Annotated in this window: 107 protein-coding genes and 1 tRNA gene (1 of these 108 running past the window's edge); 78 read left to right on the forward strand and 30 right to left on the reverse strand. The window is 40.3% G+C overall.

What is annotated here, in order from left to right; all coding sequences use genetic code 11:
* Nucleotides 1–2 precede the first annotated feature (2 nt).
* The 8 genes from K7X70_RS01575 to K7X70_RS01610 all read left to right on the forward strand — a co-directional run bounded on the left by K7X70_RS01575 (nucleotide 3) and on the right by K7X70_RS01610 (nucleotide 5,485).
* Nucleotides 3–76 (forward strand) — tRNA-Asp (locus K7X70_RS01575).
* Nucleotides 77–382: 306 nt separating this feature from the next.
* Nucleotides 383–1,603: a site-specific integrase gene (locus tag K7X70_RS01580; RefSeq protein ID WP_222535414.1), complete on the forward strand. Its 1,221-nt coding sequence runs from the start codon at nucleotides 383–385 to the stop codon at nucleotides 1,601–1,603.
* Nucleotides 1,604–1,657: 54 nt separating this feature from the next.
* On the forward strand, nucleotides 1,658–2,173 hold the full coding sequence (locus K7X70_RS01585) for a DUF6922 domain-containing protein (protein ID WP_222535415.1): 516 nt from the start codon (nucleotides 1,658–1,660) through the stop codon (nucleotides 2,171–2,173).
* Entirely contained in the window at nucleotides 2,131–2,835 is a 705-nt protein-coding gene (locus tag K7X70_RS01590) for a nucleotidyl transferase AbiEii/AbiGii toxin family protein (RefSeq protein ID WP_222535416.1), read from the forward strand. The genes K7X70_RS01585 and K7X70_RS01590 overlap by 43 nt, the downstream gene beginning before the upstream one ends.
* A 358-nt stretch (nucleotides 2,836–3,193) precedes the next feature.
* A complete protein-coding gene (locus K7X70_RS01595; RefSeq protein WP_368388031.1) occupies nucleotides 3,194–3,466 on the forward strand; it encodes a helix-turn-helix domain-containing protein in 273 nt (90 codons plus the stop codon).
* Nucleotides 3,467–3,551: 85 nt separating this feature from the next.
* Nucleotides 3,552–3,761 (forward strand): hypothetical protein, encoded by a 210-nt coding sequence (locus tag K7X70_RS01600; RefSeq protein ID WP_255606860.1) that lies wholly within the window; start codon nucleotides 3,552–3,554, stop codon nucleotides 3,759–3,761.
* 224 nt (nucleotides 3,762–3,985) lie between these two features.
* Nucleotides 3,986–4,537, forward strand: coding sequence for a BfmA/BtgA family mobilization protein (locus K7X70_RS01605; protein WP_222535419.1), 552 nt, complete (start codon nucleotides 3,986–3,988; stop codon nucleotides 4,535–4,537).
* Between the two features lie 6 nt (nucleotides 4,538–4,543).
* The gene (locus K7X70_RS01610) at nucleotides 4,544–5,485 is read left to right on the forward strand and encodes a DUF5712 family protein (RefSeq protein WP_222535420.1); all 942 of its coding nucleotides are present in this window, start codon (nucleotides 4,544–4,546) and stop codon (nucleotides 5,483–5,485) included.
* On the opposite strand, the gene K7X70_RS01615 is transcribed toward K7X70_RS01610, so the two are convergent.
* The 4 genes from K7X70_RS01615 to K7X70_RS01630 all read right to left on the reverse strand — a co-directional run bounded on the left by K7X70_RS01615 (nucleotide 5,486) and on the right by K7X70_RS01630 (nucleotide 7,877).
* Nucleotides 5,486–5,983 (reverse strand): hypothetical protein, encoded by a 498-nt coding sequence (locus tag K7X70_RS01615; protein ID WP_222535421.1) that lies wholly within the window; start codon nucleotides 5,981–5,983, stop codon nucleotides 5,486–5,488.
* Complete coding sequence (locus K7X70_RS01620; RefSeq protein WP_222535422.1) at nucleotides 5,980–6,357, reverse strand: hypothetical protein; 378 nt, start codon at nucleotides 6,355–6,357, stop codon at nucleotides 5,980–5,982. Before K7X70_RS01620 ends, K7X70_RS01615 begins: the two co-directional genes overlap by 4 nt.
* Before the next feature lie 140 nt (nucleotides 6,358–6,497).
* A complete protein-coding gene (locus tag K7X70_RS01625) occupies nucleotides 6,498–7,187 on the reverse strand; it encodes a hypothetical protein (RefSeq protein WP_222535423.1) in 690 nt (229 codons plus the stop codon).
* 105 nt (nucleotides 7,188–7,292) lie between these two features.
* A complete protein-coding gene (locus K7X70_RS01630; protein WP_222535424.1) occupies nucleotides 7,293–7,877 on the reverse strand; it encodes a hypothetical protein in 585 nt (194 codons plus the stop codon).
* A 116-nt stretch (nucleotides 7,878–7,993) separates the two neighbouring features.
* Between K7X70_RS01630 and K7X70_RS01635 the strand changes: the two genes are divergently transcribed.
* The 22 genes from K7X70_RS01635 to K7X70_RS01740 all read left to right on the forward strand — a co-directional run bounded on the left by K7X70_RS01635 (nucleotide 7,994) and on the right by K7X70_RS01740 (nucleotide 45,000).
* Nucleotides 7,994–9,271 (forward strand): hypothetical protein, encoded by a 1,278-nt coding sequence (locus K7X70_RS01635; protein ID WP_222535425.1) that lies wholly within the window; start codon nucleotides 7,994–7,996, stop codon nucleotides 9,269–9,271.
* A gap of 49 nt (nucleotides 9,272–9,320) precedes the next feature.
* Nucleotides 9,321–9,980: a DUF3885 domain-containing protein gene (locus K7X70_RS01640; RefSeq protein WP_222535426.1), complete on the forward strand. Its 660-nt coding sequence runs from the start codon at nucleotides 9,321–9,323 to the stop codon at nucleotides 9,978–9,980.
* 11 nt (nucleotides 9,981–9,991) lie between these two features.
* On the forward strand, nucleotides 9,992–10,522 hold the full coding sequence (locus tag K7X70_RS01645; protein WP_222535427.1) for a hypothetical protein: 531 nt from the start codon (nucleotides 9,992–9,994) through the stop codon (nucleotides 10,520–10,522).
* A gap of 476 nt (nucleotides 10,523–10,998) precedes the next feature.
* Nucleotides 10,999–11,544 carry an ORF6N domain-containing protein gene (locus K7X70_RS01650; protein ID WP_222535428.1) on the forward strand — a complete coding sequence of 182 codons (546 nt, stop codon included), beginning with the start codon at nucleotides 10,999–11,001 and terminating at the stop codon, nucleotides 11,542–11,544.
* 298 nt (nucleotides 11,545–11,842) lie between these two features.
* On the forward strand, nucleotides 11,843–14,917 hold the full coding sequence (locus K7X70_RS01655) for a DEAD/DEAH box helicase (RefSeq protein WP_222535429.1): 3,075 nt from the start codon (nucleotides 11,843–11,845) through the stop codon (nucleotides 14,915–14,917).
* 195 nt (nucleotides 14,918–15,112) lie between these two features.
* Nucleotides 15,113–15,523: an HYC_CC_PP family protein gene (locus K7X70_RS01660; protein ID WP_222535430.1), complete on the forward strand. Its 411-nt coding sequence runs from the start codon at nucleotides 15,113–15,115 to the stop codon at nucleotides 15,521–15,523.
* Nucleotides 15,524–15,602: 79 nt separating this feature from the next.
* Nucleotides 15,603–17,054: a TolC family protein gene (locus K7X70_RS01665; RefSeq protein WP_222535431.1), complete on the forward strand. Its 1,452-nt coding sequence runs from the start codon at nucleotides 15,603–15,605 to the stop codon at nucleotides 17,052–17,054.
* Between the two features lie 12 nt (nucleotides 17,055–17,066).
* Nucleotides 17,067–20,216 carry an efflux RND transporter permease subunit gene (locus K7X70_RS01670; protein WP_222535432.1) on the forward strand — a complete coding sequence of 1,050 codons (3,150 nt, stop codon included), beginning with the start codon at nucleotides 17,067–17,069 and terminating at the stop codon, nucleotides 20,214–20,216.
* Between the two features lie 6 nt (nucleotides 20,217–20,222).
* Nucleotides 20,223–21,314: an efflux RND transporter periplasmic adaptor subunit gene (locus K7X70_RS01675; RefSeq protein WP_222535433.1), complete on the forward strand. Its 1,092-nt coding sequence runs from the start codon at nucleotides 20,223–20,225 to the stop codon at nucleotides 21,312–21,314.
* A 1,190-nt stretch (nucleotides 21,315–22,504) separates the two neighbouring features.
* A complete protein-coding gene (locus K7X70_RS01680) occupies nucleotides 22,505–25,498 on the forward strand; it encodes a SusC/RagA family TonB-linked outer membrane protein (protein ID WP_222535434.1) in 2,994 nt (997 codons plus the stop codon).
* Nucleotides 25,499–25,518: 20 nt separating this feature from the next.
* Nucleotides 25,519–27,084 carry a RagB/SusD family nutrient uptake outer membrane protein gene (locus tag K7X70_RS01685; protein ID WP_222535435.1) on the forward strand — a complete coding sequence of 522 codons (1,566 nt, stop codon included), beginning with the start codon at nucleotides 25,519–25,521 and terminating at the stop codon, nucleotides 27,082–27,084.
* 34 nt (nucleotides 27,085–27,118) lie between these two features.
* The gene (locus tag K7X70_RS01690) at nucleotides 27,119–27,799 is read left to right on the forward strand and encodes a hypothetical protein (protein ID WP_222535436.1); all 681 of its coding nucleotides are present in this window, start codon (nucleotides 27,119–27,121) and stop codon (nucleotides 27,797–27,799) included.
* Between the two features lie 12 nt (nucleotides 27,800–27,811).
* Nucleotides 27,812–28,840 carry a DUF5007 domain-containing protein gene (locus K7X70_RS01695; protein WP_222535437.1) on the forward strand — a complete coding sequence of 343 codons (1,029 nt, stop codon included), beginning with the start codon at nucleotides 27,812–27,814 and terminating at the stop codon, nucleotides 28,838–28,840.
* Nucleotides 28,841–28,871: 31 nt separating this feature from the next.
* A complete protein-coding gene (locus K7X70_RS01700; RefSeq protein ID WP_222535438.1) occupies nucleotides 28,872–32,018 on the forward strand; it encodes a SusC/RagA family TonB-linked outer membrane protein in 3,147 nt (1,048 codons plus the stop codon).
* Nucleotides 32,019–32,036: 18 nt separating this feature from the next.
* Nucleotides 32,037–33,542 carry a RagB/SusD family nutrient uptake outer membrane protein gene (locus K7X70_RS01705; protein ID WP_222535439.1) on the forward strand — a complete coding sequence of 502 codons (1,506 nt, stop codon included), beginning with the start codon at nucleotides 32,037–32,039 and terminating at the stop codon, nucleotides 33,540–33,542.
* Nucleotides 33,543–33,578: 36 nt separating this feature from the next.
* A complete protein-coding gene (locus K7X70_RS01710) occupies nucleotides 33,579–34,367 on the forward strand; it encodes a hypothetical protein (protein WP_222535440.1) in 789 nt (262 codons plus the stop codon).
* Nucleotides 34,368–34,459: 92 nt separating this feature from the next.
* Nucleotides 34,460–36,013 (forward strand): DUF5008 domain-containing protein, encoded by a 1,554-nt coding sequence (locus tag K7X70_RS01715; protein ID WP_222535441.1) that lies wholly within the window; start codon nucleotides 34,460–34,462, stop codon nucleotides 36,011–36,013.
* Nucleotides 36,014–36,041: 28 nt separating this feature from the next.
* A complete protein-coding gene (locus tag K7X70_RS01720) occupies nucleotides 36,042–37,817 on the forward strand; it encodes a LamG-like jellyroll fold domain-containing protein (RefSeq protein WP_222535442.1) in 1,776 nt (591 codons plus the stop codon).
* Nucleotides 37,818–37,852: 35 nt separating this feature from the next.
* Complete coding sequence (locus tag K7X70_RS01725) at nucleotides 37,853–39,757, forward strand: M60 family metallopeptidase (protein WP_222535443.1); 1,905 nt, start codon at nucleotides 37,853–37,855, stop codon at nucleotides 39,755–39,757.
* 23 nt (nucleotides 39,758–39,780) lie between these two features.
* Nucleotides 39,781–41,484, forward strand: coding sequence for a DUF4983 domain-containing protein (locus K7X70_RS01730; protein WP_222535444.1), 1,704 nt, complete (start codon nucleotides 39,781–39,783; stop codon nucleotides 41,482–41,484).
* 31 nt (nucleotides 41,485–41,515) lie between these two features.
* Entirely contained in the window at nucleotides 41,516–42,385 is an 870-nt protein-coding gene (locus K7X70_RS01735; RefSeq protein WP_222535445.1) for a discoidin domain-containing protein, read from the forward strand.
* Nucleotides 42,386–42,480: 95 nt separating this feature from the next.
* Nucleotides 42,481–45,000: a beta-N-acetylglucosaminidase domain-containing protein gene (locus K7X70_RS01740; RefSeq protein ID WP_222535446.1), complete on the forward strand. Its 2,520-nt coding sequence runs from the start codon at nucleotides 42,481–42,483 to the stop codon at nucleotides 44,998–45,000.
* 176 nt (nucleotides 45,001–45,176) lie between these two features.
* Here the strand turns inward: K7X70_RS01740 and K7X70_RS01745 are convergent, their stop codons facing one another.
* Entirely contained in the window at nucleotides 45,177–45,545 is a 369-nt protein-coding gene (locus K7X70_RS01745; RefSeq protein ID WP_255606861.1) for a hypothetical protein, read from the reverse strand.
* An 86-nt stretch (nucleotides 45,546–45,631) separates the two neighbouring features.
* Here K7X70_RS01745 and K7X70_RS01750 point away from each other — a divergent pair, with 86 nt between their 5' ends.
* Nucleotides 45,632–46,165, forward strand: coding sequence for an ExbD/TolR family protein (locus tag K7X70_RS01750; protein ID WP_222535447.1), 534 nt, complete (start codon nucleotides 45,632–45,634; stop codon nucleotides 46,163–46,165).
* 63 nt (nucleotides 46,166–46,228) lie between these two features.
* Here the strand turns inward: K7X70_RS01750 and metK are convergent, their stop codons facing one another.
* On the reverse strand, nucleotides 46,229–47,479 hold the full coding sequence (gene metK, locus K7X70_RS01755; RefSeq protein ID WP_222535448.1) for a methionine adenosyltransferase: 1,251 nt from the start codon (nucleotides 47,477–47,479) through the stop codon (nucleotides 46,229–46,231).
* A gap of 231 nt (nucleotides 47,480–47,710) precedes the next feature.
* On the opposite strand from metK, the gene K7X70_RS01760 reads away from it, so the two are divergent.
* The 30 genes from K7X70_RS01760 (at nucleotide 47,711) to K7X70_RS01905 (ending at nucleotide 74,455) form a co-directional block, all read left to right on the forward strand.
* Nucleotides 47,711–48,619, forward strand: a complete 909-nt coding sequence (locus K7X70_RS01760; RefSeq protein WP_222535449.1) for a diacylglycerol/lipid kinase family protein — start codon at nucleotides 47,711–47,713, stop codon at nucleotides 48,617–48,619.
* Nucleotides 48,620–48,630: 11 nt separating this feature from the next.
* A complete protein-coding gene (locus K7X70_RS01765) occupies nucleotides 48,631–48,984 on the forward strand; it encodes a translation initiation factor (RefSeq protein ID WP_222535450.1) in 354 nt (117 codons plus the stop codon).
* Between the two features lie 144 nt (nucleotides 48,985–49,128).
* Nucleotides 49,129–50,733 (forward strand): phosphoenolpyruvate carboxykinase (ATP), encoded by a 1,605-nt coding sequence (gene pckA / locus K7X70_RS01770; RefSeq protein ID WP_222535451.1) that lies wholly within the window; start codon nucleotides 49,129–49,131, stop codon nucleotides 50,731–50,733.
* Nucleotides 50,734–51,016: 283 nt separating this feature from the next.
* The gene (locus K7X70_RS01775; protein WP_222535452.1) at nucleotides 51,017–51,859 is read left to right on the forward strand and encodes a MotA/TolQ/ExbB proton channel family protein; all 843 of its coding nucleotides are present in this window, start codon (nucleotides 51,017–51,019) and stop codon (nucleotides 51,857–51,859) included.
* A gap of 86 nt (nucleotides 51,860–51,945) precedes the next feature.
* Entirely contained in the window at nucleotides 51,946–52,560 is a 615-nt protein-coding gene (locus tag K7X70_RS01780) for a biopolymer transporter ExbD (RefSeq protein ID WP_222535453.1), read from the forward strand.
* A gap of 9 nt (nucleotides 52,561–52,569) precedes the next feature.
* The gene (locus K7X70_RS01785) at nucleotides 52,570–53,106 is read left to right on the forward strand and encodes an ExbD/TolR family protein (RefSeq protein WP_222535454.1); all 537 of its coding nucleotides are present in this window, start codon (nucleotides 52,570–52,572) and stop codon (nucleotides 53,104–53,106) included.
* 33 nt (nucleotides 53,107–53,139) lie between these two features.
* Entirely contained in the window at nucleotides 53,140–53,961 is an 822-nt protein-coding gene (locus tag K7X70_RS01790; RefSeq protein WP_222535455.1) for an energy transducer TonB, read from the forward strand.
* A gap of 9 nt (nucleotides 53,962–53,970) precedes the next feature.
* Nucleotides 53,971–54,195, forward strand: coding sequence for a hypothetical protein (locus tag K7X70_RS01795; RefSeq protein ID WP_222535456.1), 225 nt, complete (start codon nucleotides 53,971–53,973; stop codon nucleotides 54,193–54,195).
* Nucleotides 54,196–54,267: 72 nt separating this feature from the next.
* Entirely contained in the window at nucleotides 54,268–55,176 is a 909-nt protein-coding gene (locus tag K7X70_RS01800) for a substrate-binding domain-containing protein (RefSeq protein ID WP_222535457.1), read from the forward strand.
* A gap of 63 nt (nucleotides 55,177–55,239) precedes the next feature.
* The gene (locus tag K7X70_RS01805; RefSeq protein WP_222535458.1) at nucleotides 55,240–56,955 is read left to right on the forward strand and encodes a tetratricopeptide repeat protein; all 1,716 of its coding nucleotides are present in this window, start codon (nucleotides 55,240–55,242) and stop codon (nucleotides 56,953–56,955) included.
* 74 nt (nucleotides 56,956–57,029) lie between these two features.
* A complete protein-coding gene (locus K7X70_RS01810; protein ID WP_062546542.1) occupies nucleotides 57,030–57,401 on the forward strand; it encodes an NADH-quinone oxidoreductase subunit A in 372 nt (123 codons plus the stop codon).
* A gap of 108 nt (nucleotides 57,402–57,509) precedes the next feature.
* Nucleotides 57,510–58,052: an NADH-quinone oxidoreductase subunit B gene (locus tag K7X70_RS01815; RefSeq protein WP_062546543.1), complete on the forward strand. Its 543-nt coding sequence runs from the start codon at nucleotides 57,510–57,512 to the stop codon at nucleotides 58,050–58,052.
* Nucleotides 58,052–58,552 (forward strand): NADH-quinone oxidoreductase subunit C, encoded by a 501-nt coding sequence (locus K7X70_RS01820; RefSeq protein WP_222535459.1) that lies wholly within the window; start codon nucleotides 58,052–58,054, stop codon nucleotides 58,550–58,552. Before K7X70_RS01815 ends, K7X70_RS01820 begins: the two co-directional genes overlap by 1 nt.
* A gap of 4 nt (nucleotides 58,553–58,556) precedes the next feature.
* The gene (locus tag K7X70_RS01825) at nucleotides 58,557–59,771 is read left to right on the forward strand and encodes an NADH-quinone oxidoreductase subunit D (protein WP_222535460.1); all 1,215 of its coding nucleotides are present in this window, start codon (nucleotides 58,557–58,559) and stop codon (nucleotides 59,769–59,771) included.
* Nucleotides 59,764–60,276: an NADH-quinone oxidoreductase subunit NuoE family protein gene (locus tag K7X70_RS01830; protein ID WP_187666293.1), complete on the forward strand. Its 513-nt coding sequence runs from the start codon at nucleotides 59,764–59,766 to the stop codon at nucleotides 60,274–60,276. The genes K7X70_RS01825 and K7X70_RS01830 overlap by 8 nt, the downstream gene beginning before the upstream one ends.
* Entirely contained in the window at nucleotides 60,276–61,640 is a 1,365-nt protein-coding gene (nuoF, locus tag K7X70_RS01835; protein WP_222535461.1) for an NADH-quinone oxidoreductase subunit NuoF, read from the forward strand. The genes K7X70_RS01830 and nuoF overlap by 1 nt, the downstream gene beginning before the upstream one ends.
* A 69-nt stretch (nucleotides 61,641–61,709) precedes the next feature.
* Nucleotides 61,710–62,714 (forward strand): NADH-quinone oxidoreductase subunit G, encoded by a 1,005-nt coding sequence (locus K7X70_RS01840; protein WP_222535462.1) that lies wholly within the window; start codon nucleotides 61,710–61,712, stop codon nucleotides 62,712–62,714.
* A complete protein-coding gene (nuoH, locus tag K7X70_RS01845) occupies nucleotides 62,714–63,751 on the forward strand; it encodes an NADH-quinone oxidoreductase subunit NuoH (protein ID WP_187666290.1) in 1,038 nt (345 codons plus the stop codon). The genes K7X70_RS01840 and nuoH overlap by 1 nt, the downstream gene beginning before the upstream one ends.
* A 33-nt stretch (nucleotides 63,752–63,784) precedes the next feature.
* Nucleotides 63,785–64,285, forward strand: a complete 501-nt coding sequence (locus K7X70_RS01850) for a NuoI/complex I 23 kDa subunit family protein (protein WP_062546550.1) — start codon at nucleotides 63,785–63,787, stop codon at nucleotides 64,283–64,285.
* Nucleotides 64,286–64,339: 54 nt separating this feature from the next.
* Nucleotides 64,340–64,837: an NADH-quinone oxidoreductase subunit J family protein gene (locus tag K7X70_RS01855; protein ID WP_187666288.1), complete on the forward strand. Its 498-nt coding sequence runs from the start codon at nucleotides 64,340–64,342 to the stop codon at nucleotides 64,835–64,837.
* Nucleotides 64,838–64,893: 56 nt separating this feature from the next.
* Nucleotides 64,894–65,223: an NADH-quinone oxidoreductase subunit NuoK gene (gene nuoK / locus K7X70_RS01860; protein WP_062546552.1), complete on the forward strand. Its 330-nt coding sequence runs from the start codon at nucleotides 64,894–64,896 to the stop codon at nucleotides 65,221–65,223.
* Between the two features lie 22 nt (nucleotides 65,224–65,245).
* Nucleotides 65,246–67,138, forward strand: a complete 1,893-nt coding sequence (nuoL, locus tag K7X70_RS01865) for an NADH-quinone oxidoreductase subunit L (RefSeq protein ID WP_222535463.1) — start codon at nucleotides 65,246–65,248, stop codon at nucleotides 67,136–67,138.
* Between the two features lie 21 nt (nucleotides 67,139–67,159).
* The gene (locus tag K7X70_RS01870; RefSeq protein ID WP_222535464.1) at nucleotides 67,160–68,626 is read left to right on the forward strand and encodes a complex I subunit 4 family protein; all 1,467 of its coding nucleotides are present in this window, start codon (nucleotides 67,160–67,162) and stop codon (nucleotides 68,624–68,626) included.
* Between the two features lie 4 nt (nucleotides 68,627–68,630).
* The gene (locus K7X70_RS01875) at nucleotides 68,631–70,004 is read left to right on the forward strand and encodes an NADH-quinone oxidoreductase subunit N (RefSeq protein ID WP_222535465.1); all 1,374 of its coding nucleotides are present in this window, start codon (nucleotides 68,631–68,633) and stop codon (nucleotides 70,002–70,004) included.
* Between the two features lie 45 nt (nucleotides 70,005–70,049).
* Nucleotides 70,050–70,712 (forward strand): DedA family protein, encoded by a 663-nt coding sequence (locus K7X70_RS01880; protein WP_222535466.1) that lies wholly within the window; start codon nucleotides 70,050–70,052, stop codon nucleotides 70,710–70,712.
* A 2-nt stretch (nucleotides 70,713–70,714) separates the two neighbouring features.
* Nucleotides 70,715–71,269: an inorganic diphosphatase gene (locus K7X70_RS01885; RefSeq protein ID WP_062546557.1), complete on the forward strand. Its 555-nt coding sequence runs from the start codon at nucleotides 70,715–70,717 to the stop codon at nucleotides 71,267–71,269.
* Entirely contained in the window at nucleotides 71,269–72,585 is a 1,317-nt protein-coding gene (locus tag K7X70_RS01890; protein WP_222535467.1) for a hemolysin family protein, read from the forward strand. Before K7X70_RS01885 ends, K7X70_RS01890 begins: the two co-directional genes overlap by 1 nt.
* Before the next feature lie 12 nt (nucleotides 72,586–72,597).
* Nucleotides 72,598–73,302: a 16S rRNA (uracil(1498)-N(3))-methyltransferase gene (locus tag K7X70_RS01895; RefSeq protein WP_222535468.1), complete on the forward strand. Its 705-nt coding sequence runs from the start codon at nucleotides 72,598–72,600 to the stop codon at nucleotides 73,300–73,302.
* Nucleotides 73,299–73,955 carry a DUF4159 domain-containing protein gene (locus K7X70_RS01900; protein ID WP_222535469.1) on the forward strand — a complete coding sequence of 219 codons (657 nt, stop codon included), beginning with the start codon at nucleotides 73,299–73,301 and terminating at the stop codon, nucleotides 73,953–73,955. The genes K7X70_RS01895 and K7X70_RS01900 overlap by 4 nt, the downstream gene beginning before the upstream one ends.
* Before the next feature lie 2 nt (nucleotides 73,956–73,957).
* Nucleotides 73,958–74,455 carry an acyl-CoA carboxylase biotin carboxyl carrier protein subunit gene (locus K7X70_RS01905; RefSeq protein WP_222535470.1) on the forward strand — a complete coding sequence of 166 codons (498 nt, stop codon included), beginning with the start codon at nucleotides 73,958–73,960 and terminating at the stop codon, nucleotides 74,453–74,455.
* 88 nt (nucleotides 74,456–74,543) lie between these two features.
* Here the strand turns inward: K7X70_RS01905 and K7X70_RS01910 are convergent, their stop codons facing one another.
* Nucleotides 74,544–76,142 carry an SUMF1/EgtB/PvdO family nonheme iron enzyme gene (locus K7X70_RS01910; RefSeq protein ID WP_222535471.1) on the reverse strand — a complete coding sequence of 533 codons (1,599 nt, stop codon included), beginning with the start codon at nucleotides 76,140–76,142 and terminating at the stop codon, nucleotides 74,544–74,546.
* Between the two features lie 373 nt (nucleotides 76,143–76,515).
* Here K7X70_RS01910 and ispF point away from each other — a divergent pair, with 373 nt between their 5' ends.
* Nucleotides 76,516–76,995, forward strand: a complete 480-nt coding sequence (gene ispF, locus K7X70_RS01915) for a 2-C-methyl-D-erythritol 2,4-cyclodiphosphate synthase (protein ID WP_222535472.1) — start codon at nucleotides 76,516–76,518, stop codon at nucleotides 76,993–76,995.
* Nucleotides 76,996–77,041: 46 nt separating this feature from the next.
* Here ispF and K7X70_RS01920 read toward each other — a convergent pair whose 3' ends face one another.
* The 9 genes from K7X70_RS01920 to K7X70_RS01960 form a co-directional block, all read right to left on the reverse strand.
* Nucleotides 77,042–77,806, reverse strand: a complete 765-nt coding sequence (locus K7X70_RS01920) for a pirin family protein (protein WP_255606862.1) — start codon at nucleotides 77,804–77,806, stop codon at nucleotides 77,042–77,044.
* Nucleotides 77,807–77,956: 150 nt separating this feature from the next.
* Nucleotides 77,957–78,487: a YceI family protein gene (locus K7X70_RS01925; protein WP_222535474.1), complete on the reverse strand. Its 531-nt coding sequence runs from the start codon at nucleotides 78,485–78,487 to the stop codon at nucleotides 77,957–77,959.
* 87 nt (nucleotides 78,488–78,574) lie between these two features.
* The gene (locus K7X70_RS01930) at nucleotides 78,575–79,162 is read right to left on the reverse strand and encodes a Crp/Fnr family transcriptional regulator (protein WP_222535475.1); all 588 of its coding nucleotides are present in this window, start codon (nucleotides 79,160–79,162) and stop codon (nucleotides 78,575–78,577) included.
* Between the two features lie 18 nt (nucleotides 79,163–79,180).
* On the reverse strand, nucleotides 79,181–79,366 hold the full coding sequence (locus tag K7X70_RS01935; protein ID WP_368388055.1) for a FeoB-associated Cys-rich membrane protein: 186 nt from the start codon (nucleotides 79,364–79,366) through the stop codon (nucleotides 79,181–79,183).
* A 24-nt stretch (nucleotides 79,367–79,390) separates the two neighbouring features.
* Nucleotides 79,391–80,578 (reverse strand): hypothetical protein, encoded by a 1,188-nt coding sequence (locus K7X70_RS01940; protein WP_222535476.1) that lies wholly within the window; start codon nucleotides 80,576–80,578, stop codon nucleotides 79,391–79,393.
* A gap of 47 nt (nucleotides 80,579–80,625) precedes the next feature.
* Nucleotides 80,626–81,459 (reverse strand): type 1 glutamine amidotransferase, encoded by an 834-nt coding sequence (locus K7X70_RS01945; RefSeq protein ID WP_222535477.1) that lies wholly within the window; start codon nucleotides 81,457–81,459, stop codon nucleotides 80,626–80,628.
* 2 nt (nucleotides 81,460–81,461) lie between these two features.
* On the reverse strand, nucleotides 81,462–82,562 hold the full coding sequence (locus K7X70_RS01950) for a carboxylate-amine ligase (RefSeq protein ID WP_222535478.1): 1,101 nt from the start codon (nucleotides 82,560–82,562) through the stop codon (nucleotides 81,462–81,464).
* A 203-nt stretch (nucleotides 82,563–82,765) separates the two neighbouring features.
* A complete protein-coding gene (locus tag K7X70_RS01955; protein WP_222535479.1) occupies nucleotides 82,766–83,737 on the reverse strand; it encodes an ATP-grasp domain-containing protein in 972 nt (323 codons plus the stop codon).
* A 213-nt stretch (nucleotides 83,738–83,950) separates the two neighbouring features.
* A complete protein-coding gene (locus tag K7X70_RS01960) occupies nucleotides 83,951–84,655 on the reverse strand; it encodes an esterase family protein (protein ID WP_255606863.1) in 705 nt (234 codons plus the stop codon).
* Nucleotides 84,656–84,811: 156 nt separating this feature from the next.
* Between K7X70_RS01960 and K7X70_RS01965 the strand changes: the two genes are divergently transcribed.
* A complete protein-coding gene (locus K7X70_RS01965; protein WP_222535480.1) occupies nucleotides 84,812–85,711 on the forward strand; it encodes an alpha/beta hydrolase in 900 nt (299 codons plus the stop codon).
* On the opposite strand, the gene K7X70_RS01970 is transcribed toward K7X70_RS01965, so the two are convergent.
* Nucleotides 85,656–86,363 (reverse strand): oxidoreductase, encoded by a 708-nt coding sequence (locus tag K7X70_RS01970; RefSeq protein WP_222535481.1) that lies wholly within the window; start codon nucleotides 86,361–86,363, stop codon nucleotides 85,656–85,658. The two genes, K7X70_RS01965 and K7X70_RS01970, sit on opposite strands and share 56 nt — an antisense overlap.
* A gap of 244 nt (nucleotides 86,364–86,607) precedes the next feature.
* Here K7X70_RS01970 and typA point away from each other — a divergent pair, with 244 nt between their 5' ends.
* Nucleotides 86,608–88,404: a translational GTPase TypA gene (typA, locus tag K7X70_RS01975; protein WP_062546576.1), complete on the forward strand. Its 1,797-nt coding sequence runs from the start codon at nucleotides 86,608–86,610 to the stop codon at nucleotides 88,402–88,404.
* Between the two features lie 153 nt (nucleotides 88,405–88,557).
* Nucleotides 88,558–89,274, forward strand: a complete 717-nt coding sequence (locus K7X70_RS01980; RefSeq protein WP_222535482.1) for a 3-ketoacyl-ACP reductase — start codon at nucleotides 88,558–88,560, stop codon at nucleotides 89,272–89,274.
* A 141-nt stretch (nucleotides 89,275–89,415) separates the two neighbouring features.
* Here the strand turns inward: K7X70_RS01980 and K7X70_RS01985 are convergent, their stop codons facing one another.
* Both K7X70_RS01985 and K7X70_RS01990 read right to left on the reverse strand, forming a co-directional pair.
* Nucleotides 89,416–90,165, reverse strand: a complete 750-nt coding sequence (locus tag K7X70_RS01985; protein WP_222535483.1) for a glycosyltransferase family 2 protein — start codon at nucleotides 90,163–90,165, stop codon at nucleotides 89,416–89,418.
* Nucleotides 90,166–90,179: 14 nt separating this feature from the next.
* Nucleotides 90,180–91,451, reverse strand: coding sequence for a glycosyltransferase (locus K7X70_RS01990; protein WP_222535484.1), 1,272 nt, complete (start codon nucleotides 91,449–91,451; stop codon nucleotides 90,180–90,182).
* A gap of 222 nt (nucleotides 91,452–91,673) precedes the next feature.
* On the opposite strand from K7X70_RS01990, the gene K7X70_RS01995 reads away from it, so the two are divergent.
* Nucleotides 91,674–92,423, forward strand: coding sequence for a class I SAM-dependent methyltransferase (locus tag K7X70_RS01995; protein ID WP_222535485.1), 750 nt, complete (start codon nucleotides 91,674–91,676; stop codon nucleotides 92,421–92,423).
* A 7-nt stretch (nucleotides 92,424–92,430) separates the two neighbouring features.
* Nucleotides 92,431–93,969, forward strand: a complete 1,539-nt coding sequence (locus K7X70_RS02000) for a rhomboid family intramembrane serine protease (protein WP_222535486.1) — start codon at nucleotides 92,431–92,433, stop codon at nucleotides 93,967–93,969.
* A 69-nt stretch (nucleotides 93,970–94,038) separates the two neighbouring features.
* Here K7X70_RS02000 and K7X70_RS02005 read toward each other — a convergent pair whose 3' ends face one another.
* From K7X70_RS02005 to K7X70_RS02055, 11 genes are all read right to left on the reverse strand, one after another.
* Complete coding sequence (locus tag K7X70_RS02005; protein ID WP_222535487.1) at nucleotides 94,039–94,938, reverse strand: glycosyltransferase family protein; 900 nt, start codon at nucleotides 94,936–94,938, stop codon at nucleotides 94,039–94,041.
* A 1-nt stretch (nucleotide 94,939) separates the two neighbouring features.
* A complete protein-coding gene (locus K7X70_RS02010; RefSeq protein WP_255606864.1) occupies nucleotides 94,940–95,707 on the reverse strand; it encodes a class I SAM-dependent methyltransferase in 768 nt (255 codons plus the stop codon).
* Nucleotides 95,708–95,711: 4 nt separating this feature from the next.
* Nucleotides 95,712–96,275: a class I SAM-dependent methyltransferase gene (locus K7X70_RS02015; RefSeq protein ID WP_255606865.1), complete on the reverse strand. Its 564-nt coding sequence runs from the start codon at nucleotides 96,273–96,275 to the stop codon at nucleotides 95,712–95,714.
* A gap of 251 nt (nucleotides 96,276–96,526) precedes the next feature.
* Entirely contained in the window at nucleotides 96,527–97,870 is a 1,344-nt protein-coding gene (locus K7X70_RS02020; protein ID WP_222535489.1) for a flippase, read from the reverse strand.
* Between the two features lie 21 nt (nucleotides 97,871–97,891).
* Nucleotides 97,892–98,290: a hypothetical protein gene (locus K7X70_RS02025; protein WP_222535490.1), complete on the reverse strand. Its 399-nt coding sequence runs from the start codon at nucleotides 98,288–98,290 to the stop codon at nucleotides 97,892–97,894.
* Nucleotides 98,291–98,355: 65 nt separating this feature from the next.
* Nucleotides 98,356–98,874, reverse strand: a complete 519-nt coding sequence (locus K7X70_RS02030) for a DinB family protein (RefSeq protein WP_222535491.1) — start codon at nucleotides 98,872–98,874, stop codon at nucleotides 98,356–98,358.
* 5 nt (nucleotides 98,875–98,879) lie between these two features.
* Complete coding sequence (locus K7X70_RS02035; RefSeq protein WP_222535492.1) at nucleotides 98,880–99,575, reverse strand: proline and serine-rich protein 1 family protein; 696 nt, start codon at nucleotides 99,573–99,575, stop codon at nucleotides 98,880–98,882.
* Between the two features lie 48 nt (nucleotides 99,576–99,623).
* On the reverse strand, nucleotides 99,624–100,313 hold the full coding sequence (locus K7X70_RS02040) for a YjjG family noncanonical pyrimidine nucleotidase (RefSeq protein WP_222535493.1): 690 nt from the start codon (nucleotides 100,311–100,313) through the stop codon (nucleotides 99,624–99,626).
* A gap of 24 nt (nucleotides 100,314–100,337) precedes the next feature.
* Nucleotides 100,338–100,736 (reverse strand): DUF1648 domain-containing protein, encoded by a 399-nt coding sequence (locus tag K7X70_RS02045; RefSeq protein ID WP_222535494.1) that lies wholly within the window; start codon nucleotides 100,734–100,736, stop codon nucleotides 100,338–100,340.
* 20 nt (nucleotides 100,737–100,756) lie between these two features.
* A complete protein-coding gene (gene upp, locus K7X70_RS02050) occupies nucleotides 100,757–101,401 on the reverse strand; it encodes a uracil phosphoribosyltransferase (RefSeq protein WP_222535495.1) in 645 nt (214 codons plus the stop codon).
* Between the two features lie 154 nt (nucleotides 101,402–101,555).
* Nucleotides 101,556–102,599 carry a DUF7033 domain-containing protein gene (locus K7X70_RS02055; RefSeq protein ID WP_222535496.1) on the reverse strand — a complete coding sequence of 348 codons (1,044 nt, stop codon included), beginning with the start codon at nucleotides 102,597–102,599 and terminating at the stop codon, nucleotides 101,556–101,558.
* 304 nt (nucleotides 102,600–102,903) lie between these two features.
* Between K7X70_RS02055 and uvrB the strand changes: the two genes are divergently transcribed.
* The 11 genes from uvrB to K7X70_RS02110 form a co-directional block, all read left to right on the forward strand.
* Nucleotides 102,904–104,964 (forward strand): excinuclease ABC subunit UvrB, encoded by a 2,061-nt coding sequence (gene uvrB / locus K7X70_RS02060; RefSeq protein WP_281029475.1) that lies wholly within the window; start codon nucleotides 102,904–102,906, stop codon nucleotides 104,962–104,964.
* Between the two features lie 2 nt (nucleotides 104,965–104,966).
* Nucleotides 104,967–105,164 carry a YwbE family protein gene (locus K7X70_RS02065; RefSeq protein WP_222535497.1) on the forward strand — a complete coding sequence of 66 codons (198 nt, stop codon included), beginning with the start codon at nucleotides 104,967–104,969 and terminating at the stop codon, nucleotides 105,162–105,164.
* 92 nt (nucleotides 105,165–105,256) lie between these two features.
* Nucleotides 105,257–105,526: a DUF4834 family protein gene (locus tag K7X70_RS02070; RefSeq protein ID WP_062546594.1), complete on the forward strand. Its 270-nt coding sequence runs from the start codon at nucleotides 105,257–105,259 to the stop codon at nucleotides 105,524–105,526.
* 86 nt (nucleotides 105,527–105,612) lie between these two features.
* On the forward strand, nucleotides 105,613–108,093 hold the full coding sequence (locus K7X70_RS02075; RefSeq protein WP_222535498.1) for a hypothetical protein: 2,481 nt from the start codon (nucleotides 105,613–105,615) through the stop codon (nucleotides 108,091–108,093).
* Between the two features lie 307 nt (nucleotides 108,094–108,400).
* Nucleotides 108,401–109,252: a UDP-2,3-diacylglucosamine diphosphatase gene (locus tag K7X70_RS02080; protein ID WP_222535845.1), complete on the forward strand. Its 852-nt coding sequence runs from the start codon at nucleotides 108,401–108,403 to the stop codon at nucleotides 109,250–109,252.
* A 29-nt stretch (nucleotides 109,253–109,281) separates the two neighbouring features.
* Entirely contained in the window at nucleotides 109,282–110,268 is a 987-nt protein-coding gene (locus K7X70_RS02085; RefSeq protein WP_222535499.1) for a glycosyltransferase family protein, read from the forward strand.
* 29 nt (nucleotides 110,269–110,297) lie between these two features.
* Complete coding sequence (locus K7X70_RS02090; RefSeq protein WP_222535500.1) at nucleotides 110,298–111,278, forward strand: DUF6427 family protein; 981 nt, start codon at nucleotides 110,298–110,300, stop codon at nucleotides 111,276–111,278.
* 68 nt (nucleotides 111,279–111,346) lie between these two features.
* Nucleotides 111,347–112,102, forward strand: coding sequence for a type III pantothenate kinase (locus K7X70_RS02095; RefSeq protein ID WP_222535501.1), 756 nt, complete (start codon nucleotides 111,347–111,349; stop codon nucleotides 112,100–112,102).
* Complete coding sequence (bamG, locus tag K7X70_RS02100) at nucleotides 112,065–113,375, forward strand: BamG family beta-barrel-assembly machinery protein (RefSeq protein ID WP_255606866.1); 1,311 nt, start codon at nucleotides 112,065–112,067, stop codon at nucleotides 113,373–113,375. Before K7X70_RS02095 ends, bamG begins: the two co-directional genes overlap by 38 nt.
* 7 nt (nucleotides 113,376–113,382) lie before the next feature.
* Nucleotides 113,383–113,955: an LPS export ABC transporter periplasmic protein LptC gene (gene lptC / locus K7X70_RS02105; RefSeq protein ID WP_255606867.1), complete on the forward strand. Its 573-nt coding sequence runs from the start codon at nucleotides 113,383–113,385 to the stop codon at nucleotides 113,953–113,955.
* Nucleotides 113,956–114,083: 128 nt separating this feature from the next.
* On the forward strand, nucleotides 114,084–115,343 hold the 5' portion of the coding sequence (locus K7X70_RS02110) for a peptidylprolyl isomerase (protein ID WP_222535502.1). The gene runs 837 nt beyond the window's last position; the window shows 1,260 of its 2,097 coding nt (coding positions 1–1,260); its start codon is at nucleotides 114,084–114,086; its stop codon lies beyond the right edge, outside the window.

The raw sequence follows: 115,343 nt of genomic DNA on the forward strand, positions 1-115,343 counted from the left end.
ACGGACCGGTAGTTCAGCTGGTTAGAATGCCGCCCTGTCACGGCGGAGGTCGCGGGTTCGAGTCCCGTCCGGTCCGCAAGACAAGACGTCAAATACACTAAAAAGCCTGCAAATCATATGATTGCAGGCTTTTTTCATTTAAGGCTCACTCGCAAATATTCAGATTTTACCATATAATTCGTGAGTAATTCAAGGAGTGACGGCCAATGGTCATATAGCTCAGGATAAAAGGAATTAAACGATAATTCGTGAGTCAGAGGTTGGATGATAATACTCACGAAAAACCTTGTAATATTCTGATTTTCAACCTGTTTTGAAATCGAACATCTTGATTACTACTCACAGCAACGCTAATTTTGTTCAACTTTTAATCTGTAAAATGATGAAAAACAATTTTAGTTTGCGCTTCTATTTGAAGAAGCCAAAGAATTATGTGTCTGGCAGCATGCCTATTTACATGAGAATCACTGTTAGCGGCATGCCGAAAGAGCTTGCGTCGGGGAAACAATGTGATCCTGCAAAATGGAATACCAAAGTTGGTAGGGTCAATGGAGCAAAACAGGAGGATAGATCAATTAATACTTATCTTAATACTTTGGAGAGGCGAGTGGGTGAAGCGCACACAGACTTGGTAAACGCAGATAAGAAAATCACTGCTGAAAGCATTAAAAATAAATATCTTGGTATTGAGGAACAGGAGAGGCAGCTCATAGATGTCTTTAAAACGCATAATGAGCGAATTGAAGCGCTTTTAGGTAAAGGGTTTGAGAAAGGAACGCTGACTAAGTATAACTCGACCTTAAAGCATCTTAAATCCTTTCTGCAGTCTAAATACAATACCATTGATATTCCAGTTTCTAAAATTGACCACTATTTCATTTCTGAATTTGACTTCCATGTCAGGACTATAGGGAAATGTGCGAATAATGCAACAGTCAAACACCTTAAAAATCTTGGAAAAGTGATGCGAATCTGTTTGGCTAATCGTTGGATTACTCAGAATCCATTTCTAAACCATAAGAATGCTATCGAAAAGGTAACTCGGGTAATTCTTACACCGGAAGAAATTCAGGATTTATATAAAAAGAAATTTGCGATTGATCGGTTAGCTTTTGTCAGGGATATCTTTCTGTTTGGCTGTTACACAGGATTATGCTTTATAGACTTGCAAAAGTTGAATAAGTCAGAAATCAGAACGGGGATTGATGGTTTACTCTGGATTTTCAGAAATAGGGTAAAGACTAACATTGCTACGAATATACCGCTACTCCCTATAGCGCAGGAAATAATGGAACGTTATGCCGATCATCCAAAGTGTGGGGACACAGGGAATGTCTTTCCAATCTTTAGTAATCAGAAGATGAATGCCTATTTAAAGGAGGTGGCAGATCTTTGCGGAATTTCAAAACATCTGACTTTTCATATTGCCAGGCATACTTTTGCAACAACGGTGACTTTAAGCAATGGTGTGCCAATAGAAAGTGTCAGCAAAATGTTGGGGCATACCGATATCAGAACAACCCAGGTTTATGCAAAGATATTGGATGTCAAGGTAAGCAAGGATATGCTTTCTCTTAAACAGAAATACAGAATAAATAATTAATTATAAACCTTCGGTTGACCAATATTTGTAAATATTTGGCATTTTATAAGAATTATGGTAGATTTGAGTATGATATCTGAATTGAATAAAAGGGTAGTTGTGGTACAATGGAAACGTTTTGCTGGAATAGATATTGACATCTTTTCGAGCCTTAAAGGTTTTTGCGAGAGCTATCCCGACTATAATTATCATACCCTTAATAACTACCTGTCAAAAAAGAAAATCCCGTTTGAGAACGATGAAATCAAAATAGAACGGCAGCCTTTACTTAATAATGTAAAAAGGCCAAACCTGCCAACGGTGCTATTTTGGGACTTGGATTTTGATAAAATTGACTGGAAGCGATCTTACAAAATGGTTATAGAGCGAGTGCTGGATAAAGGAAATGCTGAGGAATGGGAGGAAATGATTAGGTTTTATGGGAAGACTAATGTAATCTTAGCTCTGAAAAATGATATAACCTATCTTTCTGACATGACTGCTGATGCCGTTTGCACGTATTTTCAACTGAGTAAACAAGAACTCAAATGTTATTTAAAGAAACAGTTAAACAAGGGACACTGGATTTAATTTCCCGACTGATGCAGGACCAGCTCCTGCATAGTTTTTATCTTGTTGGTGGCACAGCTTTGTCCTTAAAGATCGGACATAGGGAATCTATTGATATCGACTTGTTCAATTCCGGGGATTTTGACGGCGATCATCTTGCCGGGCATATGAAGGAAAGCTATGGAGCGGACGTAAGGCGACATAAAAGTAATTACGTCAGCGGGAGCATTGATAACGTGGACTTTGATTTCATCTCCCATAAATATCCATCCATTAGACCCCTGGAAACTATTGAAGGAATCAGAATGATGTCACTTCAGGATATCGCGGCGATGAAAGTTAATGCTATTGTAAACAGTGGAGAACGGGTGAAGGATTTTATTGATATTCATTATCTGCTTAAAGGGATGGAAATTAGTGATATACTGGATCATTATTGTTGCAAGTATCCGAACGTAGATATGAATACGGCTATATCTTCTTTGAGTTATCATCAGGATGTGGATTTGAATGTGCCTGTTGTGTTGAAAGACAAGAAACTGAAATGGCAAGATGTATCCAGAAGTATAAATCATGCTGTGAGTAAATACCATGAGCAGCAGAAGAATATGAAAAGCTATCTGAAAATTAATAAGAGAAGCAAAGATCTTGACCATGATCTTGATCAAGGATTAGGTTTATAGCAACCATATTTTATTTAGAGCGTATATCCATTAGGGTATACGCTTTTTTTATTAGAGAAATTCTCATTTCCATCTACAAGTTTTCCCATATGGGATGTAGTACAAACGTGTATCGGTTACTTTGATAAAAAGTACTGGTGTATTCCTTATTGACTCATTCGAAAAAAAGCTAGTTATCAATTAGGGGAATCCCACTAAAACTCCTGTAAGCTTATGAACCAGTGACAGTAAATTTAAAAAATTAGCATGGTGGCAGTATGGTGTGAAAAATATATTGATCACTACTAGAGATTTCATTAAACAAAAAATAAGGTATTTGACAGATAGAACAGAAACATAAATTATAAAGCCTATGACAATGTTGGATTTAATCACTAAAGAGGATCTGGAAAGTTTTAAAAAAGAACTCTTTGAAGAACTAAGTAAGCTTAAAATTGCCAGTGCGGATAAAGCCCAAAAGAAATGGCTTAAAAGTGCGGATGTAAGAAAAATACTTGGCATTTCTCCTGGGACGCTGCAAGCCTTGCGCATCAATGGTACACTTCGTTTTACCAGGTTAGGAAACATTCTTTATTACAAAAATGAAGATCTCACAGAAATTCTGGAAGAGAACCTAACTGAAACGTATTAATATGAAATTATCATTCCCTATTGAGAGCTTTCTGGAACTAGCGGCTGGTGACAGTCGTCTGTTGCCCTCGCACATTAGTCTTTTTATGGCTATATTTTACTATAGTTCTGCTGACCCGAAAGCGGCGTTTCGGGTGTGCCGGCGAAAGCTGATGCAATTCTCCAGAATCAGGTCTTTGTCAACCTACCACAAATGTATGGCAGAGTTGGTGATCTATGGTTATATTAATTATCAGCCGTCCTACGATCCGATTCGTGCCAGCACGGTTTCCTTAATTCATATAGACAAAGGATAAGGGGCAGTTTGCTCCCTCTTTGTTGCTCAGGTTTATGGATGATGTGATAGTCCTTTTTCTCCTTTAGGAAAAGGAGCAAGCGGAAGTTGGGCAGAGCCCTACTTTTCTCGCGTTTAGCTATCGCCAAGCTAGGTTGAAGTATACTCCGGGTATACTTCAGTGAATTTTTTAACACGATGCTGTACAAAACAGTATACCGTAGGGTATACCTCAAACGATTGCCTATGACTATTTTAAAAAATAAGACGATTCGATTTACAGCCGATGTGGATCAGAAACTGGAGAAACTAAGCCGGAAGCTTGGCAGAAACAAGCTTATGGCGTTTGGTCAGATGGTTGAATATTTCTATCGAACGGGGAAAGATCCACTGGACATCAATGATGAATTATTGAGAAAGGCGATCGCCAAAAACCATGATGCATATATCAGTTTTACAAGGGTACAGGAAAAAGATCTGCTGATTCCAATGAAAAAGGGTATGGATTCGGTTTTGGACGGGCAGCAAAATATTGTGAAATTTTTAAGGGAAACACAAGTGCCGGAAATTCAGCAACTGAAACAATTACAGTTAAGCCAGTCGGGCAAGTTTTCAGAGACAGATAAGTTGATGCATAATATCTACCAACTGCTCGACGATAAGTATAAATTGAAAAACAAGTTCTCTTTGATTCTGGAAAATTATATAAAAGGGCGGGAAGAAATTTCCGGGGCTTTTAAAAGCAAGAGTAAAGTGGAACTGGCTGAACGGTGTAGGCAAATGGTAAAAGAACTGTAGTTTCTTATGTATATTAACATTACAGATAGCGAGAAAGGGAATAATAAGGGGAGCAGTGGGCAACTGGTCCATTATTTGGATAAAGAAAACCGATTGTTTGAGGAACTACCGGAACAGCGTTGGTTCAATGGTGAGCAAAACGGTATTCCTTCTTACGAAGTAAGGAGTAGTTTGGACCAAAATGTTGCCAAGCTATGCCGGGATGATGCGAAGTTCTTCCTAATCAATATTAGCCCAAGTCAAAAGGAAATAGAATTTCTAAAGGATGAGTTTAGTCTTGATGCGGAAAAGAGGCTTAAGGATTATGCCGTAAAGGTGATGGATGCTTATGCGAAAAACTTTAACAGACCAGGGATTAATAACCACAAAGATCTATTATGGTTTGCTAAACTAGAACGCCACCGACATTATAGTTTTCGGGATAAAGAGGTGAAAAGCGGACAGGCAAAAGCTGGAACCGTAAAACCTGGCGAACAGATGCATGTACAGATTATTGTAAGCAGGAAAGATATCGGCAATAAGATCAAGTTAAGCCCAATGAATAAATCAAGAGGTAGGAATGTCGTTCATTCCAAGAAGCTAGGTCAGTTTGACCGGACCGCTTTCAAGCAATCCGGTGAAGATATATTTGACAAGTTTTTCGGGTTTGATCGTAAGATAGAGGAAACTTTTAGATATGTGAATGTGCAAAAGAAGGGGACACTAGAACAGCGCATGAACATAAAAGTAGAGCTAACCAAAGAATTACAAGACAAGAAGGCTAGGGTTCACAAAAAATCAAAGTCCATTGAGCTCAACGAGTCTAAAACTTATCTGGAAAAACCCTTTATTAGTGATTTTCTAAGTATTGCCCTTAAATCTCAGGAACAGAATTATGCTGTGCCCTTTCAGAAAAGGAAAAAGAAAAAGCGGAAAGGTCAACAGGAGGAGCTGGGTTTGTCCCTTTAATTACAATTTATTTTCATAGTGTTTAGCGAATTCAATGAAGTGTTCGATGATTTTTGAGTCAATATTACTTCTGTCGATGCCATCGATGTACCACTGATTTTCCGAATCGAGGAGGTCGTATTTGGCATAATAAAGTAAGTAAAACTGTTGAAGAGATTTTTCATGATCTAATTCGAGGTAAATGTCTCGTATTAACCTTAGGGCATAAAGAGGTTCTATTTGGTTATTTAAGGCCTCTTTGGATAAATAATTGATGTAATCTTTAATGATTTGATCACGATCTGAGTAATCAAGTTGAAGTTCTTCAAGTGCTTTATCTGCTATTTTCTGTAGCTCAAATTGTTCATAGGGAGGGCTGATGCCTGATAATATAACAAGGTGTTCTGTGTCAAATCCCTCCATTAACATATCAACAGCCCAATCTATACAGGTTTTATCAATGTCTCTATTGAGTGATTTGTATGCTAATATCGCAGCGGTGTATTTTATCGGCTTCATTTTTTAATGATGGTAATTTTAATAAAGCTAAATGTTATAATGATGCCTATGACTGATAATAATATATAAAGATTGGTAGTATCTAGCCAAATGTTTAGTGTGAGCAAAATTATCGGGCTTAAGCAGGTTACCCATGCCGAAATTGATTTAAATTGGAATCTGACAATCTGAATAAGGATCAGTGCCACTAAAATAATAGGAATTATTGGGATGATATAAAGGCCATACATTAAACCAGCATTAGCATCTCCGTTTTCTTTTATATTGCCAAAAATTAATAAGCCCAGAATAAAAAGAGGAGTCAAAATCAAACAGTCAATAACAATACTGTTCATGATCTTGTCCAATGTTGGATTGATGGGAGTTTTATTCATGTTGATGGATTGTTAATGATAGTTATAATAAGTAAATTCTTAAAGAGCTGCATCAAGAATTAAAATGAGTAGAACGAACTTGCTGTAATGACCCACGCTCATTTGCGGCCTGCGAAAACCAGAGGTTTTCGCTTGGGGTTTTACGGAGTTAATGCTCCAATTTTTTTAGTCCACAGATATTTACTAGCATACTTCTGATTATCCTTCACTGTTTTGTACTTAATGTTTTCTCTGTTATCGACAAGATAATATTGTATTAAATCTTGATACTGCTCGTTGGAATAAAAAACGAGTGTATTGTTTTTATCCCAAGTCCCATACAAGATGTAGTCAGACGTATTGTCAGCTATGAAATAATTTCCATATTTCGGGATTTTCCCTCCTTTAGGAATTACAGAAATATGGATGAAATTTAAATTATGGTCATCCTTTAAATACCTGTATGCAACTAATTCATGTTTTCCATCGGGAGATGTCTCTCGATGCTCAATTTGTAAATGATAATCGGGTTCAATATAATCTAAAGGGGAAACCTTGACAGATACTTGATTTATTTTTGTGTCTGTAATTTTTATTCTCTCCCCCGCCTGTATGGAAGGGATTATATCCACTTTTGCAGATATAGTTTTGTTGTCGACCCATTTTGTATGAATAAGAGTATTCGGAAGAGAGAATTGCCTTAAATCTTTGGTTGTATCTGCTGTTTTTAGTGCCGCAGTGCCAGCCTGACCATATCCGAAAGCACCTAAGTCAATGCTGTAGTTAATCATAATCATTGAACTGTCCGGGGAAAGTTCTCTGTAATTTTCGACAAAATCCTGATCAACCATAAATACACTTTCTTTTCTGTCATACAGAGAGCAGGAAGATAAAGATATTAGTATTAGGAATATAGTTTTCAAGTTTGGGAATAAACATCTTCGATTATGGTTCATTTATAATAGGTTAGATGTTTTGGAATTTCTGCCTATTGTTTTATGCCTCCAAATCGCAATGACATTACAATCTGCATGGTATTCGTTTGGATTATTTTCCAGCAATCTCTTTTTAATTGCATAAGCTTTTTCGAATTCTGATATTAAACCAACGTCATTGATATCAGAAGGTAAAAAGGTCTCGTCAAAGCCTCCACAGTTCGTTAAGGCACTGGTATCATAGGATTGATCTAATAAATCATACCCCATGAATTCAAAATCTTCAATAGTTATTGAGTTACACTTTTTTGTTGGCTCTTGTGTTACGGTTAAAAGATTGAATATTGGCGTTTTCTGCATCCTCTTTATCACATAATCTAAATCGGTAAAACATCCTGTTTCATAAAGATGGCTAGTAACAATATGATCCCAATCTTTGGCATTGTCGCGATCGGGCTCCACTAAAAGTTCGTTCAGCATCATGTCTAGAGATACGACTTCTTTAAGATTTGATAGCTTACTCCATTCAATATACTTTTTCCATGACATACCATCTTGGTCATAGTACTTATCATAAGTTCCCCGAGCGGTGTACCAGAATTTCATTTTTGAGAGTTTATCATATGTTGCAAGTTAAATATTTTTCCATGTATATTTATATTCGTGATTGATGCTTGACAGACACGTATATGATGGATTAGTTGATTCTGACAATGGGACAAATGAATAATAATACGATTCTTAAAAAAAACTTTAGAAATTCCATTAGGCGGGGTACCGGAGAGGCTTATTTAATAATGCTGACTAATCCCAATCTTGATTTTTCAAATGATATTATTAAAGGATGTCTTACAAATTTTGCTTATGATGGTCAATGTGAAAATAGTCGTGGAGTTTATCTATCTGAACTTATTTCACTTACCAGAAATCGGGATAAGATTCGTAATGCTATTTTGATAAGGCTCGCAAATGAACAGAGCGATACTTGGACATTAACTCAATTGTTTGATCTTGCAAGCATCTTTGCACAGAATGGCGATGTTGATGCGAGAAAAGCAATTTATGAGAGGTTTTTTAGTTCTCCTATTGAGGGTTCTGACTGGGTTGGCTATTCCGAAATTCTTGAGCTTGATGGAATGGAAGGAATGAAATTCATAGCTGAAAAAATGGGCAGAGGATTAGAAATCAACCCTGAAGACTGGCAAGATGATTCCATAATTAGACATTTTCAGGATGATAATCCCAGCATAAACGTTTTAAAAGAACTAGAGAAGCTGGCTGTAGAGAATCGTTTTATCCAGATATATTTGAAAAATGTTAAAAAGACCAATGTAGAAGCAAAGAGTTATAAGCGGGTAATTTCTAAGTATAAAGACATCATCGATGAGGTCTTGGCCAGCAAACCATATATTCGTCTTTTTAACAGGCAATTGACCGATGAAGAATTAAATTCGGTAGCGAAGAGACTTCTTGTTGAAGAAAATATAGCCTTTCAGGAGAAATTATTATATGTATTCACAGAGTTTAAATTTCCACTTGAAAGTGGATTTATTCTGAGCTTAGCAAAGCAAAAGCTTTCTTCAGAAAATAGAATAGCTGAATTTGCGATTGATGCTTTGAAATTACTTAAAAGTGATGCTATTCGTCAGTTTGCAATTGAACGCATCAAAACAGCTAGGATACCGCAAATGTTTACCAACATTTTTATTTCCAACTATGAAGTAGGCGATGGTATTTTTCTTAAGGAATTGGCAATGAAATTTAACAACGAGCATGTAATAGAAAATTTAGCTGTTAGCTATATTGAAATTTATAGAGCAAATAAAACAAAGGAATGTAAAGAGCCACTTGAAATTTTGTATGGTAAAATGAATTGTGGCATTCATAGAAAGGATATTATTGAGTTGCTTATTAAAAATGGAGTATTAAGTGAAAGGCTGAAAGAAGAGATTAAATATGATAGTTATCTTGATTCAAGAGAATTGCTTGAAAACGCGTAGATTTTATTAATCTCAAGAGCTTAGATTACATTTTAAAGGATGGAAATCAATGAAAATAGGAAAAAACTATAAACAATTCCTTACTGATAATTTTAAGGGGCTTAGAATTCGAGCTTCTTTATTCTTTAATTGGGATAAGGGGCTGCGTTTTGATTTGCAGGAGGGGGAAGTTGACACGGATGAGTATTTTGAAGAAGTGCTTAAACGTTCGACGACTTTATTTCAAGAAGCGTTCGATCCTAATGATAATGTTTTCCTTGTTGTAATGGATTTTAAATATAAACGAACTAAACTAAGGTCTGGGAATTTCTGCTTTAGGCAAATTCGAGATTTAAGTGGCCGTGAAATCGCCTATCTAAAAGTGCATAGACTTTATGACCCAAATGATAGCTTAGATGTTAGAAATGTTGCAATTATCAAATCTGAGATCGAAAGAATAGATTATAAAAATATCCTAAATGCAATAGGAAATACTGATTTTCCGCAAAGACAGCCGAGGCTCGATAAAAATGGAGTTTTTACTTCTAAGGAGATATTCTTCTTAAATATCGATAGGAAACTAATCTTTCATATGTATGATGATCGTGGCTTAGATATAATCGCCAATGATGTTGAGCAATTGCGACCTATTTATAATAAATACAATAGCTGGTTACTTGATAGTAATAGGGAGAAAATGGATAGTTTGTTTAATAAGGCTAACGTATAATATAGTAGCGAATGGGATTCGGTTTTAATTTATTTTTTATCTTCATATTGATTCCATTAACAATTATTCTTTTAATTGCTTGGTTGGCGACAAAGAAAAATATTTATGGAAAAGCTGTCGGATTTATCTGGATGGGGGTGGTAGGCCTTGTAATGATTTCTTTAATGATTCATGCCACTATGGCTAAGAAGATACTGAAAAAAGAAGATTTTTATGGCCAATATATTGTCGATAGAAGCTATTTCAGAGGTAAACAAACTGATTGGCAATATGACAACTTTCGTTTTGAGATAAAGGAAAATGATTCCATTTATCTGTATGTCACAAATAAGGATAAAATTGTGAAAACGTTTATAGGAACAGTCACAACCCTAAAGCCATATGGTTCCGAGCGGCTAGTAGTAAATATGCAACAGTCAAGGCATCATATATTTGAAAGTAATCCAACAATTTACAGAAGTACCTGGATTTTTTATCTGGTATTTAATTCACCTAGATTCGGTAATATGTTTTTTAAAAAGGGACAATGGAGCCACAGGTGATATTTGCATTTTGAATTGGAACAAGTAATTCCTATTTTAGCAGTATAGCGATTGCTATTATATGGTAATTTGAAATCGTGAGTAATTCAGGGAGTTTTCACTGAAGAACTTGTAATATATTGATTTAAAGGTTGTTTTGGGCTCGGGTTCGAGTCCCGTCCGGTCCGCAAAAAGCCACTCCAACGAGTGGCTTTTTTGATTTTCAGGAATTTGACCATCAGGTCAGTTTTGGTGTCGATCCCCTTAAACATAAATCAACAAATTCCTTTTGATCTTTAGAGTGCAACGAGTTCTTGTATAAGCCTCTAGGGCTATGCATACTTTTGCTACTTCTGTAATTCTGTTGGTTCATAAGTATGAGCCATTAAAATTGATTGTATTTTTTCTTATAAAAACAATAAGTTCACTGTTGTTTAAATTTTAGCTGTAGTTTAGTCCGAGGTCTAATTATCCTTGGATGAATAATATATAATAATATGAGCGAAGAAATCAATGCACTGATTGTACAAGACGAAATTATAATGAACCAGATTTATTATATACGTGGTCACAAGGTAATGTTAGATACAGATCTAGCCATACTTTATGAAGTAGAAACAAAGCAATTTAAAAGACAGGTTAAACGTAATATAGACCGATTCCCAGAGGATTTTATGTTTGAACTTGGGATGGAAGAGCAAAAAATCTTAAGGTGCCAATTTGGCACCTTAAAACATGGGCAACATTCAAAATATAATATGATGGTCTTTACAGAGCAAGGTGTGTCCATGCTGTCCAGTGTATTAAGTAGTAAAAGGGCAATTCAAGTGAACATTCAAATTATACGGATATTTACACGTATACGCCAAATTTTAGCAGACAATACAGATATCAGGTTGGAAATTGAGAAAATAAAGCACAAGTTAGACCATCAGGATAAAAATATGGAAATCGTATTTCGTTGCCTGGATGAGTTGCTAGAAAAGAAAGAGCAGCCCAATCCTTCAAGAACAAGAATTGGTTTTAAACCAGATAGCCTCTGAGGATTTATCCTATTTATAGATTTATCCTATTTATAGTCTTATTGATTGTAGGTATTGATTTAAATAAAGCGGAAATGACAACAGATCGTTTACGCTTTGTTCGTTTAAAGACATTACAAAATTTGAAGGAAACAGGAGTAAAACAGTACCGTAAATTCACAAATTGTTTATATTTTATTCAATATTAAAGACTCAATTCCTAAATATTATATCATCCCCTTTCTCTAAAAGCATAAAATATAACTTTTGTTTTCATATATTGCTTATTATCATTGTTATACGGATCAAAACTACATCCATGTCTGCAGACCAAAAAGCAATACTCAATTTCTGGAGAGCCATTGAAATTTTCAATCTTCCAGACTTGCCAACAGAAGCGAATCTTTTTCAGGAGGGAGCATCATTACCATGGGAGCTACCACATGAAAATCAAAAAGACCTCAAATGGCACCATATCGTTTTCCTTGGTAGAATTCCAAAGAAAATAATCACTGAAAAAATTGAAGAAGCCACAGATTATGTGCCTTCTGAAGTAGAAATATGGGAGGAAAGGATTACTGGAAATACCTGTCTGGCTGCTTTGATCGTAGATGAAGATGGACGCTGCGGATTTGACAACGGCTATATCCAGCCTTCCTATATTCATGGATTAATATGTCTTCAAAATCAGAAACCCTTATCCATTATAGAAGAAGAACTGGAAAAGACACAGGAAGCTTTTAGAGATCGGTTTGGTGTAGCTCCAGAGGCAGCGTCGCTAAACGAGCTGCAGACCTCAGTTATCGGATGGAGTCATCTGAATAGAGAGCTAGAGGTATTACAGGCCGAAGATTTAAAAGGCCTGGATTGGGAACCACTGGTATTTATTAAATCCTTCCGACTGTCTAAACACGCTAAACCGGATACCGCTTTTCTGAATAGCTTTTATTTAAAAGACCTCAATGCGCTGATTGATAGTCGTAAAAAGCAGGGAAAGGGGCTTCAGCAACTGCTGGATACAGATGTTTCCGGCCTGAAAAGAATAGACATGCTAAAAGAAGTCAATGCTTTTTGGTGGAAACTGGATCCTAAAGAAATGCCTGCAGGGCGATGGCCTTCCAATCCAAACTATGGATTGTACAGCGCACAGTTTGGCGCGGTAAGCACTTGTCTTTCAACACTGAAAAATAGCAATGGATTATTGGGCGTAAACGGCCCTCCAGGAACGGGAAAAACTACGCTGTTGTCGGATATTGTTGCAGAGGTGATTGTGATGCGCGCGCAGAAATTGTTAAAGAAGGGGGCTGGTAAGCTTTTTGGAACTGGTCATAAAATTGAAAGGCCGGATTTTACCTTTCATCATTTTGAACCCAATGCGGATATTTTTTCTGATGGCGGAATTGTGGTGGCGAGCAGTAACAATGCTGCGGTAGAAAATATCTCCAAAGAACTGCCCTCGAAAAGTAAAATTGATTTCGACCATTTTCCAAATGCCGATTATTTTGCGGAGCAGGCTACAAATCTGATTGAAGGGGAAAGCTGGGGGATATTGGCAGCGGCTCTGGGTAATTCAGAGAATAAGCAGGCCTTTAAAAAGAACTTCTGGTATCCTGGAGAAGAAAGAATAGGCTTCATGAAATTCCTCGCCCTTCAATATAACAAGGAGGACGATCGGACTGCTGAAAACAGCGAACTGTTCGATCGTACGGCAGCAGAATTGACAAAATTGCTGGCGGATTTTAAGCGGTTTCAAAAAGAAGCATCAGGTTTCCATGCCCTGCTGGCAGATTACCTCGAAGACCGCAGGTTGCTGGTTTCAGAAACCGAAGCACTGGAGCGATTTAAAAATAACCTTGCTGAACTTGAGGCATTAGAACAGAACTGGGAAAAAGAACTTCAGGGCATCAGCGATCGCATTACTTTGCTGCAGCAAAGCCTGATACTGCATCAAAAGGCTATGCCGGGCTGGTTTTTTGTTCAAAAGCTTTTTAAAACAGCAGCATATAAACGATGGAAGGAAACGGAGGAATTGTATCTATCCGGCATGGCTAAAAACACCAAAGAAATACTTCAGATACAAGAAGAGCGGGAAAGCCTTTCAAAAAAATTAAAATCTGCGGCTAAGCAAGTTAGAGACAAGAAAAAACTGGTAGAAGTTATCGAAATCAGGCTCATCGAATACCAAAGCTTAAAGGAGCAACTGCATCAGGAGTACGAAATCCCTTTAGAGAATATCCCTGATGAAAATCTGGTCGACTATTATTATGATGACCAGGAGGCCTTCCATAAAGCAAGTCCATGGTCTTCGGTAAAGATCAATACCTTGCGGTCCAACATATTTCTTCATAGCCTTAAACTACACGAATATGCGATATTGAGCCATGCAAAACCTTTCTGGAACAACTTAAACTTGTTTATGGAGTACCTGGACGGTAAGGTGAATGTTCGTGCAGATGTGGTAGAAAGTTTATGGAAGACTTTCTTTTTCTGCGTTCCCGTAGTTTCTACTTCCTTGGCTTCGGTTTCCAGACTATTTCAATCCATGGGTGCAGAGAGTATTGGCTGGCTCCTGATAGATGAAGCCGGACAAGCCACGCCACAATCCGCTGCAGGAATCATCAGCCGCTGCAAAAAGAACATTATTATCGGGGATCCACTGCAGATTGAACCAGTGGTCAGCATCAATGCAAAATTAGCGAAAATGCTGAGCGATACCTACCGCACAGATCCGCTCTGGTCTCCGCTCCAAAATTCCATACAGACCTTGGCAGACCGTGTTTCTACATTTGGTGCCTGGCTCGGGGAAGAAGAAGACATGGCCACCTGGACAGGCTTTCCTTTACGTGCCCACCGCAGGTGCAACAATCCTATGTTTGACATTGCGAACAAGATCGCTTACGACGGACAGATGGTAAAAGTGATGGAGGATGTTTCTTTTGAATGCGAGTTAGGTGATTCCAGATGGTTTGATGTAAGCGGGACAACTGTAGAACACAAGCATGTCATTCTTGAAGAAATAGCAGTTTTACAGGGAAAGATTGCCTTGTTGAAAAATACTACATCAGAAATTTTCGTAATCTCTCCTTTCAAATCGGTTGCAGATAAGTGTTCCGCGGTTTTCAGAAAGAACAATCTGGTGAAATGTGGCACCATCCATACCTTTCAGGGTAAGGAGTCTGATATTGTCTTCCTTGTTTTGGGGAGCGATCCAGCACAGCCGGGGGCGAGAACCTGGGCTTCAAAAAAGCCAAACATGCTCAATGTCGCTTTGACAAGAGCCAAAAAACGGATTTATGTCATTGGCAATTTAGCAGTATGGAAAGGCTGCAATCATTTTAGTGTGCTGGCTAAAGAATTAAATGTTGCTCAGGAGGTTCTCCGGGAAAGCACTTAAAACGGATTTGAAATCCTGTGGGGTTCTATTCTGAAATCGCAGGAATCGTCTTGAAATGGGAGATAAATTCCTAGTATTGCAGCAGCAGTAATGAAACTGGCAAATGGAAATCCCGCCAAACTCAGAATTATGTAAAAGATTCGCATAATCCTGTAATGCTTATCTTAAATAGCAGAGCCATCTTTGTGACTCCTTATGAAAAGACTGCTCAGCTTCTTTCTTTGTCTTTTGTTCCTGATCGTATCCACCGGATTTACGACCAGTGCTCATATTTGTAAAGGTGTAAAGCAGGAAATGCGTTTATTTTCTAAAGAACATCAGGATCAGGTATGTCCGGTTTGTGCTTTAAAAAACAAGCAGAAAACTAAGAAAGACAACTGCTGCAAGCATGAAAAGGAGCAGGTAAAGCTGGCGGATAAAGTACAAAAGATTGCCCAGCAGGAAAACCTTTTAAAATTCACAGGAGAAGCGGTTTTATACCTGCATCCAGCAAATACCACCATTTGGGATCATAAAATAGAAACCCTTAAAACGGATAATTTCTATTTTTCTACCCCATTAAAACAACCCCCATTCTACATTTTACATTGCGTATATCTGATATAGGCCGTATTCATTTTGAATTCCGGAGCATGGAAACATCCTCCTTCATTATGATGGTTTAAATTCTAAAAGATATAAAACAATGAATATTAGATTCATTGCGTTAGCGGCATTTTGCGGCTTATCGACGGTGTCGTATGCTCAAACTTTGCAGCTGCCAGACGCATTAAAGCGTTCTATCCAGAACTACGAAAAAATCAAAGCAAAAGAGGCCTTAGTACAAGCTTCACAAGAAAACACCAATTATCAAAAAAGCCAGTATTTACCAGATTTTACGTTACTGGCGCAGCAAAGCTATGGTACGATCAACGCGCAGAATGGCCCGATGTATGGCTATGGCGGATTGGGCTCCGCAGCTACCTCGATGCCCTTAGCAGATCAGAACTGGAATGCGGCTTTTGGCTCGCTATACCTAGCCAACATCAACTGGAACCTGTTTACATTTGGCAGAATTAAAAGCCAGGTGCAGCTGGCCAGAGTCGAAGAAAGACAGTCGGTAACCGACCTGGAGCAGGAAAAGTTCCAGCATCAGGTGAAAGTAGGGGCCGCCTACTTCAATCTATTCGCCAGTCAGCGGATAAAATATGTGCAGGAGAAAAACCTGGAGCGTGCTCAGGTATTCATGAGCACTACGCTGAGCCGTGCGGCCAGCGGATTGATTCCGGGCGTGGATGCTTCCTTAGCGAAAGCGGAGGTCTCTAACGCACAGTCTGCGCGGATTAAAGCCTATGATATGGAGCTCGAGTACTCCAAAACGCTGGCAGTATTACTCGGAGAGGAATATCAGCGCTTTACACTGGACTCTGTTTTTACCAGTAAAACCCCGGTATTGACCCAAAATGAGGTGACAGGGCAGAATACTTCTCAAGGAAAAGCATCAGGAACTCCATCTTCTGATCCGATTGCGGTACCTCTGAACTTAATCAATCATCCATTATTACAATGGCAAAAGAGCAAAATTGCGGGAAGTACGCAATCGGAAAAAATCCAGCGTTCACAAAAACTACCTTCCTTATCTGCTTTTGGACTGGTACAAGGGCGTGGTTCCGGTTTTGAATCCAATTACGTACAGGATAATAGCGCTTTTTCAAAATCTTATCATAAAGGCATAGGTATACAAAGGGGAAATTACCTGGCAGGATTAACCCTGAGCTGGAACCTGACCAACCTTTACAGTTTTGGTGCTAAAGTAAAACAGCAAAAACACCAGACACAGGCGCTTCAAAACGAGTATCACCTGATGCATGAGGAATTGTCTGCACAGGCACAGCTCGCCAATGCGAAACTAAAAAACGCGGCAGAGAATTTTGAGGAGACAAAAATCCAGGTCAAAGCGGCTGCGGATGCTTATCGTCAGAACACCACTTTATACCGCAGCGGTTTAACCACGATTGTGGATTTAACCCAATCGCTGTACGCCTTAAACCGCGCGGAAATCGATTTTGAGATTGCCAGAAACAACATCTGGCAGGCCTTATTGTTAAAATCTGCTGCTGCGGGACAACTGTCTGTTTTACTAAATGCCATTCCATAATCCCGAAAATCCATGAATTTATTACGTATAGCATTGCGCAAGCCCATCTCCATTATGGTGATGGTGCTCGGGCTTTTGTTCTTCGGGATCAAAGCCTCCAAGGATATCAAGATTGATATTCTTCCGGAAATGAACCTTCCTGTAGTGTATATCGCCCATTCTTTTAATGGCTATACTCCACAGCAAATGGAAGGATATTTTACCAAAATGTATGTGAATATGATGCTGTTTACCAGTGGCATTAAAAGCATAGAGACTAAAAATACACAGGGATTAACCCTGATGAAACTCAATTTTTATGAGGGGATTGATATGGGACAAGCCATTGCAGAGATCTCTGCCTTGTCTAACCGGTCGCAGGTATTCTTACCTCCAGGTGCACCACCACCCTTTATTATCCGTTTTGATGCGTCTTCACAGCCAGTTGGCCAGCTGGTGTTCAGGAGTGAAACGAAAACAAACAACCAGCTGCAGGACATTGCCAACTTTACGGCGCGGCCCTTCCTGATTGCCATCCCCGGATTAACTACAGCGCCACCTTTTGGCGGTAGTCCGAGAACGGTAGAGATCAATATCGATCCGAATAAACTGCGCAGTCACCAGTTATCTCCGGATCAGATTGTGGAAGCGATCGGCCGGAACAACATCACGGCACCTTCAGGAAATGTCTATATCAACGACATCAATTACCTGACGCCAACAAATAACACGATTAAAGCGGTAGAAGACTTCGGCAACATTCCTATTTTCAAAGGAAAAGCCGACAACCTGTATATCCGTGATATTGCTACGGTAAAAGACGGTGCCGACATTACCACCGGTTTCGCCTTGATCAATGGCAAGCGTTCCGTATACATCAATATTGCTAAATCAGGCAATGCTTCTACCTGGGATGTGGTGAGCAAGCTGAAAAAAGCCATTCCAAACATCCAGAACAACCTTCCCGACGACATCAAAATTTCTTACGAGTTTGACCAGTCGGTGTATGTAATTAATGCAGTGAAAAGTTTAATGGTAGAAGGCGCCTTGGGTGCCTTACTTACCGGACTAATGGTATTGCTGTTTTTAGGAGACAAGCGCAGCGCGATTATTGTGATCCTGACGATTCCAATTTCTATCATTTCGGGTGTACTGTTCCTGAAGCTTTTCGGGCAATCGATCAACATTATGTCCTTATCCGGGCTTGCATTGGCGATTGGGATTTTGGTGGATGAGAGTACCGTAACCATTGAGAATATCCACCAGCATCTAGCTATGGGCAAACAAAAATCCCAGGCAATCTGGGATGCCTGTAAAGAAATTGCATTTCCAAAACTGCTGATTCTGTTGTGTATTCTGGCTGTTTTCGCCGCAGCCTTTATGATGACTGGCATCCCGGGTGCTTTATTTATGCCTTTAGCCCTGGCCATCGGTTTCTCTATGATCGTTTCGTTTTTATTGTCGCAAACCTTCGTACCCATCCTGTGTAACTGGATGATGAAACCACATTCGGCAGCAGAGTTGGCTAAAGAAAGCCGGTTTGACCATTTCCGAAGCCGCTTTATCGGCTTTCTGGAAAGTTTGCTGCCCAAAAAGAAACCAGTGGTTATTTTGACTTTCCTGGCTATTGGTACTTTGATTTACTTGATGTTCAGCATCACGGGAACAGATGTCCTCCCTGCGGTAAACTCCAGTCAGTTTCAATTGAGAATTAAAGCACCGGAAGGCACCAGAATTGAAAAGACGGAGCAAAAAATCAAGCAGGTGCTGCGGGAATTGGAAACAGTGATTGGCAAAGACCATATCGCGATTTCTTCCGTGTTTATTGGACAGCACCCTTCTTCTTTTGCGGTAAGTCCGATTTACCTGTACAATGCGGGGCCGCATGAAGCTTTGATGCAAGTGGCTTTAAAAGATTATTCCGGAAACACCAGCCTGTTAAAAGATGAAATCCGTGCGCACCTGAAACAGAAAATGCCGGAACTCCAGCTTTCTTTTGAGCCGATCGAGCTGACAGAAAAAATCCTGAGCCAGGGGACAAACACGCCTATAGAAGTTCGCTTCTCAGGTATGATGAAAAAAAGAAACGTCATGTATGCGAATAAGCTGCTGGCAAAATTAAAGGAGATCGACTATTTAAGAGATCAGCAAATCCCTCAATCTTTAAACTATCCCGCATTGGCGATCAATATCGACCGTGTCAGGGCAGCGCAATTGGGAATTGATGCTCAGGATATTGCTAAATCATTGATTGCCTCCACGGCTTCTTCCCGTTATACCAGCAAAAACATGTGGGTAGAGGGAATGATGGGTATCGCTTATGATGTGCAGGTACAGACACCTCAAAATATCCTGAACAGCAAAGATGAGCTGGCAAATATTCCGCTGTCTAAAAATTCTGCCCGTCCGGTATTGGGTGATGTGGCTACGATTATGCCCAGCACTACCTTGGGAGAAAGTTATAATTTAGGGACGATGGCCTATACCACAGTGACCGCCAATCTGCACCAGATGGATTTAGGGAGGGCACAAAAAGATGTCAATGCAGCAATTGCTTCCCTGGGAGAGATTCCTAAAGGGCTGAACATTTCTGTCGCAGGGATGGCGCCGGTGCTGGACGAAACGATGGATAGCCTGGTAAATGGATTATTAGTGGCCGTATTGGTGATTTTTTTAATGCTGACCGCCAATTTCCAATCTTTCAAGGTGTCATTTGTGGTATTGACCACTGTGCCTTTTGTGGTACTAGGATCATTACTGCTGCTTAAAATCACTGGATCAACGCTAAATCTGCAATCCTATATGGGCATGATCATGTCTGTGGGAGTATCTATTGCGAATGCGGTATTATTGATTAGTAATGCGGAAACGTTGAGGCTGCAAAACGGAGATGCTTATGCTTCGGCCATGAAGGCTGCTGCTTTAAGGATGCGTCCAATCATCATGACTTCTATGGCGATGATTGCCGGTATGCTACCAATGGCCATTGGTCATGGGGAAGGTGGAGATCAGGTATCCCCATTGGGCCGTGCGGTGATCGGCGGATTATTTGCTTCTACCTTCTCGGTACTGATTTTATTGCCATTAGTATTTGCCTGGGTACAGGGAAAAACCGGTACAACTTCGCCATCCTTAGATCCGGAAGATGAAAACAGTTTACATTTTGTTAAACCAAATGCTTAAAAGAAAATGAAAAGATTCACTTATATCCTTGCGGGATTGACGCTTACTTTCGCCGCCTGCAACAATGAAAAAAAAGTAACAGAGAAAGCGGCAGCTATGCCGATGATGATGCAAAGTTTTGAGGCAATTTCCATTCATAAAACAAACCCGAAAGTTTCTTTGAAACTGGCAGGGGAGTTATTGGCAGATCAGGAAACGGCATTGTATGCCAAAGTAAATAGTTACGTGCAGCAGATCAAGGTTGATATTGGCTCAAAAGTGACTGCTGGCCAAGTGCTGGTGGTTTTAGATGCACCAGAGATCCAGGCCCAGCTAGCCACGGCAAAATCAAAGCTGCAAGCACAGGAAGCGATCTATATCGCGACCAAATCAAATTACGACCGGATGTTTGATGCCGATAAAACCGAAGGCGCCATTGCCAAGGATGCCTTAGACCAGATTACGGCCAAAAAACTAGTAGATGAGGCGCAGGTAAATGCGGCGAGATCTATCTACAATGAGCTCAAAGCCATGAACAATTACCTGGTGATCCGGGCACCATTCAGCGGAACGGTAACCGATAGAAATGTAGATTTAGGTGCCTATGTAGGGCCAATGGGTAAAGCGGCAGATTTGCCTTTGCTGATTGTACAGCGCAATCAGCAGCTGCGGTTATCATTATCGGTGCCGGAAGCGAATACACCTTATCTGAATATTGGGGATACGATCCGGTTTAAAGTAAAGTCTATCCCTCAAAAGATGTATATGGCCAGGATCTCCAGAAAATCGGGTGCCCTGGATGAGAAATTGCGTTCTGAAAAAATAGAGGCAGACCTGCTCAACGTAAACCATGAGCTGAAACCAATGATGGTGGCGGAAACGAACATCCCTCTCCAGGCGGGGGAAGCCAGTTTCTTCATTCCAAAAACAGCTTTGGTGGATGCCAATCTTGGCGTATATGTGATTCGGATTGAAAATGGAAAAACCAAAAACATTCCAGTTGCTAAAGGCCGAATGATGCCGGATCAGGTAGAAATTTTTGGGGAACTGAAAGAAGGGGATCAAATCCTGTTAAAAGCAACTGAAGAAATCGAAGAAGGAACAAGTGTCAAAAAATAATTGCCTTTAACAAATAGGAATAGATTCAGAAAGCCAGCCCATGGTTGGCTTTCTGCTAAAAAACGAGTTTTGGAACCCACCAAATTCAGAAGAAACCCACAGAAACAATAGAAACATTTTTTTTAAACACCCGAATAATTCGGTTATTAGCGATAAAACCAAAACAGCTATTTTTTGAAAATTAAGCCCAAAAAACTCCTTTTTTGGGCTTCTTTATTTTTAATAATTCTGGATATATGCCAAGGAAAGTGTAAAAAGGCGATTTTTTACAAATTATCTTGAAGCGCAAACGTTTGTGTGGAGTAGAATTTACAATATTTTTAACCGTAAAAAGCTGTAAATCTCTTTTTTAAGCCTTAAGAAAGTAGTCATTCTAGTCTGTTTTAAGAAAAGTGTCATCTTAATAAATAATGGTAATATCCTTGTTTTTAGGTGGTTAGAAAAGAAAAAACACGATTGTTATTTCAATTTGGAGTTCATTTTTTCAAAATACCTCAACAATGTAATGGTTTAATCAAAATAATTAGGTAGTTAATACTATTTTATCACTTCCTTCTTAAAACAGAATCTGCGCCTTCATTTTAAGCATTCTTAAATTAGACATATTATACGGAAAAATTATTGCTCTTTATTTGTTAATATTGACATATTATGCGATAATAGTACGTTAATCAAACGTTTGCGCTGTCATTTGCGGAAAAGTGGAGATATAAATATCCTAAATTGCTTTCATTAAGTATTACATAATCCTAGGTCGTTGATCAACCACCAGAATAACTTATTCTGCAACACTAGGATGGCCATACGAATGCCATTGAAAAAGACATTTAAGCAATATATGTTATAACTAACCAAAACAGCAACCTAAACCAAACAAACTATGATTACAACCTTTACTCTTTCTCAGCAATTGCATCTAAATTGTTTGATCCAGATTTAAACCCCATTCGATTAAATAGAACAATCAGGTTATTCCATTATTAAATCAGATCATCAGCTCTTTTCTATAACACGTTTTCCAGGGCTTTATTATCTACCAGATATTTTTTAATGATTAACCCATTCCACATCATTTTGTGGTCAGTGGATTTTTATGGCCTGTTTTTTAAATCACCAGCGCTTTCGTGATTTATCCGACAACAGGAAATTAACTAAGCTAACAATCTAATAATTAATTAATACGAATGAAAATGGTCCGAATTATTGCGAGTGCGTTCTTTGCGGTCCTGGTTTCTGCCCTTTGTTTTGTAAAGGCAGAGGCAAAGCCCCTTTATACCGCTCCACTGAATTACCACAGTATTCTCCTCAGACAGGATACGGTGCCCGAAGACTCTGCTGAGTTAAAAAGGATAGACAAAGCAATATCCAAGAAAATCAGTAACTCTGCTATACTTAAAGGCACCAAAGACTCTGTCAATATCAGAGTTGCCGCCTTAAGTCCAAATGTTTCATTACAGCAAATGCTGAAAGGAAATGTAGCCGGAGTTTACGTTCAGGAAACCACCGGAGAGCCCGGTGCTGAACAAAGTATGTTGATCAGAGGGCTTTCTGCTCCGATCTTCAGCAGAAAAGATGTATATGCAGTACAACCTGCAGTCTATTTAAATGGTATTCCTTTAGCTCAGGACAATCCTTTTGCTTTTGAAATCCAAAAATACGACTTCAATCGTATTGGCCCTGCCACCAACCTTTTATCCTTTATAGACATCAACGATGTCAACTCTATAGAGGTGATCAAAGACCCGGTAGCTTTGGCTAAATTAGGACCTAATGCAGCCAACGGCGCAATTTGGGTGACTACTAAAAATGCAAAATCCGGTGCCAGACAAATCAGTCTGAACAGTTATTTCGGAATGGTGCAGTCCAGTAAGGTAAATACGGTAAATGGGGCGTATGAAAATGCCTTCCGCCAGCCATTCTACCAGAAATATGCCACTGCAGATGACCGTGCTAATTATGTAGGTTATTTAAGAGATTCTACCAGTACCGACTATTATGGCCCTTCCAACTGGAACGACCTGTATTTCAAAACCGCTCCTGTTTACTCACTTGACCTAAGCTTAACCGGTGGATCTGAACGTGCAAACTTCAGATTTTTTGGCGGTAATACCCGTAGTGCTGGAAATGCCGATGAAACTGCTTTAAACAGATATACTGCAGGATTTCAAATCAATATGGCGCCATTCGAATGGTTAACATTGTCTACGAAGATCAATGCGACCAGATTAGATAGAAACAGAAATAGAAGTGTAAGAGATCGTTTTGGTGAAACGACTTACCTAACGGATTTTACGACTCCACTATCTCCAAATAAAGCGCTTTACCAAAACTTCTTAGATGAGTATAAAAAGGTAATTGACGACAATACCAATACACTTTTACAAGGAGCAGTCGCACTGACATTGAAACTGGATAAAATCAGCTTCACCACCAGTGTGCTTTTTGATTATATGGAAGGCACCAGAGATGCTTTCTTCCCTTCTACCTTAATGGAAGACAATAACTTTGTTTCCAATTATTTTGGATTTAACCAGCGTGTGATCCTGAATAACGCATTCAGTTATAAATATGATTTAAATAAAGACCACAAGTTCGAATTCGAATTGGGCCAGTCTTTACAGGATGATACCTATAAATACAACTACGCTAAAGCTTATAACGGACCTAATGATTTTATCAAAATCAACAAGGTTGATGGTAATAGAGACCACGACGATTATTTAGAATCTCCTTATGGCGGATTTTATGTATCCCGTTTCAACGACCGTGAAAAGAGTAAGCTGCTTTCATTTTATGGTGCTGCAAAATACCAATACAAAGACCTGCTGACTTTAAGAGCTAGCTTAAGAAATGATGGTTCTTCAAATGGACAGCCAGATAGCCGATGGATGATAACACCAGCATTTGGTGCAGAATGGAGCCTTAAGAACCAATTCTTAACCGCAAATAATTTATTCGAAGATTTAAGAGTAACTGCTTCCTGGTCTAGAATCATGAAGCCATTTAATGACGATCGTTTCGCCGGTGGCCCTCAATATAGAGTAAACATGGGATGGAATGAAGAGCCAACTTTACCTACCTATGGTGGTGGTGGTGGGATCATGAGACCTTATACTTCTGGATGGGTTGGTTATGGTATCGGACTTCCTTTTGTAGATCAGTTTAACCTTGGTTTAGACGGTAGCTTCTTAGGGGGCCGCTTAAACGGAGGAATTACCTTCTACCAAAAAGACGATAAGAGAATGGTATTGAACTTACCACTAGTGAAGGAAAGTGGTTACGCAAGTATCAATGCAACCGGAATGGATGTAAGAAATACCGGAGTAGACCTGACTTTGAATGCGCAGATTCTGAAAAGAGAAAGCGGTTTAAACTGGACTACAGGTTTCAACATGAACTTCAATAAAAACAAACTGACTGCCTTACCAAACGGATTGAAAGAGCTGATCATCGGCGATCGCCTCCTGAAAGTAGGAGAGTCTATTGGTGCTTTCTGGTTGTATGAAAACAAAGGAATCTATAACAACAGTGCTGAAATTCCAGTAAACCCAGCAAATGGCAGAGCATTAACATTTGATGGAAATACTTTAAAAGCTGGTGATCCGATCTGGAAAGATCAAAATGGAGATTTTGTAGTGAATGATGCCGATAAGGTATTGAAAGGCAGTCGCCTTCCTAAATTTACCGCAGGATGGACCAACCAGTTCAGCTATGCAGGTGTAGACCTGACCCTACAGTTTTTTGCAGCCATCGGACAAAAAGCATTGAATCAATATGATGCCAGCCGTTACGATTTTATCAACAGAGAAAACTCCAATAACATTGGTTCCATCAGAGAAGTAAACTCCTGGCAGATCAGCAATAACGCAAAAAGTTATACGATTTACAACCCATGGAGTGATGTCATCCCTTACCGTATTGATCAGGACCTATTCTTAGAAAATGCTTCCTATGTAAAATTAAGAACAGTTTCATTAGGATATGACCTGACGAAAACGAAAGCGATCAGAAACATGAAAGCAGACATCAAGAGAATCTATGTATATGTGACTGCCAACAACCTGCTTACCATGTCTCCATTTACAGGTGGTGATCCGGAACTAATTGATTATACCGGCATGTACAATGGTTACGGAATGGCTATTCCAAGAACCTACACGCTTGGGGTAAAGTTTGATTTATAGTTTTAAATAGAATAGAGAAGATGATAAATTTTATAAACAGGAACACAACTTTTAATAAAGCCCTAACCGCTTTGTTATTGCTGGCAGTTTTGTCGGCTAACTTCTCCTGTAAAAAAGCATTGGACGTGCAATCAACAAGGTTATCTACTGAAGAAACACAGTGGACCACATTGGAAGATGGCTTATCTGGCGTATTGGGGATGTATGCTTTAATGCGTACCGCAATGGCAAGTAACAATACCCACTGGTTAATGGGAGAATTGCGACAAGGAGATTTTCAAGCCACCAATAGGTCTGATTTAAAAGCCATCATTCGTGGAGATTTGAAAGCTTCTTATCCCATCATGAATGAGATCAGCAACTGGCGCAGATTTTACTCTGTGATTAATGCCACCAGCTTGTTTATTGAAAGATCAGGAGAAATCCTGGCAAAGGATAAACGCTATACCAAAGTAAACAATGATGTGGATATTGCGCAGGCAAGAGCCCTGAGAGCATTCGCATATTTCTATATGGTGCGTATCTGGGGTGATGTTCCTTTGTTGACCTCTTCGCATGACGGACAATTTGAAGAACGTGAAAGAACTGACCAGAAAAAAGTATTGGCATTTGCTGAATCTGAATTGTTAGCTGCGGCAAAAACTTTACCGATCTATTATGGATGGGCAGATCCTCAGCTTCCAGGTGATTATTATGGTAAAAACCGTGATTACTGGAATGGGGTATTGTTCACCAAGATTTCTGCTTATGCAATTTTATCGCACATCACTGCATGGCAGGGAAAATATCTGGAAACGGAGATCTACACCAAATTTATCATGGACAATTACCAGAAAGATGGTTCACAATCTTCTCCAAGGTACATCTCTATGAACGATTTGACTGAAAATGGTTTCTACAGTCCTTTTGCCTTTAAAAGGGGAGTACAGATTGTTGGTTTCGCCTTCGAATATGGAAATGGTGAAGCGACTGCAAATGGTCACATTGAGCAGTTGACTTTAGCCGCACCAATTACCCGTAAGCCAGTACCAGACATGTACGTGCCAAAAGATACGATTCTAGCTGCTTTTAAAGACAGAAAAGATTTGCGCTTTGGACTAGATACCATCACCAAATTATTCCGTACCAATTACTTCGTGAACTTCAATACGGAGAAACCAATTTTCAAAAAGATTGCGGTGGTTCAAAACGGAGATATAGGTAATGATGGAACATATGCGGTATTCAGTTCTGCGGTGTTGTTTACCCGTTTGGAAGAACTAACACTGCTTAGAGCAGAAGCGTTGGCTGCACTAGGTTTTAGAAATGAAGCGATTGATGCCTTAAATACAGCTTCGGCAAAACGCGGAGCTACGGCCTTTTCAAACACTTCCTCTGATGATGTGGTCGATGCCATTTTTGCAGAACGCAGAAGAGAATTGATGGGCGAGGGATGGCGCTGGTATGATCTGGTAAGGTACAATAGGCTTAAACGTAATAACCCTGGTTTTAATAAACTGCTGGATGAAAACGGAATCTATTGGCCAATCTCAAGAGATGTATTGAATGCCAATAAAAAGATCGTTCAAAATAGTTTCTGGAATTAAGCTCCTTTCAGTTCATCACCTTAAATAAATTGTAATGAAAAATACTATAAAAAATCTCTTTTTTCTCCCGGTTATGGCTGCGCTATGTCTGTTCATGATCCTGCCAGGATGTAAAAAAACAGATGAAACTTATTACGCCTACGAAAATAAGATTCAGGAATTTGATGGGACTGCTTTGGGCTACCTAAAAGCACAAACAGGACAGTATGACTCCCTTTTATTGGTCCTTAAGCGCCTGCCTGCTTTGCAGGATTCTCTGGAAAATAAAAACCTTACCGTTTTTGCGGTGCCGAATAAAAGTTTTGAATCGGCCATTAAGAACCTGAATGTGACGAGAAAGATGGAGCTGAAAGCACCAATCTATCTGGCAACGGCAGACCTGTCAGAACTGGAAATTATGGTATGTAAATACCTGATCTCAGGTAAAACAAAGTCGGATGATTATATGAGCTACTCTGATGGTCTTCATGTAAAGACCCTGCTTCATAACTATCCAATGCACATCCTATACTCCAAAGCAAGTGCTTCAGGATTGATCAATGGTGGTCCTCAGATTTTAACCTATAGTGACCCAAGAGGTTCCATTTTCGTAAAATTCTGGCAGCGGAGCCCAACCAATGCGGTGAACATTGTAACCCATAATGCAATTGTCAACATTCTGGCGCCTAGCCACGAATTTGGCTTTAATGAATTCACACAAAGGATTAATAAATAAGGCAAATAAGACATGAACAATAAATACTCATTCACATCATTCTATATGCTTTTCATAGGGATTGCAGTAATGATGACTGTATCCTGCAAAAAGGATCTTCCTGATGACCGTTTGGCATTGGGGACAGATGCTATTTTTACGGCAAGCGTCTATAGCCCTGTATTGGGACGTAATACCCTTTTTGCCGATAATTTTAATTCCGGTACAGGTTCAGGCCTGCCACTAGATTTTAAGATCATCAATATGCGCAGAAGAGATGGTTCTCCGGCACCTGAGCTGACAGAGAACTTTCCTGTTACCGTATGGAAGAAAGCATATACCGGTAAGGAGACCTCACTGGAAGAAATTGAATCCAAACGTGCAGTAGAAAATCACCCGCTTTTTGAAATTCGTCAGCATTCTGGTCAATTTCTAATGTGGTCAAATTCAAATTCTTCCTTCGTTAAAGCGCGTCCTGATTCAGGATATGTGTTTGACGTGGAAGTTTCCAACTCTGGTGGTAGAAGGTATTTCAGAGATTTTAAGCTGATGCCATACAGAGAGCGGGCTTTTGAACCTTCTAACCTTGATCCGATTACAGGTCAGGCACAATCACTGGGGGTAATGATTTCTGAAATGTCCAATCTGAGAGGCGAGCGGAGTTTTATCAGCCCTTATGATATAGAAGCTGTTTTTAATAAAAAAAATAGCACCGGAAATTCACTGACCTTCAAATTTAAAGATTCCCTGAATAACGCGATCGATCCGGCATTGTTTAACACCACCAAATGGAAAGAGCTGGTGCATGGATTTAATATGAAAATGACCAAGGAGGCGGTAACCTACGATGTATCTTATCCCATTCCATCGGTGGAATTCCCTACCATTTACACCAACCCTAGTGGAACCAGATCAAGAGCCGTATTCCGTTATGAAAGACTGGGCTACGGAAACAGTTTGATCCAGGCATATATGGCTATGGACTTCAGTATCTATGAACGTGGAGATTGGGAAATCATCTTCAAGTTTAAAGGAGAGAGTCCCAAATTCACCAATGACTAACCAAGGTTATAATTTTTAATATAAATCAGATATGAAGTATCTAATTATAGTGTTTTCTTTACTCCTGCTCTGCGGCTTTAATAAAGAGGTATTTGCGCAGCAGAAGCAAGTGATCATACAGGGAACTGTTTTTGATAAGGCCGAAAAAATCGGAATGCCCGGCGTTAACATTCAGTCCGGAAGCCCATTGAAAAGTGTGGGGGTGACGAATGAAAAGGGACAGTTTTCTGTGAGTGTTCCAGAGAATGCAGAATTGTTTTTTAAATATATTGGCTATACCACCGTTAGAAGAAAATCGGATAGCAAATCAAAAATGAGTATCTATTTAGCGGAAGAGCAAAGTGCGCTAAAAGAAACGGTAATTATTGGTTATCAGACCAAAACCAAGGAAACGAGTACAGGATCAAGTGTGGTAATCACCGCCAAGATGATCCAGGATGTACCGGTTGCCAACTTAATGGAATTGATCCAGGGTAAAGTTCCAGGTTTGAACGTGCAGAACAATAATGGTTCTCCAGGTATGCGTGGATCCATTAACTTACGTGGTTTATCCAGCATCAATGTTCAGGAATCTGGTGGTTCTGCCTTTTTAACACCAACATCTCCATTATTTGTAATTGATGGGGTACCGATTGAGGATACAGAGACTTTTGACTATGGCTTCCAGCAGTCTGGGCCAGGTATTAGTCCGCTATCCCTGATTCCTGCGGAAGACGTGGAAAGAATTGAGATTCTTAAGGATGCGCAGGCGACCGCATTATACGGTTCCCGTGGTGCTTATGGAGTGATCCTGATTACTACCAAACGTGGAAATTCAAAAGTGCCGATCATCAAATATGTATCCAATTATTTCATGAATACTATTCCTAAATTAAGGGATGTGATCGGTGGTAGAGGAGAACGTGAAATGCGCGTCAATCAGATTTTAATGAATGACAGCAGTTATTACCATGCGATGCAAATGATCAATGGCAGTCCTTTTCTGGCAGATAGTTTGAACTCTTTTTACAACAATTCTACAGATTGGCAGGGATATTTCTTCCGCAGAACTTATAACCAGTCGCACAACGTAGACATCTCCGGTGGTGACAACACGTTCAACTATAAAGTGAACACCGGTTATTACGATGAAAAGGGTATTGTAGAAAACACAGGGTTGAGCCGTGTGAGTTTAAATATGAACATGCAATATCAGCCAAGTCAGAAGTTCAGGATGTTTGCCAGTATTAGTAATGCCCTGGCTAAAAACAGCAAAGGAAGTGGAAACGGCCTACTGCAAAAAAAGGCAGCTGATGGAGGCTCGCAGTCTTCTTTACTGCCAGCGCCAAGTCAATATACTTCGGTAAATTCTGTACTGGCGAGTAAGCAGACCCAGAATGAGAATAAAACCATTAATATGGTGGCCAATATGGACTTACGTTACGAGTTCTTGAAAAATCTAGCGGCTTCTACTAGTTTTAGTTATACCTATGCTTCAGGAACAGAGGACAACTTTGTGCCTGCTGCAATCAATAACAATGCCGGAGAGTTGTACTTATACAACGATAAAAAAGTAGCCCTATATAATAGAAATACGCTGGCCTACAACCTTTCAATTAATGAAAAACACAACATCAATGCGACAGTATTTAATGAGTTAACCTCTACCAAGTTTTCTGCGGATGCAATGATCAACAGAAATACTGTGAATGATTTTATTCATGGTCCTACTATGGGTTACAGTTATCCCTTCTCTCCGGGTGGTACACTCGATAATTTCTTTGACCGTCGTTCTGTTGCTTTTGCAGGATCGTTCTCTTATAACTATATGCAGAAATATGTATTGGACTTAAGTTACCGTCTGGATGGAACTTCTACCAACGGACCTGAGTCTGGTTATGCTAAAAATCCTTCTATAGGAGCAAGGTGGAACTTTAGTAAGGAAGATTGGTTATCTAAAATAAGCTGGTTGGATTATGCCTCGCTAAGGGCAAGTTACGGTAGTAACATTGTGCCTACGGGAACTATCTACGATGTGTATGGCCGTTATGTTTCGTCCGGAAATTACAATAATAACCCTACGGTTAGTCTGGATCTGAAAACGGTACCAAACGTTACATTAAAGCCAAAATCTACCACCACTTATAATCTTGGTTTCGACGCGGGGGTCTTTAACAATAGAGTAAATGTTGTTTTTGATACGTATTGGAAATATGTTGACAATGAGCTGAGAGGAAAAGAATTGGCAACAATGAACTCTTTTGAGAAGATTTCTACTAACGAGATGAGCTTTATGGTTCGCGGTTATGAGCTTGCCATTAACTTTAAACCACTGTCAAACAACAGTAAGTTGAACTGGACGATCGGTATTAACGGGGATTACCGTAAAGAAATCTTAACAGGTTTGCCAGATGGCGTTAGACAATTCATGATAAAAGATGCAAATACGGGTCAGAACATTTTATACCGTTTAGGTAGAAACACACTTTCTAACGTATTGCTGAATACAAATGGGGTGTATTCGAATACCGCTGATGTGCCTGTAGATCCAATTACCGGATTAAGATACCGTACCGGAACTGGTGGTAATGTAAAATACTTCCAGGGTGGTGATCCAAGATGGACCGATTTAAATGGGGATTATATATTGGATGATCGTGACCTGGTTTCTGTAGGTACTGCACAGCCTTCCATGGTTGGCGGGATCAACTCTAGTATGATTTACAAACAGTTTAGTTTGAATATCAACCTTTCCTATACTTACTTAAGAGACATTTTGAACAATGCTGCAGCACAGCGTTTCCAGAACTTTGGTTTGCCAACTTCACTGAAATCATTGACGCCTTTGGTAGAATACAACTTCTGGATTAATCCAGGTGATGTAGCCACTTATCCTAATCCTTTTGACTTTACCCGTCAGGCGGTGATTAAGCCTTTCCGTTACGACCAGACCCTGTTCCAGGAAGATGGTTCTTATCTGAAAATTAATGACGTGACCTTCGGTTATACCTTCAAAAAAGAATTGACAAAACGTTTCGGAATTACCGGATTACGCTTGTATCTGACTGGAAGAAACCTATATACATTTACCAACTATTCAGGTCCGAATCCAGAGAGTGTAGATGCCTTGGGTAGAGATGATTCAGGAGGATATCCAAATAGCCGTTCTTATACCTTCGGTTTAAATGTTCAGTTCTAATCTCAATCCTATTTAAAGATGAAAAATTTCAAATATATAATAATCGGGCTTTGCTGCAGTGTAACACTGTTTTCAGGCTGTAAGAAATTTCTTAATGTAGTACCAATCGATAACCTTACCGGAAACAACTACTGGCAAAATAAAAAAGATGTAGAAGCATATACTTCAGGATTATACCAGCAATTCCGTGCTAAGGTAGCAGGGGAGAATGCAAAGTCTTTCTATTTAACATTCGATGTTAGAAATGCTCCAATTGTTGCAGCTGCTTCGCACCTGAACCTTCTGGCTGGAGGTAATATCAGGGCCTTACAGGGCAATTCGGAATGGGGTAAAGATGCTGCTTATGGCTATTACAGAATGACCGACTGGAAGGCCTTTTATGACATCATCCAGGCCGCGAACATTCTGATCGTACAGGTGGATAAAATTCCTACGGCTACTTTCTCTGAGAATGATAGAAAACGCTACCGTGCAGAAGCTGTTTTCATGAGAAACTTAAGTTACTTATTTCTGGTGAGGCTGTATGGTGATGTACCTTATTATACTGAAGCTTACCATACTACTCCTTTACCTAGAATGCCGATGGTAGAGGTATTGGAGAAATGTATTGCAGACATGGATGCGGTAAAGGAAGATTTACCATGGACTTATGGTGATCAGTCTATTGTAGCCATCAGAGCTACCCGTGGCAGTGCATTGGCACTGATGATGCACCTGAACATGTGGGCTGCAGCTTTTGATCCAGGTAAGGCTGATACGCATTACAGGAGTACAAAAGCATTAGGCGATGAGCTGTTGGCTAATCCTGGTGTACATGAATTATTGCCAATGGAAAGGACTAAAGAAATCTTTAAAGGGCGTACCAAAGAAGGGCTTTTTGAAGTGCTTCAGAATTCTAACTATGGGGAATTCTTTAATATAAGATCCAACCTGGCCAATATCATGACGTATTATCCATACCGTGGAACGGTGACCAAAACTACCAATGATGGTTATTATACCACCAAATACATGGAAAGTATTTACCCAAGCAGTGCAGGACCAGACAAGCGTTTGACTACCTGGTTTGATCAGCCTTTCAGCGGGAATAACAAATTTCAATTTTTAAAATTCATCAATGTGTACGGTGGAGAGGGAGTTTCTGTGAGAAATGACGATAACATCATTGTGTTCCGTTATTCAGATGCCATTCTTCTTGCCGCCGAAGCTGCAGCTGAATTGGAAGACGTAGGGGAAGGACAACGCCTGGTGAACCTGGTTAGAGTAAGGGCTGGCGCATCACTAATCACCACTACCGGAAGCGACCTGAAAGATGATATTTATATGGAACGCTGTCGCGAGCTAATGGGAGAAGGACATTATTACAATGACCTGGTACGTACCAAGCGCATCATGAATATTAAATTCAATTTGTCTAGAGTAATGTCGGTGAGCGATTTTATCCAGGGCGGATGGACATGGCCAATTTATGAGGATGCCTTAAAGAATAATCCATATATGAAGTTGAATGAGTTTTGGAAATAATGATCAGCGGATTTTGCGCTATTAATAAAGAAAAACATGTATAAATTAATAAAAAGCCCCCTGTTAAGTCTACTGCTTGTTTTGTTGGTGCTTACAGCTTGCAATAAAGACAAATATTTTTTAGATACTGGTGTACATAAAGCAGAATATGATGGCAGTATCTTGAGTTATCTAAAATCAAAACCGGTGTACTTTGACTCTCTGGTAAGGGTGATCAACCTGGCAGGCATGAACGAGATTTATGAAAAAGAGAACCTGACCTTTTTTGCGCCGCCAAGTGCCTTGATCCATAAATCAGTGATGCGTTTAAATGAGTATCTAAAATTCAATGGGCGTGATACGGTATCTCAACTGGAACAGATTAAACCCACAGTATGGCGTCAGATGCTGGCACTTTATACTTTCAAAGGCACAAATCGCCTGAAAGATTATCAGCAGATCGATACCACTTCCATTCTGGCTTTTCCAGGACAAGGGTACAAAGGCTACGGAAATCTGGATGAAAAGCTAAACAGAACCATGAACATTGGCGTGGTGTTTAATGATGCGGCGGGAGTTAAATATGCAGGGTACAGACAAGTGGTCTTGTCTTACATCACTGATTTATCTCAGCCCACCCGCTTTTTGAATTACGCGCAGGTGGCCAGTTCTGACATTGCACCAAACAATGGAATTATTCATGCTTTAAGTATTATGGGGGTAGGCTCACTGAAGCTGACCGTTGGTGGTGACATGATTTACTATAAGTATCCCCTGTATTTCGGTTTTGATGCGGATGAGTTTGTCTTGCTGGCCGTTGCAAATGGAATCTCTCCAAAAAAATAAACAGGATTATTTAGAAAGGACTATTAATAGAAATAAAGATGATATCAATTAATACAAAAAGGTTCGTGGTTCCGCTTTACAGCCTCTTGATAATGAGCGCTTTAACGATGTCTTCCTGCAAGAAAGAATCGGTAATCGCAGATCCTTACGAGGGAGGTAAACAACCACTAGGTATAAAATTCGCAAATGAACTGGCCATTCCGGAAACCGGAATCCAGGGAGAGGAAGCGACATTTAAGGTAAGGGGACTTAAGCCATTTGAAGGGAAATTTCAAATCCTTTTGAATGAGACGGAAGCAGAGGTCTTAAAATTAACAGATAGTACCGTTACTGTTAAAGTTCCCCTTACGGCAAGTACGGGAGGGATTACTGTGGTGGCTGATGGACAAACTTTTTTTGGTCCTTCTTTTCCAATAGAAGGCAGATTGAGTATCGATCCTTCTTTTAAAGTGATCAGCGGAGCTAACGGCCCGATATTCGGGATGATCCCTGCAGACAACAACTACCTGATGGTGGGCGCATTTTCTGATTTTGATGGAAAAGCAGCGTTAAAGCCAGTGAATGGTATTTCTATGATGAACGGACAGGGTGATTTTCAACCTCTGATGTCTGCTCGTGGTGTCGAAAATGGGGCCTTATTCTCTGTCAACCGACTAGATGGAGGAAAATTGATCGTTGCAGGAATCATGAACAGTTATAATCGCAGAAAAGGAATCAATGGCATTACCCGCCTGAATAGTGATGGTTCTTTAGATTCCTCAAAAGTGGCTGTGATTAATTTAACACCGGATAAACCATTAAATGGATTTGATACGGTAGCGACCTTTAATGGAGGTGTGAGTGGAATCATCAGGAAATCGTTTGTTAGAAATAACAAGATTATAATATTAGGGAGTTTTGAGTATTACCTGCGTTACTTCTATGATAGATCTACAAGGGATGAGAAAAGAGTAGATGCGACCAAGATGAAACATATGGCCAGACTGAAAGAAGATGGCACTATGGATTCTACCTTTAATTTTAATCCGGTCACCAGACAAGGTAATGAGAGCTTTAATGCTTCAATATCAGATGCTTTTATGCAGGATGATGGTAAAATTGTAGCGATTGGAGAGTTTACCACTTTCAATGGTGCAGCTGCAAATCGCATCGCCAGAATTAATGAAGATGGAAGCCAGGATAAGACTTTTAATGTGGGCACCGGAGCAGATGATGTGATTACTTCCATTACCTACAACCGTGTGAAAAGAAAAATTCTAATCACGGGATTGTTTAGAAACTTCAATGGAAAGCCCAGCAATGGAGCGGTCATGTTAAATGAAGACGGCAGTGTGGATCCATTGTTCAATTTAGGTCCAGTTACCGGTGGCATTGTCACTTTCGCACATCAGCTAAACAGTGGTAAGATCATTGTTTCGGGGGGCTTTAAATCCTATGCCGGTGTAGTGAGACAAGGCTTTATGATCTTAAATCAGAATGGCACACTTGCTCCAGGATACAACAATACAGGTACTTTTCAAGGGTTGATCTCTACGGTAATTGAAACGACTTCTGCCTTGGGCAACCCGGCAGTCATTCTTTCTGGGTTTATCAGCAAGTTTGATAATAAACGGGTTGGTAGTGTAGTGCGTGTCGAAATTAAGTAATAGTTGCACCTTATAAATGATAATTGATATGATCGGAATAGAAAAAAATACGGCAACGAAATGGAGGAGAGGATGCCTTTCTTTTGTGGCATTAATTGGCGTGTTCATCGCAGGTTCTTCCTGCAATAAGGATTTTCCAAATACTTTACAGAAAGATTTTAAAAATGATACCGCAGGTATTACCCCTAAAAAAGCGAAGGTGCTATACCTGATTTTAGATGGGGTTCGCGGGAAAGCACTAAAGGCGTCACAAGCGCCTAATATGACCCAGATTTATAAGCGGTCAATCTACGCATTTGATGCGCTCGCAGATTACGACGGAACGGGTACCACCAATGCCGGAACCTGGGCAAATATGCTCACCGGGGTGACCCGTTCTAAACATAATGTAACGAGCGAAGACTTTTCAGGCAATAAACTGGCACAATATCCAAGCGTCTTCTCTAGCATTAAACAGAGCAGCGGTGGTAAAACCAGAACTGCTGCCTACAGTTCAACTCCTGCTTTTGCCAATAATTTAACCATCGATGCTACGGAAAATAAAATCCTTGCCGGTGATGATTTAGGCGTGAAAGCGGCTTTGATCAAAGAGTTGGAAAACCCAGATGCAACTTTAGTATTGGGTGAATTTGGTGCTGCAGAAACTGCGGGAAAACTTAGTGGCTATACGGATTCGAATCCTGCATATGTGAACTCCATCTTGAAGTTGGATACCTATGTAGGTGAAATTATGGCTGCTTTAGCTAAGAGAAAGACCTTCGAAGATGAGAACTGGCTGGTAGTCATCGCTTCCAATAAAGGAGGGGTATTGCCTCCGGATCCAAGCGTGACTGATAAAACGGTATATGCAGATGATGCCCGCAATAGTTTTATCGTTTTCTATAACCCTAGATTTGCAACCAGCTTTCTCCCTAAACCGGATTCAGATAAAATCCCTTTTTCAGGTGTAGGACCGCGTCTTGCTGGAAATGCGGACACCAAAGGACAAGCTGTTTTGGCTAATGATGGCGGTTTGTACAATTTTGGTGCAACAGGCGAATATACCGTTGACATCAGGGTTAAAATAAACAGTACAGCCAGTAATTATCCAACCATTCTAGGGAAACGTGAGAGCTTTACCATTGGTAAACCTGGCTGGGTATTCTTCCTGGAAGGTGACGTTTGGCAGTTGAACGTTGGGCGCGTAGGCGCATCAAATGTTCAGGCAAACGGCGGAAAGATCCGCGATGGGTATTGGCATACCTTAACAGCTAAGTTTTATAAAGATGGTTCTGCGCGTAAAGCAAAAGTATTTACGGATGGGGTATTAAAAGCAACCATCGACATTACTGCATGGGGAAATCTGGATTCTCCAGCACCATTAATTCTAGGTTATATAAATGATGGTGGTGGGCAAATTGATGTCTCTTACAGCAATTTACAAATCTTTAATGTGCCGGTTGCTGATGCTGTCATCACGGCAAATTCACGTCGCACAGTTTTAAATCCAAGTCACCCTAATATCAATAACCTGATCGGTTACTGGCCATTAGATGAAGGGTTAGGAACAGTGATGTTCAATAAGGCGACTCTGGGTGCGGGTAAGAATTTCAATATGGTAGGTAATGCCGTATGGTCTTCTTTTAGTGATTATAGTCCTAATCTGGACGCCATTATTTCTGATGCATTTTTTAAGATCGTTCCAAATAACGTAGACATTCCTTTCCACATTTATAAATGGTTAGGTGTCCCTGCACCATCAGGCATTTCTTTGGAAGGAAAGCTATGGAAAACAACTTTTACTGACCTTAAGCTGCCTTATTAAGGGCTGCTATTGTTTACAATATTTAAATTTTCAATATGAAAAGCTTTAATTTTTTATTCAAAATCAGCTGTTTTATTTTAATAATGGGCTTGGCCTCTTGTAAAAAATATGGTTACAGTTTTGAGGATGGAACGGATAAACCAAATGATAATCCGCTAACAAATATACAGGTCGATACGGCCATGTCCAGGGTAGATCGAAGTCTGTATCCGAGAGCCCGTGTTTTTCCTGGTCTAATGGAGCCTCAGGAAATTCGTTTAAAAAACCAGAAGTTGGTGATGAACTTCAATTATACGGATGTGCAGGCCAGGGTGCTGAGAATGAACATCACTCCAGAACCACAATTCAGCACGGGCTTTTGGGCTCCTGCGGGCGAGCTGATTCAGATCGTATTGCCTGCTGGTATCGAAGGACTGAGTGTTCAGGTAGGTGTGCATACGGATAACTTATCCGCGATATCACCCTTGCGAAGAGATCCTTTAATTACCACCAGAAAGCAGTTGTTTCCTGGAGTAAATTATATTCGTAACCTTTATGGCGGAACAGTTTATATCAATGCTTCTGTTGCCATTACTGCTCCGGTAGAAGTAACCTTTACAGGGGTCGTAAAAGCACCTGATTTCGTATTGGGGGAAACTAATGATGCCGATTTCGCGAAAGCCGTAGTAGATTCTTCTGTACCATGGTTAGAGCTAAGGAGTAAAAATGTGATCTTCAGCTTACGAAGAGATTTGTTTCTCCGTTATCCTTTATTAAACCCAACTGCCTTAATGAGGGAATGGGATGTGATTATCGACAAAGATTACTATGAGTGGATGGGTTTATCTGCAACTACTGCTGATATGACACAAAGAAGTCCTGATTTGCCATGGCGCGTGATTTTAGATATACAGCCATCAGTAGGTTATGCACACTCCAATTATCCTGTAGTGGCACAGCTGGACGACAACTGGTTTACTGAATTTACCACCTTGGCGGAGTTAAAAAATGGCGGCAACTGGGGTTTCTTCCATGAGATCGGACACAATTGTCAGCAGCCAGGAATGTGGAGCTGGGGAGCTTTAGGGGAAACCAGTAATAACCTTTTCGTATTCAAAGGCGCAAATAGAAATGGTACCATAGCCAGACACCCTGCATTACTGGAGCAGTTCCCTAAATCGTTGGCTTGGGCTGCAGTAAGTTCTACCCCAAATTTGGCGAAAAACTTCAATGACAATTCAGATGCTTTCTTTAAGATTCTTCCCTTTGTACAGATTTTTGAGAAACTAGGCTATAATGCAATGACTTATTTATACAAGGCTGCAAGATCTGCAGATCGTCTTTCTATGAATGATCAGGATCGCCAGGATTTTGTGTACGAAAAGTTCTCAGAGTATGCCAAATTAGATTTGCAGACTTTCTTTGATTCGTACAACATCAGGCTGAGCTCATTGTCAAGAAAAAAGATCTCTAGTCTTTATCCTGCTTTAACTACACAGATCTGGACTTATAATCCGATTACCAAAACTGGTGGTACTGCTGCGATTGTGCCTACGTATACCGCTAGTTCTTCACAAAGTAATGAAGGTTCTGTAGCCGCTATGTTTGATGGGAATACAGCTACGTATTGGCATTCTCAATATAGCCCTACACCTGATGCAAGCACTAAAAAACCATTTACCATTAACATGGACATGAAAAAACTGGTTTCGGCAAAAGGGATGTCTTTCACACCAAGAATAAACTCGTCGTCCCAAAGGCCAAAAACAACAGAGGTTTATACGAGTCCGGACAATGTGAACTTTACTTTAGTGGGTACAGTGGTGATTGCAGATGCGGCTACGCCTACCACGATGAATTTCACGGATCCTCAGAAGGCAAGGTTCTATCGCGTGGTGATCAAAGATATGTGGTCTACAGGTGATTATGCCTCCCTTTCGGAAATCGCGTTTATTAATTAAGTTTTTTGTTAGCAAATAAGACAATGAGGAAATATACAAATACAAACAAGGTTTTTGCCTTTTTCGGAATGGCATTACTGCTGGCCAGTACTTTTACTGCCTGCAAGAAATATCCAAATCCTGCACCTTATTTTGAAGAGTATGGAGAGTTAGAGGTGAAATCCTCGAGAAGAATCCTGCTCATCAGTATTGATGGAACAGATGGTGGGGAATTACAAAAAATAGCGCCAACCAACATCATGAGCCTGATTAAAACAGGAAAGTATAGTTTTAACAGAGGACCGGAATTGGTTTCTACACAAGCCTCCACCTGGGCCAGTATGCTGACTGGTGCTTCAAGTACTAAGCATGGCATCTCAGATAACAGCTACAGACCAGTATCTGAGCCAGGTAAAGAGCATACCGCACCAGCATATTTTCCAAATATGGTGGCGAGAATCCTGGATATTAAACCAGAATTGAAAACAGCAGCCATTACTTCTGACGCCGCATTAAACAAATACCTGATCGAAGCTGATCACCGTGTTTTAGCATCGAATGATGCGATGATTAAAGATTCTACAGTGGCCATATTGACGAATGAAAATCCAAACCTGGTGATTACTAGCTTTAAGGATGTAGAAATAGCAGGTGCAGCGGGAGGATATTCTGCAAGTGTACCTGCTTATAAAACGGCAATCGAGAAGACAGATACTTATATCGGTGAAATGGTGGCTGCGATAAAAAAGAGGAAGAACTACAGTACTGAAGATTGGCTGATTATTGTGACGACCAATAAAGCAGGGACTGAGGCGAATCCAAAAGCAGGATTTATCATTACTTCAAACCCGGCTTTGAAAGAGGGAATGTTAACGAAAGTAGGTTTCAATGGGATGAGATTTGGTAAAGTAGGTTTAGTTGGAACGATAAAAGATGACAACGGACTATATGATGCCGGGCAGAATAAAGACTTTACGGTACAGGTACAAATGAAGTTTAATGTGATTACCATCTATCCAAGATTTCTTTCAAAAGGGACAGCGTTGGTAAGTGACGCAATAACTGGCTGGACGATGTTACAGAATGATGGCAGCACCTGGGCGGTAATTTTTGGCGGGAAAGCTTTTGGTGGAAATGGGAAAAGACAAGTAGTAGGTACTTCTGTAGCAGGGGGCGGCTGGCATACTTTAACTTTTACTGTGAAAACTGTAGGTGCTACCAGAATTGCTTCTGTATTTACAGATGGTATCCCAGGCCAAACACTGGATATTACCAATACGGTTAACTTAAGCAGTCCTACAACGCCATTGAGTATAGGCGGAGTAGAAGGCTCAACCAGCAACTCTGATTTTTATGCTGCGGATCTGCAGTATTTTAATGTGGCTTTGGATCCTGCTGTCATTAAAGCAAATGTTGCGCTGAAAGACATCACCAAACACCCTAACTACAATAACCTGGTTGGATACTGGCCATTTGATGATGGTGGTGGTGCAGTGGTTGCGAATAAAGCACCTATCGGTTTTAATCTGAATCTTGCAGGACCTAGTAGCTGGGCTGCTTTAGCAAATGACATTCCTGTGAGCAGAACCCCGCAAGTAATTAGCGGTGTATCTATTGTGCCAACCAGTCCGGATGTAGCCTCTCTTTGCCTTTACTGGTTGAAGATTCCGATCAAAGACGAATGGAAGATGGACGGAAATCCATGGATTTCAAACTATGAGATTGAATTCCTAAAAAAAATTAATTAACAGCTGAATAGTTAAAAATAACTTGAATACGATGAAAGGAAAGAGCCTTTATTTATTTGCGATATGTTCTGTTATGACGATTGCGTCATGTAAAAAGAGTAGTGTGGCTCCAATTGTGCCGGTAGAGCCACCAGTAGTCGAAGTAGTGGAAGATCCAAATTATGAGACAGTGGCTAATACTGTTACGGTGTCCGCAGTATTGAACGGCGCAAAATTTAACTGGGTAAATGAGGCTAAGAAACCAGTATATCTTAAATTCAAATATGTGCAGGATGCTTTGCCTAAAGAGGTGGTTGTAGCCACAAGTTCGGATGCAGCAGGTACATTATCCATTCCAATAGCGGCTTTAACGACTTTCAATGTGTCTGTAACTAATGTTGGCGGGCAAGCGGTAAGCACCAGAACCATGGCTATTCTTCCTTTGTTAAACCCTGAAACGAAATTGGCCAAAACGGGCTGGCATGCAAATGCTTCCAGTGAAATCAATGACGAGGACAATGAGTTTAATGGTGCAGAAAATATTGTGGATGATGTGACGGTAATCAGTAAATCTTCTTCCAGTCCATCTTTCTGGCAAACAGATTATAATGCAGATCCGATGCTGATTTATCCGCATTGGCTGGTTGTTGATATGAAAACTGCACAGAAAATTACTAAGATAGGTTTGAATGCACATACCGATAAGAACCAGGGCTTCAATACTTTTAGAATTGAAGGTAGTGTGGATGGCGTTGATTTCGACGATATAGGTGGTTCACTAAAGAACTTTGCACCAGCAGTGACTTCAGAACAATTGTTCTCCGTAGTCACACCAGTGCCGATCCGATATGTAAAAATCACTTTAATTAGTGGTTCTAATTATCCTTGTCTGGCCAACTTTGAAGCCTACGTAAGGAAATAGTTTTTTATTAACCTTATTATTGCGGGTCCCTGGATATGTCCAGGGACCCATTTTAATATAAATTCCTATTGTTAAAAAAGAAAGAAAAGAAGAAGATGCTAAATTTTAAAAGACGACTGATCCCTATTTTTTTATGTGTACTCACTAAAGTGTCGCTGGCCCAGGAAGTGCCTCAGATAACGGTGTATCCAAAACCTCATGAGTTGGTGATAGAACCTGGGTCATTTCCATTGGCACACGGACTGTATGTGAAACCAGGAACTTTAAATCCAGAATTGCAAAGCCTTTTAAACAGTATGCTTAAGGTGGACGGCGGAAAAAAAGCATTGCCATTAACGGTTTTGAAAAGTAAATCTCCTGCTCAGCGTTCCGGTGCTTATCAATTGACCATCAATAAAGGCGGTGTTAAGATCATTGCTGCGGATGATCGGGGCGCATTTTATGCAGTACAGACTTTAATCCAAATGACCAAGGGTAAAACTTCAGTTCCTTATGTAAAAGTGACTGATTATCCGGATGTTCCTTTTCGTGGCACGGTAGAAGGCTTTTATGGAGAGCCCTGGACACAGCAGGATCGGATTGCGCAACTGCGTTTTTACGGTCAGCTAAAGCTGAACACTTATATCTATGGTCCGAAAGATGATCCTTACCATTCTTCGCCAAACTGGAGGTTACACTATCCGGAAAAGGAAGAAGCTGAAATCAAGCAGCTGGTACAGGAGGCAAAAAAGAATTATGTAGATTTTGTATGGGCCATTCATCCTGGAAAAGATATCAGATGGAACCTGGAAGACAGTACTGCGGTACTTAAAAAGTTTGAAATGATGTATGGATTGGGAGTACGCTCTTTTGCCGTATTCTTTGATGATATCTCTGGTGTGGGGACTGATGCCACTAAGCAAGCAGGTTTATTGAACTATATTCAGTATCAGTTTGTGAACAGAAAAAAGGATGTGACACCATTGATCATGTGTCCTACCGAATATAATAAAAGCTGGTCTGACCCGAAACCGGGTACTTACCTGGATATTTTGGGTGAAAAGCTGGATCCGGCCATCCACATCATGTGGACTGGAAATACCGTGGTTGCCGATATTACTAAGGAGGGTTTGGAATGGGTAAACAAACGCATTCGCAGGCCTGCATTCGTATGGTGGAATTTCCCGGTTAGTGATTATGTACGTGACCATTTATTAATGGGACCATCTTATGGAATTGATACGGATGCCCAGCAGGAGATGTCAGGTTTCGTCTCTAATCCGATGGATAAAGCAGAACCTTCCAAGACGGCAATATTTGGCGTAGCAGGTTATACCTGGAACATGAAGCATTATGATCCGGAACAGGCATGGCTGGCTTCTCACCGTTATATTATGCCGGAAGCGGCGGAAGCTTTCCAATTGTTTAATGCCCACAATAGTGATCCCGGAGCCAATGGCCATCGTTATAGAAGGACGGAATCCGTAGAAATGAAACCTTATACGGTTGCTTTTCTAAAGTCGCTGAGCGAAGGAGGGTATTCGATCGCTGATGCGCAGCGCCTTAAAAAGGAATTTGAGGGAATGATCGCTGCGGCAAAAGATATTCCCTTAAAGAGCCAGAATAAAAGGTTGGTGGAGCAAATTAGCCCATGGCTTCAGCAATTTGATTTGCTGGGAAAAGCAGGACTTGCGGTAATGGGTTTAGCGGCAGATTGGAACAATAAATCTTTTAGTTCGGCTTGGGGTCAATACCTGCAGACCGAGCGGTATCTGGATGAAATGAATGATTTGGACAAGAAGATGAACCTGAATCCATATCAGCCAGGTGTTAAAACGGGCTCTCTGGTGATGACTCCTTTTGTAAAGTCGGTGTTGCTAATGATCGGTCAGCAGATGGCTCAGGAAAATAAATTTGCTGCTGCGGGAATAGCAGTTAGTGATCAGGACCAGACTACACTGCTCAGCAATACGGCCAAATTGAAAAGTCAGCCTTTGCAGATTGGTAATCAAAGTGTGGCCATTGCGCCGGTTTTGGAAACCATTACCTTGAAGCCTGGGGAGTATTTCGGCTTACGCTTGCATCCGAATCTAGCCTCTTTGGCTTTACAGTTTAACCTGGAGGCGACTGCACTTGGTAATTGGGGTGTTTTTGAAAGCACTGCTGATGGCAGCAACTGGAAAGCATTCCCTGTGACAGAGAAAAAAGGGAATGGAAAGGCGAGTCAGTTCGATCCTGCCGGAGCACAGTATATCCGCTTTAGAAATCAGTCTGATCAGGCACAGAATTTTTTCCTCAAATTGTTTAAATTGGACGTGAAGACGAAGAATGAAGCAGACAATGGAGTGTATGTATTAGATGGAAATCTAGCAACTTATAGTACTTTTTCTAAGAATGAACCGGGAATGCTGCATTTGCCAAAGGATCTTCAGCAAGCTGATCTAAGGTTGTTACTGCGTCTGAACGGGCAAGTGATAACGGTCTTTTCAAAAGACAAGAAAGGTAAGGAGATTGTTTTATATCAGGGAAGTTCAGATTACATTAAAATCGACAAGTCTGCGTTGAAGAATACAGGTACTTTACATTTTAAAACGGATTCGGCCCAGCCTCTGCGTATTTACGAAGCCACTAAATAATAGCTGGATTTTATTACATTTTAAAACAATAAACAGATGCAAATATATGAATGGGCAATTTTGGTTTTAGCGATTCTTGATGGGATCATCGTATTGTGGATCAGTGTAATGGATAAAAAAGTATAAATAAATAAGGCCCATCTTCAGGATGGGCCTTTTACTTTGTAATAGTTTTTCTATTTTAAAAGTTCCTGAAGATCGCGGTCTGCGGTAGGGATTTTCTTTAAAAAGTCGTCAAATCCTGCGCCTTCCTGAGAACTGTACATGCCATAAGCATCCAAAATATAGCCAATCTGACCATCTTTATCTTCTAAGATGTAAAGCACTGAATTATCTGCAGGGTCAGAGTCACCTTCAAAACGATAAGTTTTAATAATGGTTAAATCTTCCGGGTTATATATCTTGTTCAGGCCTACACCCTGCATTTTTCCATGATCGGTCATCTTTACTTCATTGTCCAGTCCTTTAAGTCTTAATTTATCCAGGATCTGGCTAAGGGTATTCATTTCTACTGGCTGTTCCATATTGATTGCTGTTTGTTTCATTAATTAACATTTGTTAAAGGAAATGGTTTTTTGTTTATGTAATCGGGAGTTTTTTTACATCCTCAATTAAACTAAACTCAATTGATATGGCAACTTTAAACCTCTCCCAAAATGGCTCTGCCATAAAGGGAAATGCGAGAACCCGCAAACCTGTCCCTGTTGTAGACCTGACTGCAATGGTAGACCTGGCCTTTCTTTTAATTACTTTTTTTATGCTGACCACCTCTTTGTCAAAATACCAGGCAATGGATATGGTGAAACCGGTGATTGATATTCCTGATCAGCCTTATCCAGCTTCAAGAACGGTCACCTTAATTTTGGGAAAGGAAAATCAGATCGTATGGTATCGGGGAGAGGCGGGAAAATCAGCAGGTGTAAAAAGCAATTTCCAGCAAATCAATCAAGTCCTGACTGAAAATAAAAAAGCCATTGCCAATCTTCATGGCCATGATCCGGATAAGTTTATGGTGGTGATCATTAAACCAACGGAGGCTTCCAATTATAAGAATTTTGTGGATGTATTGGATGAAATGAAGATTGCCGACATCAAATCTTATCTGGTTGATGACGATCGTTTACTGGATCCTGAGCTGGCTGCACTAAAACTGTTAAAGTTATAGCTTTAAAAAAAAAGGCGCTATCCGATCGGATAGCGCCTTTTCTAAATTTATGCTTTTTTAGTTCTACAAAGAGAAAGCAGCTTTCACCTGATCTACGAAATCGAGTTTTTCCCAGGTAAACAACTCCACAGTTACTGTTTTTTCTTCTCCATAAGGAGTTTTGAAAGTTTTAGTAACGGTTTCGTTTTTACGACCCATGTGGCCATAAGCAGCAGTTTCGCTGTAAATAGGGTTTCTTAATTTCAAACGCTGTTCGATGAAGTAAGGACGCATGTCGAATAAGCCTTCTACGATGCTCGCAATTTCGCCATCAGTTTTGTTCACTTTGCTAGTTCCATAAGTGTTGATGTAAATTCCCATCGGCTTTGCTACACCAATGGCATAACTCACCTGTACCAGGATTTCTTCTGCAACACCTGCAGCTACCAGGTTTTTAGCGATGTGACGTGTCGCATAAGCTGCACTTCTATCTACTTTACTTGGGTCTTTTCCAGAGAACGCTCCACCACCGTGAGCACCTTTACCACCGTAAGTGTCTACAATGATTTTACGGCCTGTTAAACCAGTATCACCATGTGGACCACCGATGACGAATTTACCGGTTGGGTTGATGTGGTATTCAATTTTATCATTAAATAAATGTGCGTACTGAGGGTATTTAGCTATAATTCTTGGAATTAAGATTGTTACCAGGTCAGACTTGATTTTCGCCAGCATGGTCGCTTCTTCGTCGAAGTCGTCATGTTGAGTTGAAATTACGATGGCATCAATACGAACTGGTTTATTGTTGTTATCATATTCAAGTGTTACCTGAGATTTTGCATCTGGGCGTAAATAAGTGATGTCCTTATTTTCTCGTCTCAATTCTGCAAGTTCCTGTAATAGTTTATGGGAAAGATCCAAAGCTAAAGGCATGTAATCTTCTGTTTCGTTGGTTGCATAACCGAACATCATTCCTTGATCACCTGCACCTTGTTCTTCTTTGCTGCTTCTATCTACACCTTGGTTGATGTCTTGTGATTGTTCATGAATTGCAGAAAGGATTCCGCAGGAGTTGGCCTCAAACATGTACTCACTTTTGGTATAACCAATTTTTTTGATGACGTCACGTGCAATCTGCTGAACATCAAGATAAGTTTTAGATTTAACCTCACCAGCAAGTATCACCTGCCCGGTTGTAACAAGAGTTTCACATGCAACCTTTGAATCTGCATCAAAAGCCAGGAAATTATCAATTAGTGCGTCGGAGATTTGATCTGCGATTTTATCAGGATGACCTTCGGAAACAGATTCTGATGTAAATAAATATGACATCTTAAATAATTAATTTTATAATAAACAATTATATAAAATGGCCTCTGATCCTGCAACGCAGGCAGTAAATCGAAGTGTATGATAGGTTAGCACTTTTTTTTACGTGGTTGCAATCCCGCTATTTTTGATGATAGCATCGCAAATCAGTCCACTTTAATGATGCAAAATTACTATATATATTCAAATAGTCAAAAAATATCAATTATTTTGTACCGTATTTAAACCAGTGTTTTGTCAAAATCGAATATATTATTTATTATCAACCCGATTTCGGGTGGAAAGGACAAGCTGAAAATTCCAGCATTGATCGATGCGCATTTGGATCGATCTAAATTTAATGCGAATTACAGTTTTACGGAATATGTTGGTCATGCCTCTGAAATTGCGGAAGAAGCGGCCAGCAAGAATTTCGATGTCATAGTTGCCGTGGGGGGAGATGGAACGATCAATGAGATTGGGACCAAGGTGATGCAGCAGAATAAGATCCTGGGGATTCTTCCCTTTGGATCGGGAAATGGCTTGTCGAGATTTTTAAAAATCCCGATGAACACGGTTCAGGCAATCAAGGTGATCAATGATTTCAAGGTGAGGGTGATCGATACAGCAAGATTTAACGACAAATGTTTTTTTAATATGGCGGGTATGGGCTTTGATGCACACATCAGCTCCGTATTTGCCGGAAATAAATCCAGGGGCTTATCAGGTTATCTGAAACTTGGCTTTCGGGAAATGAGGAATTACAAACCGCAGACTTACCATATATATATAGATGGTCAGGAATATGTCCGCACTGCATTTGTGGTGAGCGTAGCAAATTCCTCTCAATATGGCAATAATGCACATATCTCTCCTCATGCATCGATTACAGATGGATTGTTAGATGTGTGTATTATTAAACAGTTTCCACTTTTCAAGATTCCGGTATTGGCCTATCACATGTTGCATGGTTCTACTGATCAATCAAAAATGGTCGAAATCATTCAGGGAAGAGACATCAAAATTGTGCGGACTGCCGATGATGCCATCCACATTGACGGAGAACCTTATTTTATGGGTAAGGAGCTGGACATCTCTATAGTACCCCTTTCTTTAAATATCATTGCACCAGATGATGAAGCGGCAGCGCTTCCTGGTGCTTAAATTAAACAGCAATGAAAGCGAAAAAGAAAATATTAAATGATTTTGGCGGGATTATGTTTTCTACGGATCCTTCTTTTGTTTATGAATCCGATCAGGAAGTAGATCAGACTCCTTTGGCGGCGAATCAGCAGGACCTTAGGGTGACTTTGGACCGCAAAAACCGTGGTGGTAAAGGCGTCACTCTGGTGACTGGTTTTATCGGAAGTACGGAAGAACTGGAGGCATTGGGTAAAATGCTGAAATCAAAATGCGGGGTTGGCGGCGCGGCTAAAGATGGGGAAATCTTGATCCAGGGTGATTTCAGGGATAAAGTTTTGCTGCTATTGCAGAAAGAAGGTTATAAAGTTAAAAAATCTGGAGGCTAAGAAAAGCCCTTGTTAATTTATAATTAGCTGATATTTAGGTGTTTTATTGATAGTGTATCAACAACAATAAGTAAATTTTTTCACGCAAAAGCGCTGATAATACCTTTTTATCTGTATAACTTTGCCTCACTAACTTATTTATTTATGAGCAAAGCACTTACGCTTAAGCCGGATTTGGGGTATTTGAATTTAAATTCAGATCAGGCCCTATATCAGCTTAATGTATCACAATTGGTTGAAGAGGCCTTAAAAAATGGAGAAGGAACACTTGCCGATACCGGAGCATTGGCAATAGACACGGGTAAATTTACCGGTCGTTCTCCAAAAGACAGATTTATTGTTTGCGATGAGTTGACGGAAGAATCGGTGTGGTGGGGAGACATTAACATTAAATTTAGCCCTGAACACTTTGATTCGCTTCTAAAAAAGGTTATTGATCACCTGAATCAAAACAAATTCTATGTAAGGGATGCCTATGCCTGCGCGGATGAGAGTTATCAAACGACGATCCGGGTGGTGACAGAAAGTGCTTACCAGAACTTGTTTGCGCATAACATGTTTTTAAGGTTTGACAAAGAAGACCTGCCTGAAAGTCCGGAATGGACCATAATTGCAGCACCTAGCTTTTTAGCGGATCCAGCTGTAGATGGCACCCGTCAGGGAAACTTCTCTTTATTGAACTTTACTAAAAAAATGATCCTTATTGGTGGTTCCGGATATACCGGTGAAATCAAGAAAGGGATTTTTTCTGTATTGAACTTCATTTTACCACAGCAAAGAAATACGCTTTCGATGCATTGTTCCGCTAATGTGGGCAAGGATGGCGATACGGCAATTTTCTTCGGCCTGTCTGGAACAGGCAAAACGACGCTTTCTGCGGATCCTGAGCGGGGGTTGATCGGTGATGATGAACATGGCTGGGGTGAAGACACCATCTTTAATTTTGAAGGTGGCTGTTATGCAAAATGTGTGGACTTGACGGAAGAAAAGGAGCCTCAGATTTTTAAAGCCATCAAGTTTGGTTCTCTTTTGGAAAATATCAATTATTTCCCGGGCAGCCGTGAGGTGGACTTCAGTAATGTTGAGAAAACAGAAAATACCAGGGTAGCTTATCCAATTCATTATATAGACAACGCGATCCTGCCTTCGATCGCGGGAGTACCTAAAAATATATTTTTCCTGACTGCAGATGCTTTTGGTGTATTGCCGCCAATTTCTAAATTAACACCTGGCCAGGCAATGTTCCATTTTATTTCGGGATATACGGCAAAAGTGGCGGGAACAGAAGCTGGAGTGACCGAGCCTCAGGTTACGTTTTCGGCTTGTTTTGGAAAGGCTTTCTTACCCTTGCACCCTACTAAATACGCGGAATTGCTGGGTGAGAAGATGCGGGAGCATAATGTAAATGTCTGGTTAGTCAATACCGGATGGAGTGGAGGAGCTTATGGTGTCGGGAAACGAATGAAATTATCGTATACCCGTGCTATGATTTCTGCGGCTTTGAAAGGCGAACTGGAAAATGCGTGTTACAACGCAGATCCTGTGTTTGGTTTGCAGATCCCAGAGGCTTGCCCAGGCGTCCCATCAGAAATATTACAACCGAAAAATACCTGGGCAGATCAGAAGAAATATGACCAAAAAGCGAATGAGCTTTCACAGGAGTTTATTACCAACTTTAAGCAGTTTGAAGCTTTCGCGAGTGCTGAAATCCTTGCATCCTTCCCTAAAGTTGTGGAAAACGCCTCTTAAAGCTTTTTTTTTGCTCAAAAATTTGCATATCAATTTTTTTTTAGTTTTAATTGTGAAAGATTGTCTCCGCATGGGGACAATCTTTTTTTAATATACGCCGATGCGGACAGGGGGGAGACCTAGCTCAAGGGAAGAAACTAACGATTATTTAATTTGGAATTAAAATCAAAGTTATAAATTTGTTCTTGCAACAATTGTTTGTAATGATCGTTGTGTGTATTACAGAATAATAATCTAAATTTAAAAAAAACACGAGTACTAAAAACTAAAAAACTAAAAAACAATGGCAAACGCACCAAAACCAACAACAGTTCAAAAAGAGAGCTCTTCATCTGCTTCAAATTTATTTGCAACATTAGTAATTCCTATCTGTATCATTATCGGTATTTGTATTTTCAAGTTTGTCTTGGGTAGTAGAGATAACTTTATTGACGGCGCAGATCCAGATTTGCATGAGACTATGCCAAAAGTAGGTAACTACATGGGTATGGCTTACAAAGGTGGTTTCATCGTACCAGTATTAATGGGTATGTTCTTAATGGTTATCGTTTTCTCTATTGAGCGTATGATCGTAATTGGTAAAGCAACTGGTAAAGGTAGCTTAGACGCTTTCGTTAAAAAAGTGCAGTCACTTTTAAACTCAAATAACATCGAAGGTGCTATGGCTGAGTGTGATAGACAACAAGGTTCGGTAGCGAACGTAATCAAATCTGGTTTGAAAAAATACAGAGAGATGGAAGTTGAGCCAAACATGGATACAGATCAAAAATGTTTAGCGATCCAAAAAGATATCGAAGAAGCAACTACATTAGAGATGCCAATGTTAGAGCAAAACTTAACAGTAATTGCAACATTAGTATCAGTAGGTACATTAACAGGTCTATTAGGAACAGTAACAGGTATGATCAAGGCCTTCGGTGGTTTAGCTAACTCTGGTGCTCCGGATCAGGCTGCATTAGCAACTGGTATTTCTGAGGCTTTGATTAACACAGCTACAGGTATTGGTACTTCTACTTTCGCGATTATCATGTACAACATCTTAACTTCGAAAATCGATAAATTGACTTACGCTATTGATGAAGCAGGTTTCAGCATCATCCAGACTTACGCTTCTACGCATAAATAAAAAATAATGTATTTTTTTTTACCGGCTTTATGGAAAACCGGAAGAATAAACATCATTAGTTAAATACATAAGTAATTTTTAAAATTATGCCAAGAGCAAAGGTTCAAAGAAAGAGTACTTCGATAGATATGACCGCCATGTGCGACGTATCTTTCCTATTGCTTACTTTCTTTATTTTAACAGCAACAGCACGTCAGCCTGATCCTTTGGATGTAACTATCCCTTCATCGACTTATAAACTTAAGGTTCCAGATTTGGACATGGGTATATTGTCGATTGGAAAAGGCAAAGTGTTTTATGAAATCGTAGGGAATGACATTAAAATGGCGACCCTTGATAAAATGGGAGAGAAGTACGGAATTAAATTCACTCCTGAAGAAAGAAAACGTTTTGGTGTAGTTGGTGCTTTCGGTGTGCCAATTCAAAGTTTAAAGCAGTTCATTAACATGAACGGTGATGAGCGTACCAAATCGGGCATCGACACAGGTATTCCAACTGATTCAACAAACAATCAATTGGCGGAATGGGTGATGCAATCACGTACTGCCGTAGCCGAATTACACGCAGCGCCAATGCGTATCAGTATCAAAGGAGACGCTAAGGAAGAATACCCTGCGGTGAAGAAAGTGATCGATATTTTGCAGAAGCAAAAAATTAACAAGTTTAGTTTAATCACATCTGCCGAAGGCGATGCTCAATAGATAAATATTATGGCTGAATTAGATACCTCCGGCGGGGGGAAAAAAGGCAAAAAAGTAAGGAGTAAGAAAGCGAATACCAAAGTCGATTTGACGGCGATGGTAGATTTAGCCTTCTTGCTGATCACCTTCTTTATGTTGACCACTTCCCTGTCGAAACCAATTGCAATGGATATTGCAAAGCCTGATAAAGACGACAAATCGACTGAAAAGAATGAGTTGCGTGCTTCTGAGACTATGACTATATTATTGGGTAAAGACAATAAAGTTGCCTGGTACATGGGAGAAGCTGGTAAATCAAAGCCTAATGTTGAGAGTTTTGCTGATATCAGAAAATCAATATTAGATAATAAAAAGAAAGTAGCTGAAACTACTGGTGGCAGACAGATCATCATGGTGATCAAGCCTACATCAGGAGCGAATTACAAGAACTTCGTTGATATTATGGATGAGTTAGCGATCACTAAGATCACGACAGCTCCTGCCATCGATGATGAGAACATTACTGATGCTGAAAAAGATTTCATGAGAAGTGCTGGAATTTTATAATAAAAGAATTAATAAAATATTAAATAGTAAGCTATGTTAGGTTCTAAAATAGATTTATTGAAACGGGAATGGCTTGACGTCGTCTTCGCGGGTAAAAACAAGAGCTACGGAGCATACCAGCTTCGCAGTACGAGTTCCGCAAATACAACAAAAGCGTTATTGATTGCTTCTACTATTTTCGTAGTTGCATTTATAACCCCAAAAGTTTTGAACATGATCAAAGGTAGTCTGCCTGAAGACGAGATCGTGAAGCAAGTAGAGGTTACAGTTGTACCACCTCCACCGGTGAATCCGGATACCCCTCCACCTCCACCGGTAGAGCCACCGCCACCGAAACAGGATCAGATTAAATTCCCTCCTCCGATTGTAAAACCGGATAATGAGGTGATTGACAAGGAGCCGGTTCAGATCGAAGATTTGAAGAAAGCGGATCCAGGTCAGAAAACCATTGAAGGTGATCCTACTGCTGATATTGTAATTGCCGGTCCTGTTGGAGATGGCCCTAAACAAGCAGCTGTAGTAGAAGATACAAAGGTTTATGACTTCGTGAGTATTGAAACACAGCCAGGTTTCCCTGGAGGTATGGAGAAATTCTACGCTTACTTGAAGAAAGCGGTAAGATATCCAGCAATGGCTCAGGAAAATAACATTCAAGGTAAAGTATTCTTATCTTTCGTAGTAGAGAAAAATGGAGACTTAACCGACATCAAGGTTGAAAGAAAACTTGGTGGTGGTACTGATGAGGAAGCCATCAGAGTATTGAAAGCTAGTCCACGTTGGACTCCGGGTATCCAGAACGGAAAACCGGTACGTGTGAAGTTCAATATTCCAATCAGCTTTACCTTATCTCAATAGTATTTACGAATGTTTAATTTAAGAACATTTAAACAGAAATCGCCTCAACAGCGATTTCTGTTCATTTTAGGCCTGGTGATGTTTACGTTTTATTTCGTATTAGGCCTGTTATTGATCTTCTGGACTGATATTCCCTTTGAAATCCAGAAAACTTATCGCATCATGTTTGGGTTATTGCTGATCGTTTATGCAGCCATTAGATTTGCCCGGTTAATTAATCCTAAAGACGATTAAATTCGAATTATCCTAAGTTGACGCTTCAAATAGCTTAGCATAATCGCATTTTATCGAAAAATATTGATTCAAATGAAACACTTAAGTCTGATATTGCTGTTATTCGTATTTGTGGCCTGTAAGCGTAAGCCTAAGCCTGAAAATACAGTGGAACAAAGTCGCACCACAGGAAGCGTTACGATCCTGACTGACGCGTCCTTTGCCAGAGTACTGGCAGATCAGATTGAGGTATTCAAAACGGATTACCCTACTTCAGAATTTACTGTGATTGAAGGTAATGAGAATAAAATTCTACCTACCTTTCTAAACGATAGCGTAAGGGTGATGATTTCTTCCAGGATGCTGACACCAGAAGAGGACAAGATGTATAGAAATAGAAGTATTGTCCCTAGAACGTCGAGGTTTGCCATTGATGGGATTGCTTTAATCACGAATGTGGCGAATGTGGATAGTACCATTACGGTACAGGAAGTGATCGATATCCTGCAGGGAAAATCAACTTCTGAAAAACAATTGGTATTCGATAATGCTTATTCCAGTACTTTACGTTACTTTAAGGACCTTGCCGGAGTAAAAGAGCTGCCCAAAAAAGGAGTTTATACTTTAAAGGACAATAATGACGTTATTAAGTACGTTGCAGAGAATAAAAATTTTATTGGTGTTGTTGGCGTAAACTGGTTAATCTCTAATGGGGCAGCTATGGCTGGGCCACTCGCCAAAGTGAAGATGCTGGGGCTGAAGAATTTACCAGGAAAAAAAGGGGATGATGCGTTTTATACGCCAATTCAAAAGAATTTAATTAATGGGATATATCCTTTTTTAAGAAATATCTACATCATTAATGCGGAAGGCCGTGAAGGTTTAGGCACAGGTTTTGCAAACTGGTTAGTGAGTCCACGCGGACAGCTGATCGTACTCAAATCTGGACTAGGTCCACATAAAATGATGCCGAGAGAATTTAATTTAAAGAATACAAACTAAATTTTATATTTGAACTATGAAGCCTGCTTAGGAGCTTCATTACAATTAAAACAATAGTGAACCATGAAAATGACAAAGAAAGCAATAACCTTAAGTTTAGGTTTAGTAGTGATGGGTTCTGCCTCTTTTGCTCAAAGCTTAAATGATGCAAAGAAGGCTGTAGATGCCGAACAGTACCAGAAAGCGACCACCATGCTGAAAGCATTGGTTAAATCACAAGCGAATAAAGGAGAAAACTACTTTAATTTAGGTGATGTATATCTAAGAATGGATTATGTGGATTCGGCTAGAGCAACTTTTGCTCAAGGTGTAACTGCAGATCCTAAAAATCCTTTAAACTATATTGGTTTAGGTGAAGCAGATTTATATGATAAAAATCCTACTTCAGCAAAAACGAATTTTGATAAAGCTGTAGAGGTATCTTCTAAAAAAGATTATATCCCTCAGTTATACATTGGTAAAGCCTATATCGCTACCGATAATAAAGACTTTACTGCAGCATTGCCTTACCTGCAAAAAGCGGATGAGTTGGATGCAAATGATAAAGATGCAGAGACTTTCTTAGCCTTAGGTGATTACTATGCCGCTCAGAAAAAGAACTCTGAAGCTTTGCAAAACTATATGAGAGCATTGAACATCAATGCAAATCTAATCAGAGCTACAGTTCAGATTGGTAGAATGTATACAGAATCAAGAGCATTTCCAGAAGCAGAAGACCGCTTAAAAGAAGCTATTGCTGCTGATCCTAACTACGGTCCTGCTTACAGAGAACTTGCTGAGTTGTACATGCAATGGGCAAATCAAGTAGTAGCTGAACAAGCTGCGAAATCTGCTTTGGCATTGACTAACTATAAAAAATACTTAGACCTGACAGATAACTCTTATGAGTCTAAATTACGTTATGCGCAGTTCTTGTTTTATGCAAAGGATTACCCAACGTTAGAGCAAGTAACTACTGAATTAGCTACAATGAGCCCTAACAATGAGAAAAGCCTTGTGGTATCAAGATTACGTGGTTATTCAGCTTATGAGAATAAGAACTATCCTAAGAGTTTGGAATACATGAATGATTTCTTTGCAAAAGTTAAAGATCCTTCACGTATCATCGCTGATGATTACCTTTACCTTGGTAAAGCTCAGATGCAGACTGGTAATGATAGCCTAGCTTTAGGAAATATCGTTAAAGCGGTAGAGAAAGATTCAACAAAAGCAGATGCTTTAGAAGAAGTTGCCTTGGCATTATTCAAAGCTAAAAAATATGATAAAGCTGGTGACGTTTATGCCTTAGCGCTTAAAGCGAACCCTAATGGTCCAAATAGCTTAACTAATAACTATTATTTAGGTACAGCAAAATATTATGACTATGCTTTCAAAGACAGAGACGGTAAACATCCAGATAAGAAAATCTTAGCTGATGCTGACTCTGCATTTGCGAACATCATCAAAGCAAAAAATGATTTCGTTTTAGCGTATGCTTTTAGAGCACGTATTGCAAAATATAACGATGATGCAAATAACCCTAAATGGTTAGCTGTTCCTTACTATGATCAGTTGATTCAATTGGTAACTGTAACTAAGCCTGAGCTTGCAGCTGCACAGCCAAAAGAATTGGTAGAAGCTTATGTTTATGCAGGTTCTTACTATGCACAAACTGATAAAGAAAAAGCAAAAGAATACTTGACTAAAGCTTTAGCAATTGACCCTGCAAATACAGGTGCTCAAGAGCGTTTGAAGCAATTAACTGCTCCAGCAGGTAAGACTCCAGTTAAGAAAAAGTAATATTTTCCAATAAAAGAAAAAGGCAGGGTTGTTATCCTGCCTTTTTCTTTTAATTTTGTCCCAAATTTAATGCCATGGAAACCCAAAGTGTACCTGTAGATTTTTTACCTATTGTATTTCAAATTATTGTTGCTTTAGGATTTGTTGTTGTGACTTTGATTGCCACACACTTTTTAGGCCCAAAAAGAAAAACAGCTGATAAGTTAGCTACTTTCGAAGCAGGAGTAAAGGTGGTTGGTAATGCACGCCAGCCTTTCTCTATTAAGTATTTCTTAGTAGCGATCCTGTTTGTTCTTTTTGATATTGAGGTAGTCTTCATGTACCCATGGGCAGTAAACTTCAGAGAGCTTGGAATGACTGGAATGATTCAGATGTTCGTCTTCATGGGCACGCTGCTGCTAGGTTTTATCTACATTTTGAAAAAGAAAGCTTTAGACTGGAATTAACCTATTTAGATTGTTTCTAAATGATCAAGGTTTAGGCCAATTCCTTTCAAAATATTGTAAATTTGTGGTTCATTCTTTGTAGGAATGAACCTTTTTTCGTTTTGTATCATGAGTAACATCAATATAGTAGACGCGCCTCCAGGCATAGAAGGATCTGGTTTTTTTGCCACCTCTTTAGACAAAGTAATTGGTTTGGCACGTTCCCATTCATTATGGCCCCTGCCATTCGCAACCTCTTGTTGCGGTATCGAATTTATGGCTACAATGGGTTCTCACTATGACTTCGGTCGTTTTGGATCTGAACGCTTAAGTTTTTCTCCTCGTCAGGCGGATTTATTAATGGTGATGGGTACCATCGCTAAAAAAATGAGTCCGGTGTTAAAACAAGTATATTTACAAATGGCTGAACCTCGCTGGGTAATTGCCGTAGGTGCATGTGCTTCCAGTGGTGGTATCTTTGATACGTACTCAGTACTTCAGGGGATCGATGAGATCATTCCTGTTGATGTGTACGTTCCAGGTTGCCCTCCAAGACCAGAAGCGATCTTAGATGGCTTTGGGAAGATCCAGGAGCTGGTTAAAAATGAATCTTTGAGAAGAAGAGATTCAGATCAATACAAAGAAATGTTGGCTTCATACGGAATTCTATAATGGCAGAGGTGACAAATAAAGAAATCTTAGATGCACTTTCTGAAAAGTTTGGTGCTAAAATTATAGGGGTAAATGAGCCTTATGGCTTACTTACTTTCGAAACCACAAAAGATGTCATCATCGATGTACTGCGGTTCTTAAAAGAAAGCGACACAAATTTTAACTTCCTTACGGACATTACAGCAGTTCATTACCCGGAGAAAAAACACGGTATTGCAGTGGTTTACCACTTACACAGTATGGTGAAAAAAGTAAGGGTACGCGTAAAGGTGTTTATTGATGAGCATCATCCTACCATTCCTACATCGACCGTTCTTTGGAATGCCGCGAATTGGATGGAAAGAGAAACCTATGACTTTTTCGGTGTGAAATTCGAAGGTCATCCGGATTTAAGAAGAATATTGAACATGGACGACCTTGGTGTTCATCCGATGTTGAAACAATATCCTTTGGAAGATCCAAACAGAGTAGATAAAAAAGACGAATACTTTGGTAGATAAGCACATGAATCACAATCAGCCGGTATATACAGATAATGATCCTCAGAATGAGTTAGTCACCCTGAATTTAGGACCTACTCACCCTGCAACACATGGTGTTTTTCAAAATGTTATTCAGTTAGACGGAGAGCGTATTGTAAGTGGTGTTTCTACCATTGGCTATATCCACCGTGCTTTTGAAAAAATCGCAGAACACCGCCCATTCTATCAAATCACTCCGCTGACAGATAGGTTGAACTATTGTTCATCGCCAATCAATAACATGGGATGGCACATGACAGTAGAGAAATTGCTGAACATCCAGATGCCTAAAAGGGTCGATTATCTTCGGGTAATTGTAATGGAGCTGTCCAGGATCGCCGATCACATTATATGTAACACCATTATTGCTCAGGATACTGGTGCAACCACAACTTTCCTTTACCTGTTCCAGTTCAGAGAGCACATCTATGAAATCTTCGAGGAGATTTGTGGTGCGCGTCTAACGACTAACATTGGTAGAATTGGTGGTTTTGAAAGAGATTTCAATGAAATCGCCTTTGCGAAAATCAACAAATTTTTAAAAACATTCCCAGTAGCATTAAAAGAATTCGAAAGTTTGCTTGACCGTAACCGGATCTTTATCGACCGTACTTCAGGTGTGGCTGCAGTTTCTGCAGAAATGGCTTTGGATTATGGTTGGACTGGCCCATTATTGCGTTCTGCAGGTGTAGATTATGATGTTCGTATCAGCGAGCCTTATTCTTCTTACCAGGATTTCGATTTTCAGGTTCCTGTAGGTACCAGCGGTGATATTTATGACCGTTATCTGGTACGTAATGCAGAAATGTGGGAAAGTGTGAGCATTATTGAACAAGCTTTGGAGAAATTGAAACATGAGCCTGCTGGAATCTTCCATGCAGATGTTCCTGAGTTCTATTTACCAGCTAAAGAAGAAGTTTACAACAATATGGAGGCTTTAATCTATCACTTCAAAATTGTGATGGGAGAGATTGATGCTCCAAAAGCAGAAGTTTACCATGCTGTAGAAGGTGGTAACGGAGAATTGGGTTTCTATTTGATCAACGATGGTGGTAGAACACCTTACCGTTTGCACTTTAGAAGACCAAGCTTTATAAATTATCAAATGTTTGCGCCCATGAGTGTTGGTATGCTGTTGTCAGATGCCATCATCAACATGAGTAGTATGAATATTATTGCAGGAGAATTAGATGCTTAAAGTAGAAGAACAACAACCTGTACAGTTCTCCTCAGCTTTAGTTGAAAAGTTTGAAGAGATCGTTAAAAGGTATCCGGAAGGAAAGCAAAAATCCGCTTTATTGCCAATTTTGCATGAAGTACAGGCAGAGCTGGGCTGGTTAAGTCCAAATGCTATGGATAAAGTTGCGGAATATCTGCGCATAGAGCCAATTGAAGTATATGAAGTAGCCTCGTTCTACAGTATGTATTTCTTAAAGCCACAAGGAAAATACGTTTTGGAAGTTTGCAGAACGGGACCTTGCTGTCTGGTAGGTGCAGAGAAACTGATGGGCCATATTGAAAAAAGCCTTGGCGTTAAAGAAAACGAGGTGACTCCTGACGGCTTATTTAGCTGGAGAGGCGTAGAGTGTTTAGCTGCTTGCGGCTACGGACCAGTATTACAAATTGGGCCTGAATATACTTTCTATGAGAACCTTAACGAACAAAAGGTAGACGATTTGATACAAGACTTACGCAAGAAATAATGAGTCGTAAACTATTATTAGAACATATAAACGTACCAGGCATTCATACATTGGATGTTTATCGCCAGAAAGGCGGGTACCGTTCCGTGGAAAAGGCCCTGAAAACTCTGACTCCTGATGAAGTTGTGGAAGAGGTAAAGAAGTCTGGATTACGCGGTCGCGGGGGTGCAGGATTTCCTACGGGAATGAAATGGAGCTTTTTAGCTAAACCTGAGGGGGTAGCACGTTATCTGGTTTGTAATGCCGATGAATCGGAGCCAGGGACGTTTAAAGACCGTTATCTGATGACTCACATTCCTCATGCACTGATTGAAGGTATGATTGTATCCAGTTTTGCTTTGGGTGCAAAAACTTCTTTTATCTATGTACGTGGTGAAATGATGCCTCAAATTCGTATTCTGGAAAAAGCAATTGCGGAAGCCAAAAATGCTGGATTTTTAGGTAAGAATATTTTAGGTTCAGGTTACGACCTGGAATTATACGTTCAGCCGGGTGGTGGTGCTTATATCTGCGGTGAAGAAACTGCATTATTGGAATCATTGGAAGGAAAACGTGGTAATCCAAGGATCAAACCCCCATTCCCTGCAATTGCAGGATTGTACGGCTGTCCAACGGTAGTCAACAATGTGGAATCTATTGCTGCTGTAGTACCGATCATTAATGATGGTGGCGATGAGTATGCAAAAGTAGGTATTGGACGCAGTACAGGTACAAAACTTATTTCAGCCTCTGGAAACTTGGTAAGACCAGGTGTTTATGAGATTGAATTGGGTCTTCCTGTTGAAGAATTTATCTATTCTGATGAATGGTGTGGTGGTATCGCCAATGGCAAAAGATTAAAGGCAACTGTTGCCGGTGGATCTTCTGTTCCGGTACTTCCTGCTAACCTTTCCTTAAAACTTGCAAACGGGGAACCTCGTTTAATGAGTTATGAATCTTTATCTGAAGGTGGCTTTGCTACGGGTACGATGATGGGTTCTGGTGGTTTTATCGCTTTTGATGAAGACCAGTGTATGGTTAGAAACACCTGGAATTTCTCCCGTTTTTATCACCATGAGAGTTGCGGACAATGTTCGCCTTGTCGTGAAGGTACTGGATGGATGGAAAAAGTGCTTCACCGCATTGAATATGGCCATGGTAAAATGAGCGATATTGATTTATTGGTGGATGTAGCTAAGAAAATTGAAGGGAACACGATTTGTCCGCTAGGTGATGCAGCAGCATGGCCGGTAGCAAGTGCCATCAGACATTTCAGAGATGAATTTGAATGGCATGTGAAAAACCCTCAGTTATCTCTGGATACAAATTACGGATTGGCAAATTATGCTGAACCAATAGCTAAAGCAGTTAGTACAGAAAATTAACGATCAAACCAATGCTTGGAAAGCTTAATACCTGGAAAAGCAAAGTGATGATAAAGAATATCTTTAACAATGAGTGATAAAGTTAAGGTAACCATAGACGGAATAACCGTAGAAGTAGCACCTGGGACGACCATCCTAAATGCTGCGCGCCAAATCGGTGGGGATATTGTTCCTCCGGCGATGTGTTATTATTCCAAATTAGAAGGCAGTGGTGGAAAATGTAGAACCTGCATCGTAAAGGTGAGCAAGGGTTCTGAAAAAGATCCGCGTCCAATGCCAAAATTAGTAGCTTCATGCCGTACCACTGTAATGGATGGAATGGAAGTGATGAATATTACTTCCCCGGAAGTGATCGAAGCAAGAAGTGGTGTAGTGGAGATGTTGTTGATCAACCATCCATTAGATTGTCCGGTTTGCGATCAGGCTGGTGAATGTGACCTTCAGAACTTAGGTTATGAGCATGGTTTACAGAAAACAAGATATGAGTTTGAAAGAAGAACTTTCGAACGCATTGATATCGGTGATAAAATCCAGTTACACATGAACAGGTGTATTTTGTGTTACCGTTGCGTATTTACGGCTGATCAGATTACCAATAAACGTGTTCATGGTATCTTAAACCGTGGAGATCATTCAGAAATCTCTACTTATATCCAAACGGCTGTCGACAATGATTTCTCTGGAAACGTGATCGATGTGTGTCCGGTGGGTGCATTAACAGACAAAACTTTCCGATTCAAAAACAGAGTTTGGTTTACAAAACCAATCGATGCACATAGAGATTGCCCTACCTGCAGCGGTAAAGTAACACTATGGTATAAAGGAGCAGATGTTTTGCGCGTAACTGCAAGAAAAGATGTTTATGGTGAGGTGGAAGAGTTTATCTGTAATACTTGTCGCTTTGACAAGAAAAAGACTGCAGACTGGACTATTGAGCATCCTACACACATTCCAGATACCTCTGTAATCGCCTCAAATCACTACGAGACTTTAATACCTTTACCGGTAATTCAGGAAGATGAGCGATTGAAAGAAGCAAATAGGATTGAACTAGAAAAAACCACTAAATTCTAATGGATATAGCTTTTGTAATAGAAAAATTTGTACTGGTAGCGATTATATTCGGTATAAGTTTAGTGATAGCCATGTATTCCACTTATGCAGAAAGGAAAGTGGCTGCATTTCTACAGGATAGGTTAGGACCAGATAGAGCAGGTCCATTTGGAATTCTTCAGCCACTAGCTGATGGGGTTAAAATGTTCATGAAAGAGGAAATCATTCCTACAAACGCCAGTAAATGGTTGTTTATGGTGGGGCCTGGTTTATCAATGTTAACAGCTTGTATCGGAACCGCAGTGATTCCATGGGGAAGCGCAATGACGATCGGTGATCGCGTGATTCCTTTGCAGGTAACAGACATTAACGTAGGTGTGCTTTATATTTTCGGGGTGGTTTCTTTGGGAGTATATGGCGTAATGATCGGTGGCTGGGCATCCAACAACAAATATTCTTTATTAAGTGCGATTCGTGCAGCATCACAAAATATCAGTTATGAGATTGCAATGGGTTTATCCATTATCGGCTTATTATTGGTGACCAACTCTATGAGTTTGGGAGAGATTGTTGCCAATCAGCACGGATGGCGCTGGAACGTATTGTACCAGCCATTAGGTTTCTTATTGTTCATGATCTGCTCTTTTGCAGAGACGAACAGGGCACCTTTCGATTTACCGGAATGTGAGACGGAGCTGATTGGTGGTTACCACACAGAATATTCGTCCATGAAATTAGGTTTCTACCTGTTCGCAGAATACATCAATATGTTTGTTTCTGCAGCGGTAATGGCTAGTTTATACTTTGGTGGTTACAACTACCCAGGAATGGATTGGGTACTGGTACAAACAGGAACAGTGATCGCTCCATTAATCGGAGTAGGTGTTTTCTTCCTAAAGATCTTTGCTTTCATCTTCTTCTTCATGTGGGTACGCTGGACGATTCCTCGTTTCCGTTATGATCAGCTGATGCACTTAGGTTGGAAGGTATTGATTCCTTTGGCCATTGCGAATATCATCATCACAAGTATTGTGATTGCTATAATTGAAAAGTTTTAACTGTCCGCATTTAGCGGTATAAAAGGAGGTTTAATGGAACCATTAACCAGTAAAAAGAAAGTATTAGAGAAAAAGCCTCTCACGTTTGCAGAACGCATGTATTTGCCTGCAATCACTAAAGGCCTAGCTATTACCATCAGTCACTTTTTTAAGAAACAAGCGACGATCAGATACCCGGAAGAGCAAAGAGAGTTTTCTACGAACTTCAGGGGGATGCACTCTTTGAAAAGAGATGAAGAAGGTAAAGAACGTTGCACGGCCTGTGGCCTTTGTGCATTGTCTTGCCCGGCAGAAGCGATCACTATGATTGCCTCAGAACGTAAACCGGAAGAGAAAGACCTTTACCGTGAGGAAAAATATGCCTCAGTATATGAGATCAACATGTTACGTTGTATCTTCTGCGGATTGTGCGAAGAAGCCTGTCCAAAAGAAGCCATCTATTTAGACGGTCCGATTGTCCCTTCAGATTACCTGCGTAAAGATTTTATTTACGGCAAGGATAAATTGGTAGAGGCACCATTAGAGAAGAAATAATAAGCATAGGTAACCTTTGGGTTATTAATATAAACAGTTTAAATTATATAATAAATGGGTACATCGGTATTCTATTTTGTAGCAACATTAAGCGTCATCTTTTCACTGATGGTGATCTTTTCTAAGAACCCGGTGCATAGCGTGCTTTACTTAATTGTTACTTTCTTTACATTAACGGTTCATTATATTCTATTGAATGCGCAGTTTCTGGCAGTCGTGAATTTTATCGTTTACATGGGGGCCATCATGGTACTGTTCCTCTTTGTCCTGATGCTACTCAACCTGAATAAGGACAATGAGCCACTAAAATCGACCTTAGTTAAGGTGGTAGGCGTAATTGCAGGATGTTGTTTAGTAGTGACCATTATTGGTTCTTTAAAAGCAACAGCGATTTCTGACCCGGTATTATTGAAAAACCCTAATCTGGGATTGGTGAAGAATTTAGGTAAGGAATTATTTGGTCCTTATATGTTGCCTTTTGAGCTGTCCTCAATTCTATTGCTAACCGCAATGGTAGGTGCAGTATTGTTAACTAAAAAAGAAAAAGCGTAGTACTGGGTAGCATCATTTGATGTAAAACTCATTGCCATAAAATAAGTATAAACTGAATGGAAAACATAACTCAGGGATTGCAGGGAGTACCACTTAACCACTACATCTGGCTAAGTGCGATTATTTTCACCATTGGTGTAATTGGGGTATTGACCCGTAGAAACGCCATCGTCATTTTTATGTCGGTAGAATTAATGCTGAATGCAGTAAATTTACTGCTGACCGCATTTTCGGTGCATAACAATGATCCGTCAGGACAAGTATTCGTATTTTTTATCATGGTACTTGCCGCTGCAGAGGTTGCAGTAGGGCTAAGTATCATCGTAATGGTGTACAGAAATACTCAATCTATAGATATAAATGTGTTGAATCGCCTTAAGTGGTAATTAATAAGAATAAAGTAATAACATGATAAATTTAGTTTGGCTGGTTCCCTTAATTCCACTTTTAGGCTTTGTTATCAACGGCCTGGGAAGAAATACGCTTTCTAAAAACCTGATTGGTTTTATCGGAAGCAGCGTGATATTCATTTCCTTTGCCATCAGTGTAGGCATCTTCTTCGAATTGGGAGCAGATGCGAATAAGTCGCATGAGATTTTCCTGTTCGACTGGATCAGCGCTGGTAAGCTGAACATTCCACTTTCCTTCCTGGTAGATCCACTAAGCTCAATTATGCTGCTGATCATTACCGGTGTAGGTTTCTTAATCCATATTTACTCTATTGGCTACATGCACGCTGATGAGGCTTTCGGGAAGTTTTTTAGCTACCTGAATCTGTTTATCTTCTTCATGCTGCTATTGGTACTAGGTTCTAACTACATCGTGATGTTTATCGGATGGGAAGGTGTAGGACTTTGTTCTTACTTACTGATTGGATTCTGGTATACGAACAGCAGCTATGCTTCTGCAGCAAAGAAAGCTTTCATCATGAACCGTATCGGTGACCTTGGTTTCCTATTAGGTGTGTTCTTTATCTTTACCACTTTCGGTACCGTAGAGTTCTCTAAAATTTTCCCTCAGGCAGCAAATATGCTTCCTGGAAATGGCAGCATTGCTTTAATCGCCTTGTTGTTATTTATCGGTGCCTGTGGTAAATCGGCTCAATTGCCTTTATTTACCTGGTTACCGGATGCGATGGCTGGTCCAACGCCGGTTTCTGCGTTAATCCACGCGGCTACCATGGTAACTGCAGGTGTATATATGATCGCCAGGTCAAATGTGCTCTTCGACTTAGCACCAATGATTCAGCATATTATTGCCATTGTTGGTTTAGCAACGGCAGTATTAGGGGCAATTATTGCCTTAACACAAACAGACATTAAAAAGGTGCTGGCTTATTCTACCGTATCTCAATTGGGATATATGTTCCTTGGTTTAGGGGTTGGCGCTTACAACGGTGCTTTCTTCCATGTGATCACACATGCTTTCTTTAAAGCCTTATTATTCTTATGTGCAGGTTCTGTAATTCATGCATTGCACCATGAGCAAGACATGAGGCATATGGGTGGCTTACGTAAGAAATTACCAGTTACGTTCCTGACCATGCTGATCGGTACGATTGCGATTGCTGGTTTACCTCCATTCTCTGGTTTCTTTTCTAAGGATGAGATCCTGGCGCATGTATATGCACACGATAAAACCATGTGGGCAATCGGTGTATTCACTGCTTTCCTAACGGCTTTCTATATGTTCAGAATGTTGTTCCTTACTTTCTCAGGAAAGTACCGCGGAACGCACCATGCAGAAGAGAAAATTCATGAATCTCCGAAATCAATGACGATTCCTTTAATCGTATTGGCAGTTTTATCTGCAATTGGTGGAATGATCGGTGTTCCAGAAGCATTGGGTGGTAACCATTGGTTATCGCACTGGATGGCTCCTGTGATCAAACATGCAACAGAAGGACCAGATCATGCTACGGAATATATGTTAATGGCAGTTTCTGTCATAGGTGTGCTGATTGCCATCGGCTTTGCCTATGTGAAATATGTGAAACAAAACCACATCCCAGTTCCTGATGAAGGAAAAAGATCGGCTTTGGCTAACCTATCTTACCAGAAATTCTATATCGATGAGATTTATGATCTGTTCATCAGAAAACCTTTGGATGCACTTTCAACTTTCTTCTATAAAATTATTGACAATAAAATTGTTGATGGTATTGTGAACGGTTTAGGCTGGAGCACTTCGGAAGCCAGTAAAGGTTTACGTTTGGTTCAGTCAGGAAACGTTGGCTTCTATCTGTTAATGATGGTGGTAGGAATCATCTCATTGTTATTGTATACTTATTTATCTCTGTAAAAGATCGTTCAAGAAAACATAATGGAACAACTTTTAATACTTCTTATCTTTCTACCATTGGTTGGCGCCGTGGTTACTGCATTCACAGGTAATGCAGCGAAACATGTGGCTCTGGGCTCAGCAATCCTTTCATTAGGCTTGACGCTCATCACGGTATGTAATTTTACACCGGATGCCAGTACGCAATTTGCGGTAAACTATCCCTGGATTCAGGATTTAGGCATCAATTTCCATGCGGGAATTGATGGGATCAGCATGATCACCGTTTTATTAACCAATGTATTGGTTCCGATCATTATTTTATCGGCTTATCAGCACAACTATAAAAAGGCCAATGCGTTTTTTGCATTGATCTTGTTCATGCAGTTTGGTTTATTATTGGTGTTCACGGCTTTAGATGCCTTCTTATTCTATATCGGATGGGAAGCAGCCTTGATTCCAATTTACTTTATCTGTGCAATCTGGGGTGGTAAAGACAGGATTAAAGTAAACATGAAGTTTTTCGTGTATACCATAGCTGGATCGTTATTCATGCTGATGGGAATCATTTATCTTTACTTACAAAATCCAGCTCATAATTTTGAGTTACAGGCTTTCTATCAACTTAACCTTGATTCTGCACAGCAGGGATGGATTTTCTGGGCTTTCTTTATCGCATTTGCGATTAAAATGCCAATCTTCCCATTCCATACCTGGCAGCCAGATACATATACTGAAGCTCCAGCTCCGGGTACGATGCTGTTATCAGGTATTATGTTGAAAATGGGTATTTATGGCGTAATCAGGTGGTTATTGCCAATTGCTCCGGCAGGTGTTGAGCAATGGGGGCATTTAGCCATTATTCTTTCGATTATTGGTGTGGTATATGCTTCTATCATTGCTTTTACCCAGAAAGATGCCAAAAGATTGGTTGCTTATTCTTCTATTGCTCACGTTGGATTAATTTCAGCAGGTATTTTCGCTTTAAATACACAAGGGATGCAGGGTGCGATGGTACAGATGTTAAGTCACGGTATCAACGTAGTTGGTTTATTCTTTGTACTGGACATTATCACCAGTCGCATGAAAACCAATAAAATCGCTGAATTGGGTGGTATTGCTAAGCAAGCGCCTCAATTGGCCATTGCCTTCCTGATCATTGTATTGGGAACCGTAGCACTTCCAGGAACGAATGGCTTCATTGGAGAGTTCTTATTGCTGATCGGAATTTACCAGTACCAGGTATGGGCAGGCGTTTTCGCTGGATTGTCTATCATCTTTGGTGCGGTATATATGTTCAGAATGTATCAGAACATTATGCTTGGAAAAACCAATGACCTCACCATCGGCTTTACAGATATTAAAGGATCTGAAAAAGTAGTATTGTACGTCATTTGTGCCTTGATTATTGCTTTAGGTGTTTATCCTAAGCCAATTCTTCATTTATCTGAAGCCTCGGTACAACAATTAATAGAACAGGTAACACAAAAATTAACATCGGTAAACTAAGCAAATGAATATCATCATAACAATTACTGTTACAGCTTTAGTGGTGCTTTATGCAGGTTTGTTTAAAGCTAAAAAAGCGTTATTACCCCTTTCCTTAATTGGTTTGCTTACTTCGCTAGCTTTTGTAGTTACTTCCTGGAACTCAAATCAGACTTATTATGGAATGATGCAAATGGATAACTTTGCATTAGCTTTCGCTGGTCTAGCAATTATCGGAACACTTTTCATCTTCCTGTTGACGCAGAATTATTTTGCCGCCAATAGCGAAAATATTGCAGAATACTTTACCCTGATGCTCTTCGCCCTGACAGGGATTGTGATCATGGTGTCTTACAAAAACATGTCGATGTTATTTATCGGTGTGGAGATCATGTCTGTCGCCCTTTATATTTTGGCAGGGATCAGAAAGAACAATTTCGCTTCGAATGAAGCATCTTTAAAGTACTTCCTGATGGGCGCATTCTCTACAGGCTTCCTTTTGTTCGGTATTACCCTGATCTACGGTGCTACGGCTTCTTTCGACCTGGATGCGATCAATAAATACCTGGTGGAGAACCCACAGCAGATTTCTCCGCTATTTTATTCAGGAGTGATCTTGTTATTGGTAGGTTTGTGCTTTAAAATCGGTGCGGCGCCATTTCATTTCTGGACTCCGGATGTATACGAAGGTGCACCAACGTGGATCACTACTTTTATGTCTACCGTAGTGAAAACGGCAGGTTTCGCGGCAATTCTACGTCTATTTGCTGATACTTTTGCACCATTGCATGATTTCTGGTTACCTCCTTTGATGGTGATCGTATGTCTGACTTTATTCATCGGTAACGTTACTGCTCTATTTCAAAAGAACTTCAAAAGGATGCTGGCTTACTCCAGTATCTCTCATGCAGGCTACTTATTGTTCTCTTTAGTATCTCTTACTGCCAGTTCTATGAACAATGTATTGGTTTACGCCGCAGCTTATACTTTTGCGAGTATTATTGCTTTTGGCGTGCTGATTTTGGTAAAACAGAAAACAGGTAATGACAATTTTGAGAGCTTCAATGGTTTAGGCAAACGCAATCCTTTTGCGGCCTTCGCATTGACAGTAGCAATGCTGTCCTTAGCGGGTATCCCATTAACAGCCGGTTTCATTGGTAAATACCTGATGTTCCTAAATGTAATGCACGATTATCATTTCTATTTGGTGGCTTTTGCGATTTTGAATGCTTTAGTAGGGTTTTACTATTATTTTAAAGTAATTGTAGCTATGTATTTCAAGGAAGGTGCGGAAGTAGAACTGGAAACGCCTGTGCAGTATAAGGTTGTATTGGCTTTATCGCTGATCATCACTGTTTTCTTAGGGATTTATCCTGCTGTAATTTTAAATCTGATATAGTCATTTCTGTAGATAATTATATGTAGTTTTACGAATAATTGAACTATGCAAGATTTCTGGAACTCATTACAGCAATTCATTGATCCTGAAAAACTACTTAAAGAAGGTGGTTTTTATGTTGTAATGTTTGTAATCTTCGCCGAGACAGGTTTGTTTTTTGGTTTCTTCTTACCAGGGGACTACCTGTTGTTTCTTGCCGGCATGTTCGTCGCTACAGGCAAATTAGACGTCAACTTATACGTGTTGATCATCGGACTAATTATTGCCGCCGTCTCAGGTAACTTTACTGGCTACTGGTTTGGTCGAAAGACGGGTCCTGTACTGTACGATAGAAAGGACTCTTTCTTCTTTAAAAAACGCTATTTAAAGGCTGCCGAAGATTATTATAATAAACAGGGGGCCTTTGCACTTATAATGGGGCGCTTTGTGCCAATTGTAAGAACTTTTGCACCGATTTTTGCTGGTGTAGTAAAACTGGACTTTAAAAGATTTGCATTATATAACTTTGCAGGTGCAATTATTTGGATTGCTTCCTTAACTTTGCTAGGTTACTTCCTTGGCAAAAGATTTGAAAAAGAAATTAACGATTATTTATTATACATAATTATAGGTTTTATTGTCATCACAACCATTCCCCTTGTTTACACATTTGTAAAGAAGAAAGTGGTGAAAGAAGACAATGACGATATATCAAACACTGAACATTAAAAATGATTAAAGACGAGCGTCATCCGTGGCATTTTGTTTCTCCAGGTGAAAACTTACCTGAAACAGTAAATGCAATTATTGAAATTCCTAAAGGATCTAAAGCAAAATACGAAATCGATAAAGATTCCCACCTGATTAAATTAGACAGGGTACTTTTTTCTTCTGTAATGTACCCGGCCAACTACGGTTTTATCCCACAAACTTATTGTGATGATAATGATCCTCTGGATATCCTTGTGCTTTGTTCTGTTGACGTTTACCCAATGTCAATCGTAGAAGCAAAAGTTATTGGTGTAATGCACATGGTGGATAATGGTGAACAAGACGATAAAATTATTGCAGTAGCAAAAAATGATATGTCTGTAAACTACATCAATGATTTAGCAGAATTACCTCCTCATACGATGAAGGAAATTGTGAAGTTTTTCCAGGATTATAAAGCCTTAGAAGAAAAACAAGTTACTATTGAGCATCTTTTGGGCGTTCGATATGCGCATAAAGTGATACAAGAAAGTATCCTCCTTTATGACCAGAAGTTTAGAAATCAAACATCTTAATGGAAGGATTCAAGATATTTTTAACATTCTTCTTAGTAGCACTGAACGGGTTTTTCGTTGCAGCAGAGTTTGCAATTGTAAAAGTCCGGGCATCACAAATTGAAATTAAAGCAAAATCAGGTAACAGGGTAGCAAATATTGCAAAATATATTACCCAGCATCTGGACGGATACCTGGCTGCCACGCAGCTAGGTATTACTTTAGCCTCTCTGGGCTTAGGTTGGGTGGGTGAATCAGTGATGCACAGCCTGATCCACGACATGTTAGTCGGCTTTAATTTTTCTGAGGTATACATCTCTTCCATCTCTACCGCAATCGCCTTCTTATTTATTACCGTAATGCACATTGTATTTGGTGAGCTGGCGCCTAAATCGGTTGCAATACAACGCCCTGTAGCAACAACACTGTTTATCGCAGTGCCATTGCAAGCGTTTTATCTGATCTTCAGACCCTTCATCTGGGTGCTGAATGGATTTGCAAACATGATTCTTAAAATTTTTGGAATCTCAACTGTAGGGGGCCATGAGTCTGTACACAGTACTGAGGAACTTCATTATTTATTGGATCAGGGTAAGGAAAGTGGAGCCTTAGATACCAATGAGCATGAATTGATTAAAAATGTCTTTGACTTCAACGAAAGAGTTGTAAAAAATATTATGGTTCCCAGAACCAAAATATCAGGTATAGAATTGTCCACTCCTCCAGCAGCGGTGATTGATAAGATCATCGGAGACGGATATTCCAGACTACCGGTATATGATGGTATTATTGATAAGATCATCGGTATTATTCATGCCAAAGATATCTTACCACTCCTGGCTTCTAAAAAAGACTGGGTATTACAAGACATCATCAGAAAACCTTATTTCGTCCCTGAAACGAAAAAAATCAATGATCTGTTGAGCGAACTTCAGCAGAAACGCATTCAGATCGCGATCGTAATCGACGAGTTTGGCGGTACCGCAGGTATGGTCACACTGGAAGATATCGTAGAAGAGATCGTTGGAGAAATCCAGGATGAATATGATGAAGAAAAGCCAACAGTAGAGAAAATTTCTGAAACTGAATTCATTATTAATGCTTATGCCACAGTTTATGATGTGAATGAGCATTTACCGCACGACCTTCCTGAAGATGAGGATTTTGATACTGTAGGCGGATTGGTGTCACACGCTTTTGGTAAAATACCGGAAGTGGGCGACAGCGAAGAATGCTACGGCTATTTATTTACCATCCTAAAGAAAACAGAGCAAAATATTGAAACCATAAAGCTTGAACTTGTGATTGATAAAAGCGATATGGTGGACAACCACTAAACCTTTTACACAATGCATGTTTTTTATACCCCTGATATTGAGGCCACCGAGTATTCTTTAAATGAAGAAGAAAGTAAACATTGTCTGAAGGTCCTGAGATTAGGGATGGGCGATGTAGTGAACCTGATTGATGGAAAAGGAGGCTTTTATGAAGCGGAAATCATCGGTGAAGGAAAGAAAAATGTCCAGCTTCGTGTGATTAACTCTATTCAGGAATATCAAAAACGAAACCACCACCTACATATCGTGGTGGCACCTACAAAAAATATCGATCGATTGGAATGGTTCCTTGAAAAAGCAACCGAGATAGGGATCGACGAAATTACTCCGATCATCTGCGAACGTTCTGAAAGGAAAATCATCAAAGAAGATCGGCTTAATAAAGTGATCACATCTGCCGTGAAGCAGTCTTTACAGGCTTATCACCCAGTGTTAAATCCACAGATCTCCTTCACTGATTTTCTGAAAATAGAGAATAACTCTATTAAAATGATTGCACATTGCATCGATGGAGAACCTCGTTTGTACATCAGCCAGGTGGCTGAACCTCATAAAAGTTATACGGTTTTAATTGGTCCTGAAGGCGACTTTAGTCCGAAAGAAATCGAACTCGCTTTGCAAAACGGCTTTAAACCTTTAACTTTAGGTAATACACGTCTGAGAACAGAAACTGCTGCATTAGCAGCCTGCTTTGAAGTGAATTATTTAAACAGATGAAATTAAAAACAGGCTTAGTTGTCGGATTGATGTTTTTGTTGTGTGGTTTTAAGCCGCCAACTTATAAGATGGCTAAGCTGAAATATAATGGGGGAGGCGATTGGTATGCCAACAGAACTTCACTCCCAAACCTTATCGAGTTCTGCAACAAAAATCTAAACACCAATTTTGCACCTCAGGATGCCACTGTGGAAGTGGGTAGTGCGGAATTGTTCAATTATCCTTTCGTATACCTGACCGGGCATGGAAATGTGGTTTTCAGCGATGCTGAAGCCCAGAACCTGAGAAAATACCTCAGCGGTGGTGGTTTTCTTCACATCGACGACAATTACGGACTGGATAAATTCATCCGCAAAGAAATGAAAAAGGTGTTCCCTGAACTTTCTTTTGTAGAACTCCCTCCAAATCACCCGCTCTACCAGCAAAAATTTAAGTTTCCAAATGGTTTACCGAAGATCCATGAACATGATGGGAAAGCACCTCAGGGCCTGGCTTTAATCCGGGAAGGGAGAGTGATTTGCTATTACACATTTGAATGCGATCTGGGCAACGGCTGGGAAGATTTCGGTACCTATCCAGAAGACACACAAGATAAGCGCTTAAACGCGCTAAAAATGGGTGCTAATTTAGTTCAGTATGCACTAACACAATAACTATGAAGGTAAAAGTAAATGAGCAATACAATTTTGACGTAGAGGTTTCCGATCCATCATTAACGGTAAACGGGAAAGCATTGGATATTGATGCCAAAAAGTTGTCAGGGACCAGTCAGCATATTATTTATCAGCATAAATCCTATAATGTAGAGGTTCTGGAGCGCGAAGAGGGAGGAAAGCAAACCAGCATCAGGGTAAATGGAAATATATACCAGGTGGAAGTCGAAGACCAGTACGATGAGTTGCTGAAAAAACTCGGAATGGACAATGCTGCAGGAAATAAGGTTCAGGAGGTTAAAGCACCTATGCCTGGCTTGGTATTGCAGCTGATGGTTGCCGAAGGGGAGGAAGTGAGTAAAGGAGATAGCTTACTGGTGTTGGAAGCGATGAAGATGGAAAATATCATTAAATCACCTGCAGCAGGTACTGTAAAGCGGATTTTAGTGCAAAAAGGAGATAAGGTAGAGAAGAACGGAATTCTGATTCAGTTTGCTTAAATCCTGAGTGAAAATATAACTGACCTGAAAATATCAGGTATAAAAAAAGGGAGCTTTAAGCTCCCTTTTTTTATACCTCAGGAATCAACTAACGTGATTTAAATGCTTTTGCTGGTTTCGGTTTAAACTGTGGTTTTCCGGTAGATCTGATTTCAGATGCACCTAGCATCGTCATCGCGCAGCGGAAGCCTATATCAGCGGTAGATTCATCCTGCTGCAGGAATCTTCTGGTAGCTGGGTTTAACCATAAAGCCTGATCATCCCATGAGCCACCTTTATAAACTCTTGACTTATCTGTAACCAGGGTGATTTCGCCATACAATTCATTCGCTTTATCACGGTACCCTCTTTGGTCAGCATAAGTATTTGTGCTAGGGGTAGCTCCGGCAGCAGCTGCAGCTTGTTTTTCCGCCCAGGTTTGTTTCTTATAAGACTTGGCATCAGTTAGCACGGGTCTGTTGTATTTATCAATTTCGATCTTTCCACTGATGGGATCAGCTACTTTTTTGTCCTGGTAATAGTTACCTCTATATGGATTGAAAGCATCAGCAGCTTCGAAAGTTTTTGCGCGGTAAACATCGGCAACCCATTCGTTTACGTTTCCTGCCATATTGTATAAACCAAAATCATTCGGCATATAAGACCTTACTGCAACGGTTAAACCGCCTTTATCATTCAGTGATCCACCAACACCCATATAATCTCCTTTAGTTCTCTTAAAGTTCGCTAAAATCAATCCTCTGGTATTTCTTTTGGCAGAGCTTAATCCCAGGCCATTCCAAGGATAAATCTTGTTGGCATTGATGTTTTCATACTGGGTATTACCAATTAAGCCAAGTGCTGCATATTCCCATTCTGCTTCTGTTGGCAAGCGGTAAGGCTGTTTGATGATGCCATCTTCCAATCTTACATTCCTGGTGGCACCAGATCTGCCGCCTGTATTTGCTGCTCCCGCGGCATTTCCTGCATTAGCTGGATTCAAGTCTTTCATTGCTTTTTTTCCCTTATCATCGTATTGTCCACTCAGATAAATATCAGTATTGAAAGCGCCTTTTGCATTATTGGTTGAGGCTGCTGCTGCATTAGAGTTTCCTGTGCCATTCAGGTCTTTAAAGCTGGTCATATATCCCTTTTCGCGCAGCAAAAGCTCATTTACACGATCGGTTCTCCAGGCGCAATACCTGTCTGCCTGCTCCCAGGTAACACCTACCACCGGATAATCCTGGTAAGCAGGATGCCTTAAATAGTTGTCTACGTAAGGTTCATTGTAAGATAATGGTCTGCGCCACACTAAAGTGTCAGGGAGCTCGTTATAATAGTATTCATGGTCTGTTGGATAGTTGGTACGAATCCAGTTCAGGTACTCCAGCCAGTTGGTATTGGAAACTTCGGTTTCATCCATGTAAAAGGAAGAAACAGTGGTTTCTCTTTTGTGGTTATAATTGCTCAGTTCTTCACCGGCAACATTGATTGCACTTCCACTCATCACGAAAACACCGCCTTCAATTTCCACCAATCCTGGACCGGGGCCACGTTTAAATTTTTTATTTACTTCAAAGCCACCAAACTCGCGCTTGTTATACGCCATTCCTGTCTTCTCAGAAGTCCCTGATTTTTTGCTACAGGAAGAGAGAGAAGCTACGATTGCAATAGATGCAATCGAATAATATAAGTATGATTTTTTCATATTGAGGGATCTCATAGTGCTTTAACTGTTAAAATTACATAAAAAAAGACTTATTGAGCAACAAAAAATACGAGTTAAGTAAAAAATAATCTTTACTAAAGCATGTTTTGCGCATATCTGAGGGGCTTTTTGCAATAATTTGTTTTAATTGTCAGATGTTTTCTGCTTATATGGTCAGGTAATATCTGGTGATAAAATAGAATCTGTTTCTTTTTAGCTTTGATTAAATACTGTAGAATCCTCAATAATTCGGCTGAATACATATTAAGATGGGCTTTATTGCTTAATTTCGAAATCTGGCTCAGTAACCTGAAAATGGAACAAGGAACTGGGATAAGAAAATAGGAATACGTAGAAATTAACAGATATAGAAATGAAGATTAAAGTAGGATTTGGCTTTGATGTGCACCAGCTGAAGGATGGACATCCTTTTATTGTAGGGGGGGTAAATTTGGAACACCATAAAGGTGCTTTTGGTCATTCAGATGCGGATGTATTGCTGCATGCAATTTGCGATGCGCTGCTTGGTGCCGCAAATCTGCGCGACATCGGTTTCCATTTTAAAAATACGGATCCGCGTTGGAAAGGAATCAGCAGCTTGATCCTTTTGCAGGAAAGTGTGAAACTGGTTAAGGAAAAGGGATTTGAAATTGGAAACATTGATGCGATGCTTTGCTTAGAAGCACCGAAAATTAATCCTCATATTCCAGCTATGCAGCAGCACATCGCCACAGCAATGGGAATGGATGTGGAAGATATCTCAATTAAAGCCACCACCAATGAACAAATGGGATTTATTGGAAGAGAAGAAGGGGTAGTCGCTTATGCGGTTTGCCTGATTCAAAAAGGATAAAAATAAAGCAGCCAGTAATTGAGGTTACTGGCTGCTTAAAATTACATTACTCCTCTAAATAACCAAACCTCCCCTGGTTATAATCAGCAATAGCTTGCTGAATTTCTTCAGGTTTATTCATTAAAAACGGCCCGTAATGTGCAATGGGCTCGTTTATCGGTGCTCCGCTTAAGATCAGCACTACACTATCCTGAACGCCTTTTACTACAATTTCCTCTCCTAGATTTTTGAAATAAACCAATTGATCTGCTTTGGCAGTTTCCTGGTGATTCACTTTGATTTCCCCTTCAATGACCATAAAAGCTGTATTAAAATCAGCAGGGAAGTTAAAAATTGCATTTCCGCCTTTATTCAGACGAAGGTTATAGACATGCATGGGTGTAAAAGTACTGGCAGTTCCTTTAGTACCCTGATATTCACCAGCAATGACCTCCACTAATCCTTCCTGATCAGGCAATTGATGTTTAGCAATTGAAGCCTGACTCAGCGCCTGATATTTCGGCTTGCTCATTTTGTCTTTTGCAGGTAAATTGACCCATAGTTGTACCATTTGGAAGGTACCACCCTTTTTACTAAAAGCTTCTTCGTGATATTCTTTGTGTAAAATACCACTTGCTGCAGTCATCCATTGCACATCTCCAGGATAGATGACGCCACTGTTTCCAGCACTATCGTGATGCGCAACAGCACCATGGTAAGCGATGGTGACAGTTTCAAATCCACGATGTGGATGTACACCTACACCTCTAGGCTCATTGCGTGCAGAAAACTGGATTTTGGAATTATAGTCCAGCAGGAAAAAAGGACTCATTTTGAGTTTAAACCCGTTGGGAAAAAAATTATGAACCCTAAATCCGTCTCCAACCATATGAGGTGCCGGCGGATTCAACACCGCCGATACCTGTTTTATATTTTCATTCATTTACGTCTCCATTCTAAATTAAGATGGACGTGCTTTTTTTTAAGCTTGTTTTACAAACTGTAATTCGCCTAATATTCTTACGTCCTCACTCACCATCACCCCACCAGTTTCTAATGCTGCATTCCAGGTTAAACCAAAGTCAGTTCTGTTGATTTTACCACTGATGGTAAATCCTGCTTTTGTATTTCCCCATGGATCTGTTGCAATACCACCAAATTCTACATTTAATTTGATCGGCTTAGTGACCCCTTTAACGGTTAAATCACCTTTTAAAACGTAATCACTACCATCTTTCTCAAAAGAGCTGGAGGTAAAAGTCATTTTAGGGAACTGTTCAGCATCAAAGAAATCAGCACTTTTCAAGTGGTTATCTCTGTCCGTATTTCCGGTATCAATAGAGTTTAGTTCTGCTTCAAAAGTAACTTTAGCATTTTCAAAATCATCAGCATCGGAAGTTAATGACGCGGTTAAAGAATTGAAACTACCAGTTACTGTAGTGATCATTAAATGTTTTACTTTAAATTGTAGTTCACTGTGGGTTGGGTCTAACGACCATTGAGTAGTTGCCATAATATTGTTGTTTTTAGATTATCTTTATTTACAACACAAAATTACGGCCACAAAGCCAGGCATACATTGATGTATGATAAGAAATGACTAAACTTTAAAATGCTTGTGTGCGAGGTCTTTACGGACCCTGCTCAGCGACTCTGGAGTGATGCCTAAATAGGATGCAATCATCCATTGTGGTACCCTTAAGGTGAGGTTGGGATAAAGCTGAATGAAGTTCAGGTACCTTTCTTCGGCGGTCGCACTGAGCAGCATATTGATTCTTTTATGCATGAAACGAATGGAATTGTTCAGCATGGTGTTGTTGAAATCATACATACAAGGCACATGTTTTGCCGCTTCATCAATAAAATTCTTAGGCATGACCACAGCCAGGGTCGGCTCAATGGCATCAATGAAAAACTCTGAAGCTTCATTAAACATCCCATTCCGATCGGAAAGCCACCATTGTTCCGGGGCGAACTGAATGATATGGGTTTTGCCTTTTGCATCGATTGAATAGCTGCGCAGCAAGCCACTCAACACAAAATAACCGTGTGGAGATACTTCTCCCTTCATCAGGATCATTTCATTTTTATCAAAGCTCTTTATTTTTAAACGGTCGGAAATTAAGTCGAATTGCGCGTCTGTAATGGCAACCTTCTTTTGTAAATAGAGTTTGAACGGCTCAAGCATAGGTGATATAGATAAAATCTATTTTTTAGAAGGTTCGATATTGGAGAAGTCTACACCGCATTTGCAATTAGACGCACAGCCTCCTTTTTTAGGAGATACTGATCTGAGAATCATCCGACCTATATAAAATATAGCAGCGATGAAAAGAATGACAACTAATATGGTTTGAATATCCATAAGTACAAAACTAGTTAAAGCCTGCATTAGGCAGGTCTGTTAAATGTAAATTTACTTTTCCATCAGGCCAACTGTTCCGCCAACCCAATCGAAATCCTGGTTATACCTCACACCAATCATTTTCCCCCGACTTAAGCGCGCAAGGCTGATGCAAAGTACAGGTTCTTTTCCTTCCGGCCAAAGATACATGAGCCTGATTTCGACTTTAATGCCCCCATCAGGTGCCTGAACAACGGGTTCATAGCTTACTTTCCTTTGCAGGATCCAATTTTCTGGGTCAGAAATGTTTTCAATGTCTTTTTTTTGAACATCTATAAGAACGCCCATGCCTGCAAATGAAAACAATGGTTTGAGTACATAGTTTTCTAAATCCTCAGGGATCACCTTCAAATCTATTAAGAAATGGGTGGGAGGGACGAAATCACTGTTTAAAAATGGCATGGTGTATTTGCTGATCCTGTAAAACCAGTTTGGATGCGTTACCCATTCAATATCCAGTGCTTCCCTTGGATCAAAACTATCTTTGAAAATAGCGGTATTTGTACCAATCTCATCGAAAATTAACCGGTTGTAAATTCTCTTTAAAAAGAACTTATGGCCATCTTCCAGGTAGTAGAGGCGTTTTCCTTCTTTCTTAATGTCGGAAAGGCTCAGTACTTTTATACCCAGATATTTTGCCGTCAGGAAAAAATCAATTGCCGTTTTCTGGTGTGGTGCATCCATGTCCATCAAGCCCACCTCATGAGGTTCATGTCTGCCAACAATGACCTCTTTCAGCAACTCAAGATAACTTTGCTCATTGAGTCCGCTGAAATAAGGAGTCAATGCAGTGGATAAGTTAAAAGACTGTTGAAAGGTTTTTGCTAAATGTGACTGAAAGCCATAAAGAGAAGGAAATCCTTGCAGTTCAATTAATTTGGGAATCAATTTTCCCTCTTGATCCTTACAGATTCCAAAGTCAAAGGTGAGAAAATGAGGATGGGCATCCTCTGCAGGCACATTCCATTCCGCCGGAATGGAATGTGCTGTTAGTTTTTTAAAGTTTTCCGATTTAATCAACGCGATGATTTCTTCTCCGGCTGCGATCAGCTGATCTTTTAAGTCTGTGGGAAGGAAAACCGGAGTTTCTGCTACCCTAAATGGGATTTCAATAAAGCCTTTTTCCAGTTCCTTTAAGAACAAAGTATATTGTTCCGTCGTAAATTGTTCATTAAAAGAAGTCCGGTAGCTATTGATCATATCTTGAGTGGTTGTTTTTTTGCTGCTTTTAAGGTTAAAAAGCGATGCTAAGCTTCTTGTAAAGCATTTATGGCTTCATTTAAAAAGTTGGGTAAGATCAGACTTTGGGTCAGGCTGATTCTCTTTGGATCGTCTACGCTATTCAGCATATCCAGATATTTTTCTTTCCCATGGTTTTCAATAATTGCTTTTTTCTTATCATCCTGGAGCAAATATAGTTTCATACCTACAGGATCTGCTTCTGGATGAAATTGTGTACCCACAATTTCTGGTGTAAAGCGAATAGCCATCACACAACGTTCCAGGTCTACATGCGGACGTTCTTTTTCTATGGCCAAAACTTCGGCTTCATTGTTTGAAAAGAAAATATCTTCCGGATTCACCACTTGCCAGTCCCTGCTGTCTACCGTATAAAAAGGATTCGGTAATCCATTAAATATAGGATCATGCGCTCCTTCTTCAGTCAGATAAATTGGAAAGATCCCGAAAGCGGTTGAGCGCCTTTCGATCACTTTTCCTACCCCAAATTTCCTGCAGGCCATTTGAAAAGAATGACAAATTAGGAAAACATGTTTTTTTTGATGTTCATTTTGTTGATTAAAAGCTTCCAATTCGTCTAATAAGGCAAAGAAATCATCTTCCCACTTTTTTCCGATGCCATCATAAGGACTTCCTGGGCCGCCACTGGAAATGTAAATGTCGTAACTGTGATCAGGGATTTCACCTTTTAGTCTCAAATCAAAAATATCAAAAGACAGCTTGATCGCCATTTCTTTCTGATAACGAAGCAAAACTTCTTGAATCCCGCGCATTCCCTGATTCGCGACTCCATTATTCATGTCAATTACAGCAACTCTGATGTTATTTTTATCCTTGGTCATATTTATCTGGCACCGATTAGTGTTTGTGAGGTAATGTAATCTACCACCGATTCAAAGTTACCATTTTGTTCGTAAACAGCCAATTGCCTGTCGGCACCTGTGCCGTTAGCCAATATCGTATGCACGTATTTCAGGTCATCTCTGCATCCCAGATCATCCACTACATCATCTACAAAATCGAGTAACTCTAACACGAGATTTCTGCAATTTACTTCCATTTCTTTTCCAAAATCGATCAGATTTCCATCGATCCCATACCTTGCTGCTCTCCATTTGTTCTCATTGATCAATGCCCTCGAGTAACTGATGAATTTCATGTTTTGCAGGCGCAGCTTGTATAATTTTGCACATAATGCCTGAAATAGGGCGACAAATGCCATCGTTTCATCAATTAACATCGGACAATCGCAGATTCGGAACTCTATGGTTTCGAAAAATGGATGTACCCGAATATCCCACCAAATCTTTTTAGCATTGTCAATACTATTGGTCTTGATCAATAGCTTCACATAGTTATCATAGTCTTCAATACTATTGAAAATATCAGGAATCCCTGTTCTCGGAAACTTGTCAAATATTTTCGTCCGAAAAGATTTATAGCCTGTATTTCTACTTTCCCAGAAAGGGGAATTTGTGGATAAGGCGAACACATGGGGTAAGAAATAACGCACCTGATTGGCAATATGGATTGCCAATTCCCTGGATTGGAAGCCCACATGTACATGTAAACCAAAAATTAAATTCGACCTGGCCGCTTCCTGCAGCTCATTTACTATCTCGCTATAGCGCGGATGCTCAGTAATCAATTGCTTTTCCCAGTGTGAAAACGGGTGTGTACCCGCAGCACCAATCCGTAAGCCTTGTTCTCCTGCCAATTGGGATACCGTATACCGTAACTGTGAAATTTCTGCGCGTGCCTGCTCTGTGTTTTTACAGATGCCGGTGCCCACTTCCACTACTGCCTGGTGCATCTCTGCCTTGACCTGATCTTTGTGTATTTTTTGTGCCGCCTCTACAATCTTTTGATCATGAGAGGTCAATTCTCGGGTTACAGGATCGATGACCATGTATTCTTCCTCGACACCAAGTGTGAAAATATTCATCGTTTAATTTTTAGCTGTTGGTTTTTGGTTATTTATAGCTAAATAGGGTGGAGGCTGTTATTTAGCGGTTCTTTTAATTTTTTCTTCTAACGGATAATTAGCTGCTATTTGATGCTCGATTTTTCTAATTGATACTTCGTGATCATGCGATCCTCAATTGCCAATGACCTGCAGCATGTCAATCGATCTTATCCATACGCATTTTAAACCTTTACTTTCTCAATTAAGGGAACACCAGCTGCAGAAGTGCGGATATATTCACCCCAGGTCAGGTTGTCCTGACCATCTACGTGTGCTTTTGCGCGTTCTATAGCATACCTGGCAGAGGTTTCAACTACCCATTCAAAGTTTTCCAATCCTACACTTGATACGTCTGCATCGGGTGCCGGATTACAAAAATCAATGGCATAAGGAATCCCATCTCTTACCGCAAATTCAACCGTGTTGAAGTCATAACCCAAATATTCATTCAGCTGGATCACATAATCATGGATGGTTTTCAATAACTTTTCACTCGAAGGTGGAGTATCTACTGAATACCTTAAATGAGCCGGATTTCTAGGCTCATACTGCATGATTTTCACATATTTTCCACCGATACAGTAACACCTGAAATATTCATCAAAGATGATTTCTTCCTGGAGCATCATGACTGTCTGCTTGGTTTTACTATGTTTTTCAAAGAAATCTTCTTTGTCAGTAAGCTTATAAACTTCCTTCCAGCCACCGCCATCGAAGGGTTTCATGTAAGCAGGGAAGCCTGTATATTGAAAAATTCCTTCCCAATCCATTGGAAAAGCGAGGTTGCTGAAAGAAGCTTCAGAAGTATCCTCTGGTTGGTCGTAAGAGGGGATTAAAGCTGTTTTTGGAACAGGGATACCTAGTTTAATCGCCAGTGCATTATTGAAGAATTTCTCATCTGCGCTCCACCAGAACGGGTTATTGATGACTGCCGTTCCGGTAATTGCAGCATTTTTCATAGCTGCGCGATAAAAAGGAACATCCTGAGAAATACGATCAATAATCACCGCATAATCTAACGGTCTGGCTTGAAAAATCTTGTCTATGCTCACAAATTCAGCAATAATATCTTTTCCTTCTATTTCATTTACGCGCTTTATAAAGGCTGCAGGAAAGGACCTTTCCTGCCCGAATAAGATTCCGATTTTTTTCATTCGTTTGATGGTTTTATAGGTTTTTACTGATGTCTATGCTGGATAAAAGTTAAATTCCATTGCTTTTTAAACAAAAAAAATAGGTTAATGTTCTGTATGATATTTGTTTAGGGTTTATGGTAAGTCTGGTTTTGTACTGTCATTTAATGAAAACTATTTAATTTCGTCCTGGCTTAACTATGGTTCATCATGGAATTTATCTGGATTAGATAATCAAAGTTGTGAAATGTATGCAGGAAACATTTCCCGCCAGATCGGCCAGTCATGGTCTGCATTTTCACGGATGTCCAGCCAATGGTCAATACCCTTGCCCGTTAATGTTTTCGAAAGCTTTTCATTGTCTGGTCTGCACGAATCCCGGTCTGTAGTTCCTAAAACAATTTTCATGTTCCATAACTCCCTGTTTTGATCATGAGGTAAAAAGTCGATTGGATTATTGAAATAAGCATCATCATTATAGAAGCCATCCAGTTGTCCCCGAATGTCAAAAATACCGCTCATGCTAAATAAATGGCTCACCAGCCAGGGATGCCGGAAAGCAAAATTTGCCGCATGATAACCACCAAAACTACATCCTGCGGTAATGATTTTTTCCTTACCGGTTTCTTGCCGGGCAATAGGGGCAAGTTCTTTTAGAATCAGCTGATCGTACCAGATATGGTTCCTGATCCGGTCAGCAGGGCTAATGTTTTTGTTGTACCAGCTCAGCTTGTCAATACTGTCGACACAGTAAATTTTAACTTTTCCGGCATCTACAAACTGCTCCACGGATTCCAGTAATTTGAAATCTTTAGGCTCGTAATACCTTCCCATACTCGTAGGAAATAACACAATCGGATAGCCATTTTCTCCGAAGGTCAACAGCTCAAAATCTGCGCTCAAATGCGGACTATACCATTTTTTATAAGTCTCAATCATAATACAGAAATTAGCTGCTTTAAGGTATAAAAAAGTATTTTCAAACGCAAGGCAATATTTGTATTTCTTTCTATAAATCTGGCGTTTAAGTAAAAATATTGGCAGTCTTGAGGATGTTTTAGGAAGAATAGTACCTTTGCAGGCTATACCATTGCTATGTTACTTTCCAAAGTTGCCCGTACTCAGCATTCCATTAAGTCTGCCATTCTAAAAAGAGAAGTTGTGATTGATCTTTTTATCCCAAATGATTTACTTGGGAATGAAATTTTAAACCTGCTGCTTTTAAATGATGGGCAAGATGCGAAAGCCCTGTACCTGGAGCAGACTTTGAATGAACTTTATGGTAAAAAGAGGCTGGAACCTACCGTCCTGGTGGCGATCCATGCATCGGAAAACCGTACTCAAGAATACGGAATTGCAGGTGCTCCTGATTTTCTCAACAGAGGTGCCTCTGCAAGTTTGTACCGTGATTTTGTATTCAGCGAATTGTTGCCTTACATTCAAGAGCAGGTAGGTATGCCAATCCTTGGAAAAAAAGGATTCGCGGGATGTTCACTTGGTGGGATTTCAGCATTTGATATCGTTTGGAATAATGCGGAATATTTTGACTTTGCAGGCGTGTTTTCTGGTGCTTTCTGGTGGCGTAAAAAAGACCTTAAAGACGGATATACAGACGAAGATCGCATTGTTCATCAGATGATTAGGGGGACAAACGGGATGGAGAAAGTGGCTGTGGATCAAGCGCCTGCTGCCAGGATTCCAGGGGCTAACAGTGTTTCTGAGGGGAATGTTTCCGAAACGGGGGGCAGTCCGAAGCTTAAATTCTGGCTCATGACCGGCACGGAAGATGAAACTGCCGACAGGAACCACAACTTAATCATCGATTCCATTGATGATACCATCGATATCATTAAAGAATTGCTGAAAAAAGGATACCAGCGTCCGGAAAATATTACCTATTACGAAATGGTAGGAGGCAAGCATGATGTCGAAACCTGGTCTAAAGTAATGCCGGCTTTTCTTTGCTGGGCTTTTGGTCGGAAAAACGCGCTGTAGCAATTTTTTCAATCTCATCTGAAGGGTAAATAAACACACCCTCTTTAGTCGTTAAAGACATCTTTAACATCGCCAAAGCCACATTCTCCACCTTTATACTTCTATATTTTCTTAGAGCACCTAGCATGATGGGGTTTAAAAAGCGCATCAGACCAATCATCAATCCCTCTGCCGGACGATGTTCCTGCCGATCGCCATCTAATAAAGAAGGTCGGTAAATATGAATACTTTTGAAAGGAATACTTTGCAGATCTCGCTCTGTTTCCCCTTTAGTGCGGGAATAGAAGATACTGGAATTGGGATTCGCGCCCATAGAAGAGACCAAATGATACTGGGAAGCACCATTTGCCTGTGCAATAGCAGCCGCATCCAAAGGGTATAAATAATCAATTTTCCGGTACTGCTCCACATCCGGAGTTTTACTTTTTGTGGTTCCCAGACAGCAAAACACTACGTTTCCCTGAATTTCTGAGCCATAATCGTTCAAATGGTCGAAATCTACCACCAGCTGCTCCAGTTTAGGATGTTCGCGATTCAGTTTCTTTCTGACCAGGACCAAAACAGCCGTATAATCCGGGCTGTCTAGCAGCTGCGTTAACAAACTCGTCCCAATTAAACCACTCGCACCAAGTATTATTGCTTTTTTCTTCATGTTGAATTTATAGGACGATTTCGTTTTTAGCAGAAACTGATTGTTTTTTTAAATAAGTGGCAATTGGTTTTTCTGCTCCTCCAAAGTACGAATTCCTGCCTGTAGCTGCAATAAACCTTTATAATAAAACGGTCATTGTTATGGTAATATAAAACGCGCGTTATTTTTCATTATTTGCTCTTAACTAATTGATTGATATGTCGATAATAAACTGTATCTTTGCGCAAAAATTTACACGCATTTTATGCAAAAAATAAGAAATATAGCTATCATAGCACACGTTGACCACGGCAAAACTACACTGGTTGATAAGATCTTACACTCTTGTTCAATCTTCCGTGATAACGAACAATCCGGAGATTTAATACTTGACAATAACGATTTGGAACGTGAACGTGGTATTACCATCGTTTCCAAAAACGTATCTGTGATGTACAAGGATGTAAAAATCAACATTATTGATACCCCTGGTCACGCCGATTTTGGTGGTGAAGTAGAACGTGTATTGAAAATGGCTGATGGAGTATTGCTATTGTGTGATGCGTTTGAAGGTGCAATGCCTCAAACTCGTTTCGTTACACAAAAAGCTTTAGCCCTTGGTTTAAAACCGATCGTTGTTGTAAACAAAGTAGATAAAGAAAACTGTCGTCCTGAAGAAGTTTATGAGCAAATCTTTGAATTGTTCTTCAACCTTGAGGCAACAGAAGATCAATTAGATTTCCCTGTAATCTACGGTTCATCGAAACAAGGATGGATGAGTACAGACTGGCAAAAACCTACTACTGATATCTTCGCATTATTAGATGCTGTAGTAGCTAACATTCCTCCTGCACCAACAAATGAAGGTACATTACAAATGCAGATCACCTCTTTAGATTATTCATCTTTCGTAGGTCGTATCGCAGTTGGACGTGTTCACCGCGGTTCAATCAAAGAAAACCAACCGGTTACTTTGATCAAACGTGATGGTAAAACTGTAAAATCAAGAGTAAAAGAATTATATACTTTCGAAGGTCTTGGAAAAATCCGTGCTACTGAAGTAAGATCTGGTGATATCTGCGCTGTTGTAGGTATTGAAGGATTTGATATCGGTGATACGATCGCTGATTTTGAAGCTCCAGAGCAATTGCCGGTAATTAAAATTGATGAGCCAACAATGAATATGTTGTTCACCATCAATAACTCACCATTCTTCGGTAAAGAAGGTAAATTTGTAACGTCTCAACGTATCAAAGAACGTCTTTACAAAGAAATGGAGAAAAACTTAGCCCTTAAAGTGGTGGAAACTGAATCTCCAGATGCTTACTTAGTATATGGTAGAGGTATTCTCCATTTATCAGTATTGATCGAAACGATGCGTCGTGAAGGTTATGAGCTTCAGGTAGGTCAGCCACAAGTTATCATTAAAGAAATTGATGGTAAAAAATGTGAGCCTATTGAAACTTTAATCGTTGACGTTCCTGGTGAAGTTGCTGGTAAAGTAATTGAATTGGTAACACAACGTAAAGGTGAATTGTTGATCATGGAGCCTAAAGGAGATTTACAGCATTTAGAGTTTGAAATCCCTGCACGTGGTATCATCGGATTAAGAAATAACGTATTAACTGCTACTGGTGGTGAAGCGATTATGGCTCACCGTTTCAAAGCTTATGAGCCTTGGAAAGGTGTAATCCCTGGAAGATTAAACGGTGTATTAGTTTCAATGGAAAAAGGTAGTACTACTGCTTATTCAATTGATAAACTACAAGATCGTGGACGTTTCTTCGTTGATCCAGGTGTTGACGTTTATGAAGGTCAGATTATGGGTGAGCACATCCGTGACAATGATTTGGTAGTAAACATCGTTAAAGGTAAAGCTTTAACCAACATGCGTGCTTCAGGTACTGATGATAGCAACCGTATTGCTCCGGCAATTAAGTTCTCTCTGGAAGAAGCTATGGAATACATCCAGGCTGATGAGTACATTGAAGTTACTCCATTGAGCATGCGTTTACGTAAGATTCACTTAACTGAAGCTGCACGTAAAAACAACAAAAACTAATCCGCTTCTAGCAAGATTAATATTTTGAGAAAGCCCCTGAACTTCATGTTCAGGGGCTTTTTCTATTTAGAAGTCATAAGTCTATGTGTGATCAGGTATAGCCCCTTCTTTTTTCTTAATTTTGTGCATTATAAAACATAAATACAAGCTCAGATGGAATCATTGAAAGGAAAAAATGCAATCATTACCGGTGCCGGAAAAGGACTTGGACGTGCCGTTGCTATCGCTTTAGCACAAGAAGGTGTAAACGTAGGTTTAGCCGCAAGGACACTTGCCGATTTGGAAAAAGTAGCTGCAGAACTTGCACAATATGGTGTTAAAACGGCAATCTCAACAATGGATGTTTCCGATATCAATGGTGTAAATGCCGCTGTGGAATCTTTAAAATCGGAATTGGGTGCAATTGATATCCTGATCAATAATGCCGGAATAGGTGCCTTCGGATCTTTCATGGAACTGGAGCCAGCGAAATGGGAAGAAATTATAAAAGTGAACCTTTTAGGTCCTTACTATGTGACCCGTGCAGTACTTCCTGAAATGATCGAAAGAAAAACTGGTGATATCATCAACGTATCTTCAACTGCAGGAAAAAATGGAGCCGCAGTAACGAGTGCCTACAGCGCCTCGAAATTCGGACTAATCGGAATGTCTGAATCCTTAATGCAGGAAGGCCGTAAACACAACATTCGTGTCACGACTTTAGTGCCAAGCACAGTGGCTACAGATATGGCAATTGACTTGAAATTAACAGATGGGAACCCTGATCGCGTGATGCAGGCAGAAGATTTTGCAGAACTGGTAGTTTCTCAATTGAAACTAAACCGTAGGGTATTTGTGAAAGAAGCCGCATTGTGGTCTACTAATCCTTAGTTTTCAAAAGAAACATCAAAAGGATCTTTCGATAAGCCTATGACTACCTTTTATCAATGGTTCAGGTGTCTTTGAAAAGATTAAAAGAAATATTATAGAGGGAGGAGCGAAAAGCTTTTCCCTTTCCTGCAAAATGAAAACTTAATCGTTTGTTCGGCGATGGCGGATGTAATACTGCCCTAAGTTGACCGCAATGAATAAATGGTTGATCACATTTGGAATAAAACCATAGTATTTGGTAAAGATCTTGAAACGCTCTTTCAAACTCGCCATGTGTTTCTTTTTGGATATCCCGCCAACCAGATATTTGGCCACATAACTGTGCGTATTGACAATACTGGAGGCATTTTTAGCCGCCCTGATGATCCAGTCAATATCTGCACTATACTTATATTGTAAATCAAAAGACCCCGCCAGACTACGTTTCACATAGATCGCCTGATGGCTGATACACATGCCATACCTGAAACTTCTCCAGCTAAAAGTTTCCGGAGCCCGGTGTCTTCTTTGTCCCAGGCTATGCCAGTTCTCATCGTACATTTCCGTCTCGCCATAATAAATGTCAGCAGCAGAAGCACTTTCAAATACCTCAGCAACTGTGACCGGCGAATAAATTTCATCCCCCGAATTCATGAACAGTACATAATCCCCGGTTGCCAATGCGAGTCCTTTATTCATGGCATCATAAATCCCTTTATCAGGCTCTGAAATAAACTGCGCCAGACGAGATTTATAATTGTAAATCGTGTCTTTGGTGCCATCGGTAGAGGCGCCATCGATCAAAATGTATTCAATATTCGGATAAGTCTGATTCAACACAGAAAGCATTGTGCGCTCAATATCCTTTACATTATTATAAACGATGGTGATGACGCTGAGCTTTGGTTGCATAGAGTAAATTATTTTTAATGAGGCTGTAAATTAATCAGGGATTGATACAATAATAAGTGTTTTTCTGCAATAACTGACTCCGAGAATTCAGTTAATATCGTTCTTCTGGCTTCTTTCTGAATATCAGGAGCGTTTTCATCATGGTACAGCCACTCGATTCCGGTGGCCAGGTCTTCCGAAGATTTATACTCCGCTAAATACCCATTTTCAAGATGCTTCACCATGTCAGGAATACCCCCTGTTTTAAAGGCCACCACTGGAGTTGCACAAGCCAGGCTCTCCATTACCGTATTGGGAAGATTGTCTTCCAGAGAAGCCGTAATAAACACATCTGCAGCAGAGTAACATTTAGCAAGGTGACTGTCGTTACTGATCGTCCCTAAAAACGTGGTTTTGAAAGGAAATTCCGGCATATCCACATTGTCTTTATTGCCAAAAATAACCAGTTCAATGTTTTCTTTTATGATCCCTGGCCTAGTGGACAGATCGTTTAAAGCGTCAATCAAATAAGAAGTCCCTTTATGTTTGTCATTCTTTGAAGGCATGAAACCACTCATCAATACAAACTTTTCAGGATTGATCTTTAATATTTTCTTGGCTTCCGATTTTACATAAGGCTTGAAAACCTTGGTTTCTATGGTGTTTGGGATCACAGTAATTGCTCTTGTTCCCATTAAACTGCTCAACTTTACAGAATCTGCCATCCAATGACTCGGTGCTACAATGTGAAAGTTCAATTCAGAGTAGGCTTTTTTCTTTTGTAACCAATTCCTATGAGAAAAATCATCCTTGCCGCTAAATCTTAACAGCGGACAATTACCGCATTCCTTATGGTAATTCTCACAGGAATAACGCACATGACAACCACCTGTAAACGCATTGCTGTCGTGAAAAGTCCAAACCACCGGTTTCTCTAACTCATCAATCTGTGCCAGAAATTTGGGCGATAAAAAACCATGGTTGATCCAGTGGATGTGGATAATATCCGCAGCCTTTACTTTAGGGTGATGAATGACAGATCTGCCAAACCATTGCAAAGAAAAAGGGGTTTTTAACGCTTTTGAGAAGGCTTTCGACAAATACCGCTCTGCCAGAATCTTTACAACAGCCACCGCTTTCTGAAATGGACTTCTGTTAAAAGCAGTGGTCAGTTTGCTTTCTTTAAATTGAAAATAAACCATCACTTCAGAATCTACGTCATGCGCTTTTAATGCCTCACTTAGCCTAAGACAAGCCCTTCCGGCGCCGCCATTTCCTTCGTATGTATTTAAGTGAACTACTTTCAATCTATCAAAATTAGCGGTTATTGTTAAATTCTTCTGTATTTTCGTTCCAAACTTATAAAGCCGGTTCGCCTGCCGTTAAATTTAATTTAAAAATCGAAACAATCCTAAGCTGTAAGCTCACAAATGGTATATGATGATAATATGACATTAAATTAGGACTTTGAAAACAATTAAATGAACAGGAACCAATCAAAAGATAATTAAAATAGCTAAAAATATAATATGGAAAACCTGTTAACCGACAGACAGTTTTGGGTGAATTATTGGGAAAGTAAAACCGGTTTATCGGTTAATATTCCATCAAATTATTTGTTTCATCAGGAACTAGGCGAAATTATCCAAAAACAGGGCGTAAAAACGGCAATTGAACTGGGTGGCTTTCCAGGATACTATGCCGTATTTCTAAAAAAATATTTTAAGCTGGATGTCACACTGCTCGATTATTTCGTGCATCAGCCGGTAACCAACGCACTATTGGAAGCCAATCAATTGAAACCAAGTGACATCAATATTATTGAAACAGATCTGTTTAATTATCAGCCCGTGCAGGAATTTGATCTGGTCTTATCTTGTGGACTGATCGAACATTTTAACGATACCGCCGACATCATCAACCGCCACATTGCTTTTGTAAAACCTGGAGGAACCTTATTTATCACCCTCCCTAATTTTAAAGCCCTGAATGGCTGGTTCCAAAAGTCTTTCGACCGTGAAAATTACGATAAACACAACATAGATTGTATGGATCCTAAACTGCTGGCTAGCATTTGTGAGCAGGCAGGCCTGGAAGTAGTACAATCCAGATATTTCGGAAATTTCAGCCTATGGCTGGAAAATGAACAGCAAAAACCACTAAGTGTTCGTCTTTTGAAGAAAACACTTTGGTTTGCAGGAAAAGTATTTACTAAAATCATTCCTTTTAACTCCAAAGTATTGTCTCCTTATATTATCTTAGAAGCAAGAAAAAAGTAAGAAGAAAATGGGACTAAGCTGGGGCTATTCACCTAAAGTTGAAAAATACATACCGCTAGGAGATTACCCGGCAGACCAATACCTCATCATTGCACAGCAAGTCATCGAAAACCTGGGCTGGAAGCTAAGTCACGTTTCAGAATCAGGTCTTATTGCCTATACTGGGCTTTCTTTTCAATCCTATAGCGAAGAGATCTCCATCCGCATCAATTTTAACTTCGCCATTTTTAAAAGCGAATGCGTAGGTGTTCAACTCCTTTTTAATGATTATGGAAAAAATGAAGAGAACCTTCAAAAGTTCTTCGATGAGTTTGAATATGTTCAGTTTCATCTGAAAGACGTCTGGAAAGAAAAACTCGAACAATTTCATGAACATATCGCTAGTCAGGACGACCAGTATTTCGAAAAAGCGCCCTTAGCCATCAAGAATAAAATCAAAAATGTACTTTACCTGTTTATCCCCAGAAAGGGATACATAGTCACACCGCTGCTTTTGATCGCTAATATTTTATACTATTTGCTGATTATACTGGTCTTTACACTCCAGGTCATTAAATTTAAAGGAGTCAATTTAACGCCTTTTGAATGGAAGGAAGTCGGAGAAAGGATTTTTCTAAACCTTGGTGCAGACTCCAGAGATGCGGTACTAAATGGTCAGGTCTGGAGATTATTGAGCCATCAATTCATTCATTTTTCTTTTGTTCACCTGTTCTGTAATATGTACGCCCTCATTTATATCGGCCTCATGGTGGAGAATAAACTGGGTAGCTGGAAAACATTAACAGTTTACCTGTTGAGCGGTATTTGTGGTGGACTGGTCAGTGTGGTTCATTATAAAACAGGCCTTATGGGAGGCGCATCCGGGGCGATTATGGGTATGTTCGGTGCCTTTCTGGCCTTACTACTCAGCAATGCCTTCGAGAAAAATGCCAATAGGGCACTATTAATCAGTACCCTGATCGTGACTGCTTTTATGCTGTTGAATGGATTAATGGGCAAAAAAATAGATAATTCTGCACATTTTGGTGGAGTAATATCTGGATTTGTACTTGGTTACCTCCTTTATAATCCCGTGATTTTCAAAATTAATCTGCCAATATATTGGAGAACAGCCACCGCCTTCCTACTGGTATTGCTCTTAGGAGCAGGTGTCATGTGGTTTTCACCCATTTATCAGATCAAAGAGTATGCTAAGCTTCGCGAAAAATTGATGAGTAATGAACTGGCATTTAATGAAATTTATAGCCTCCATCAAGGAATGTCTAAAACTGAAAAGTTAGAGCTGATCAAAAAATGCGCGCTGGATTCCTGGAAAAGGAACCTCGCAATAGTCAAACGCATGGAAACGATGGTATTATTAGATAAAGATAAGGCTGATCTGGAGTTTAGAACAAAAAAAGCAAAGAAAGGTTATGAACTTGGAGTGATGCTCTATCAGGATTACCAATCGGATGATAGGCCCCTGAAGGCTAAAATCCAGCGGAAATTAGATGAACTAACCCATTTAAAACAGGCAGAACGAGACCAGATTATTGTCGAAGATTAGAACGCCTGACAACAGGCTAATGATGCTCAGCAGAAGGCCCAAAATCTCAAGTAATTTAGAACCTAGGCACTAGGCCAAACGTTGTTTAACGTATCTTTTGATCCTTTCCCATAAACTACCTTTACGGGTAGAGAGGAAGCTTTTAATGCTCTCGTAAGCGGCTCTGTTCTCCTTAATTTCTGTTGGAAAATGCTGAATCGGCTTAGGGTTAATGATCACATTGTAAATATCGTTGATCCCGGAATGGATTCCGGTTCCATCATGGCCAATATTATTCACCAATGACTGGGAAGGGTTCAAGGTCAAGCCGCCTTTTAAAAAGATGGAAGCATACCATCGGATCGCCCAGGAGTTGTTCTTTCCATTTTTAAAATCCTGCATCTGCTTCCAGAAATTCATCTTATGCTCAATAGAAAAATCGGACTTCTTTTTCGCATCAAACTGCCCCATTAAAGTGTCAATATTGGGTTCAAAATGCTGCCATGCACGGTCCCAGGTGGCCCATCCCCAGCTTGTCGCCGCTCGATAGAAAAATGATTCAGGAAGATTATTCTCTTTTAAAGGATACATGTAAGCCCCGATATGCATCACCTTTTCTTCTTCGCGGTAGCGGCTTAAGGCCTCATTGAAATAAGTCAGTGTAAAAGGGGACGTGATCAGGTCATCTTCCATCACGATCACCTGCTGGTAGTCTTTCACCAGTCGGCTGACACCAGCGATGACCGAATTGGCCAGTCCCATGTTTTCCGGACGCTCAATGATTTCCACAGATTTGAACCCATCAATGCTCTTCAGCAGCTCGCGAACCTCCATCACCTTTGCCTGATCTTCTGCGGATTTAAATCCGTCAGAAAATACGAATAACCGGCTTTCTGCCGCCAGTTGATTCTGCTGCAAAAACTTAATAGTACGTTCCGTATGCTGTGGACGGTTGTAAACGAATAAAGCAATAGGTGCAAAAAGCTGCATATTAGAAGATCTCGAGGTTTTGGTTTGACTTTTTAGTGAGCACAGTATAGGCGTTCCCAAATTGTTCCCGCTTATTTTTTCCTAGAATAGCACCCAAAATGTTTTTGATGCGGTGTTCCAGCTCTATTTTTAAGGTAGTCAGTAAGGTTTTTGGTGTTTTTTTAACTTTAAATTCGCAGAATTTAATGGTGTCAATAGGGGTAAGGGTGGTTTTGTCTGCTTCGATCACAAAGCCTTCACTTTGCAGCAGAAAACGAATCAATGTTGGGGTGTACATGTTGATATGGCCATAATCTAGGAAGTGTTTCATCCTTTTGTCTACACCAAAACGGTAATCTAAAGGCACCTCAATGACCACATATTTAGCCACCCTTTTTAACTCTCTTAACAGCACTCTTTCATGCTCCACATGTTCCAGTACATGAGCAAGAATGATGAGGTCAAAGCTGTCGTCCGGATAAGGAATACTATAGCCATCGAAACGGCTGACCTCTTTTAATTTACTCAAATTGCGCTTTCTGATCAGCTCAACGCCACTATCCGCTATTTCCAGCGCATAAAGCTCCGTGCCAAAGTTCCACTCATTTAAGTAATGTAATATACTGCCATCTCCCGCGCCTACTTCCAATATCTTCTTTGGCTGAATTCCCTGACACACCGCTATCAGATTTTTTGCTTTGGATTTTGCACCAAGCATACGCCATTCTACATCGCTATCGGTGTAAAAGTCGTTGTAAGAGGCTACGATATCTTCTGTGATGATGGCCATTTGATTAGTCTTTTATACCGTCAATAATCAGTGAAGAATAACCTAGAGGCTCATTAAAGCGCTTATCGAACCTTCTGGACCTTAGAATATGGCCATCTTCGCTTTTCCAGTCTACAAAATGAAACTGCTGCTGCTCATCATAATATTCTAAAAGTTTCACTCGGAAACCTGCGTCTTCCAGTACTTTGCTTAGTTTTTTATAGTCATATAACAACTTATGGTCATGGGAACCTTCTCCATGTCCACCAGGTTTTACCTGTTCAATATAAGCTGGATTAGGGTGAAACCCATCTGGAACAGCGATCCTGATGCTGCCGCCTTTCTCCATAAATGCATAACAGTTTTTTAAAGCGATCAGGGCATCTGCATAGCTGATGTGCTCAAATACATGTTCAGCAAGAAATTTTGAGGCTTTCTTTTCTCCCAGCAAGTTTTCAAAAGAACTCTTTTCTAATAAATTTAAACTCTCAATATTGGTCGGCAACCAATTTTCATAATCGGTGTTTTCTGAACCGATAATGATGTTCAAAGGACCGGACGATTTCTTGATTTTGGACTTCAACTGCATGAGGTCCAATATGTTTTTTGGTTTTAATACGATTGATCTTACTACCTTTCTTAAGGAATTCATCTGTATAATATGTGTTTTTTGTAAGATGTAACGGTCATGAAATCATGTGTCGGTTCACCTGTATGGCTTAAATTTATATCCTGCAGCTCCATGTTAGGATGCAGGTCATTTGAGTGTCAAAGTTAAAATGTTAAACGCAAAAAGCTAATATATCCGTATAATTATTGGATCAGATAATTTCTATAAGCTTATTTAACTCCAGAAGGCTTGTTTTTGACCTTTTCAAACAGCGTGATGAGGAATAAAGATTTGAGCATCATGATGCCTTGCTGCCTTGTTTTTGGAATGAATAAAATCATGAAATTGGAACTCGCATAAGCAATTAATGTCGCCACCGCGGCACCCATAATTCCATATTCTGGAATCCAAAGGATGTTTAAAACAATGTTGATGATCGCTCCAGCGCCAGTGCGAAGCATGGAAAGTTTGGTATAACCTTCTGCAATGAGGAATTGTCCGCTGGCAGTACCCAGGAAAGTAAAAACCCCTGCCCAGATATGTACTGACAATACATGCGCTGCCGGCCAGTAGTCAGGAGTATACAATATTCTGTAGATAAGAGGAGAAGCAAAGGTCATGAAAAGTGCAATGCTGAGGCTGATCCAGACCATTAAATCGTACATGTTCTGCATTCTTCGCTGATACCTTTCCGGGTCATCTCTTTTCGCATTCATAATGGCTGGAAAAACGGCCGTTACAATGGCTACGGGGATAAAGTACCAGGCTTCAGAAAACTGGGCTACTGTGGCATAGATTCCTTGCTGTGCAGAACCTAAATATCCCTGAATCATCAGCGTATCTATCTTCATGTAGATAGAAATCAGGATGGCCGAAAAGGCCATTGGCCAGGAATGTTTTAGTAGAAAACGTGCTAGAGGACTTTCAAACTTCCATTCAAATATAGATCCTCCTTCCTTTTGGTATATATATACATAACCAAGCGCCAATGCAATCACATCAAACAGTAAGGCGGCGATAAACCAATTCAGGCTCATGCCCAGTACAATCAATAGCAATTTGAAGCCTGCAGATAAGAGGTTTCCCATCACCTGCACAGCCATTATAAATTTCCCCTGGGCCCTGGACTGAAAATAACTGTCAATAATATTAAATGCCTGAACAATCCCAGTAAAACCGACCACCATAATATAAGACAATGGCGCGTCTACAGTGGTCATGTCTACCGCAAAATGATAAGCAAGATAAATCAATGGGAGCACAGCGATACCGCCAATAAGTTTCAGGGTAAAAGCTGTGCCGAGTAATTCGTTTTTCTTTTCTGGGAAACGCAGGAGCTCCCTGGTTACAAAACCGTCTAATCCCAAAGCCGCTGCGGCAATGAAAAATGTAATAAATGCAAGTGGGTAATTGTAAACTCCAAATACTTCTGGCCCTAAATAATTGCCGACAGCTATGCTGGCTACTATTTTTATGCCCATGCTGCCCACACGGGCAATCATCAGCCAGCCTGCATTTTTTGCGTATTTCTCTATCGCTCCCTGGTCAAAACCAGGAATACTTGGGATTTTCATGCTTGCCTGTTCTTGCTAAAATTAACTTAAGGGTGCACCAACAGGGATCGCACAATCATGACCAGGAAGGCCATGAGCCGGGTTTAATTTTGCTTCTTTCTGGTTTACAGGCGTACTTGGAGCAGTCGCTGCAGGTGCGGCCGTTTGTGGCACAGCAACAGGAGCCGAAGTCGCTGTTCCTGTACTTGGAGCCGGTGCTGCCGTGCTGGCATTCAATGGGGCTCCAACTGGAAGCGCACAGTCATGAAAAGGTTGTCCATGTGCCGGATTGTTTGCTGGTTTTTCTCCGCTTGCCATGGTTGGGCTAGCCGAAGGTAGGCCGCCAGGAGTAGGAGTGACTACATTCTGACTTTGCTTAGGTTCGCTGTTACAGGCAGAAAGTGCCAGAACAAAACAACTGATATAAAGGATCCTTTTCATAAGTTATACATTTATTAACCTTCTAATAGCGATAAAAGATAGGCAAAGATGTGAAATTTGTTGGGTTATCGTAGGTAGCTTTGATCAATCCTATGTAATTGTTGCAAATGGTGGTTCAGGTGAATTCTTATAAAGCGCAGCCACTGAAATGCATTGAGATAACCGAACCTGGGGTGCGGCATTTTTAAGTCTTTATCGGCATTTGGAAGTAGTAACGTGCCTTTTTCCAATTGTTTAACAAAGTCGTCCATTAAAGCCACAGCCTCTGTTTTGCTGATTTTTTTCAGTCTTTCCGCCAGTCTTTTCGGTGCTTTATACTTTCTTCCCGGAGGAAGACTACCCATAAATAGAATCAGTTTTACAATAAAAGCAGTAGGCTTTTGCTCACCCTGACCGGTAACGGCACCCGTCAATTGCTTTAAAGAAAGGATACTGGAGTCAAAAATGTGAAAATATACTTCACTGTAGGACCAGCCGCCAATAGGAGGCATTTCGAGAAAACGATCTTCTTCCAGCTCATTGAGTTTATTTTGATAAGCCAGTACGATTTGCTGGATCTTTTTATAGTCTTTGCCAGTACTCATTTGCTCTAATTTTGTTTAGCCATAAAGTCAATGAAGGCTGATTTATCGGTAGGGAAGCGGAATAAATTGCCGATTTTCATGGCATTCCTTTTATCCGAAATGAAAGGGTAAATATATTTTGCCAATGCCAATTGGTCTCCGCCAAACTTTAATACCCTCACCAGCTCATAAGCCTGGTCTGAAGTTATCCATGAACTCTTCAAAGCTATTTTTATCAATTTTACCTGAGCATCAGCCCAGGTTTCCTTGTTGATCATAGACAGCAATTGCTTGAATTCATCAGCATTCATGATTTCAGGCCTGTCATCTATTTGCCCAGGCCCAGGTCGGTCACTAAAAATTGCTCGGTCCCAGTTGTCTAATGCATACTGACCACGGTCGTATAAATTTAAGGTGCTGATGTTCCTCCAACCCCCACGACTGGTGTAACCGGCCAGTAAGCGGGCATTCATCGGTAAATTGATCCGTCTGCGGAAGACCTCAGCATTGTCTTTCATTACGACCACCGTAGGTGCGTTATTGCGGATTTCATAAAAACGGAACCTTCCTTTTGAAGATCCGGCAAATTCATCATCTACATAAACGACGTAATTTCCCCGTTCTGGAATTTCTATGAATAACTCGGAAGTACTGCGCGTATTTTGTGCAAAAATAAAGCTGCTCTGCAAGAACAGCACAAAGAGAATGAGTAGTTTTTTCATAGGGTTTGAAGGATAGGGTTTAAGGCTTGCTCTGATAAGAATAAGCAATTAAAAATGATTTAACAATTCTTCCAGGTGATTAATCTGCCAGGCCACATCCTGCGGCTTTTCCTTGTGTAGTGGATTAAAAAAGATCGCCTGAATTCCGAAATCCTGTGCTCCCCGAATATCGGCCTCCAGACTGTCGCCAATCATGATGCTTTCCGGTTTTGTCGCTTTCGCCTTTGCCAATGCATATTCAAATATGGCTTTGTCGGGTTTATTCACCCCCACATCTTCAGAAATGATCACATTTGAAAAGTATGGATTTAAACCGGATTTGTCCATTTTCGTCAGGGTACTCTCTTTAAACCCATTAGAAATGATATGTAGCGTGTACTTCTCCTTCAAATAGGTCAACACCTTTTTCGAACCTTCAAATAAGTTGGTTCTAATAGGGGTTAAACGTACATAGTCGTCTTCAAACTGCAGAGGAATCAACTCTGGTGAGACACCCAGCTGTGTAAAAGTTTTGCTGAAACGTTCAGATCTTAGGGTTTCTTTGGTGATCTTCCCTAAATGATATTCTGCCCATAATAAATGGTTGTTCTCAGTGTAAGTTGCAATGAAGGCTTCCGGGGAAGCCAGTCCTAATGCCGCAAGTTCATAGTGATGGTACAATTCCATCAATGTTTCCTCTGCATTTTTATCAAAATCCCAAATCGTATGGTCTAAATCGAAGAAAATATGTTTAATCATGCTGCTGTTCAGTTATACTCATCATCAATAATGTATGGTAATGCTGATGAGTATTGCAAAGATAACAACAACCAGAACTTTTAAGTATCTAAGTAATTTTGTCGCTATGGTGTACTGCCGATGCGCATTTTCTGGGGTAATGGGCGTTAAATAATTGAAATAATGAGGGAAATTGTTGACTGTCGTCAGTAAAATATAAAGAGCGGTGGCCACCATCGGCAGACTATAAATGTCTGAACGGTGCCCAAAACTATCCGCCGCTCCTGAAAAATTAAAGTGGAGAGGGAGGTATTCCGGCAATCCCGCATATTGAAAATACACACATAACCATAGACTCATCAGCAGAAAAAGGCCAATCCCTTCAATTATTTTATCAAATAAAGAGAGCTGTAGCTTAATGAGGGGTCTTTTGAAGCTGGTCATGGTGCGCTGGACATGGCTGATTAATGTTTTACGCCGTAAGCAAGATCTCCTGCGTCGCCTAATCCAGGTACAATATAAGACTTACTGGTCATTTCTTCATCAATAGCACCAAACCATAATTTTGCCTTAGGTAGGTTGGCCCTCAGGTGGTTGATGCCTTCTGTACTGGCGATGGCGCATACAATATGCAGCTCTTTAATGCGGTATCGGTTCAACAATTCTTTACAGCAAAGCACCATACTCAGGCCTGTCGCCAGCATTGGATCTGCTATAATCACTACTTTGTCGTTCAGATCCGGCGAATAGATATTCTCTACCTCCACTATAAAATTACCATTTTTATGAACTTTCCGGTAAGCAGTGATAAAAGCAGATTCTGCCTGGTCAAAAACATTCAATAAACCTTGATGCAGGGGGATTCCTGCCCTCAAAATGGTCGCTAATACAGGCTGTTCCACCAGGCAGGCAGTTTTTGCCATCCCAAGCGGTGTTTGTGTTTCCTTTCGCTCATACTCCAGTGTCTTGCTGATTTCATAAGCGAAAAACTCACCCATCCGCTCCATATTTTTACGGAAACGCATGGTGTCTTTCTGAATGTTTTCATCACGAAGTTCGGCAAGGAAAACGTTAGCAATGGAGTCGGTTTTGTCTAGGTTAAAAATCATCGGACTGGGAATTAAAATTAGGAGAATAAACAAGTAGGAACATGAAAAAGAACTCAAAATGAGGAGCAAAATTTGAAAAACGGCTCCGCATGAAAAGATACAATGAAAATTAAAAACAATCAATAGCGATCAGCAAGTATCAAAAAACTATCAATTACGCAAGGGCGATTATTTTGTGTTGCCAAAGGCTGTAAAAACTGCCATCTACAAATTTCACATGATCAATCAGTTCATCTAGTAACAGCATAGGGTCTTTATTAGTTTTCTTTCCGCGGGCAATTCCGGCGAAACTTACGGCAAAAGGAAATATTTTCAATTGAGACTGTTTCTCCATTTGTAAGTCATACCAGAAAAACGGACTGCAGGTGCCTGCTCTAAAACCTGGTGTATCGGAATAATACATGCTGTAATCCTGGGCTACATTTTTGGCGGAAAGTTGGATGTAGCTCTTCGGCAGGTTCAGTTTCTCCTGCCAATTGACACGCCGCTGTGTATTTGGCAATAGAAATTCTGGCGGAGCAGCATGGCCGTCTTTCTCCATCTTTTTAATCAATTGACGGATTTTAGTCATCTGTTCTTCTTTTATTTTTCCACCAAACTGCTCTTTTATTTTATGATTAATGAAGCTAAAAGCCTTTTTCAGTGGCCTGACCAGCGATTGATGTTCCGGGTTCAACGAATAAGCAACCTTAAAGCTAAAATTCCTTCTTGGGAATTTTAGTGTTGGAAAGTGCTGATGTAAGATGTTTTTTAAAATGATCGCCCATTCATCAATGACCGGGATTTCTAAAAGTCCAAGTTTATACTGCAAACTTAAACGCGCCCGATAACCCTGGTCTTTCCGGTCGTCAAAGGGCAGGTATTCTTCATATCTGCTCAGGAAATAAAAGGCAGCAGAAAAAGGGTCAAATGGTAAAGTGCTGCCTTCTACGGCAAATGGAACCTGGTTTTCTCCAAATAGAGTGGTGTTAATCTTTTGGCGCCTGATGGAGCGGTCAGTCAATAAACCTGCACTCTTAAAAAACAAGCTGTTTGGAATGGGATGCTTCCCATAAGAAAGTTTAGGGCCCTCCGCCTGGGTAAATTCCGCTAAACTTTTCGGGTATTCCAGATCCAGTCCTAAAACCCCGGTAAACATGAAATTGAAAATGTATTTGATGCGGGGGCTGATCAATGGGGCATAAACCTGAAGCTTCATAGGGTGCAATTTTAAATATAATTTATCACCTGGATTCTGGTCATCAGGAATCCGCAGCAGGCAAATACCTTTTAACCTTACTTATACACTTTAAACTCCAAATTGTTTGACGCGCAGTTGTGTTTTTTATGAGTTATGCTGCTGTGCTTTAATGTCTTAAAATAAAAGTTTGACGCGTGATTCAGGCTGCCTGAGCAAGGGTCAATCTCCACCGGAATAGCGATCGCTTCCCTTATCCAAGCAAATAATTCCTTATCTTTACATCTTTCGAACTCAACATCAAGATAAATAAGGAAATCTGCACATGAAGTTTCAGCTCGTATCAGACTATAAGCCAACAGGAGACCAACCCAATGCCATAAAGCAATTGGTAGATGGAGTGAATAACGAAGAAAATTATCAGACACTTTTGGGCGTAACAGGATCGGGTAAAACCTTTACTATTGCCAATGTGATCGAGCAAACTCAAAAGCCAACGTTGATTTTAAGTCATAATAAAACACTGGCCGCACAGCTTTACGGAGAATTTAAACAGTTCTTTCCGGAAAATGCCGTCAATTACTTCGTGTCCTATTACGATTATTACCAGCCTGAGGCATTTATGCCCAGCACAAATACCTATATAGAAAAAGACCTGAGCATTAATGAAGAAATAGAAAAACTTAGATTACGGACCACCTCGGCTTTAATGTCCGGACGTAGAGACGTGATCGTCGTTTCCTCTATTTCCTGCATTTATGGTATGGGAAATCCAGAAGACTTCTCCAGATCGGTATTCCGATTCTCTGTGGGCACCAGAATTTCCAGAAACAGCTTTTTACACAGCCTGGTGGAAATCTTGTATGCCAGAACAACCACTGAATTTAAAAGGGGTACCTTCCGCGTAAAAGGGGATACTGTAGATATTTTTCCTGCTTACCTGGATGAAGCTTACCGCGTTTCCTTTTTCGGTGACGACATTGAAGAGCTAAGCCTGATTGATCCGGTAACCGGAAAAACATTGGATAAAATGGAAGATATGGCCGTTTATCCCGCCAATCTTTTCGTGACGCCAAAAGACCGCTTCACCTCTTCCATCTGGGGAATTCAGGAAGAACTGGAAGTCCGCAAAACACAATTAATCAATGATGGCCATCTGTTAGAAGCAAAAAGGCTGGAAGAAAGAGTCACATTCGACATAGAAATGATGAAAGAACTCGGTTATTGTTCAGGAATTGAGAATTATTCGAGATTCTTTGACGGACGTTCTCCAGGAATGAGACCCTTCTGTTTGCTGGATTACTTCGCGGATGATTACTTGATGGTAATCGATGAAAGCCATGTGACGGTTCCTCAAATTCGCGCGATGTACGGCGGCGATAGGTCCCGTAAGATGTCGCTGGTAGAATATGGTTTCCGCCTGCCATCCGCATTGGACAACAGGCCGCTTAATTTTGATGAATTTGAAAATCTTGCACCTCAAACGATCTATGTAAGTGCGACCCCTGCTGATTATGAATTGCAGAAAACGGAAGGAGTTGTGATTGAACAGGTCATTCGTCCCACCGGATTATTAGACCCACTGATTCAGGTGAAACCGGCAGTGAACCAGGTGGATGATCTGCTCGACGAGATCGATAAAACCATTAAAATGGGCGATAGGGTGCTGGTGACCACACTGACCAAAAGAATGGCAGAGGAACTCACCAAATATATGGACCGCCTAAATATCAAATGTCGCTACATCCATTCCGAAGTGAAAACTTTGGAGAGGGTAGAGATCCTTCGTGGTCTTCGTCTCGGAGAATTCGACGTATTGATCGGGATCAACTTATTAAGAGAAGGACTGGACTTACCGGAAGTCTCTTTAGTGGCGATCTTAGATGCGGATAAAGAAGGTTTCTTGCGCTCTGATCGTGCATTAATCCAAACCATTGGAAGGGCGGCACGTAACGACAGAGGTAGGGTAATCATGTATGCAGATCGCATCACGGACTCTATGGAAAGAACGATCAGTGAAACCAACAGACGCCGCGACCGACAAATTGCCTACAACCTGGAACACGGCATCACGCCAAAAACTGTCGGCAAAAGCAGAGAAGCGATCCTGGAGCAAACCTCCGTACTGGACTTCTCCGGAAATGCGACCAGAGCGAAAGCCTATGTGGAAGTAGACGAAGTGAGTATGGCCGCAGATCCGATTGTTCAGTTTATGAGCAAAGCGGAAATGCAGAAATCAATTGATAAAACGCGTAAAGATATGGCCAAAGCGGCCAAAGAAATGGACTTCCTCATGGCTGCAAGGCTTCGTGATGAGATGTTTGCCATGGAAAAAGTATTTGAAGAAAGATTTAGTAAATCAGCAACCGCTGATCATTTAAAATAACAATGGACGGAAAAAATAGAAAAGACGTATATCCAGGATTGGAAGTAGAGATTATCCTTAAAAAGGACCAGAGAACAGGGAAATTAACAAGAGGAATCGTAGCCAATCTGCTCACTTCATCCGCCTTCCATTCTAGAGGAATAAAAGTGCGTTTGGAAGATGGACAGGTAGGCCGTGTAGCGGAAATCGTAGAAGATTAAGCCCTTATTGTAATGAAAAAGCAATAATCTACGGAATTTTGTAATAATGAAATCCCAATTCCGTCTATATTTGTAAACATTAATTTAACACAATGGCATTTTTAAAATTTATTGTAGTCACCTTTTTAGTACTGTATCTCCTGCGCTTAATTTTGCGCCTGGTATTTCCTATGGTATTGAAAAGTATGTTTAGCAAGGTTCAGCGCCAGGCTGAAAACCAAGCCAGACAAGCTCAAGGCCAGGCCAGACAGCAAGACAGCAAGCCGGAGGGCGCGATTACCATCGATTATATGCCACCGCAAACTAAAGGTGGTAAAACAGATAAACTCGGAGATTTCGTAGATTACGAAGAAGTGAAATAAACTATTTTAGGCTAATCGATAAATTTCCTTCCTAATCTGTATCAATTTTATATTTTTGGGGTTAGTTTAATCTTAAACAAACCTTAATGAATAATTGGTTAAAAGCGAATGGCATCCACCTGGCCATCATTGGATTTTTTGTGATCATCTGTTTTGTCTATTTCAGTCCTGTTATGCAAGGAAAAGCCCCTGCACAAAGTGACGTCATCCAGGCAAAAGCTACTGCTAAAGAAATTATGGATTACAAGGCTAAAGATGGCAAAGGCCCTCTTTGGACGAATCAAATGTTTGGCGGTATGCCTGCATATCAGATTTGGGTGCAGCACCCAATGAACGTAGGAACTTATGTGATCTCTACAATTAAAGCAGTTTTCCCTGACCCTGTAGATGCAGTATTGCTGTACCTGGTAGGTGCATACCTGCTGTTTTGCGTGCTTCGGGTAAACCCATGGCTCGCCGCAGCTGGCGCAATCGCATTCGCCTTTACCTCCTATAACTTTATTATTATCGCCGCCGGACACAGCAATAAAGCATTAGCCATTGCGTTTATTGCCCCGATTATTGCCGGCGTTATCCTCACCCTAAGGGGTAAATATTGGCTGGGAGGAAGTTTAACCGCTTTATTCCTGGCGCTGGAAATCAGAGCCAACCACATCCAGATGACTTATTATCTGATGATTGCGCTATTGATTTTCATCGGTATCGAAGTTTATCATGCTGTAAAAGAAAAGAAATTAGCTGCCTTTGGAAAGTCAATGACTTTCTTAGGACTGGCACTACTAGTCTCTTTAATGGTAAATGCTGGTAAACTCTGGACTACTTATGAATATGGTTTAGAGTCTAACCGAGGAAAATCTAACATCACTACCGATAGGTCAGAAGAGAAAAACGGCTTGTCAAAAGAGTACGCGTATGGATGGAGCCAGGGTGTAGGCGAAAGCTTAACCTTCCTGATTCCTAATCTTTATGGTGGTGCAACGAGCATCGATCATATCGTGAAACCAGAAAGTCACACCTATAAAGCATTACAAGCGGTAACCGGTGGAGATCCTACCCAGGCGATTCAGCAATTGGCCGGACAAATCGGTTTACAGCAATACTGGGGTGAAAAACCAGGTACTTCTGGCCCTTATTATTTCGGTGCCATCGTATGTTTCCTATTCGTTTTCGGTCTTCTAATCGTGAGAAGCAGATTAAAATGGTGGATCGTAGGTACTACAGTGCTATTTATGCTCCTTTCTTTCGGTAAAAATGCACCTTTCGTATCCGACTTGTTCTTTGAATATTTCCCAATGTACAACAAGTTCAGAGCAGTAGAATCTATTCTGGCTCTAGTTGGATTAATGGTGCCAATATTGGCCGTTCTAGCGATCAAAGAAGCACAAGAAAGTAGCTACGACCCGAAAAAACTAACTCAAAAATTAACAATCGCTGCGGGAATTACTGGTGGTCTTAGCTTACTGGTAGCCATTATGCCTACCGCTTTCTTTAGCTTCACCTCTTCTATGCATCCTCAAATGCTGCAGGCATTGACGCAGATGCTGGACAATAACAGCGGTGTAGCACAAAGTATTACCAATGCCCTAATCAGCGATCGTGCAGATATCGCACGCGCAGATGCCTTGCGTTCTTTAGTGTTCATCGCCATTGGTTATGCACTGGTATGGGCATTCATCAATAAAAAACTGAACGCACAAACTGCCATCATTATCCTTGGTCTAGTAACCTTAACAGACCTTTGGCAGGTAGATCGCCGTTATTTAAACAACAGCAACTTCGCCAGTAAAAGCGATTTAAACAACCATTTCCAGCCTCGTGATGTAGATACATTCATCATGTCGGATAAAGATCCTAACTATAGGGTGCTGGATCTGTCGATCTCTACATTCTCTGATGCGAGTGCTTCTCAATTCCATAAAACTATCGGTGGTTACCATGCCGCTAAACTGAAACGTTACCAGGAACTGATTGATAGCCAGCTTTCTAAAAGCGTGAATCAGGATGTGCTGGATATGTTGAACACGAAATATATCATCACTCAGGATCCAAAAAATGGCTCTTATAAAATGCAGCGCAATCCGACAGCCGCAGGGAACGCCTGGATCGTTCAGAATGTGCAGTTTGCCAAAGATGCCGATGAAGAAATGAAAGCAATCAGCAGCTTCGATCCTAAGAAAGAAGCGATTGTAGATGTACAATACAAACATTTAATCGATACTAAACGCCTGGGTGTAGACCCTTCCGCTTTCATTAAATTGGATAGCTACCACCCGGATCACCTGGTATATTCTTACAGCGCACCAAGAGATGTAATCGCTGTGTTCTCCGAAATCTATTACGATAAAGGATGGAATATGTATGTGGATGGCGTTAAAAAACCTTACTTCAGAGCAGATTACGTACTTCGTGCGGCACAGCTGGAAGCAGGAAATCATAAAGTAGAATTTAAGTTTGAGCCGGTTTCTTACTATATGGGCGAAAACATCTCCTTAGTAGGTTCGATCTTATTGATTGCAGGTTTAGGTTTTGCCTTCTACTCGGAAAATAAAAAGAAAAAAGCAGCCTAACGCTTTTGAAATAAATAGAAAGGCCTGGAGTTGAAAAACCTCAGGCCTTTCTCGTATAACAGGATTTTTTTACCCCTGCTTTATGTCCCGAATTTATGTGGCTTTATCATTTTTAGAATCCTAACCAGATCACATGAAATACAACTTGCTTAATAAATAACGATTTCTTAACCTGTTGTTTATCTTAGTATTGCAGTTTTGTATCATAAACTGTTAAACATGATGCAGGAATTGTTATTGATCATTTGTTTAGTCGTTGGGCTCGCTTTCTTTTTCAGCCCTTACGAACTCTGGCTGGAGGAAGATGATGTCTAAAAGAGCAGTGGATATCGTAGTCATCTCCGACATTCACCTTGGAACCTATGGCTGCCACGCCAAAGAACTCTTAAAATACCTGAAAAGTATCAAGCCCAATCAGATTATCCTCAATGGTGATATCATTGACATCTGGCAATTTAGCAAGCGCTACTGGCCGGAAACACACATGAAGGTGTTGCGTAAGCTCATGAAATTTGTGGTAGAAGGCGTTCCGGTATATTACCTGACCGGCAACCATGATGAGCTGCTGCGCAAGTTTGCCGACATACACATGGGTGCTTTCCACCTCCAAAATAAGCTGGTTCTAGAGCTGGACGGTAAAAAAGCATGGTTCTTTCATGGCGATATTTTCGATGTGACCATGCAGCATTCCAAATGGCTGGCAAAATTAGGTGCTGTCGGTTACGATTCCCTCATTCTCATCAACAGCCTTGCCAATTGGTTCCTCGGACTTTTCGGAAAAGAGAAAATGAGCTTCTCCAAAAAAATTAAAGCAGCCTTTAAAGATGCTGTTAAATTCATCAATAGCTTTGAAAATACAGCCGCAGATCTCGCCATCGAAAACGGCTATCAATATGTAGTCTGCGGACACATCCACCAACCTGAAATGAGAACCATTGCCAATGAATCCGGTGAAGTATTGTACTTAAACAGTGGAGATTGGGTGGAAAACCTGACCGCCCTGGAATACCAGGATAAAGCATGGAAGATTTTCAAATATGACCCTAAAGACTTTGAAAAAGAAGAACTCGAAGAGGGCGAATTGTCCGATAGCGAAGACCTTCACAGCAAACTGGATATCAATGTGCTGCTGCAAAAGATTAAATTAGAAATTGTCTAAAGCGTAAAAATTGTAGATATTCGGTGCGGATGAAAATACTATACGCTATTCAGGGTACAGGAAACGGACATATTAGCAGAGCAAGGGAAATCGTTCCACTATTGCAGCAATATGGAGACGTAGATTTACTGATCAGCGGTACCCAGGCAGATGTTCAATTGGTACAGAAAGTCAAGTACCAGCTTCATGGATTCAGTTTTGTTTTTGGGAAAAAAGGGGGCGTAAACCACTATGAAACCTGGAAAACGATGAACCTTCCACGTTTTGTGAAAGACATGAAGACCATTCCCTTAAAAGATTACAACCTGATCCTGAATGATTTTGAGCCGGTAACAGCATGGGCTTGCCGCATGCAGGGAGTGGAAAGCGTAGGCTTAAGTCACCAGGCCTCTTTTCAATCCAGAAAAGTACCAAAACCCATTAGTATAGACTGGGCACAGCTGGTAATGAAGTATTATGCACCAGCCACGCATTATGTAGGTTTCCATTTTGAACGATACGACGATTTTATTTATACCCCGGTCATCCGTTCGGAAATCCGCAATATGAAGGTCAGTAATCTTGGCCATTATACGGTTTACCTGCCTGCAATCGACGATAAATACCTGGTGCCTATTCTTAAGCAGATTCCCCAGGTGAAATGGCAGGTGTTTTCTAAACACACCAGACTCAGCTATATCGATGGCAACGTAGAAGTCTGTCCGATCAATAACGAGCTGTTCAATACAAGCCTGGCCTCCTGCGAAGGATTGTTTACCGGTGGGGGCTTTGAAGGCCCTGCAGAAGCACTATTCCTGGGAAAAAAGCTGCTGGTAGCCCCGATGAAATTTCAGTACGAACAGCAGTGTAATGCCTTCGCATTGAAGAAATTCGGCCTCCCTGTAATCTGGGCAAGTAATAAGAACTGGCTGCCCATCATCAAGAACTGGGTGCAGAACCCTCAGGAACACCAGTTCCAGTTCCCTGACGAAACCGCTGCGGTAATTGAGAAAGTAGTGAAGGATTTTGCCAGATAATTTGCTTTACTTTGCCTTAATATACAGGCATGATCAATCAATTTAGAAATTTAAACCCTATAAACCTGCTCCTGTTATTCGCATATACTTTTTTTATGCGCATGGCGATTTTTGCAGACCCGCCAGAACACCTGAATTTTGAATTCCTGGAACCTTATACCAAGTTTTTTATTCAGATTCCGGTTCAAAATAGCTTTTCGCCAATAGGAAACGCTTTTTTTGCTGCGATCATCATCTATGTTCAGGCGATTTTATTCAATAGGGTAGTCAATAATCATGGTTTATTAAACAAGCCGAATTTCCTGCCTGCCTTGATGTATGTGACTGCTTCAGGTCTGTTCATGCCCTTTCTGGTACTGAGCCCAACCTTAATCTGTAACTTTCTACTGATTTGGATCATGGACAAATTGCTAAAAGTGGGCAAGTCCTCCAATGCCTTGATGATCATGTTTGACATAGGCATGCTGATCGCAATCGGTACCCTGATTTACTTCCCTTTTATTGTGATGCTGGTCATGATCTGGTTCACACTCTTATTATACCGTTCCTTTAACGGTAAGGAGTGGATTGCCGGTCTGGTTGGCTTTTTAACCATATTTTTCTTCGTCTGGGTCTTCTATTACTGGAACGATAGCCTCTCGATGTTTTACAAGATCTGGCTGCCATTGGGCAATAAATTCCCTTCGGTATTCAAAATCAATTACAACGATTACCTGGTACTGGTGCCGGTTTTGGTGATGATGGTATTGGCGATGATCCAGCTGCGGGAAAACTTTTTCAGGAGCTTTATCAGCACCAGAAAGGCCTTTCAGATGCTGTTCATCATGTTCGTGGTGGCCATCCTCAGCTTTTATATGAAACCGGATTTCAGACTTTACCATTTCCTGCTCTGCGTGCCGCCAGGATCGGTATTACTTGCCTATTATTTTTCTAATGCCAAAAAGCGCTGGTTTTATGAGAGTTTATTCTTAATCCTGGTTGTAGCAATCCAGTACTTTTTGTTTGTTTAACTTTTTTTAACAATTTGGTCCCTTGAAACTTGCTAAAGATTAATAGCTTTGTGCCATGAGGGTTGGAGATGCATAATCTTGTTATTGATATCGGTAATACAAACAGTAAAATTGCTGTTTTGGAAGACAGAGCGATTGTTCATACCCAGGCATTTAAACAGCTTGATCCGGAGGTATTGATGGATTTGATCGAGAAATACCAGGTCACCTGCGCTACCATCTCCAGTGTCGGACCAGAATTAGAAGAGGTAATCGCCCTATTGAAAAATAATACGGTTTACATCCCTTTTTCGACTGCTGTAAATACCGGAATAAAGAATTATTATCAAACATTAGCCACACTGGGACTGGATCGATGGGCAAAAATTATTGCGGCGAACCATTACTATAAAGGCAAAAATTGTTTTATAATAGACGCAGGAACCTGTATTACCTACGACCTCCTGAATGCCCAAAGTGAATATTTTGGAGGCAGCATCAGCTTAGGGATAGACATGCGCTTCCAGGCATTAAACCATTATACCGGGCGTTTGCCATTGGTAACATGGGACCGGGAAGCAGGAACAGTGCCGGATGGTACTGATACCACCACCGCCATTCAAAATGGGGTTTTACAAGGCGTAATTAACGAAGTGGAGGGCTTTATCGCTCAACAGAATAATAAAAATAATGACCTTACGGTACTGATAACAGGAGGTAATGCTGCATTTTTGCTGAAACAATTAAAAAACAGCATCTTTGCGCCTCAAATTATTCACGATCCGTATTTGGTGATAAAAGGATTAAATGAAGTCATTGCTTTCGAATATGTACAAAAAAATTAATTATATAGCAGCAGTATTGGTGTTGTTTACCGGCATCACTGCCCAGGCACAGGTTACCTCGCAATCTCCATATTCCAGATATGGTCTTGGGAATGTGAAAGAATTGGTGCTTCCTCAGTTAAGAGCGATGGGTGGAATTTCTGCCGGTGTATATAAACCAAATGGTTACAACAATATCAATATGCAGAATCCAGCTTCTTATGCTGGAATTTCAATGACTACTGCTGATATGGGCCTATCCGGTACCTTTACTAAATTGAGCGCAGGTAGCCTTTCTGAAAAAGACTTTAACGGCTCTTTAAATCACATCGCCTTCGCATTCCCGCTGATTCAAGGAAAAACAGGCTTGAGTTTTGGTTTAATGCCATATACGCAAGTGGGTTACGATTATCAGACCGTGACTAAAGTGGATACCTCCAATGCCATCAATAGATTTACAGGTCAAGGCGGTCTTTCTAAAGCTTATTTAGGTATTGGTCAGGCAATTGGCGATAATTTCAGAATTGGTGCCAATGTGGAATATATCTTCGGTGATGTAGAAAATAGCAGTTCTTACGAATTGCAGAGAATCAATGCATTATATACCAGAATTCAGGATAAAAATAGCGTTGGCGGTGTAAGTTTCTCTTACGGTGCTCAATATGAAATTAAATTAGGCGGTAAAAAGAGAATTACCTTAGGGTACTCCGGATCTGCTTCCTCTAACATCAATTCTACCAAAACTTACGTCGCTTCTCAGTTCATCAGAACGGCTACAGGTGAAGATACCGGTGTTGCAGATACCACTACCTTCATTGATGGCGGAAAATCAAGCTTGAAACTTCCACTAACCCATAACTTTGGATTTACTGTTCAAAAAGACAATAAATGGTTGATCGGTGCCGATTATAGAATGGGTGGCTGGAAAAAATTAACAATTGGTGGTGTAAATCAAGGCTTACAAGACAGCTGGGGTTTCTCGGCAGGTGGTCAGTTCACTCCTGATATTACTTCAATCAACAATTATTTCGACCGTATAGATTACCGTGTAGGTTATACTTACGATAAAACATACATCCAGAGAGATGGTCAGGACATCAAACAACAAGCCATCACGTTCGGCCTGGGCTTACCGCTGGCTTCCAGCAGATACTCAATTTATAAAATGAACTTCACTACGGAAATCGGAAAAAGAGGTACTTTAATGAATGGATTGGTAAAAGAAAATTATATCAATTTCCATCTTGCATTTACACTTAATGATACCTGGTTCATTAAAAACAAGCTTTATTAAGCGAGGTATGAAATCCTTAAGCATGCCCACTGGTTTGGCTATATTGTGCTTATTCCAGCTTTGCTTGAGCTCCTGTGGGGAAGACGACTTGAAAAAAGCAGCCCCACTTTCAAAAAAAGACCTGGTGCTCAACCGCGATCGTACCATTGATGTGGAGATCACTTATAGTGACTCCTCCAAAGTGAAAGGGATCGGTAAGGCACCCATCATGGATAAAATCACCCCCAAAAGCGGCGCTACCTATCAGGAGATGCCTAAAGGAGTGAAAATAAACTTCATGAACGACAGCCTCAAGGTGAAAGGCTCCATCACTTCCGATTATGCCATCTCCAAAGACACCGAAAAACTCGTGATCTTTAAACGAAATGTGGTCGTTGTAGACGAACAGCTGACTTTCAATACCGAAGAATTAACCTGGGATCAAAATAAAAAGATGTTTTACTCGCCGCAAGGTGTCATCACGAAACCCGATGGTACAGTAATCAATGCCATAAACTTTAGCGCAAAGCAGGATTTCAGCGTTTTCAACTTCGAACAGGGATTTGGGGAGACTTATGTAGACAAAAATTTCGGCGAATAATCAGCGGTTTTAAAAGCGCATATTTCCTTAATTTTTAAATACTTAATCAAAAACAATTTTATATTTTCTTTTTTTCCCAAAAGTTGTATCTTGCGCCCTCTTAAAAAGGATTTATAAATAAGAATATTATGGGATTAATGACATTTTTGCGGAATCGCGCAGGGTACATTTTGATCGGTGCCATCGGTTTTGCAATTGTTGCATTTTTAGTTGGTGATGCAGTTAACGTAGGTAAGCCTTTTTGGGCCGAATCTCAAAAGGTTGTAGGATCGATTGACGGTGAAGATATTAGCATTGATACTTTTGGTCCTAAAGTAGACCAAAGTTTAGCGCAGTTTAAACAACAATATGGTGGCTCAGGCAATGCCCAAATGCAGGCAATGGCAGTAGACAACGTTTGGAACGGTGAAATTGCAACGGTTCTTTTAGGTAAAGAATACAACCGCCTGGGTTTAACGATCTCTGGTGATGAATTATTTGATTTATTGCAAGGTAAAAACCCAAGCCCACTGATCGTTCAGTACTTCGGTAACCCGCAAACAGGTCAGGTAAACCGCGCTGAAGTGATCGCTTCATTAAAGCAACAAGCAAAAAATCCTCAGTTGAAACAACAATGGGAGATGCTGCAGGCGGAAATCGAAAAACAAGCTTTACAACAAAAATATGCAAACCTGGTTCGTAATTCAGTATATGTAACCACGCTCGAAGCAAATGATGAATACATCAACCGTAATAAATTGGCTAACTTCAAATATGTAGCCCTTGATTACGCAACTATCGCTGATGCAACGTTAAAATTGACAGAATCAGATTACTCTGATTATTACAATGCCAACAAAGCACGCTTTGAAAGCCCTGCAGAAACCCGTTCATTCGAGTATGTAACTTTCAGCGTTAACCCAACAAAAGATGATTCTGTTGCAGTAAGAACACAAGTAGAGAAATTAGCGGCAGACTTCAAAACGGCTGTAAACGATTCTTTATTCGCTGCATTGAACTCAGATGTGAAAGTTCCTTACGTATATATGTCTAAAGGTAAATTAGATCCTGCAGTTGATTCTGTAGTGTTTAACCTTCCTGCTGGCAGCTATTACGGCCCTAAATTCTCTGGTAACTCTTATAAATTAGTGAAAGTTGTAGATACTCGTTTCTCTCCGGATTCAGTAAAAGCAAGCCATATCTTAATCGACCCAGCTAAATTAGGTGGCGTAGATAAAGCCATCAAATTAGCAGATTCATTAAAAGGATTGGTTCAAGGTGGTGCAAACTTCGCAGCATTGGCAAAACAATACAGCGTAGATGGTTCGAAAGACAAAGGTGGTGACCTTGGTACTTTCAGCCGCGGACAAATGGTTCCAGAATTTGAGAACGCTGCCTTCAATGGTAAA

The organism is Pedobacter polysacchareus, assembly GCF_019802255.1.
GTDB classification, from domain to species: Bacteria; Bacteroidota; Bacteroidia; order Sphingobacteriales; family Sphingobacteriaceae; genus Pedobacter; species Pedobacter polysacchareus.

What these genes read in the sequence shown, in the direction of transcription:
- K7X70_RS01580 (WP_222535414.1), top strand. Translation starts at nt 383, where the DNA reads ATGAAAAACAATTTTAGTTTGCGCTTCTATTTGAAGAAGCCAAAGAAT.
- K7X70_RS01585 (WP_222535415.1), top strand. Translation starts at nt 1,658, where the DNA reads ATGGTAGATTTGAGTATGATATCTGAATTGAATAAAAGGGTAGTTGTG.
- K7X70_RS01590 (WP_222535416.1), top strand. Translation starts at nt 2,131, where the DNA reads ATGTTATTTAAAGAAACAGTTAAACAAGGGACACTGGATTTAATTTCC.
- K7X70_RS01595 (WP_368388031.1), top strand. Translation starts at nt 3,194, where the DNA reads ATGTTGGATTTAATCACTAAAGAGGATCTGGAAAGTTTTAAAAAAGAA.
- K7X70_RS01600 (WP_255606860.1), top strand. Translation starts at nt 3,552, where the DNA reads ATGGCTATATTTTACTATAGTTCTGCTGACCCGAAAGCGGCGTTTCGG.
- K7X70_RS01605 (WP_222535419.1), top strand. Translation starts at nt 3,986, where the DNA reads ATGACTATTTTAAAAAATAAGACGATTCGATTTACAGCCGATGTGGAT.
- K7X70_RS01610 (WP_222535420.1), top strand. Translation starts at nt 4,544, where the DNA reads ATGTATATTAACATTACAGATAGCGAGAAAGGGAATAATAAGGGGAGC.
- K7X70_RS01615 (WP_222535421.1), bottom strand. Translation starts at nt 5,983, where the DNA reads ATGAAGCCGATAAAATACACCGCTGCGATATTAGCATACAAATCACTC.
- K7X70_RS01620 (WP_222535422.1), bottom strand. Translation starts at nt 6,357, where the DNA reads ATGAATAAAACTCCCATCAATCCAACATTGGACAAGATCATGAACAGT.
- K7X70_RS01625 (WP_222535423.1), bottom strand. Translation starts at nt 7,187, where the DNA reads ATGGTTGATCAGGATTTTGTCGAAAATTACAGAGAACTTTCCCCGGAC.
- K7X70_RS01630 (WP_222535424.1), bottom strand. Translation starts at nt 7,877, where the DNA reads ATGAAATTCTGGTACACCGCTCGGGGAACTTATGATAAGTACTATGAC.
- K7X70_RS01635 (WP_222535425.1), top strand. Translation starts at nt 7,994, where the DNA reads ATGAATAATAATACGATTCTTAAAAAAAACTTTAGAAATTCCATTAGG.
- K7X70_RS01640 (WP_222535426.1), top strand. Translation starts at nt 9,321, where the DNA reads ATGAAAATAGGAAAAAACTATAAACAATTCCTTACTGATAATTTTAAG.
- K7X70_RS01645 (WP_222535427.1), top strand. Translation starts at nt 9,992, where the DNA reads ATGGGATTCGGTTTTAATTTATTTTTTATCTTCATATTGATTCCATTA.
- K7X70_RS01650 (WP_222535428.1), top strand. Translation starts at nt 10,999, where the DNA reads ATGAGCGAAGAAATCAATGCACTGATTGTACAAGACGAAATTATAATG.
- K7X70_RS01655 (WP_222535429.1), top strand. Translation starts at nt 11,843, where the DNA reads ATGTCTGCAGACCAAAAAGCAATACTCAATTTCTGGAGAGCCATTGAA.
- K7X70_RS01660 (WP_222535430.1), top strand. Translation starts at nt 15,113, where the DNA reads ATGAAAAGACTGCTCAGCTTCTTTCTTTGTCTTTTGTTCCTGATCGTA.
- K7X70_RS01665 (WP_222535431.1), top strand. Translation starts at nt 15,603, where the DNA reads ATGAATATTAGATTCATTGCGTTAGCGGCATTTTGCGGCTTATCGACG.
- K7X70_RS01670 (WP_222535432.1), top strand. Translation starts at nt 17,067, where the DNA reads ATGAATTTATTACGTATAGCATTGCGCAAGCCCATCTCCATTATGGTG.
- K7X70_RS01675 (WP_222535433.1), top strand. Translation starts at nt 20,223, where the DNA reads ATGAAAAGATTCACTTATATCCTTGCGGGATTGACGCTTACTTTCGCC.
- K7X70_RS01680 (WP_222535434.1), top strand. Translation starts at nt 22,505, where the DNA reads ATGGTCCGAATTATTGCGAGTGCGTTCTTTGCGGTCCTGGTTTCTGCC.
- K7X70_RS01685 (WP_222535435.1), top strand. Translation starts at nt 25,519, where the DNA reads ATGATAAATTTTATAAACAGGAACACAACTTTTAATAAAGCCCTAACC.
- K7X70_RS01690 (WP_222535436.1), top strand. Translation starts at nt 27,119, where the DNA reads ATGAAAAATACTATAAAAAATCTCTTTTTTCTCCCGGTTATGGCTGCG.
- K7X70_RS01695 (WP_222535437.1), top strand. Translation starts at nt 27,812, where the DNA reads ATGAACAATAAATACTCATTCACATCATTCTATATGCTTTTCATAGGG.
- K7X70_RS01700 (WP_222535438.1), top strand. Translation starts at nt 28,872, where the DNA reads ATGAAGTATCTAATTATAGTGTTTTCTTTACTCCTGCTCTGCGGCTTT.
- K7X70_RS01705 (WP_222535439.1), top strand. Translation starts at nt 32,037, where the DNA reads ATGAAAAATTTCAAATATATAATAATCGGGCTTTGCTGCAGTGTAACA.
- K7X70_RS01710 (WP_222535440.1), top strand. Translation starts at nt 33,579, where the DNA reads ATGTATAAATTAATAAAAAGCCCCCTGTTAAGTCTACTGCTTGTTTTG.
- K7X70_RS01715 (WP_222535441.1), top strand. Translation starts at nt 34,460, where the DNA reads ATGAGCGCTTTAACGATGTCTTCCTGCAAGAAAGAATCGGTAATCGCA.
- K7X70_RS01720 (WP_222535442.1), top strand. Translation starts at nt 36,042, where the DNA reads ATGATCGGAATAGAAAAAAATACGGCAACGAAATGGAGGAGAGGATGC.
- K7X70_RS01725 (WP_222535443.1), top strand. Translation starts at nt 37,853, where the DNA reads ATGAAAAGCTTTAATTTTTTATTCAAAATCAGCTGTTTTATTTTAATA.
- K7X70_RS01730 (WP_222535444.1), top strand. Translation starts at nt 39,781, where the DNA reads ATGAGGAAATATACAAATACAAACAAGGTTTTTGCCTTTTTCGGAATG.
- K7X70_RS01735 (WP_222535445.1), top strand. Translation starts at nt 41,516, where the DNA reads ATGAAAGGAAAGAGCCTTTATTTATTTGCGATATGTTCTGTTATGACG.
- K7X70_RS01740 (WP_222535446.1), top strand. Translation starts at nt 42,481, where the DNA reads ATGCTAAATTTTAAAAGACGACTGATCCCTATTTTTTTATGTGTACTC.
- K7X70_RS01745 (WP_255606861.1), bottom strand. Translation starts at nt 45,545, where the DNA reads ATGAAACAAACAGCAATCAATATGGAACAGCCAGTAGAAATGAATACC.
- K7X70_RS01750 (WP_222535447.1), top strand. Translation starts at nt 45,632, where the DNA reads ATGGCAACTTTAAACCTCTCCCAAAATGGCTCTGCCATAAAGGGAAAT.
- metK (WP_222535448.1), bottom strand. Translation starts at nt 47,479, where the DNA reads ATGTCATATTTATTTACATCAGAATCTGTTTCCGAAGGTCATCCTGAT.
- K7X70_RS01765 (WP_222535450.1), top strand. Translation starts at nt 48,631, where the DNA reads ATGAAAGCGAAAAAGAAAATATTAAATGATTTTGGCGGGATTATGTTT.
- pckA (WP_222535451.1), top strand. Translation starts at nt 49,129, where the DNA reads ATGAGCAAAGCACTTACGCTTAAGCCGGATTTGGGGTATTTGAATTTA.
- K7X70_RS01775 (WP_222535452.1), top strand. Translation starts at nt 51,017, where the DNA reads ATGGCAAACGCACCAAAACCAACAACAGTTCAAAAAGAGAGCTCTTCA.
- K7X70_RS01780 (WP_222535453.1), top strand. Translation starts at nt 51,946, where the DNA reads ATGCCAAGAGCAAAGGTTCAAAGAAAGAGTACTTCGATAGATATGACC.
- K7X70_RS01785 (WP_222535454.1), top strand. Translation starts at nt 52,570, where the DNA reads ATGGCTGAATTAGATACCTCCGGCGGGGGGAAAAAAGGCAAAAAAGTA.
- K7X70_RS01790 (WP_222535455.1), top strand. Translation starts at nt 53,140, where the DNA reads ATGTTAGGTTCTAAAATAGATTTATTGAAACGGGAATGGCTTGACGTC.
- K7X70_RS01795 (WP_222535456.1), top strand. Translation starts at nt 53,971, where the DNA reads ATGTTTAATTTAAGAACATTTAAACAGAAATCGCCTCAACAGCGATTT.
- K7X70_RS01800 (WP_222535457.1), top strand. Translation starts at nt 54,268, where the DNA reads ATGAAACACTTAAGTCTGATATTGCTGTTATTCGTATTTGTGGCCTGT.
- K7X70_RS01805 (WP_222535458.1), top strand. Translation starts at nt 55,240, where the DNA reads ATGAAAATGACAAAGAAAGCAATAACCTTAAGTTTAGGTTTAGTAGTG.
- K7X70_RS01810 (WP_062546542.1), top strand. Translation starts at nt 57,030, where the DNA reads ATGGAAACCCAAAGTGTACCTGTAGATTTTTTACCTATTGTATTTCAA.
- K7X70_RS01815 (WP_062546543.1), top strand. Translation starts at nt 57,510, where the DNA reads ATGAGTAACATCAATATAGTAGACGCGCCTCCAGGCATAGAAGGATCT.
- K7X70_RS01820 (WP_222535459.1), top strand. Translation starts at nt 58,052, where the DNA reads ATGGCAGAGGTGACAAATAAAGAAATCTTAGATGCACTTTCTGAAAAG.
- K7X70_RS01825 (WP_222535460.1), top strand. Translation starts at nt 58,557, where the DNA reads ATGAATCACAATCAGCCGGTATATACAGATAATGATCCTCAGAATGAG.
- K7X70_RS01830 (WP_187666293.1), top strand. Translation starts at nt 59,764, where the DNA reads ATGCTTAAAGTAGAAGAACAACAACCTGTACAGTTCTCCTCAGCTTTA.
- nuoF (WP_222535461.1), top strand. Translation starts at nt 60,276, where the DNA reads ATGAGTCGTAAACTATTATTAGAACATATAAACGTACCAGGCATTCAT.
- K7X70_RS01840 (WP_222535462.1), top strand. Translation starts at nt 61,710, where the DNA reads ATGAGTGATAAAGTTAAGGTAACCATAGACGGAATAACCGTAGAAGTA.
- nuoH (WP_187666290.1), top strand. Translation starts at nt 62,714, where the DNA reads ATGGATATAGCTTTTGTAATAGAAAAATTTGTACTGGTAGCGATTATA.
- K7X70_RS01850 (WP_062546550.1), top strand. Translation starts at nt 63,785, where the DNA reads ATGGAACCATTAACCAGTAAAAAGAAAGTATTAGAGAAAAAGCCTCTC.
- K7X70_RS01855 (WP_187666288.1), top strand. Translation starts at nt 64,340, where the DNA reads ATGGGTACATCGGTATTCTATTTTGTAGCAACATTAAGCGTCATCTTT.
- nuoK (WP_062546552.1), top strand. Translation starts at nt 64,894, where the DNA reads ATGGAAAACATAACTCAGGGATTGCAGGGAGTACCACTTAACCACTAC.
- nuoL (WP_222535463.1), top strand. Translation starts at nt 65,246, where the DNA reads ATGATAAATTTAGTTTGGCTGGTTCCCTTAATTCCACTTTTAGGCTTT.
- K7X70_RS01870 (WP_222535464.1), top strand. Translation starts at nt 67,160, where the DNA reads ATGGAACAACTTTTAATACTTCTTATCTTTCTACCATTGGTTGGCGCC.
- K7X70_RS01875 (WP_222535465.1), top strand. Translation starts at nt 68,631, where the DNA reads ATGAATATCATCATAACAATTACTGTTACAGCTTTAGTGGTGCTTTAT.
- K7X70_RS01880 (WP_222535466.1), top strand. Translation starts at nt 70,050, where the DNA reads ATGCAAGATTTCTGGAACTCATTACAGCAATTCATTGATCCTGAAAAA.
- K7X70_RS01885 (WP_062546557.1), top strand. Translation starts at nt 70,715, where the DNA reads ATGATTAAAGACGAGCGTCATCCGTGGCATTTTGTTTCTCCAGGTGAA.
- K7X70_RS01890 (WP_222535467.1), top strand. Translation starts at nt 71,269, where the DNA reads ATGGAAGGATTCAAGATATTTTTAACATTCTTCTTAGTAGCACTGAAC.
- K7X70_RS01895 (WP_222535468.1), top strand. Translation starts at nt 72,598, where the DNA reads ATGCATGTTTTTTATACCCCTGATATTGAGGCCACCGAGTATTCTTTA.
- K7X70_RS01900 (WP_222535469.1), top strand. Translation starts at nt 73,299, where the DNA reads ATGAAATTAAAAACAGGCTTAGTTGTCGGATTGATGTTTTTGTTGTGT.
- K7X70_RS01905 (WP_222535470.1), top strand. Translation starts at nt 73,958, where the DNA reads ATGAAGGTAAAAGTAAATGAGCAATACAATTTTGACGTAGAGGTTTCC.
- K7X70_RS01910 (WP_222535471.1), bottom strand. Translation starts at nt 76,142, where the DNA reads ATGAAAAAATCATACTTATATTATTCGATTGCATCTATTGCAATCGTA.
- ispF (WP_222535472.1), top strand. Translation starts at nt 76,516, where the DNA reads ATGAAGATTAAAGTAGGATTTGGCTTTGATGTGCACCAGCTGAAGGAT.
- K7X70_RS01920 (WP_255606862.1), bottom strand. Translation starts at nt 77,806, where the DNA reads ATGAGTCCTTTTTTCCTGCTGGACTATAATTCCAAAATCCAGTTTTCT.
- K7X70_RS01925 (WP_222535474.1), bottom strand. Translation starts at nt 78,487, where the DNA reads ATGGCAACTACTCAATGGTCGTTAGACCCAACCCACAGTGAACTACAA.
- K7X70_RS01930 (WP_222535475.1), bottom strand. Translation starts at nt 79,162, where the DNA reads ATGCTTGAGCCGTTCAAACTCTATTTACAAAAGAAGGTTGCCATTACA.
- K7X70_RS01935 (WP_368388055.1), bottom strand. Translation starts at nt 79,366, where the DNA reads ATGCAGGCTTTAACTAGTTTTGTACTTATGGATATTCAAACCATATTA.
- K7X70_RS01940 (WP_222535476.1), bottom strand. Translation starts at nt 80,578, where the DNA reads ATGATCAATAGCTACCGGACTTCTTTTAATGAACAATTTACGACGGAA.
- K7X70_RS01945 (WP_222535477.1), bottom strand. Translation starts at nt 81,459, where the DNA reads ATGACCAAGGATAAAAATAACATCAGAGTTGCTGTAATTGACATGAAT.
- K7X70_RS01950 (WP_222535478.1), bottom strand. Translation starts at nt 82,562, where the DNA reads ATGAATATTTTCACACTTGGTGTCGAGGAAGAATACATGGTCATCGAT.
- K7X70_RS01955 (WP_222535479.1), bottom strand. Translation starts at nt 83,737, where the DNA reads ATGAAAAAAATCGGAATCTTATTCGGGCAGGAAAGGTCCTTTCCTGCA.
- K7X70_RS01960 (WP_255606863.1), bottom strand. Translation starts at nt 84,655, where the DNA reads ATGATTGAGACTTATAAAAAATGGTATAGTCCGCATTTGAGCGCAGAT.
- K7X70_RS01965 (WP_222535480.1), top strand. Translation starts at nt 84,812, where the DNA reads ATGTTACTTTCCAAAGTTGCCCGTACTCAGCATTCCATTAAGTCTGCC.
- K7X70_RS01970 (WP_222535481.1), bottom strand. Translation starts at nt 86,363, where the DNA reads ATGAAGAAAAAAGCAATAATACTTGGTGCGAGTGGTTTAATTGGGACG.
- typA (WP_062546576.1), top strand. Translation starts at nt 86,608, where the DNA reads ATGCAAAAAATAAGAAATATAGCTATCATAGCACACGTTGACCACGGC.
- K7X70_RS01980 (WP_222535482.1), top strand. Translation starts at nt 88,558, where the DNA reads ATGGAATCATTGAAAGGAAAAAATGCAATCATTACCGGTGCCGGAAAA.
- K7X70_RS01985 (WP_222535483.1), bottom strand. Translation starts at nt 90,165, where the DNA reads ATGCAACCAAAGCTCAGCGTCATCACCATCGTTTATAATAATGTAAAG.
- K7X70_RS01995 (WP_222535485.1), top strand. Translation starts at nt 91,674, where the DNA reads ATGGAAAACCTGTTAACCGACAGACAGTTTTGGGTGAATTATTGGGAA.
- K7X70_RS02000 (WP_222535486.1), top strand. Translation starts at nt 92,431, where the DNA reads ATGGGACTAAGCTGGGGCTATTCACCTAAAGTTGAAAAATACATACCG.
- K7X70_RS02005 (WP_222535487.1), bottom strand. Translation starts at nt 94,938, where the DNA reads ATGCAGCTTTTTGCACCTATTGCTTTATTCGTTTACAACCGTCCACAG.
- K7X70_RS02010 (WP_255606864.1), bottom strand. Translation starts at nt 95,707, where the DNA reads ATGGCCATCATCACAGAAGATATCGTAGCCTCTTACAACGACTTTTAC.
- K7X70_RS02015 (WP_255606865.1), bottom strand. Translation starts at nt 96,275, where the DNA reads ATGCAGTTGAAGTCCAAAATCAAGAAATCGTCCGGTCCTTTGAACATC.
- K7X70_RS02020 (WP_222535489.1), bottom strand. Translation starts at nt 97,870, where the DNA reads ATGAAAATCCCAAGTATTCCTGGTTTTGACCAGGGAGCGATAGAGAAA.
- K7X70_RS02025 (WP_222535490.1), bottom strand. Translation starts at nt 98,290, where the DNA reads ATGAAAAGGATCCTTTATATCAGTTGTTTTGTTCTGGCACTTTCTGCC.
- K7X70_RS02030 (WP_222535491.1), bottom strand. Translation starts at nt 98,874, where the DNA reads ATGAGTACTGGCAAAGACTATAAAAAGATCCAGCAAATCGTACTGGCT.
- K7X70_RS02035 (WP_222535492.1), bottom strand. Translation starts at nt 99,575, where the DNA reads ATGAAAAAACTACTCATTCTCTTTGTGCTGTTCTTGCAGAGCAGCTTT.
- K7X70_RS02040 (WP_222535493.1), bottom strand. Translation starts at nt 100,313, where the DNA reads ATGATTAAACATATTTTCTTCGATTTAGACCATACGATTTGGGATTTT.
- K7X70_RS02045 (WP_222535494.1), bottom strand. Translation starts at nt 100,736, where the DNA reads ATGACCAGCTTCAAAAGACCCCTCATTAAGCTACAGCTCTCTTTATTT.
- upp (WP_222535495.1), bottom strand. Translation starts at nt 101,401, where the DNA reads ATGATTTTTAACCTAGACAAAACCGACTCCATTGCTAACGTTTTCCTT.
- K7X70_RS02055 (WP_222535496.1), bottom strand. Translation starts at nt 102,599, where the DNA reads ATGAAGCTTCAGGTTTATGCCCCATTGATCAGCCCCCGCATCAAATAC.
- uvrB (WP_281029475.1), top strand. Translation starts at nt 102,904, where the DNA reads ATGAAGTTTCAGCTCGTATCAGACTATAAGCCAACAGGAGACCAACCC.
- K7X70_RS02065 (WP_222535497.1), top strand. Translation starts at nt 104,967, where the DNA reads ATGGACGGAAAAAATAGAAAAGACGTATATCCAGGATTGGAAGTAGAG.
- K7X70_RS02070 (WP_062546594.1), top strand. Translation starts at nt 105,257, where the DNA reads ATGGCATTTTTAAAATTTATTGTAGTCACCTTTTTAGTACTGTATCTC.
- K7X70_RS02075 (WP_222535498.1), top strand. Translation starts at nt 105,613, where the DNA reads ATGAATAATTGGTTAAAAGCGAATGGCATCCACCTGGCCATCATTGGA.
- K7X70_RS02080 (WP_222535845.1), top strand. Translation starts at nt 108,401, where the DNA reads ATGTCTAAAAGAGCAGTGGATATCGTAGTCATCTCCGACATTCACCTT.
- K7X70_RS02085 (WP_222535499.1), top strand. Translation starts at nt 109,282, where the DNA reads ATGAAAATACTATACGCTATTCAGGGTACAGGAAACGGACATATTAGC.
- K7X70_RS02090 (WP_222535500.1), top strand. Translation starts at nt 110,298, where the DNA reads ATGATCAATCAATTTAGAAATTTAAACCCTATAAACCTGCTCCTGTTA.
- K7X70_RS02095 (WP_222535501.1), top strand. Translation starts at nt 111,347, where the DNA reads ATGCATAATCTTGTTATTGATATCGGTAATACAAACAGTAAAATTGCT.
- bamG (WP_255606866.1), top strand. Translation starts at nt 112,065, where the DNA reads ATGAAGTCATTGCTTTCGAATATGTACAAAAAAATTAATTATATAGCA.
- lptC (WP_255606867.1), top strand. Translation starts at nt 113,383, where the DNA reads ATGAAATCCTTAAGCATGCCCACTGGTTTGGCTATATTGTGCTTATTC.